This window comes from Roseovarius ramblicola (genome assembly GCF_042430665.1).
Taxonomy (GTDB): Bacteria; Pseudomonadota; Alphaproteobacteria; order Rhodobacterales; family Rhodobacteraceae; genus Roseovarius; species Roseovarius ramblicola.
The window spans coordinates 1-111,112 of sequence record NZ_JBHMEC010000026.1 but is presented as its reverse complement, the minus strand read 5'-3'; the positions used below and the strand labels follow the sequence as shown (position 1 = coordinate 111,112).

106 protein-coding genes and 3 pseudogenes are annotated in these 111,112 nt (G+C 67.1%); 63 read left to right on the top strand and 46 right to left on the bottom strand.

Going from position 1 to position 111,112, the window contains the following annotated elements; genetic code table 11:
• Positions 1-215: 215 nt before the first annotated feature.
• Complete coding sequence (locus ACFFU4_RS15370) at positions 216-1,463, top strand: DEAD/DEAH box helicase (RefSeq protein WP_377070869.1); 1,248 nt, start codon at positions 216-218, stop codon at positions 1,461-1,463.
• Between the two features lie 3 nt (positions 1,464-1,466).
• Here ACFFU4_RS15370 and ACFFU4_RS15365 read toward each other — a convergent pair whose 3' ends face one another.
• The 3 genes from ACFFU4_RS15365 to rocF are packed head-to-tail and all read right to left on the bottom strand — an operon-like array spanning position 1,467 to position 4,037.
• Positions 1,467-1,997, bottom strand: a complete 531-nt coding sequence (locus tag ACFFU4_RS15365; protein WP_377070698.1) for an isochorismatase family protein — start codon at positions 1,995-1,997, stop codon at positions 1,467-1,469.
• Positions 1,998-2,038: 41 nt separating this feature from the next.
• Entirely contained in the window at positions 2,039-3,097 is a 1,059-nt protein-coding gene (gene ocd, locus ACFFU4_RS15360; protein ID WP_377070697.1) for an ornithine cyclodeaminase, read from the bottom strand.
• Positions 3,098-3,107: 10 nt separating this feature from the next.
• Positions 3,108-4,037, bottom strand: a complete 930-nt coding sequence (gene rocF / locus ACFFU4_RS15355; protein WP_377070696.1) for an arginase — start codon at positions 4,035-4,037, stop codon at positions 3,108-3,110.
• 115 nt (positions 4,038-4,152) lie between these two features.
• On the opposite strand from rocF, the gene ACFFU4_RS15350 reads away from it, so the two are divergent.
• Entirely contained in the window at positions 4,153-4,581 is a 429-nt protein-coding gene (locus tag ACFFU4_RS15350; RefSeq protein WP_377070695.1) for an Lrp/AsnC family transcriptional regulator, read from the top strand.
• Between the two features lie 180 nt (positions 4,582-4,761).
• On the opposite strand, the gene ACFFU4_RS15345 is transcribed toward ACFFU4_RS15350, so the two are convergent.
• Positions 4,762-5,847, bottom strand: coding sequence for an ABC transporter ATP-binding protein (locus tag ACFFU4_RS15345; RefSeq protein ID WP_377070694.1), 1,086 nt, complete (start codon positions 5,845-5,847; stop codon positions 4,762-4,764).
• Positions 5,848-6,006: 159 nt separating this feature from the next.
• Between ACFFU4_RS15345 and ACFFU4_RS15340 the strand changes: the two genes are divergently transcribed.
• A complete protein-coding gene (locus ACFFU4_RS15340; RefSeq protein ID WP_377070693.1) occupies positions 6,007-6,492 on the top strand; it encodes a DUF2059 domain-containing protein in 486 nt (161 codons plus the stop codon).
• A gap of 46 nt (positions 6,493-6,538) precedes the next feature.
• Here ACFFU4_RS15340 and fabZ read toward each other — a convergent pair whose 3' ends face one another.
• The 5 genes from fabZ to ACFFU4_RS15315 all read right to left on the bottom strand — a co-directional run bounded on the left by fabZ (position 6,539) and on the right by ACFFU4_RS15315 (position 11,395).
• On the bottom strand, positions 6,539-7,003 hold the full coding sequence (gene fabZ / locus ACFFU4_RS15335) for a 3-hydroxyacyl-ACP dehydratase FabZ (RefSeq protein WP_377070692.1): 465 nt from the start codon (positions 7,001-7,003) through the stop codon (positions 6,539-6,541).
• A 64-nt stretch (positions 7,004-7,067) separates the two neighbouring features.
• Entirely contained in the window at positions 7,068-7,634 is a 567-nt protein-coding gene (locus tag ACFFU4_RS15330; RefSeq protein WP_377070691.1) for an OmpH/Skp family outer membrane protein, read from the bottom strand.
• A 2-nt stretch (positions 7,635-7,636) separates the two neighbouring features.
• A complete protein-coding gene (gene bamA, locus ACFFU4_RS15325) occupies positions 7,637-9,943 on the bottom strand; it encodes an outer membrane protein assembly factor BamA (RefSeq protein WP_377070690.1) in 2,307 nt (768 codons plus the stop codon).
• Positions 9,944-10,023: 80 nt separating this feature from the next.
• On the bottom strand, positions 10,024-10,149 hold the full coding sequence (locus ACFFU4_RS15320) for a hypothetical protein (RefSeq protein ID WP_377070689.1): 126 nt from the start codon (positions 10,147-10,149) through the stop codon (positions 10,024-10,026).
• Positions 10,150-10,252: 103 nt separating this feature from the next.
• Entirely contained in the window at positions 10,253-11,395 is a 1,143-nt protein-coding gene (locus ACFFU4_RS15315; protein ID WP_377070687.1) for a pyridoxal phosphate-dependent aminotransferase, read from the bottom strand.
• A 64-nt stretch (positions 11,396-11,459) separates the two neighbouring features.
• Between ACFFU4_RS15315 and ACFFU4_RS15310 the strand changes: the two genes are divergently transcribed.
• Genes ACFFU4_RS15310 through ACFFU4_RS15300 form a run of 3 tightly spaced genes read left to right on the top strand, consistent with a single transcriptional unit; the run spans position 11,460 to position 14,091 of the window.
• Positions 11,460-12,776, top strand: a complete 1,317-nt coding sequence (locus ACFFU4_RS15310; protein ID WP_377070686.1) for a M48 family metalloprotease — start codon at positions 11,460-11,462, stop codon at positions 12,774-12,776.
• A 16-nt stretch (positions 12,777-12,792) separates the two neighbouring features.
• Positions 12,793-13,557, top strand: coding sequence for a DsbA family protein (locus tag ACFFU4_RS15305; protein ID WP_377070685.1), 765 nt, complete (start codon positions 12,793-12,795; stop codon positions 13,555-13,557).
• 3 nt (positions 13,558-13,560) lie between these two features.
• Positions 13,561-14,091, top strand: a complete 531-nt coding sequence (locus ACFFU4_RS15300) for a hypothetical protein (RefSeq protein WP_377070684.1) — start codon at positions 13,561-13,563, stop codon at positions 14,089-14,091.
• Positions 14,092-14,098: 7 nt separating this feature from the next.
• Here the strand turns inward: ACFFU4_RS15300 and ACFFU4_RS15295 are convergent, their stop codons facing one another.
• Both ACFFU4_RS15295 and ACFFU4_RS15290 read right to left on the bottom strand, forming a co-directional pair.
• Positions 14,099-15,220, bottom strand: coding sequence for a M24 family metallopeptidase (locus tag ACFFU4_RS15295; RefSeq protein WP_377070682.1), 1,122 nt, complete (start codon positions 15,218-15,220; stop codon positions 14,099-14,101).
• Positions 15,217-16,248 (bottom strand): pyridoxal-phosphate dependent enzyme, encoded by a 1,032-nt coding sequence (locus ACFFU4_RS15290; RefSeq protein ID WP_377070681.1) that lies wholly within the window; start codon positions 16,246-16,248, stop codon positions 15,217-15,219. Before ACFFU4_RS15290 ends, ACFFU4_RS15295 begins: the two co-directional genes overlap by 4 nt.
• A gap of 286 nt (positions 16,249-16,534) precedes the next feature.
• On the opposite strand from ACFFU4_RS15290, the gene ACFFU4_RS15285 reads away from it, so the two are divergent.
• The 3 genes from ACFFU4_RS15285 (at position 16,535) to purL (ending at position 20,239) form a co-directional block, all read left to right on the top strand.
• A complete protein-coding gene (locus ACFFU4_RS15285; protein WP_377070680.1) occupies positions 16,535-17,053 on the top strand; it encodes a phosphoribosylglycinamide synthetase in 519 nt (172 codons plus the stop codon).
• Positions 17,054-17,377: 324 nt separating this feature from the next.
• Positions 17,378-17,923 carry a hypothetical protein gene (locus tag ACFFU4_RS15280; RefSeq protein ID WP_377070679.1) on the top strand — a complete coding sequence of 182 codons (546 nt, stop codon included), beginning with the start codon at positions 17,378-17,380 and terminating at the stop codon, positions 17,921-17,923.
• Between the two features lie 144 nt (positions 17,924-18,067).
• Positions 18,068-20,239: a phosphoribosylformylglycinamidine synthase subunit PurL gene (gene purL / locus ACFFU4_RS15275; protein WP_377070678.1), complete on the top strand. Its 2,172-nt coding sequence runs from the start codon at positions 18,068-18,070 to the stop codon at positions 20,237-20,239.
• A 101-nt stretch (positions 20,240-20,340) separates the two neighbouring features.
• Here purL and ACFFU4_RS15270 read toward each other — a convergent pair whose 3' ends face one another.
• Positions 20,341-22,461 carry a transglycosylase domain-containing protein gene (locus ACFFU4_RS15270; RefSeq protein WP_377070677.1) on the bottom strand — a complete coding sequence of 707 codons (2,121 nt, stop codon included), beginning with the start codon at positions 22,459-22,461 and terminating at the stop codon, positions 20,341-20,343.
• 259 nt (positions 22,462-22,720) lie between these two features.
• Here ACFFU4_RS15270 and ACFFU4_RS15265 point away from each other — a divergent pair, with 259 nt between their 5' ends.
• From ACFFU4_RS15265 to ACFFU4_RS15230, 8 genes are all read left to right on the top strand, one after another.
• On the top strand, positions 22,721-23,059 hold the full coding sequence (locus ACFFU4_RS15265; protein WP_377070676.1) for a P-II family nitrogen regulator: 339 nt from the start codon (positions 22,721-22,723) through the stop codon (positions 23,057-23,059).
• Positions 23,060-23,080: 21 nt separating this feature from the next.
• Positions 23,081-24,409, top strand: coding sequence for an ammonium transporter AmtB (gene amtB, locus ACFFU4_RS15260; protein WP_377070675.1), 1,329 nt, complete (start codon positions 23,081-23,083; stop codon positions 24,407-24,409).
• A gap of 152 nt (positions 24,410-24,561) precedes the next feature.
• A complete protein-coding gene (locus tag ACFFU4_RS15255; RefSeq protein WP_377070674.1) occupies positions 24,562-25,092 on the top strand; it encodes a hypothetical protein in 531 nt (176 codons plus the stop codon).
• A gap of 53 nt (positions 25,093-25,145) precedes the next feature.
• Complete coding sequence (locus ACFFU4_RS15250) at positions 25,146-25,637, top strand: hypothetical protein (RefSeq protein ID WP_377070673.1); 492 nt, start codon at positions 25,146-25,148, stop codon at positions 25,635-25,637.
• A gap of 3 nt (positions 25,638-25,640) precedes the next feature.
• Complete coding sequence (locus ACFFU4_RS15245) at positions 25,641-27,290, top strand: GMC family oxidoreductase (protein ID WP_377070672.1); 1,650 nt, start codon at positions 25,641-25,643, stop codon at positions 27,288-27,290.
• Positions 27,291-27,353: 63 nt separating this feature from the next.
• Positions 27,354-29,192 (top strand): DNA mismatch repair endonuclease MutL, encoded by a 1,839-nt coding sequence (gene mutL, locus ACFFU4_RS15240; protein WP_377070671.1) that lies wholly within the window; start codon positions 27,354-27,356, stop codon positions 29,190-29,192.
• Entirely contained in the window at positions 29,189-30,370 is a 1,182-nt protein-coding gene (locus ACFFU4_RS15235) for a DNA recombination protein RmuC (RefSeq protein WP_377070670.1), read from the top strand. Before mutL ends, ACFFU4_RS15235 begins: the two co-directional genes overlap by 4 nt.
• 122 nt (positions 30,371-30,492) lie before the next feature.
• Complete coding sequence (locus ACFFU4_RS15230) at positions 30,493-30,858, top strand: BrnA antitoxin family protein (protein ID WP_377070669.1); 366 nt, start codon at positions 30,493-30,495, stop codon at positions 30,856-30,858.
• A gap of 842 nt (positions 30,859-31,700) precedes the next feature.
• On the opposite strand, the gene dacB is transcribed toward ACFFU4_RS15230, so the two are convergent.
• Both dacB and ACFFU4_RS15220 read right to left on the bottom strand, forming a co-directional pair.
• Positions 31,701-33,197 carry a D-alanyl-D-alanine carboxypeptidase/D-alanyl-D-alanine endopeptidase gene (dacB, locus tag ACFFU4_RS15225; RefSeq protein WP_377070668.1) on the bottom strand — a complete coding sequence of 499 codons (1,497 nt, stop codon included), beginning with the start codon at positions 33,195-33,197 and terminating at the stop codon, positions 31,701-31,703.
• Between the two features lie 58 nt (positions 33,198-33,255).
• Entirely contained in the window at positions 33,256-33,879 is a 624-nt protein-coding gene (locus tag ACFFU4_RS15220; RefSeq protein WP_377070667.1) for a nicotinate-nucleotide adenylyltransferase, read from the bottom strand.
• A gap of 331 nt (positions 33,880-34,210) precedes the next feature.
• Here ACFFU4_RS15220 and ACFFU4_RS15215 point away from each other — a divergent pair, with 331 nt between their 5' ends.
• From ACFFU4_RS15215 to ACFFU4_RS15180, 8 genes are all read left to right on the top strand, one after another.
• Entirely contained in the window at positions 34,211-36,031 is a 1,821-nt protein-coding gene (locus tag ACFFU4_RS15215) for a putative bifunctional diguanylate cyclase/phosphodiesterase (RefSeq protein ID WP_377070666.1), read from the top strand.
• Between the two features lie 67 nt (positions 36,032-36,098).
• Entirely contained in the window at positions 36,099-37,754 is a 1,656-nt protein-coding gene (gene ettA, locus ACFFU4_RS15210) for an energy-dependent translational throttle protein EttA (RefSeq protein WP_377070665.1), read from the top strand.
• Positions 37,755-37,759: 5 nt separating this feature from the next.
• On the top strand, positions 37,760-38,383 hold the full coding sequence (locus ACFFU4_RS15205; RefSeq protein WP_377070664.1) for a hypothetical protein: 624 nt from the start codon (positions 37,760-37,762) through the stop codon (positions 38,381-38,383).
• A 282-nt stretch (positions 38,384-38,665) separates the two neighbouring features.
• Positions 38,666-39,793 carry a carboxylate-amine ligase gene (locus ACFFU4_RS15200; RefSeq protein ID WP_377070868.1) on the top strand — a complete coding sequence of 376 codons (1,128 nt, stop codon included), beginning with the start codon at positions 38,666-38,668 and terminating at the stop codon, positions 39,791-39,793.
• Positions 39,794-39,878: 85 nt separating this feature from the next.
• A complete protein-coding gene (locus ACFFU4_RS15195; protein WP_377070663.1) occupies positions 39,879-41,021 on the top strand; it encodes an acyl-CoA dehydrogenase family protein in 1,143 nt (380 codons plus the stop codon).
• Complete coding sequence (locus ACFFU4_RS15190) at positions 41,018-42,061, top strand: enoyl-CoA hydratase/isomerase family protein (RefSeq protein ID WP_377070662.1); 1,044 nt, start codon at positions 41,018-41,020, stop codon at positions 42,059-42,061. Before ACFFU4_RS15195 ends, ACFFU4_RS15190 begins: the two co-directional genes overlap by 4 nt.
• Positions 42,062-42,063: 2 nt before the next feature.
• Positions 42,064-42,936 carry a 3-hydroxyisobutyrate dehydrogenase gene (gene mmsB / locus ACFFU4_RS15185; RefSeq protein ID WP_377070661.1) on the top strand — a complete coding sequence of 291 codons (873 nt, stop codon included), beginning with the start codon at positions 42,064-42,066 and terminating at the stop codon, positions 42,934-42,936.
• Positions 42,936-43,586 (top strand): Crp/Fnr family transcriptional regulator, encoded by a 651-nt coding sequence (locus ACFFU4_RS15180; protein WP_377070660.1) that lies wholly within the window; start codon positions 42,936-42,938, stop codon positions 43,584-43,586. Before mmsB ends, ACFFU4_RS15180 begins: the two co-directional genes overlap by 1 nt.
• Before the next feature lie 59 nt (positions 43,587-43,645).
• Here ACFFU4_RS15180 and ACFFU4_RS15175 read toward each other — a convergent pair whose 3' ends face one another.
• From ACFFU4_RS15175 to ACFFU4_RS15165, 3 genes are all read right to left on the bottom strand, one after another.
• Entirely contained in the window at positions 43,646-44,218 is a 573-nt protein-coding gene (locus ACFFU4_RS15175) for a fasciclin domain-containing protein (RefSeq protein ID WP_377070659.1), read from the bottom strand.
• Between the two features lie 439 nt (positions 44,219-44,657).
• The gene (locus ACFFU4_RS15170; protein ID WP_377070658.1) at positions 44,658-45,356 is read right to left on the bottom strand and encodes an anti-sigma factor; all 699 of its coding nucleotides are present in this window, start codon (positions 45,354-45,356) and stop codon (positions 44,658-44,660) included.
• Complete coding sequence (locus ACFFU4_RS15165) at positions 45,353-45,895, bottom strand: sigma-70 family RNA polymerase sigma factor (protein WP_377070657.1); 543 nt, start codon at positions 45,893-45,895, stop codon at positions 45,353-45,355. The genes ACFFU4_RS15170 and ACFFU4_RS15165 overlap by 4 nt, the downstream gene beginning before the upstream one ends.
• Before the next feature lie 167 nt (positions 45,896-46,062).
• Between ACFFU4_RS15165 and cobS the strand changes: the two genes are divergently transcribed.
• Positions 46,063-47,049, top strand: a complete 987-nt coding sequence (cobS, locus tag ACFFU4_RS15160) for a cobaltochelatase subunit CobS (protein ID WP_377070656.1) — start codon at positions 46,063-46,065, stop codon at positions 47,047-47,049.
• A gap of 14 nt (positions 47,050-47,063) precedes the next feature.
• Here cobS and ACFFU4_RS15155 read toward each other — a convergent pair whose 3' ends face one another.
• Complete coding sequence (locus ACFFU4_RS15155) at positions 47,064-47,297, bottom strand: hypothetical protein (RefSeq protein ID WP_377070655.1); 234 nt, start codon at positions 47,295-47,297, stop codon at positions 47,064-47,066.
• A gap of 95 nt (positions 47,298-47,392) precedes the next feature.
• Between ACFFU4_RS15155 and cobT the strand changes: the two genes are divergently transcribed.
• Both cobT and mnmH read left to right on the top strand, forming a co-directional pair.
• Complete coding sequence (gene cobT / locus ACFFU4_RS15150) at positions 47,393-49,267, top strand: cobaltochelatase subunit CobT (protein ID WP_377070654.1); 1,875 nt, start codon at positions 47,393-47,395, stop codon at positions 49,265-49,267.
• Positions 49,268-49,269: 2 nt separating this feature from the next.
• The gene (gene mnmH / locus ACFFU4_RS15145; RefSeq protein WP_377070653.1) at positions 49,270-50,304 is read left to right on the top strand and encodes a tRNA 2-selenouridine(34) synthase MnmH; all 1,035 of its coding nucleotides are present in this window, start codon (positions 49,270-49,272) and stop codon (positions 50,302-50,304) included.
• 6 nt (positions 50,305-50,310) lie between these two features.
• Here mnmH and dusA read toward each other — a convergent pair whose 3' ends face one another.
• Positions 50,311-51,309 (bottom strand): tRNA dihydrouridine(20/20a) synthase DusA, encoded by a 999-nt coding sequence (gene dusA, locus ACFFU4_RS15140; RefSeq protein ID WP_377070652.1) that lies wholly within the window; start codon positions 51,307-51,309, stop codon positions 50,311-50,313.
• A 713-nt stretch (positions 51,310-52,022) separates the two neighbouring features.
• Here dusA and ACFFU4_RS15135 point away from each other — a divergent pair.
• From ACFFU4_RS15135 to ACFFU4_RS15110, 6 genes are all read left to right on the top strand, one after another.
• Complete coding sequence (locus ACFFU4_RS15135; RefSeq protein ID WP_377070651.1) at positions 52,023-52,871, top strand: substrate-binding domain-containing protein; 849 nt, start codon at positions 52,023-52,025, stop codon at positions 52,869-52,871.
• 3 nt (positions 52,872-52,874) lie between these two features.
• Positions 52,875-54,305 (top strand): sensor histidine kinase, encoded by a 1,431-nt coding sequence (locus ACFFU4_RS15130; RefSeq protein WP_377070650.1) that lies wholly within the window; start codon positions 52,875-52,877, stop codon positions 54,303-54,305.
• On the top strand, positions 54,292-55,539 hold the full coding sequence (locus tag ACFFU4_RS15125) for a sigma-54-dependent transcriptional regulator (RefSeq protein ID WP_377070649.1): 1,248 nt from the start codon (positions 54,292-54,294) through the stop codon (positions 55,537-55,539). Before ACFFU4_RS15130 ends, ACFFU4_RS15125 begins: the two co-directional genes overlap by 14 nt.
• A 168-nt stretch (positions 55,540-55,707) precedes the next feature.
• Complete coding sequence (locus tag ACFFU4_RS15120) at positions 55,708-56,229, top strand: arsenate reductase (azurin) small subunit (RefSeq protein ID WP_377070648.1); 522 nt, start codon at positions 55,708-55,710, stop codon at positions 56,227-56,229.
• Between the two features lie 13 nt (positions 56,230-56,242).
• Complete coding sequence (locus ACFFU4_RS15115) at positions 56,243-58,708, top strand: arsenate reductase (azurin) large subunit (protein WP_377070647.1); 2,466 nt, start codon at positions 56,243-56,245, stop codon at positions 58,706-58,708.
• Between the two features lie 65 nt (positions 58,709-58,773).
• On the top strand, positions 58,774-60,030 hold the full coding sequence (locus ACFFU4_RS15110) for a molybdopterin molybdotransferase MoeA (RefSeq protein WP_377070646.1): 1,257 nt from the start codon (positions 58,774-58,776) through the stop codon (positions 60,028-60,030).
• Positions 60,031-60,331: 301 nt separating this feature from the next.
• Here the strand turns inward: ACFFU4_RS15110 and ACFFU4_RS15105 are convergent, their stop codons facing one another.
• From ACFFU4_RS15105 to ACFFU4_RS15095, 3 genes are all read right to left on the bottom strand, one after another.
• Complete coding sequence (locus tag ACFFU4_RS15105) at positions 60,332-61,213, bottom strand: LysR family transcriptional regulator (protein WP_377070645.1); 882 nt, start codon at positions 61,211-61,213, stop codon at positions 60,332-60,334.
• A 412-nt stretch (positions 61,214-61,625) separates the two neighbouring features.
• Positions 61,626-61,877 carry a hypothetical protein gene (locus tag ACFFU4_RS15100; protein WP_377070644.1) on the bottom strand — a complete coding sequence of 84 codons (252 nt, stop codon included), beginning with the start codon at positions 61,875-61,877 and terminating at the stop codon, positions 61,626-61,628.
• Positions 61,861-62,757 (bottom strand): AraC family transcriptional regulator, encoded by an 897-nt coding sequence (locus ACFFU4_RS15095; RefSeq protein ID WP_377070643.1) that lies wholly within the window; start codon positions 62,755-62,757, stop codon positions 61,861-61,863. The genes ACFFU4_RS15100 and ACFFU4_RS15095 overlap by 17 nt, the downstream gene beginning before the upstream one ends.
• A gap of 150 nt (positions 62,758-62,907) precedes the next feature.
• On the opposite strand from ACFFU4_RS15095, the gene ACFFU4_RS15090 reads away from it, so the two are divergent.
• The 3 genes from ACFFU4_RS15090 to ACFFU4_RS15080 all read left to right on the top strand — a co-directional run bounded on the left by ACFFU4_RS15090 (position 62,908) and on the right by ACFFU4_RS15080 (position 64,997).
• Positions 62,908-63,777 carry an SDR family oxidoreductase gene (locus ACFFU4_RS15090; protein ID WP_377070642.1) on the top strand — a complete coding sequence of 290 codons (870 nt, stop codon included), beginning with the start codon at positions 62,908-62,910 and terminating at the stop codon, positions 63,775-63,777.
• Between the two features lie 10 nt (positions 63,778-63,787).
• Entirely contained in the window at positions 63,788-64,600 is an 813-nt protein-coding gene (locus ACFFU4_RS15085; RefSeq protein ID WP_377070641.1) for an SDR family oxidoreductase, read from the top strand.
• Positions 64,601-64,697: 97 nt separating this feature from the next.
• Positions 64,698-64,997: a fumarate hydratase C-terminal domain-containing protein gene (locus ACFFU4_RS15080; RefSeq protein WP_377070640.1), complete on the top strand. Its 300-nt coding sequence runs from the start codon at positions 64,698-64,700 to the stop codon at positions 64,995-64,997.
• Here ACFFU4_RS15080 and ACFFU4_RS15075 read toward each other — a convergent pair.
• From ACFFU4_RS15075 to ACFFU4_RS15050, 6 genes and pseudogenes are all read right to left on the bottom strand, one after another.
• Positions 64,989-65,960: a PhzF family protein gene (locus ACFFU4_RS15075; RefSeq protein WP_377070639.1), complete on the bottom strand. Its 972-nt coding sequence runs from the start codon at positions 65,958-65,960 to the stop codon at positions 64,989-64,991. The two genes, ACFFU4_RS15080 and ACFFU4_RS15075, sit on opposite strands and share 9 nt — an antisense overlap.
• Position 65,961: 1 nt before the next feature.
• On the bottom strand, positions 65,962-66,885 hold the full coding sequence (locus ACFFU4_RS15070; RefSeq protein ID WP_377070638.1) for a ketopantoate reductase family protein: 924 nt from the start codon (positions 66,883-66,885) through the stop codon (positions 65,962-65,964).
• A gap of 19 nt (positions 66,886-66,904) precedes the next feature.
• Positions 66,905-67,152: pseudogene (locus ACFFU4_RS15065) on the bottom strand (aldehyde dehydrogenase family protein); the annotation flags it as partial.
• 4 nt (positions 67,153-67,156) lie between these two features.
• Positions 67,157-68,035 (bottom strand): NAD(P)-dependent oxidoreductase, encoded by an 879-nt coding sequence (locus ACFFU4_RS15060; protein WP_377070637.1) that lies wholly within the window; start codon positions 68,033-68,035, stop codon positions 67,157-67,159.
• Positions 68,036-68,570: 535 nt separating this feature from the next.
• Entirely contained in the window at positions 68,571-69,743 is a 1,173-nt protein-coding gene (locus ACFFU4_RS15055; protein WP_377070636.1) for a fatty acid desaturase, read from the bottom strand.
• A 234-nt stretch (positions 69,744-69,977) separates the two neighbouring features.
• On the bottom strand, positions 69,978-70,415 hold the full coding sequence (locus ACFFU4_RS15050; protein WP_377070635.1) for a PaaI family thioesterase: 438 nt from the start codon (positions 70,413-70,415) through the stop codon (positions 69,978-69,980).
• 142 nt (positions 70,416-70,557) lie between these two features.
• Here ACFFU4_RS15050 and ACFFU4_RS15045 point away from each other — a divergent pair, with 142 nt between their 5' ends.
• Complete coding sequence (locus ACFFU4_RS15045; RefSeq protein WP_377070634.1) at positions 70,558-71,307, top strand: LytTR family DNA-binding domain-containing protein; 750 nt, start codon at positions 70,558-70,560, stop codon at positions 71,305-71,307.
• 6 nt (positions 71,308-71,313) lie between these two features.
• Here the strand turns inward: ACFFU4_RS15045 and bhcD are convergent, their stop codons facing one another.
• The 4 genes from bhcD to bhcA are packed head-to-tail and all read right to left on the bottom strand — an operon-like array spanning position 71,314 to position 75,715.
• Complete coding sequence (bhcD, locus tag ACFFU4_RS15040; RefSeq protein WP_512700573.1) at positions 71,314-72,282, bottom strand: iminosuccinate reductase BhcD; 969 nt, start codon at positions 72,280-72,282, stop codon at positions 71,314-71,316.
• 38 nt (positions 72,283-72,320) lie between these two features.
• Positions 72,321-73,484, bottom strand: a complete 1,164-nt coding sequence (gene bhcC / locus ACFFU4_RS15035; RefSeq protein WP_377070632.1) for a 3-hydroxy-D-aspartate aldolase BhcC — start codon at positions 73,482-73,484, stop codon at positions 72,321-72,323.
• Positions 73,485-73,537: 53 nt separating this feature from the next.
• Entirely contained in the window at positions 73,538-74,512 is a 975-nt protein-coding gene (gene bhcB, locus ACFFU4_RS15030) for a beta-hydroxyaspartate dehydratase BhcB (RefSeq protein ID WP_377070631.1), read from the bottom strand.
• Positions 74,513-74,524: 12 nt separating this feature from the next.
• Positions 74,525-75,715 (bottom strand): L-aspartate--glyoxylate aminotransferase BhcA, encoded by a 1,191-nt coding sequence (bhcA, locus tag ACFFU4_RS15025; protein ID WP_377070629.1) that lies wholly within the window; start codon positions 75,713-75,715, stop codon positions 74,525-74,527.
• 225 nt (positions 75,716-75,940) lie between these two features.
• Here bhcA and ACFFU4_RS15020 point away from each other — a divergent pair, with 225 nt between their 5' ends.
• From ACFFU4_RS15020 to ACFFU4_RS14985, 8 genes are all read left to right on the top strand, one after another.
• The gene (locus ACFFU4_RS15020) at positions 75,941-76,765 is read left to right on the top strand and encodes an IclR family transcriptional regulator (RefSeq protein ID WP_377070628.1); all 825 of its coding nucleotides are present in this window, start codon (positions 75,941-75,943) and stop codon (positions 76,763-76,765) included.
• A gap of 139 nt (positions 76,766-76,904) precedes the next feature.
• Positions 76,905-77,222: an ATP-dependent Clp protease adapter ClpS gene (gene clpS, locus ACFFU4_RS15015; RefSeq protein ID WP_377070867.1), complete on the top strand. Its 318-nt coding sequence runs from the start codon at positions 76,905-76,907 to the stop codon at positions 77,220-77,222.
• Between the two features lies 1 nt (position 77,223).
• On the top strand, positions 77,224-78,222 hold the full coding sequence (locus tag ACFFU4_RS15010) for a class I SAM-dependent methyltransferase (protein WP_377070627.1): 999 nt from the start codon (positions 77,224-77,226) through the stop codon (positions 78,220-78,222).
• 48 nt (positions 78,223-78,270) lie between these two features.
• A complete protein-coding gene (locus tag ACFFU4_RS15005; protein ID WP_377070626.1) occupies positions 78,271-79,071 on the top strand; it encodes an SDR family NAD(P)-dependent oxidoreductase in 801 nt (266 codons plus the stop codon).
• An 11-nt stretch (positions 79,072-79,082) separates the two neighbouring features.
• On the top strand, positions 79,083-79,997 hold the full coding sequence (hemF, locus tag ACFFU4_RS15000) for an oxygen-dependent coproporphyrinogen oxidase (RefSeq protein WP_377070625.1): 915 nt from the start codon (positions 79,083-79,085) through the stop codon (positions 79,995-79,997).
• A 227-nt stretch (positions 79,998-80,224) separates the two neighbouring features.
• Positions 80,225-81,937 (top strand): bifunctional sulfate adenylyltransferase/adenylylsulfate kinase, encoded by a 1,713-nt coding sequence (locus tag ACFFU4_RS14995; RefSeq protein WP_377070624.1) that lies wholly within the window; start codon positions 80,225-80,227, stop codon positions 81,935-81,937.
• A 321-nt stretch (positions 81,938-82,258) separates the two neighbouring features.
• Positions 82,259-82,690, top strand: coding sequence for a hypothetical protein (locus ACFFU4_RS14990; RefSeq protein WP_377070623.1), 432 nt, complete (start codon positions 82,259-82,261; stop codon positions 82,688-82,690).
• Positions 82,691-83,352: 662 nt separating this feature from the next.
• Positions 83,353-84,078: a hypothetical protein gene (locus ACFFU4_RS14985; protein ID WP_377070622.1), complete on the top strand. Its 726-nt coding sequence runs from the start codon at positions 83,353-83,355 to the stop codon at positions 84,076-84,078.
• On the opposite strand, the gene ACFFU4_RS14980 is transcribed toward ACFFU4_RS14985, so the two are convergent.
• Positions 84,072-84,311, bottom strand: coding sequence for a DUF1150 family protein (locus tag ACFFU4_RS14980; protein ID WP_377070621.1), 240 nt, complete (start codon positions 84,309-84,311; stop codon positions 84,072-84,074). The genes ACFFU4_RS14985 and ACFFU4_RS14980 overlap by 7 nt on opposite strands.
• Before the next feature lie 6 nt (positions 84,312-84,317).
• A complete protein-coding gene (locus ACFFU4_RS14975) occupies positions 84,318-84,731 on the bottom strand; it encodes an Hsp20 family protein (RefSeq protein ID WP_377070619.1) in 414 nt (137 codons plus the stop codon).
• Positions 84,732-84,891: 160 nt separating this feature from the next.
• Between ACFFU4_RS14975 and ACFFU4_RS14970 the strand changes: the two genes are divergently transcribed.
• The 3 genes from ACFFU4_RS14970 to ACFFU4_RS14960 are packed head-to-tail and all read left to right on the top strand — an operon-like array spanning position 84,892 to position 86,722.
• A complete protein-coding gene (locus ACFFU4_RS14970; RefSeq protein WP_377070618.1) occupies positions 84,892-85,116 on the top strand; it encodes a YdcH family protein in 225 nt (74 codons plus the stop codon).
• Between the two features lie 45 nt (positions 85,117-85,161).
• The gene (gene purE / locus ACFFU4_RS14965) at positions 85,162-85,653 is read left to right on the top strand and encodes a 5-(carboxyamino)imidazole ribonucleotide mutase (protein ID WP_377070617.1); all 492 of its coding nucleotides are present in this window, start codon (positions 85,162-85,164) and stop codon (positions 85,651-85,653) included.
• Positions 85,643-86,722, top strand: coding sequence for a 5-(carboxyamino)imidazole ribonucleotide synthase (locus ACFFU4_RS14960; RefSeq protein ID WP_377070616.1), 1,080 nt, complete (start codon positions 85,643-85,645; stop codon positions 86,720-86,722). The genes purE and ACFFU4_RS14960 overlap by 11 nt, the downstream gene beginning before the upstream one ends.
• 480 nt (positions 86,723-87,202) lie before the next feature.
• On the opposite strand, the gene ACFFU4_RS14955 is transcribed toward ACFFU4_RS14960, so the two are convergent.
• Positions 87,203-87,682, bottom strand: a complete 480-nt coding sequence (locus tag ACFFU4_RS14955; RefSeq protein ID WP_377070615.1) for a hypothetical protein — start codon at positions 87,680-87,682, stop codon at positions 87,203-87,205.
• 1,022 nt (positions 87,683-88,704) lie between these two features.
• Here ACFFU4_RS14955 and pdxR point away from each other — a divergent pair.
• The 7 genes from pdxR to ACFFU4_RS14920 all read left to right on the top strand — a co-directional run bounded on the left by pdxR (position 88,705) and on the right by ACFFU4_RS14920 (position 99,018).
• Entirely contained in the window at positions 88,705-90,192 is a 1,488-nt protein-coding gene (gene pdxR, locus ACFFU4_RS14950) for a MocR-like pyridoxine biosynthesis transcription factor PdxR (protein WP_377070614.1), read from the top strand.
• A gap of 228 nt (positions 90,193-90,420) precedes the next feature.
• Positions 90,421-92,196, top strand: coding sequence for a sulfoacetaldehyde acetyltransferase (xsc, locus tag ACFFU4_RS14945; protein WP_377070613.1), 1,776 nt, complete (start codon positions 90,421-90,423; stop codon positions 92,194-92,196).
• A gap of 157 nt (positions 92,197-92,353) precedes the next feature.
• Positions 92,354-93,211: a phosphate acyltransferase gene (locus tag ACFFU4_RS14940; RefSeq protein WP_377070612.1), complete on the top strand. Its 858-nt coding sequence runs from the start codon at positions 92,354-92,356 to the stop codon at positions 93,209-93,211.
• Positions 93,208-94,347, top strand: coding sequence for an acetate/propionate family kinase (locus tag ACFFU4_RS14935; protein WP_377070611.1), 1,140 nt, complete (start codon positions 93,208-93,210; stop codon positions 94,345-94,347). Before ACFFU4_RS14940 ends, ACFFU4_RS14935 begins: the two co-directional genes overlap by 4 nt.
• A 130-nt stretch (positions 94,348-94,477) precedes the next feature.
• Entirely contained in the window at positions 94,478-97,297 is a 2,820-nt protein-coding gene (locus ACFFU4_RS14930; protein WP_377070610.1) for a molybdopterin oxidoreductase family protein, read from the top strand.
• Between the two features lie 82 nt (positions 97,298-97,379).
• Positions 97,380-98,144, top strand: a complete 765-nt coding sequence (locus ACFFU4_RS14925) for a 4Fe-4S dicluster domain-containing protein (RefSeq protein ID WP_377070609.1) — start codon at positions 97,380-97,382, stop codon at positions 98,142-98,144.
• A gap of 1 nt (position 98,145) precedes the next feature.
• Complete coding sequence (locus ACFFU4_RS14920; RefSeq protein WP_377070608.1) at positions 98,146-99,018, top strand: dimethyl sulfoxide reductase anchor subunit family protein; 873 nt, start codon at positions 98,146-98,148, stop codon at positions 99,016-99,018.
• A 4-nt stretch (positions 99,019-99,022) separates the two neighbouring features.
• On the opposite strand, the gene ACFFU4_RS14915 is transcribed toward ACFFU4_RS14920, so the two are convergent.
• Positions 99,023-99,604 (bottom strand): DUF1523 family protein, encoded by a 582-nt coding sequence (locus tag ACFFU4_RS14915; protein ID WP_377070607.1) that lies wholly within the window; start codon positions 99,602-99,604, stop codon positions 99,023-99,025.
• Positions 99,605-99,616: 12 nt separating this feature from the next.
• Positions 99,617-99,883 (bottom strand): hypothetical protein, encoded by a 267-nt coding sequence (locus ACFFU4_RS14910; protein ID WP_377070606.1) that lies wholly within the window; start codon positions 99,881-99,883, stop codon positions 99,617-99,619.
• Positions 99,884-99,999: 116 nt separating this feature from the next.
• On the opposite strand from ACFFU4_RS14910, the gene ACFFU4_RS14905 reads away from it, so the two are divergent.
• Both ACFFU4_RS14905 and ACFFU4_RS14900 read left to right on the top strand, forming a co-directional pair.
• Positions 100,000-100,557: a hypothetical protein gene (locus ACFFU4_RS14905; protein WP_377070605.1), complete on the top strand. Its 558-nt coding sequence runs from the start codon at positions 100,000-100,002 to the stop codon at positions 100,555-100,557.
• Between the two features lie 44 nt (positions 100,558-100,601).
• On the top strand, positions 100,602-101,417 hold the full coding sequence (locus tag ACFFU4_RS14900) for a cyclase family protein (protein ID WP_377070604.1): 816 nt from the start codon (positions 100,602-100,604) through the stop codon (positions 101,415-101,417).
• A gap of 12 nt (positions 101,418-101,429) precedes the next feature.
• On the opposite strand, the gene thrS is transcribed toward ACFFU4_RS14900, so the two are convergent.
• Complete coding sequence (gene thrS / locus ACFFU4_RS14895) at positions 101,430-103,409, bottom strand: threonine--tRNA ligase (RefSeq protein ID WP_377070603.1); 1,980 nt, start codon at positions 103,407-103,409, stop codon at positions 101,430-101,432.
• Between the two features lie 259 nt (positions 103,410-103,668).
• Between thrS and ACFFU4_RS14890 the strand changes: the two genes are divergently transcribed.
• The 4 genes from ACFFU4_RS14890 (at position 103,669) to ACFFU4_RS14875 (ending at position 106,520) form a co-directional block, all read left to right on the top strand.
• The gene (locus ACFFU4_RS14890) at positions 103,669-103,914 is read left to right on the top strand and encodes a hypothetical protein (RefSeq protein WP_377070602.1); all 246 of its coding nucleotides are present in this window, start codon (positions 103,669-103,671) and stop codon (positions 103,912-103,914) included.
• A gap of 74 nt (positions 103,915-103,988) precedes the next feature.
• Positions 103,989-104,747 carry an alpha/beta fold hydrolase gene (locus ACFFU4_RS14885; RefSeq protein ID WP_377070601.1) on the top strand — a complete coding sequence of 253 codons (759 nt, stop codon included), beginning with the start codon at positions 103,989-103,991 and terminating at the stop codon, positions 104,745-104,747.
• A complete protein-coding gene (locus ACFFU4_RS14880) occupies positions 104,744-105,724 on the top strand; it encodes an alpha/beta hydrolase (RefSeq protein WP_377070600.1) in 981 nt (326 codons plus the stop codon). Before ACFFU4_RS14885 ends, ACFFU4_RS14880 begins: the two co-directional genes overlap by 4 nt.
• Positions 105,725-105,803: 79 nt before the next feature.
• A complete protein-coding gene (locus ACFFU4_RS14875; RefSeq protein WP_377070599.1) occupies positions 105,804-106,520 on the top strand; it encodes an alpha/beta fold hydrolase in 717 nt (238 codons plus the stop codon).
• A 26-nt stretch (positions 106,521-106,546) separates the two neighbouring features.
• On the opposite strand, the gene ACFFU4_RS14870 is transcribed toward ACFFU4_RS14875, so the two are convergent.
• The 3 genes from ACFFU4_RS14870 to ACFFU4_RS14860 form a co-directional block, all read right to left on the bottom strand.
• Positions 106,547-107,359 carry a CE1 family esterase gene (locus ACFFU4_RS14870; protein WP_377070598.1) on the bottom strand — a complete coding sequence of 271 codons (813 nt, stop codon included), beginning with the start codon at positions 107,357-107,359 and terminating at the stop codon, positions 106,547-106,549.
• 103 nt (positions 107,360-107,462) lie between these two features.
• A complete protein-coding gene (locus ACFFU4_RS14865; protein WP_377070597.1) occupies positions 107,463-107,831 on the bottom strand; it encodes a hypothetical protein in 369 nt (122 codons plus the stop codon).
• 46 nt (positions 107,832-107,877) lie between these two features.
• The gene (locus ACFFU4_RS14860) at positions 107,878-108,192 is read right to left on the bottom strand and encodes an ArsC/Spx/MgsR family protein (protein ID WP_377070596.1); all 315 of its coding nucleotides are present in this window, start codon (positions 108,190-108,192) and stop codon (positions 107,878-107,880) included.
• 163 nt (positions 108,193-108,355) lie between these two features.
• Here ACFFU4_RS14860 and ACFFU4_RS14855 point away from each other — a divergent pair, with 163 nt between their 5' ends.
• Positions 108,356-108,562 (top strand): cold-shock protein, encoded by a 207-nt coding sequence (locus tag ACFFU4_RS14855; protein WP_377070595.1) that lies wholly within the window; start codon positions 108,356-108,358, stop codon positions 108,560-108,562.
• Positions 108,563-108,771: 209 nt separating this feature from the next.
• On the opposite strand, the pseudogene ACFFU4_RS14850 reads toward ACFFU4_RS14855, so the two are convergent.
• The 5 genes and pseudogenes from ACFFU4_RS14850 to ACFFU4_RS14830 form a co-directional block, all read right to left on the bottom strand.
• Positions 108,772-109,103 (bottom strand): annotated as a pseudogene (locus ACFFU4_RS14850) (transposase); the annotation flags it as partial.
• A gap of 143 nt (positions 109,104-109,246) precedes the next feature.
• A pseudogene (locus tag ACFFU4_RS14845) lies at positions 109,247-109,462 on the bottom strand (transposase); the annotation flags it as partial.
• Positions 109,463-109,655: 193 nt separating this feature from the next.
• Positions 109,656-110,552, bottom strand: coding sequence for an EamA family transporter (locus ACFFU4_RS14840; RefSeq protein WP_377070594.1), 897 nt, complete (start codon positions 110,550-110,552; stop codon positions 109,656-109,658).
• 23 nt (positions 110,553-110,575) lie between these two features.
• On the bottom strand, positions 110,576-110,725 hold the full coding sequence (locus ACFFU4_RS14835; RefSeq protein WP_377070593.1) for a hypothetical protein: 150 nt from the start codon (positions 110,723-110,725) through the stop codon (positions 110,576-110,578).
• The gene (locus tag ACFFU4_RS14830) at positions 110,725-111,033 is read right to left on the bottom strand and encodes a DsbA family oxidoreductase (protein ID WP_377070592.1); all 309 of its coding nucleotides are present in this window, start codon (positions 111,031-111,033) and stop codon (positions 110,725-110,727) included. Before ACFFU4_RS14830 ends, ACFFU4_RS14835 begins: the two co-directional genes overlap by 1 nt.
• Between the last annotated feature and the right edge of the window lie 79 nt (positions 111,034-111,112).

Here is a 111,112-nt window from a genome sequence, read left to right as displayed (position 1 = left end):
CGGCCCTCAGGGGCGTATGATATGAAATGTCGCGGACCTGTTCCCAAAATCACGCGTGGGGCCAAACACCTGTCGGAAGGCGGGGGCAATCGGCCCTTTGTCTTGGCCCGCCAGGTGCAACCACGACGACCGGGCGGTGATCCGCACCGCCTGCACCGGGCTCTGGGTTCATTCCCCGGCCCCCGAAAGGATACGATTTGAACCTCTTCGAAGAGATGGGCCTGCCCAGGTCGCTGACCGCCAAGCTGGCAGCACAGGACATCACCGAGCCCACCCCGATCCAGACCCACGCCATCCCCCATGCGCTCGACGGCCATGACGTGATGGGGCTGGCGCAGACCGGCACCGGCAAGACCATGGCCTTTGGCCTGCCGCTGGTCACGCGCCTGATGGAGGCACCGGGCCGGCCTGATCCGAAATCCGTGCGCAGCCTGATCCTCGCCCCCACGCGCGAGTTGGCGGGCCAGATCCGCGACGCGCTGATGACGCTGGTCAAGGACAGCCCGATCAAGATTGGCCTCGTGGTCGGCGGCGCCTCGATCAACCCGCAGATCAACCGGCTGGCGCGCGGCACCGATATCCTCGTGGCGACGCCGGGGCGGCTGCTGGACCTGATCGACCGGCGCGCGCTGCGGCTGGATGGAGCAGAGTTCCTTGTGCTCGACGAGGCCGACCAGATGCTCGACCTCGGGTTCATCCACGCGCTGCGGCGCATCGCCGGGCTGCTGCCCGCCGAGCGGCAGACCATGCTGTTCTCGGCCACCATGCCGAAACAGATGGAGGAGATCGCCGGAAGCTACCTGAAAAATCCGCGCCGCGTGCAGGTGAGCCCGCCGGGCAAGGCGGCCGACAAGGTGACGCAGGAGGTGCATTTCGTCGCCAAGGCCGAGAAACCCGATCTGCTGATCGAATGCCTCGACAAGCACCGCGACGAGTTGGCGCTGGTCTTTGGCCGCACCAAGCACGGCTCGGACAAGCTGGCGCGCAGGCTGGAGCAGGCGGGCTTTGCCGTGGCGGCGATTCACGGCAACAAGAGCCAAGGCCAGCGCGAGCGCGCGCTGGCGGCGTTCCGCGACGGGCGCGTGCGGGTGTTGGTGGCGACGGATGTGGCGGCGCGCGGGCTCGATATCCCGGCGGTCACCCATGTCTACAACTACGAATTGCCCAATGTGGCCGAAAACTATGTCCACCGCATCGGGCGCACCGCGCGCGCCGGGCGCGACGGAACCGCCATCGCGTTCTGCGCGCCCGACGAGATGGGCGAGCTGAAGGACATCCAGAAGGCGCTGGGCACCGCGATCCCCGTCGCCTCGGGCCGCGCGTGGGAGGTGCTGCCCGATCCCAAGGCCAAGGGCCGCGGCGGACCCCGCCGGGGCGGCGGTGGCGGCACAGCCAAGCCCGGAGCCGGAGCCGGGGCCAAGCCGGGCGGCGCGCGCCGCAGGCGGCCGCGCCGCGCCGCCTGAGCGCTACTTGATCAGGGCGATCACCTCGCGGAAGCGCGGGTGATCGGCCCCGCCAAGCCATTCGAAGACCGCCATCTCGGTGGTCACGAGCACGGCCCCGGCGCGGGCCATGCGCGCCAGCGCGGCCTCGCGGTCGGCGGGCGCGCGCGACCCGATGGCGTCGGTGACCACCGCCACCTCGCGCCCCGCCTCCAGCAGCCCCAGAACGGTCTGAAGCACGCAGACATGTGCCTCGCAACCCGCTACGACGAGCGTGTGCCCGGCGGCGACGCGCGCGGCGAGACCGGTTTCAGGGCCCGCGTCGAACCGCGATTTCGCCAGCACCGCCTCGCCAGGCCGCGGCGCCAGATCGGGCACCGTGTGTCCCAGCTTTTCGGGGATTTGCTCGGTATAGGTGCGCGGCACGTCCATCAGGCGCGCGGCCCCCAGCAGCCTTCCCGCCCGCGCGGCGATGCCCGCGCCCTCGTGGATCGCGGGCATCAGCCGGGCCTGGAAATCGATGAGCAGAACGTGAGAGCGCGCAGCGTCGAGCATGGCCCGAGCCTGCCGCAGACGCGGCCCCTTGGCAAGCGGCATCAGCCCCCACAGGGGGCGGCGCGCTGCAGCATCCCGAACAGGTCGCGCGGGTCGTCAGGGTCGGCGAGCAAGTCGAGATCGCGGTAATACTCGGTGCCGCCGATATGGTCGCGGATATAGCGCAGGGCGCTGAAATCCTCGATGGCGAAGCCGACGCTGTCAAAGAGCGTGATCTGTTCCGCGCTGGTACGCCCCGGCGCCTCGCCTGCCAGCACGCGCCAGAATTCGGTCACCGCATGGTCGGGATCGAGTTGCTGGATCTCGCCCTCTATGCGGGTCTGTTCGGGGTATTCCACGAAGATCGACGACCGGTGCAGGATCGCGGGCGCGAGCTCGGTCTTGCCCGGGCAGTCGCCACCGATGGCGTTGATATGTACACCCGATCCCACCATGTTGTCGCTGAGGATGGTGGCGTATTGCTTGTCGGCGGTACAGGTGGTGATGATCTGCGCGCCTTCCATGCTCTCCTCCGCAGAGCGGCATTTGACCACCTCCAGCCCCATCCCGGCGAGGTTGCGCGCGGCCTTTTCGGTGGCGGCCGCGTCGATGTCAAAGAGCCGCACGGATTTCAGCCCCACCAGCGCCTTCATCGCGAGGCTCTGGAATTCCGATTGCGCGCCCGCGCCGATCATCGCCATGGTGTCGGACCCTTTGGGTGCCAGGTGGCGGGCCACCATCGCCGAGGTGGCCGCCGTGCGCAGGGCGGTGAGCACCGTCATCTCCGACAGCAGCACTGGATAGCCGTTGCCGACATTGGCCAGCAGCCCGAAGGCGGTGACGGTCTGCAAGCCGGCCTTGGTGTTCTTGGGATGGCCGTTGACGTACTTGAACCCGTAGACCTCACCGTCGGAGGTCGGCATCAGCTCGATCACGCCCTCTTCGGAGTGGCTGGCCACGCGTGGGGTCTTGTCGAACAGGTTCCAGCGGCGAAAGTCTGCCTCGATATATTCGGCAAGTCCGGCGAGCATCTCCTCGATACCGATATGGTGGACAAGCTGCATCATGTGATCGACGGAAACGAAGGGCACATAGGCCTTCTCGGAGGGGGCGATTGTCATGGGTCTCTCCTCAGTTGTAGGCGCGGGTCACGCGGTCGAAGACGCGGCGGCCGAGCGCCGAGGCCGCGAGATCGACCATCACCTGTGCGGTGCGGCCCCGCTCGTCGAGAAACGGGTTGAGTTCCACGAGATCAAGCGAGGTGAGAAGGCCGCTGTCGCAGACCATTTCCATCACCAGATGCGCCTCGCGGATGGTGGCGCCGCCGGGCACGGTGGTGCCGACGGCGGGGGCAAAGCCGGGGTCGAGGAAATCCACGTCCAGCGACACATGCAGCGCCCCGCCTGCCCTTTCGACATCGGTGAGGAATTCGGCCAGCGGGCGGGCGATGCCGCGTTCGTCGATCTCGCGCATGTCGTGGGTGCGGATGGCGGTATCGGCGAGCGCCTCGCGTTCCGCGCCATCGACCGAGCGCAGACCGATCATGCAGATGTTGTCCTGCGGCACCGGGTTGGCGACGGGCGGGAAGCCGTGAAAGCCCGCGCGCCCGGTGACATAGCCGATGGGCGTGCCGTGCAGGTTGCCAGAGCCGGTGGTCTGCGGCGTGTGGATGTCGCTGTGCGCGTCGAGCCAGAGGATGAATTGCGGGCGGCCCCGGGCGGCGGCATGGTTGGCCACGCCGGCGATGGAGCCGAGCGACAGGCTGTGATCGCCGCCGAGGAAGATCGGCAGGCCCTGTGCCGCGGCGCGTTCTCCGGCCTGCGCGAGCGCCGCGGTCCAGCCCGCAGTCTCGGCGGGGGCGTGGACATGGGGCGGCATGTCGGGCGAGGCGGTGGCGTCGGCGGGGGCCACGTTACCAAGGTCGCGCACGGCGAGGCCCAGATCGGCCAACTGCTCCGCCAGCCCGGCGGTGCGGTAGGCGTCGGGGCCCATCAGGCAGCCGCGCCTTGCCTTGCCGCTGTCCACCGGTGCGCCGACAAGCAGGATGTCGTTGGTTGGCATGATCGTCTCCTTGATGGTCATTCAAGGGATCTGTCTCCGAATCGGGTTGATTTGAAGCGGGTATTTTGCACTTATCGGGCGCAGTTCCTGCGAAACGAATGCAAAAGGCTTCATAATGGACGAAACCGACCGGCGCCTGCTCTCGGCGCTTCGCCATGACGCGCGCGCCTCGCTCTCGGATCTGGCGCTATCTCTGGGCGTGTCGCGCACCACCGTGCGCGCGCGGATCGAACGGCTTCAGGCGAAGGGAGAGATCGTCGGCTTTACCGTGGTGCTGCGCGGCGACACGCTGCGCGATCCGGTTCGCGGGCTGATGATGCTGGGGATCGAGGGGCGTGGCACCGAGCGGATCATCCGCCAGCTTGGCGGGCTGTCGGCGGTGCGCGCGATCCACACCACGAACGGGCGCTGGGATGTGATTGTCGAGATCGGCACCGACACGCTTGAGGCGCTCGACCGGGTGCTGGCGCAGATACGCCGCTTCGACGGCATCGCCAGTTCCGAGACGAGCCTGTTGCTCAACACATGGAAATCGGGCGGGTAGGGGACGACGGCTCGGACCCTTTGCGCAAATCGGTTGACAGCTCCGCGATCCCGCGCCGTGCCCCCGACCGGCGCGCCCTGGACCGTGCCCGCGTTCATTCGCCGTCTCGCGCCACGCTCCAACTGATTGATTTCGCATGTCCGAGGCGCTCAAAACCGGGTTCCGCTTTTGAGCACTGCTTTAAGTGCCCGCCGGAAACACAAAGCACCGGTCGCGCCGGATCATCAGCCACAGCGGTTTGCCCGGCTTGGGCAGGAACACGTTGGGCACGCTCACCTTGATGAGCGAGCCGTCGTGGTCCATGCGGAATTCCACCAGGCTCTCCGACCCCATGAACCGCGCCCGCGTCACCACCCCGCGCGCGGGCGTGCCATCGAGCGGCGTCGGGTTCGGACCGCGCCCGTTGCGATCGAAGTCGATCTTTATGTGCTGCGGGCGGATCACGATTTCCACCGCCTGCCCGTCAGGCACGCCGGGGGCAAGGAACTGGCCAAAGGGGGTCTCGGTCAGCGCGCCGCGCACGGTGCCCCGGATGACGTTGATCTCGGAGAAGAACGCCATCGCGCTTCGGTCCAGCGGCGCGTTGTAGACGTTGTAGGGCGCGCCCTGCTGCACGATCCGCCCGTCGCGCATCAGCGCGATCTGGTCGGCCATGCGCATCGCCTCCTCGGGCTCGTGCGTCACCAGCAGGACGGCGGTGTCTTCCTCGCGCAGGATGTCGAGCGTCTCGTCGCGGATGCCGTCCCGCAGGCGGTTGTCGAGGCCCGAGAACGGCTCGTCCATGAGCATGATCCGCGGGCGCGGGGCCAGCGCGCGCGCCAGCGCCACGCGCTGCTGCTCGCCGCCCGACAATTCGTGCGGATAGGCATCGATGTGATGCGCGAGGTGCACCCGCTCCAACAGCTCCACCACCCGAGCGCGCCGCGCCCGTTTCGGCCCATTGAGGCCGAAGGCCACGTTCTCGGCCACGCTCAGATGCGGGAACAGCGCGAAATCCTGGAACATGAGGCCGATCCGGCGCCGCTCTGGTGGCACGCGGAAGATCGTGTCACAGATCAGCTTGCCATCGACATGGATCTCGCCCGCGTCCTGCATCTCGACGCCCGCGATCATCCGCAGCGTGGTGGACTTGCCGCAGCCCGATGGCCCCAGCAGGCACATCACCTGCCCCGGCAGGACCTGCAGGGACACATCGTGGACCACCAGCCGCCCGTCGTAGCGGCGCGTGACGTTCCTGATCTCAAGCCGGGGGGTGGGGCCTTGCACGGCTGCCTCTCGTCCTCAGTCCGACCGATTTTGTCGGCCTTTGAACGCAGCCCATAGCAACCCCGCCTCCCCCATGCAAGCGCCTCCGTCCCCGCCCCGTTGACAGCCCGCAGCCGAAGTGCTTGGCTGACCGCGAAATTTGACACCGGAGTTTGACCCATGCGATTTCTCACCGGCGCCGTTCTGGCGCTGTGCTTCACCCTTCCCGTCCATGCAGAAACCGACCGGGAGGCGCGGCTATCCGTGGCGCGCGACTATGTCGAGGCGAGCATGGCCGACATGGACATTCAGGATTTCATCCGCCAGCTCTGGCAGCCGATGGTGCAGCAGATGGCCGCCAACCGGCAAGAGCTCTCGCCCGCGCAGATCGCCGATATCGAGGTGCTGTTTTCCGACGAGTTGACTGCGCCGTTGACCGAGGTCATGCACCGTCAGGACGAGATTCTCGCCGATCTTCTGACGCTCGAGGAGTTGACCGCGCTGCGCGATTTCTACACCTCCGAGCATGGCGGCGCGGTGATGCGCAAGATGCCGCAACTGGCGCGCGCGCAACAGCCGATGATCTCGCGGGTGTTGCAGGACGCCATGCCGCGGATGATGCCCCGGATCGAGGAGATCACCACCCGCGCGCCGGATACGGAGTAACGACGGGCGGGCGCGCCGGATGCCACGCGTGTGCGGGCATCCGGGCTTACTCTTTCGGCATGTCCATCATCGCGGTGAACTCCACCTCGGCGGCCACCTCGTCCGCGACCCGCGCCAGCCCCGAGAACTTCCAGACCTTGCCACCGGGCTTGCCGCGGCGCGTCTCGATGTCGAGCTCCAGCACGTCGCCAGGCACCACCATGCGACGGAACTTGGCTGTCTCGATGGCCATGAAATAGACCAGCATGTTGCGGTCTTCCAAACCCAGCGCGCAGCCCACCATGACCGCCGCTGTCTGTGCCAGCGCCTCGACGATGGTCACCCCCGGCATGATCGGCTGACCGGGGAAATGGCCCTGGAAATGCGGCTCGTTCATGGAGACGTTCTTGATACCGCGCGCCGAGCGATACCCGTCGATATCGAGCACGCGATCAACGAGCAGGAACGGATAGCGATGCGGGATGATCCGCTGGATGAGGTGGATATCCGCGGATTTCAGCGGCTCGCTCATGGCACGTCCTTTCACGTTGCGACGCGCCGTCCCTAGCAAGAGCGTCCGCGCAGGGCAAGCGCGGCTACTCCTGCTGGGCGTCGGACAGCGCGGGGCCTTCCCCGATTCGCGCGTCGATCCGCGAGATGGCGGCGTCGGTCACGTCAGCCGCCTCGGCACGCAGGATCACGCTGCGCACGTCCAGCAGCGCCACGGCATCCGCCTCGTTCAGGATCTCTCCCAGAACCGGCTGTACCACCCGCATGAACTGCACCGGGGCGAGATCGCGTTGCCGTTCGAGCTCGCGCGAGCGCCGCTCGCTCTCGCGGCGCAGTTGCGTCACCTTGGCGTCGAAGGCATCGGCCATCTCGCGGAATTCGTCCGGCGGGGTGGTTTCGCGCAGCTCTGTCAGCTTCTCTTCCTCGGCCTCAAGCTCGGTGGCGATGCGCTCGTTACGCGCGATCAGCGCGTCGCGCTCCGCCTCGATTCCGGCCTGCAACTTCTGGCCATAGGCGGTCTCGGCAAGCAGCCGCTCGATATCGATCACCAGCACGTCGCTTTGCACGGCACCCGGCTGCTGGGCCCGCGCCGGTGCTTCGGGCACACCGGCGGTCAGGGCCAGCAGCGCGGCGAGAAGGAGCCAGGCGCGCATGCTCAGAAGTCGGTTTGGACCGTCAGGTTGAAGTTCTGGTCGATATCGCCCGGCTCGGATTTCAGAACGTTGGAGAAATCCATCCGCAGGGGCCCGAAGGGCGAGGTCCAGAAGACCGACAGGCCGACCACATGGCGCGGCTCGAACCCTTCGGAATTCACGGTGGCGCCGCGATCATCGACCCCCCACATCGAGCCGATATCGTAGAACGCGCCGCCCGTGATCCCGTATTCCTCGGGCAGACCGAGCGGGAATTCCGCCTCGAACTTGACGACTGCGAAATAATCGCCGCCAAGATGCTCGCCATTCTCCACCGGTCCCATCCCGTTGGGCTCGAAGCCACGCATCACCTGGCTGTTGAACCGGTTGATGAACCGGCTGCTACCGCTTGTGAAGTGGATCGCCCCGGCCTCGGCGATCGCGCGCAGTGTGACCTCCTCGCTGAGCACCATGGTCTGGCCGACGGCGCGGGCGGAGGTCTTGATGTAGTCGTTGTCGCCCCCGAGCCCGGCAAATTCCTGGCCGAAGGACAACAGCACGCCCGAATTGGGGTCGAGACCGGTGCGGCGCGTATCGTAGCTGTATTCGTAGCCCAGGGCACTGGTCCACAACCCCCCTTCGGCAGCCTCGGCCGCGAGGACCGTGCTGATGCCGTTGAAGTCGGACATGTCCTCGTAGCGGCCATTGTAGAACAGGCTCAGACGCCCGTTGTCCCCGGTCGGGAATGTCAGGCTCGGACGGAATACACCGATGGCCGTGTCGAACTGCGTGTTATCGTCCTCGTTCGCCTCGCGGAACGCGAAATCGAGGCCGAAGGCCACGTCCCGCCCGAGAAAGGCAGGTTCGACGAAGCCGATATTGTAATTGATCGTGTCGGCGGTGCCGAGAATGCTGAAATCGAGCTTCTGCCCCCGGCCCATGAAATTGCGCTCGCTCAGTCCGAACTGAAGCCCCAGCCCCGAGTTGGTCGAGAAGCTGGCCCCGACGGACACCGATCCGGTGGTGGTCTCCTCGACCTCGGTCTCGATCACCACCTGATCGGGCCGCGAGCCCTCGCGCGCGTTGACATCGACATTCGAGAAGAAACGCAGCGCGCGGATGCGCTCTGCCGCCTGCCGGATGGCGCGCGGGTTGAACGGATCGCCTTCGGCGGTGTCGAACTGACGCCGGATCACGCGGTCGAGCGTGGTGGTGTTGCCCTCGATGTCGATACGCTCGACGAAGACCCGCGGCCCGCGCTGCAGCAAGAATTCCACGTCCAGCGTCAGATCGCGGTCGTTGCGGGTGACGCGCGGCTCCACGCGCAGGAAATCCACCCCCTCCTCGACGCCCAGACGCTCCATCCGGGCGATGGCGTTTTCCACCAGCGAGGGCGAATAGGTCTTGCCCGACTTCAGCTTGAGCGTGTCGTGATAGGGTGCCGCCTCGACCCCGTCATACTCGCTGACGGTGGTAATCTCGCCAAAGCTGAACTGCTGGCCCTCCTCGACGGTGAAGGTGACGAAATATCCGTCGCGTTCGCGCGACAGTTCGGCGTTGACGCCGGTCACGCGGAAATCGACATAGCCGCGCGCGTTGTAGAAATCGGTCAGCACCTGCCGGTCAAATGTGATCCGGTCCTCGACAAAGGTATCGCTGCTGATCAGCGCGCGCAGGAGCCCCGCCTGCTTGCTCTGGATGGCGCGGCGCAAGCGGCGGTCGGAATAGACGCGGTTGCCCGAAAAGCTGATGCGCTTGATCTCGATGGCGCTGCCCTCGAAAATTTCGAACACGAGGTCCACGCGGTTGTCGCTGCGGCGGATCACCTTGGGCGTCACCCGCGCGGAGATTCGCCCGTTCTGCGCATAGGCTTCGGCGATGACAGCCGCGTCCTGCTCGGCCTGCGACGGGCTGAACACCTGCCGCGTCTTGCTCTGGATGAAGCTCGAAAGATCCTCTGACTTGAGCTTGTCGTTGCCCTCGAAGGCGATGCGATTGATGGTCGGAAGCTCGGTCACACGGATCACGAGGCGGCTGCCCTGCGGGTCCATCTCGACTTTCTCGAACAGACCCGAATCGAGGATGCGCTGGTACGCTGCGTTGAGTTCGCCCGCCCCGACCGTCTCGCCGCGCTCAATGCCCGAGAAGGCGAGGATGGTATCGCCCTCGATCCGCTGATTGCCTTCGACCGTCACGTCGGTAAAGCGGTATTGCTGTGCCTGCGCGGGGGCAGAGTGCCCGATCGCCAGAAACGACAGCACCACTGCAAGGTACAGAAGACCACGCTGGAAAAAGGCAGCAAGCGGCCGCGCCGCGAAAAATTCGCTCATCGGTCAAACCCAGTCAGACATCCCATTGACCAAAGTCACTACCCGGTCTGCCGGGGCTTGTCAAAACGCGAATGCCCGGATCAGAGCGAGCCGAGAAACCCCGCCGCCATTAGCGCCGCGACCAGTGTCGCGGTAAAAAGCAGCAGATCGGCGTTGACGCCGAACAGCACGACTGCGCCGCGATAGGTCTTCCTGAAGCTGGGCATGGTCCGCTCCTTCGCCACTGGTTTCAGACAGGGTTCACCCTGCCCGCGGCAGATGGCGGATTTTTGCGCGAATCAAGGCGAGATTCGGGCAGTGCGCGGCCGCTCAGCGTGCGGCCATGAAATCCGTCAGACGCGCCAGGCCCTCCTCGATATCGGCGGTGGCGCGCGCGTAGGAAAAGCGCAGAGTCCCCGCCCCGCGGCCCGGATCGAAATCGAGCCCCGGCGTCACGGCGACGCCCGCATGGTCGAGGATTTCGGCGGCAAAGGCGCGGCTGTCATCGGTCAGGTGGGTCACGTCGGCATAGACGTAGAACGCGCCGTCGGGCGGCGCGATCCGGTCGAAGCCCGCGCGCGGCAACCCCTCCAGCATCAGCGCACGGTTGCGGGCATAAACCGCACGGTTGGCCTCCAGTTCCTCCACGCAGTCCATCGCCGCCAGCGCCGCGATCTGGCTGGCATGGGGCGGACAGATAAACAGGTTTTGCGCCAGCCGCTCGACGGTGCGGACATGATCCTCGGGCACGACCATCCAGCCAACGCGCCAGCCAGTCATCGAGAAATATTTGGAGAAGGAATTGATCACGTAACAGTCGTCGGTGATCTCCAGCGCGCTGATCGCGCGGGTCTCATAATGCAGGCCGTGATAGATCTCGTCGCTGATGAACTGTCCCTTGGCCTGGTGCGTGGCGTCAATCAGCGCCGCCAGGCGCGCGCGGTCCAGCATCGTGCCCGAGGGGTTGCCCGGGCTTGCCACAAGCAGCCCCGCCAGGTCGCGGCCCGCGAGGTCGCCGGGCGCAGGCTGAAGGCGGTTTTCCGCCGAGGTCTCGATATCCACCGGCACGAGGTCGAGGGCATGCAGGATCTGGCGATAGCTGGGATACCCGGGCGCGCCGATTCCCACCCTGTCCCCGGCATCGAAGAGCGCCGTGAAGGCCAGGATGAACGCCCCCGAAGAGCCCGGCGTGACGACGACGCGGGCCGGATCGAGATCGACGCCGTACCAAGCGCCGTAGAGCCGCGCGATGCGCGCGCGCAACTCCGGCAGACCCAGCGCCACGGTGTAGCCGAGCGCCCCCGCCTCCATCGCGCGGGCCAGCGCCGCCCGCGCCCCCGCGGGGGCGGGCGTGCCGGGCTGGCCCACCTCCATGTGGATGATCCGCCGTCCCGCCGCCTCGGCGCGGCGCGCGGCCTCCATCACATCCATCACGATGAACGGATCGACCTTGGATCGTCTGGCAGGGCGCATTACATTTCTCCTCGGGGATTGCGACGGCAGGTCTCCGTTTCACTGGGAAAGACGGGCAAGGTCAATGCAGCCAATACGGATTTTCGCGGGCCTGCTGGTGCTGGCCATCACGCTGGCCGCCCCTGCGCGCGCCATCACCCTGCTGCGCGATCCCGATATCGAGCACGGGCTGCGGCAACTGGCCGAGCCGGTGCTGCGCGCCGCCGGGCTCAGCGCAGATCGGGTGGATATCCTGGTGATCGACGCCCCCAGTCTCAACGCTTTCGTCGTCGACGCCAATTCGATCTTCCTGCATTCCGGGCTGATTCTGCGGATGGACAACCCGGCGATGCTGCAATCTGTCATCGCCCACGAGGCCGCACATATCACCAACGGGCACCTGATGCGCCGCCCGATCAACATGCGCAACGCCCGCACCGCCGCCACGCTCGGTACCGTGCTCGCGGGGATCGCGGGGGCCGCGGCGGGCAGTGGCGAGTTTGCCGCCGGGGCGGCGGCGGGAATACAGGGCGCGGCGATGCGCAGCTTCTTTTCCCATACCCGCGCCGAGGAGAACGCAGCCGACACCAGCGGCATTCGCTACATGCACTCCGCTGGTGTCGACCTCGACGGTGCGGTCCAGGTGATGAACCTTTTTCGCGGGCAGGAATCGCTATCACTCACGCGGCAGGACGCCTACGCGCGCACCCATCCGCTCTCGCGCGACCGCTTTCGCCGGGTACGGGCGCTGGCCGAGGCGCGATCGGGCACGCCCGCACCCGACCCCGATGCCGAGTATTGGTTCGCACGCACCAAGGGTAAGCTCTCGGCCTTCCAGCGCTCGCCGAAATGGACGCTGGCGCGCGTCGGCGAATCGGGATTCGAGGATGTCCGTCTGATGCGCGAGGCGGTGGCCCACCACCGCCGGTCGGACCTGGGCCGCGCGCTGCCCGCGATCGACGCGGCCATCGCGCGGCGTTCGGATGATGCCTACCTGCACGAATTGCGCGGCCAGATCCTGATGGAAAGCCGCAGGATCAAGGCGGCCGTCGCCGCCTACGGGCGCGCCGCCGAACTCAAGCCCCGCAACGCGCTGATCCTCGGTGCCTACGGGCGGGCGCTGCTGGCCGACGGACAGGTGCAGCAGGCGGCCCGTCGCCTCGAGCAGGCGCGCTCGCGCGATGGGCGCGACATCCGCGTGCTGCGCGATCTCGCCCAGGCAGAGGCGCGGATGGGCAATCGCGGCATGGCCTCGGTGCTCACCGCCGAGCGTTATGCGATGGCGGGCCGGCTCAAAGATGCTAGGATACATGCGGAACGCGCCAGCGGCCTGTTGCCCCGGGGCTCGCCGGGCTGGCGCCGCGCACAAGACATTCTTGCCGCGGCAGACGCCGCAGAGTAACGGAGAAAATGACGCTGTGACCCTGACCAACCGTCTCCTGACCGCCGTCCTGTTCTGCCTCGTGTGCCTTGGCGTCGCCCCGCCCGCACAGGCGCTCGACCTCGACAATCTCAGCGCCTCGGACCGCGCGCTCCTGCACGAGGAGATCCGCAGCTACCTGCTCGAGAACCCGGAAATCATCATGGAAGCGGTCTCCGTGCTGGAGCGACGTCAGGCCGCCACCCAGGCCGAGGCCGACGTGCAACTCGTGCGCGCCAATTCCGAGGCGCTGTTCGACGCGCCCCATGACTGGACCGGCGGCAACCCCGAGGGCGACGTAACGCTGGTCGAGTTCATGGATTACAAGTGCGGCTATTGTCGGCGCGCGTTCGATGACGTGAACAGCCTTGTCGAGGAGGACGGCAACATCCGCCTCGTGCTCAAGGAGTTCCCGGTCCTGGGCGAAGAATCGGTCGCCGCCGCGCGCTTTGCCATCGCAACCAGGCGCGTGGCGGGCGACGACGCGTACAAATCCGTGCACGACGCGCTCATGGCCTATAACGGTACCATGAACGAGACCGGGTTCAGCCGCCTCGCCGATGCTCTCGGGCTTGATGCGAACGCCATCATCGACGAGATGGACAGCGACGCCGTCACCGAGGTGATCGCCGCCAACCACGCGCTCGGGCGGCGCCTGCGGGTCAGCGGCACGCCCACCTTCGTGATGGACGACCAGATGCTGCGCGGTTTCGTCCCGCAGGACGCGATGCAGCGGATCGCCAACGAACTCCGCGCGCAATAGGCCATGCGACACCGGCTGAGCGCGGCGACGCTGGCAGTGACGGCCGCAGTCACCGCCGTCACGTTCGTCACCGCCGCAAGAGCCCAGAAGGGGCCGCAGATGTCGCGCAGCCCGCTGGGCGAGGCGATCCGTGCCGCGATGATCGCCTCGCCGGGGCTTCTGTCCGGGTTCAGGGACACGCCGCGCGCGCCGACCGCCCCTTACGCCGACGACATTGCCCGCGATCTCGCCCTGCTCGATCGCCTCGCCCCGCGCCTCTTCGATCCCGACCGGCCCGGGCTCGGCCCGGCGGGTGCCCCCACGCGGATCGCCCTGTTCAGCCGCGCGGATTGCGCCCCCTGCGCGGCCGCACGGGCCGAACTGGCGGCGCTCGCCGCGCGCATGGGATTTCGTGCCGCGCTGTTCGACATGGGCCGCGACGCGGGCCTCGCCCGCGACCTCGGGCTCGACACGGCCCCGTCCTACGTCCTGCCCGACAAGCTGTTGCGCGGGGCCATGCCCGCCATCGTGCTCGAACGCTACCTGCGCGACTGACGTTGCCTCAGCCGCCGATCACCGGCAGGTCCGGCCCCGCCAGCGGCGACAGGGCGCGGGGCGCGTCCCCGGTGATCGCGATCACCTCCTCGTGCACCATGATCCGCCCCGGCGCGGTGGCGATCACCGGCTCCAGCGTTATGACCATGCCGGGCAGCAGCACGCTTTCGTCACCCGCCCTCAGAGAAAGCCCCTCGGTCAGTTGCATCCCCACCCCATGGCCAAGCCGCCCGTCATCCGCGCCCACGATATCCGCCATCGCGCGCCACACATCGCAGGCCCGCGCGCCGGGCCGCGCCGCCGCCAGCCCCGCCTGCGTGGCCTCGATCAGCCGCGCATGGGCGGCGCGCTGCGCGTCACCGGCCCGGGCAATCGCGAAATTGCGGTCGAAATCGCAGAAATAACCGTCGCACACCGCGCCGGTATCGAGCATCAGCACGTCACCGGGCGTGAGCGGCTGTGCTCCGGCAGGAGATATCACGTCCGCGTAGCCCTCCGGCCCCGCGCCGCCCGCAAGGTAAGGCACGAAATCCGCCCCCTCCTCCAGCAGCAGCCGCTGAAAATCGCGAAACACGGCGTCGAGCGGTACGCCCGGCCCGGTGATCTCGCTCACCCGGCCAAAGGCCCGGCCGGCCACGGCGCAGGCGTGCGCGATGCGGTCGATCTCGGCATCCGATTTCACCGCGCGCAGCGCCGCGACGAGGCCGCGATCATCGGTGATGTCCAGCCCGGCGCTTTCCTTCAGCCGCGCGAAATCCCCGAGCGGCATCCGCAGGTGACTCTCCGGCCCCGAGGGCACCCCCACAGGCCCGCCTGTCTCTCGCAGCGCCTCGGCCAGGAGCGGCACGCCATCGCCCGCCGGCGCAGGCCAGGTGCGGATGTCGGCCACCCATGTGCCCGCCATCAGCGCCGCCCCGATCGCGGGGATCACCGCCACCGGATCGCCTGAAGCGGGGATCACCAGATACCACTCGCGGCTCGGGCTCTCCCAGAAGCGGGTGAGAAAGCCGCTGAAATAGCGGAACTCCGGCTCGGTGGTCAGCAAAAGCGCCCCCAGCCCCGCCTCTGCCATGCGCGCCTGCGCCCGCGCCAGCCGGGCGCGATATTCCGCCTCGGCAAAGCCGCTCACGTCCCGGGCTCCTCGCTGATGACGGCCAGCGCCCGCGTCTCCGGCCCCAGCCCCATCGCCCGCAGCGCAGCCACCCCCGCCGCCCCCGATTCCGTCGTCGCCATGCCCCGTCCGGCCAGCGCGGGCAGCACATCCGCCGCCTCCGCCTCGGTCACGGTGGCAAAGGCATCGGCATCCCGCGCCAGCCCCTTGAGGGCAATGAGCGACGGCACCTTGCAATCCAGCCGTCCCATGTTCGAGACCGGCCCCGACGTCTCGACCGGCCGCCCGGCGCGGATACTGTCGATCAGCGCCGGGGCATTGGCGGGCTCGACCACCACGATGCGCGGGCCATCCCCCCAGACCGCCCGGACATGCGCGGCGACCGCCCCCGCCAGCCCGCCGACCCCGGCCTGAAGCGCGATCACATCGAACGGGGAAGCGGCCTGCGCGGTTATCTCGGCGGCCATCGCGAGGTATCCCTCCATCAGCCGGTGCGGCAGCGCCATGTATCCCGGCCACGAGCTGTCCGACAGAAGCGTGCCCTCGCCCGCCTCCGCGGCGCGCTCCGCCGCCGCCATGCTCGCGGCATAGTCATCCCCTGCGCGCACCACCTCCGCGCCCTTGTCGCGCAGCCGCGCGGCAAAGCTCTCGGGCACAGTGTCGGCCAGGTACACCACCGCCCGCGCGCCGAAGACGCGCGCGCCCGCCGCCACCGACAGCCCGTGATTGCCCGCGCTCGCGGTCACGTAACAGCGCCCCTCCAGCGCCCGGCCCATGTCCTCCACTCCGGTGGCCGCGGCATCGCAGGCGATCACATAGGCCGCCCCCAGTGCCTTGAAGCTGCCCAGCCCCATGCGCCCGCGCTCGTCCTTGACCCACAGGTCCGGGCCCAATCCCGGCACCGCCACCAGCGGTGTCTCTGCCGCCGCCGGACAGCGCGCGAGAAGCCCCTGCACCGCCGCCACATCGACGCTCGGCCACGGCGCTTCCGCCAGGACACGCTCGTCCATGCCCTTGCCACGCAGCGAGTTTTCCAGAATATCCATGGCCGCCCCTTTTCATGTTTCGCGCATCTGAGCCAAACCCGGGTGCGAAATCAATCCTTCAACCCCTTTCCCGGTCACGATCCGGCGAAACCGCCGCTTGACGCCGGGTCGTCGGCATTCCGACGCTGAAAGGCTCTCGACATATCGGCAACATATTGCAAAATATACGAATTCTTACACCGCCCCCCTGACACGGATCACCCGAATTCCCACCTCAATTGCGTGAAAGGGCGCAGACCGCGCCCTCGAAAGCGGCAGGAGAAGCCCTGCAGAAAAGGAGGAGCGAATGACCTTACGCTACATCGCACTCGCCACGGCCCTGACCAGCGCCGCTGCCGTCGCCGCACCGGCGGCGTTTGCACAGGACTCCGCGCAGCGGATCGACGATCCCGATATCGGAACCCACGTGGGCGATCTGCCCAAGGCAAATGCCGATCTCCCGGAGGTTCCAAACGATATCGACGTGGAAGCGACTGCACCGTCCGAACTTGACCTCATGGGCAAGGAGTTGACCGAGGCCGAGAAGACCCTCGTCAAGAACATCCTCGTCGAGGCCGAGAACGGGGCCACGCTCAGTTCGGTGGATGATTATGTCATCGGCGAGGTGACCGGCACCCTGGGCAATGCAGGGTCAGACCACCTTATCTATGTCGATGTCAGCCAAGAGGCCGGTCTGGCGGCCGACCGTCTTGCCTTCCGGGCAAGCGCACTCAGTGTCGAGAGGGTCGGCGATCTGGAATACGCGATGACCCTCCAGGACCTGCGCAAGGATGTGGCGGAACGCGTTGCCGCGCTGCGCATGTAATCCGACCAGCGGGCAGGGCGACTTTGTCCTGACCCAGTGGCCCGTCGGCGGCCCGGCCTCGTGCCGGGCCGCATTTTCCTGATCTGGCCCGAAAAGCACGAGCCAAAGCCCGCCGATCCTTCGCCCGGGCCGGCGCTCAGGCAACTGACCGCCGATGCGCGAGGGCTGTTCTCGCGGGATTCTGCCAACTGAAAGATCAGTCCGTCGGCCGGTCTTGGGAGCAGCCAAAGGCGCTCCCAGCTTTGAAGTGCCAGAACGGCGACGAGCGCACTCCGCCGGGGTGCGATCTCGGAAAATGCACTGGAAAGCGAAAGGAGACGCACCATGAAACTCCGGACCATCGCAACAGCCCTTCTGCTGAGCACCGGACTGGCCACGATTGGCCATGCCCAAAGCGTCGGTGTTGGCACCGACGGCAGTGCAGGCGTGGGTGTCGGCGGAAGTACAGACGGCAATGTGGGCGTGAGTGCCGGCACAAGCGGAACCGCGAACCTCGGCATCGACGGCGACAGCTCCGGCTCCGGCGATGTCGGCGCGGATACAAGCGGGCGCGCCCGGCTCGGCACCGCACTCGGCCTGGCCGGGAAAGACGCTGCGGAGATTACCGGGGCGACGGTTGTATCGGCCGACGGTCAGGTGATCGGCACGGTCCAGGGTGCCCGGACCGACCCCGCGGACGGTAGCGTACAAGCGCTTGTTTCCCTTGACGAGTCGGCAGGCATGTCCGTCGAGACGCTGGCCTTCGAGGCCGCAAGTCTGAAGGCAGAAAGCGAGGACACGCTGGTCAACGCCATGACTGTCGCCGAATTGCGCAGGAATGTCGAAGCGCAGGCCTCGGGCAACGCCCGGGCCGCCACCTTGAACGACTAGGCATCGCGACACCGCGGTCGGGCCGTTTCATACCGGCCCGACGCCCCCGGCTGCCTGCGGGCAGCCGGGTTCTGCCCCTTTCCCCCGGCCCCCCGATCGCATAAAGAGGCGCGCAAAGCGCCAGCCGAGGGGGACCAGACGCCGATGCAAGAGCCCGACATCACGCCCGACCTGATCGCCGCCCACGGGCTCAGGCCCGAGGAATACGACCGCGTCCTCGAAATCCTCGGCCGCGTGCCTTCCTTCACCGAACTTGGCATCTTCTCGGCCATGTGGAACGAGCATTGCTCCTACAAATCGTCGAAGAAATGGCTGCGCACCCTGCCCACGTCCGGGCCACAGGTGATCTGCGGGCCGGGCGAGAACGCCGGCGTCGTCGATATCGGCGACGGGCAGGCCGTGGTGTTCAAGATGGAGAGCCACAATCACCCCTCCTATATCGAGCCCTACCAGGGCGCCGCCACCGGCGTGGGCGGTATCCTGCGCGACGTCTTCACCATGGGCGCGCGGCCCGTGGCGGCGATGAACTCATTGAGCTTCGGCTCTCCCGACCACCCGAAGACCCGCCAGCTCGTGCATGGCGTGGTCGAGGGGGTGGGCGGCTATGGCAACTGTTTCGGGGTGCCGACAGTGGGCGGCGAAGTGCGCTTCGATCCCGCCTATGACGGCAACTGCCTCGTCAACGCCTTTGCCGCCGGGCTCGCGGACGCGGACGCGATCTTCTACTCGGCGGCCTCCGGCGTCGGCATGCCGGTGGTCTATCTCGGGGCCAAGACCGGCCGCGACGGGGTGGGCGGCGCGACCATGGCCAGCGCCGAATTCGACGAGTCGATCGAGGAAAAACGCCCCACCGTGCAGGTGGGCGACCCGTTCACCGAGAAGCGTCTGATGGAGGCCACGCTCGAGCTGATGGCCACGGGTGCCGTCATCTCGATCCAGGACATGGGGGCGGCGGGCCTCACCTGCTCGGCGGTGGAGATGGGCGACAAGGGCCGCCTCGGCATCCGGCTCGACCTCGACCGCGTGCCACAGCGCGAGCAGGCCATGACCGCCTACGAGATGATGCTGTCGGAAAGCCAGGAGCGGATGCTCATGGTGCTGCGCCCGGAAAAGGAAGCCGAGGCCCGCGCCGTGTTCGAGAAATGGGATCTTGATTTCGCCATCGTCGGCGAGACGATTCCCGAGGACCGCTTTCTGATCCTCCACGGCAATGACGTGAAGGCCGAACTGCCGCTCTCGACGCTCGCCTCGTCGGCGCCCGAATACGACCGCCCCTTCACCGAGGCCGAGGGCCCCGCGCCACTCGACCCCGACAGCGTCCCGGCGCTCGACCCTGTCGACGGGCTCAAGGCGCTGCTTGGCTCGGTCAATTACTGTTCGCGGCAATGGGTCTACGAGCAATACGACACCATGGTGATGGCCGACACGGTGCGCACCCCGGGCCTCGGCGCGGGCGTGATCCGGGTACACGGCACGCAAAAGATGCTGGCCTTTACCTCCGATGTCACGCCCCGCTATGTCGCCGCCAACCCCGAGGAGGGCGGCAAACAGGCGGTGGCCGAGGCGTATCGAAACCTCACCGCCGTCGGTGCCGTGCCGCTTGCCAGTACCGACAACCTCAATTTCGGCAACCCCGAAAAGCCGGAGATCATGGGCCAGTTCGTCGGCGCGCTGCGCGGCATCGGAGCGGCCGTCGCGGCGCTCGATATGCCGATCGTGTCGGGCAATGTCTCGCTCTACAACGAGACCGACGGCACGGCGATCCTGCCCACCCCCACCATCGGGGCCGTGGGCCTCATCCGCGACCCCGAGACCGCCATTCTCGGTCAGGCGCGCGACGGCCATGTGGCGCTGGTGCTGGGCAAAACCCATGGGCATCTCGGGCAATCGGCGATCCTGGCGGAGGTGTTCAACCGCGTGGAGGGTGACGCGCCGCCGGTCGATCTCGGGGCCGAGCGCCGCCACGGCGAGTTTATCCGCAACAACCACGCGCTCATCAAGGCCTGCACCGACCTCTCCGATGGCGGGCTCGCGCTCGCCGCCTTCGAGATGGCCGACGCGGCGGGCGTCGGCGTTCAGCTTGACGCGGACGATATGGGCACGCTCTTCGGCGAGGATCAGGGCCGATACCTCATTGCCTGCAATTTCGACCAGGCCGAAGCACTGATGATCGCCGCCGGAAGGGCCGGCGTGCCGCTCGCCAGCGTCGGACGCTTTACCGGCGAGAGCGTGCGCCTCGGGCGCGCCGAGGTACCGCTGGCGGAACTGTCGGCGCTCTGCCGGGGGGCCTTCGGGGCCGCGTTCGGGCAGGCATAGGCGGCGCGAACGGGGCGGTTTCCGCCGGACCGGGCCGGGCGGGCACACGCCCGTCGTCGCGTGACCGACAGGCGGATGCCCGCCACCGGACGCACCCTGCCCTAATTGCCGAACAGGCTGCGCAGGATGTTCTCGATCGGGTTGCCGCCCGGATCCGGCGCGCGGCGGCGTGACAACGGCTCCGGCGGGGGATCGCGCGGGGCGGGACGCTGCATCGGCAGGGGGCTGGCCGGCAGCCCCTCGTGGACGCGGGCCATCGTCTCGTGCCAGATTTCGGCGGGCAGGCCGCCGCCCGTCACACCGGTGAGGGGCGTGTTGTCGTCGTAGCCCATCCAGACGCCGGCCACGTAATCGGCGGTGAAGCCCAGAAACCACGCGTCGCGGGCGGCCTGCGTGGTGCCGGTCTTGCCGGCCGCCTCGCGGCCCGGCAGGCGGGCGCGCTGCCCCGTGCCCGCCTCGACCACGCGGCTCATCATGTAAACGAGGTCGCGCGCCGCGCTCTCGCGGATCACCCGCTCGCCAATGCCGGACTCGCGGTTCATCAGTGGCGTGTCCTCGCCCATCAGCCGCAGGTCGGTCATGCCGAAGGGCGTGACCGACGACCCGCCGTTGAGGATGCCCGCATAGGCGCCGGTCATCTCCAGCAGCGTGCTCTCGGAGGCACCGAGCGCCAGCGCCGGGCCGTCGGCGAGGTCGCTCTCGATGCCGAAATCGTCCGCCACGCGGCGCACCTTGTCGAGACCCACGCGCATGGCGACCTTGACCGCAGGGATGTTGATCGAGTGCGTCAGCGCCTGCGTGAGCGTCACCCGGCCCTTGTAGTCGCGGGAATAGTTCTCCGGGCACCAGCGGCCGGACCCGGGGATCTCCAGGCAATAGGGCTCGTCCACCACCACGGTTCCGGGATCGAGGCCAAGCTCGAGCGCGGTGGCATAGACGAAGGGCTTGAAGGCCGAGCCGGTCTGGCGCTTGGCCATGATCGCGCGGTTGAACGCGCCGATGGCGGTGGTGTCGCGCCCGCCCACCATCGCGCGCACCGCCCCGTCCGCCGACATCACCACGATGGCCGCCTGCGCCTTGGAGCCCTCGCGCACCTTGTCGGCGAACACGTTCGTCATGGCCTCCTCGGCGGCGCGCTGGATGCGCGCATCGAGCGTGGTGCGGATGACGACATCCTCGGTGGTGTCGCGGGTGAGGAACTCGGGGCCCGACCCCATCACCCAATCGGCGAAATAGCCGCCCGCCTGCTGCTCTGCCGCCTCCGACAGGCGCGCGGGACGGGCGAGCGCCGCCTCGGCCTCCGCGGCGTTCAGGTAGCCCTGCCGCCGCATCAGTCCGATCACCACCGAGGCGCGGTTCTGCGAGCGTTCGAGATTGGCGGTCGGCGCGAGCGTCGAGGGCGCGGTCAGAAGCCCCGCGATCATCGCGGCCTCCGCCGCGTCAAGCCCGGCCGCCGACTTTCCGAAATAGCGCTGCGCGGCGGCTTCGACCCCGTAGGCCCCGGCGCCGAGGTAAGCGCGGTTGAGATAGATCGTGAGGATCTGCTCCTTGGTGTATTTCGCTTCCATCGCGAGCGCGAAGACCGCCTCGCGCACCTTGCGCCAGAGCGAACTGCGCCGACAGTACGAGACATAATCGGCCTCGCTGTCCCAGCGCGCCTCATCATACTCCTCGCCAAAGCACAGGAGCTTGGCGGTCTGCTGCGTGATGGTCGAGCCGCCATTGCCCGAGAGCGGCCCGCGCCCCTCGCTCAGGTTGATGCGGATGGCGCTGGCGATGCCGATGGGGTCGACGCCGGGATGGTAGTGAAAGCGGCGGTCCTCGGTGGCGATCACGGCGTCGCGCAGGTGCGGGCTCACGGTATCGGCCGAGACAATGCCGCCGAACTGGTGCCCACGCCAGGCGAACACCTCGCCGTCGCGGTCAAGCAGCGTCACCGACCCGCGCGCGCGCCCGTCCATCAGGGTCTGGTAGGCGGGCAGCGTGGTGTAGGTATACGCCACGGCAAGCCCGGTGATGATCAGGCTCGCAACACCGGTGCGCCAGCCGATTCCCCAGATCAGCCGCCAGACGGCCCCGAGCACCGCCCGCAGCAGCCGCACCACCGGGTTGCGCGAGCGCTTCCGGGCCGTGCGGCGCGTGCTTTTGCGGGCCCGGCCGCCGCCTGTGCGTGCGCGTTTCGGTGCCGCGAGCGGCGGTTTGCGTCGTCCTGGTTTGCCCATGCCCGTCCTGCCCGGCCGCGTTTCGTGTTGGGCGCAGTCTAGCGCGGCTGCGCGGCGATGTAGAGACCCCGGCCCGCAGGTCGCCCATTCTGTTTGTGCCCTCATATTAGTCAATACTGAGGTTTTGCCTAAACTTTAGACAATTACCGGGCGAACCTGTGCCCGAAACCGCGCATTTCCCTTTCCCAACCGGGGTTCGAGCGATTTTTCTGCACCTGCAAAGCGCACGGATCACGCGCGCCAACCGAAAGGGGAAGACGTGAAACTCATCATCGCAACGATCAAACCATTCAAGCTCGAGGAGGTCCGCGAGGCACTCACCGGCATCGGTGTCCGCGGCATGATGGTCACCGAGATCAAGGGCTTCGGCGCGCAGTCGGGGCATACCGAAATCTATCGCGGGGCCGAATATGCCGTGAACTTCGTGCCCAAGATAAAGCTCGAGGTCGCCGTGTCGGCAGCCATGGCCGATCAGGTCGTGGACACGATCACCAAGGCCGCGCGCACCGGCAAGATCGGCGACGGCAAGATCTTCGTGCTCGACATCCAGCAGGCCCTGCGCGTGCGCACGGGCGAGACCAACGACGACGCGCTTTAAGAGCGCGCGAGGGAAAGGACAATGAACATGAAACGTTTCACGCACAAGGGACTTGCGGCAACCGCGCTCATCGCGTTGCCGTCTCTGGCCACGGCGCAGGATGCCGCGGCCCCGGGGTTCGACGAGATCGGCCCGTACATCATGACGACCCTGCTGTTCTGCATGGCCGGCTTCCTCGTGTTCTTCATGGCCTGCGGCTTTGCCATGCTGGAGGGCGGGCTGGTGCGCTCGAAGAACGTCACCATGCAGATGACCAAGAACATCGGTCTCTATTCGATCGCGGCCATCATGTACTGGTTCATGGGCTTCAACCTGATGTATCCGGGTGACTTCAACGGCTATGTCGGCAGCTTTTTCGTGCCGACAACGCTCGATCCGGTGGGGGTGGCCGCCGCCGATGCCGCGCTCGACTATGCCTCGGTCGGGTCGGACTTCTTCTTCCAGCTCGTGTTCGTGGCCGCCACCGCCTCGATCGTGTCGGGTGCGCTGGCCGAGCGGATCAAGCTGTGGCCGTTCCTGGCCTTCGTGGTCGTGCTGACCGGTGTGTTCTACCCGATCTCGGGGTCCTGGCAGTGGGGCGGCGGCTGGCTGTCCGAGGCGGGCTTCTCCGATTTCGCAGGCTCGACCATCGTGCACTCGGTGGGTGGCTGGGCCGCGCTGGCCGGTGCCATCGTGCTGGGGCCGCGCATCGGCAAGTACGGCAAGGACGGCAAGGTCATCCCGATCCCCGGCTCGAATCTGGCACTTGCCACGCTGGGCACGTTCATCCTGTGGCTCGGCTGGTTCGGCTTCAACGGCGGCTCGCAGCTTGCCATGGGCACCGTCGGTGATGTCTCGGACGTGAGCCGCATCTTCGCCAACACCAACATGGCCGCTGCCGCCGGGGCCGTGACCGCGCTGATCCTCACGCAGGTGATGTATAAGAAGCCGGACCTGACCATGGTGCTCAACGGTGCGCTGGCCGGCCTCGTGTCGATCACCGCCGAGCCGCTGGCACCGACGCTGTTCGGCGCGCTGTGGATCGGGGCCGTGGGCGGCGTGATCGTGGTGTTCGCCGTCCCGATGCTGGACAAGCTCAGGATCGACGACGTGGTCGGGGCCATTCCGGTGCACCTCTGCGCCGGTATCTGGGGCACCATCGCCGTGGTCTTCTACAATGGCGACGCAAGCCTCGGCACGCAGCTTCTGGGGATCGCCGCCTACGGTGTGTTCACCTTCGTGGCCAGCCTGATCCTGTGGTTCATCCTGAAAGCCGTCATCGGCATCCGTGTCGGAGAGGAAGAAGAGATCAATGGACTCGACATGGCCGAGCTGGGCATGGAGGCCTATCCCGAATTCTCCAAGGGCTGACCCCTCCTCTTCCCTGTCAGCCTGACGAGAAACCGGCCCCGGGCGTGCGCGCCCGGGGCCCATTTTTGTCTTCTCACATTCCCGTTACTTCTGGACAAAACCGGCCACGCGCGGCATGCTGAAGCAGCATTTCGGACACCAGAGGTCAGACCATGAAAAGCCCCCTTGCCACCCCTGTCGTTCTCGCCGCGCTGCTCTTCGGGACGTCGGCGCTCGCGGGCGATGCGCAGATGCCGCCGCTGTTGCCGCAGGGCAACAGCGAGGAGGATGAAACCGCCGCCTATATCGGCCTCAACTGGACCTTCGGGCGCGTCTCGACGCTGGAGGGCGTGCTTGGCGTGCTCTACCGCGAAACGGACCGGGGCGGCGACGTGACCGGTGCGCGTCTCTCGGGGCATTTCGACCTGCTCGGGCGCGGCGCGCCACCGAGCCTGCGCCTCACCGGGATTCTGGGTGACGAGGATATCGCCGCCGAGGCAGGGCTCGGGATCGGCCTCGACGGCAGCCCCTTGGGCGTAAAGCCCTACGGCGTGCTCGGGGCCATCGGAAATTACTACAACTTCGGCGGCATCATCGGCTTTGACGGCAGTTTCGGCGGTTATGCCGGGGCCCATTCCTACGGCGATTTCGACGACGGCCCGCCCGACCGGCGGGGGATGGTCTATGAGATGACGCCTCCTTGATCCGGATTCCGGTGGCAAATGATCCCGGACATGCGGCCCGCTGTCGGCATCCGATGACCGATCAGCCCGGCGTCATTCCCTCACGTCGCGCGGCACTGACCGCACTCGCGGCAAGCTGTCTCGTGGCGATCGGAGCGCTGCCTGCAGGCGCAAAGTCCCAAGAGGTGCGCACCGGCGCGCTCGATGCGTTTCTGGACACGCTGCTGCCCGCCGACGCGTTCGGCCCCGCGGCGAGCCGTCTCGGGATCGGGGAGGACCTGCTCGGCTACGCGGCGGAGGGATCGGATTTTCACCGGCTGATCGCGCTCGGCACAGAGTGGCTCGACGGGCTGGACGCGCGCGCCTTCGCCGATCTGCCAGCCGACACGCGCCACAACGTGCTGCGCTACATGGAGCAGGCGGACCGCGCGCAGGTGCCGGGGCGGTTCTACCTCGTGCTGCGGCAATTCGCGATGGAGCTTTACCACGCGCGGGCCGACACGGTGGCGGGCCTGCCGCTCAACCCCGCGCCGCAGCCCGAGGGTTATCCGCCGCCATGGGGCTGAGCGATGCGGGCTGATGCCGTTATCGTTGGATCGGGTGCCGGCGGCGCGGCGTCCGCCTGGGCGCTGACGCGGGCCGGTCTGCATGTGCTGCTGCTCGAGGCCGGGCCGCGCTTCGTGCCCGCCCGCGACTATCCGCTCGACACCTCCGACTGGGAGCGCCGCCCCTTCCCGGCCCCCAAGGGCAGCCGGGCGCGCATCCGCTACGGCGACCTCGGCGGCCTCGATCCCGGCGATGCCTCTCTTCAAAGCTGGAACGCTGTCGAGGGCCGCACCCCCCTGCCCGCCCGCCGCGTCCCGAGCCGGTCGGGCTATGCCCATGTGCTGGGTGTCGGCGGCAGCACGCTGCACTACGTGGGAGAGGCGCACCGGCTGCACCCCGAGAGCTTCTCGCAGGCGCGCGATCACGGGGCCGGGGCCGACTGGCCGCTGAGCTATGGCGATCTGGAGCCGTTCTACGCGCAGGCCGAGGCGCTGATCGGCGTCGCCGGGCCAGTCGAGGCGGGCGCGCGCTGGCGATCAGCGCCCTACCCGCAACCCGCCCACCCGCTCAGCCCCGCCGCGCGGCGGCTGGCGGAGGTCGGGGCGCGGATCGGCCTGCCCTTCGTGGCCAATGCGCGCGCCGCGCTGTCGCGGCCCCGTGACGACCGCCCGGCCTGCAATTATTGCGGGCAGTGCAGCCGGGGCTGCCCCATCGGCGACAAGGGCTCGGCCGATGTGAGCTTTCTGCGGCAAGCCGAGGCCACGGGAAACCTGACCCTGATCCCCGAGGCGCGGGTGACGCGGATCGAGATGGCCCGGACCGGAGGGGTGGCGGCGGTGCACTATCACCGTGCGGGCGCGGCGCACCGGCAGGAGACACCCGTGCTGATCCTCGCCGCGGGCGCGGTGCAGACGCCGCGCCTGTTGCTGGCCTCGGGCGGGGCCGACCTGCCCGAGGGTGTGGCCAACGGCTCGGGCGAGGTCGGGCGCAACTTCATGGAGACCCTCTCGTGGCACTCGACCGCGCTGCTGCCGGGACTCGCCGACAGCCATATGGGCCTGCCCGCCGACGCCGTCTGCTGGGCCGAGAACGCGCCGGGGGCCGTGCCGGGCGCGGTGGGGGGCTGCCGCTACACCTCGGCGGTGCACGAGACCGGGCTGACCGGTCCCGCCGCCTATGCCACGCGGCTGCTGCCCGGCCATGGCACCGCGCTCAAATCGCGGCTGCGCGAGGCGTTCGGCTCGGCCATCACTGTGGGCGCGACGGGGGCAGTGCTGCCCGATGCACGCAGCCGGATCACACTTTCGACCGAGGAGAGCGATGCCGATGGACTGCCGTTGCCCGTGATCCATTCGGTGCTGACCAGGAACAGCCTCGTGATTTTGCACCACATGGCGCGCAAGGCCCGGTCGCTGCTGCGCGAGACGGGGGCCGGGGCTCCGGTCGAGGAATTCGGGTCCTGGGACCGGTTCACCGCGACCCATGTCTTCGGTACCGCGCGGATGGGCCGCGACAGCGCCGCTTCGGTCACTGATGCCTGGGGCCGCAGCCACGACCACCCCAACCTGTGGATCGCCGATGCCAGCCTGTTTCCGGGCACCGGCGGAGGCGAGGCCCCGTCGCTGACCATTCACGCGCTGGCGCTGCGGCAGGCCATGCGCATTGCAGGCTGAAAGCCGCACGCAGGTGACCGGTGCTCTGGCAGAATCGCCCGCGACCATGCTAGGTTTTGGGTCATGAGCAGGCCAACCCCCAACATAGGCGCCGAGCGCCCCGTGATTCGACAGCTCGACGAGGCGGCGGTCAACCGCATTGCCGCGGGCGAGGTGATCGAGCGGCCCGCCTCGGCGGTCAAGGAACTGGTGGAGAACGCGCTCGACGCAGGCGCCACAAGGATCGAGATCGCGCAGGCCGATGGCGGCAAGACGCTGATCCACGTGAGCGACGATGGCTGCGGCATCGCCCCCGACGATCTGGCCCTCGCGCTGGCGCGGCACGCCACCTCGAAGATCGACGGCTCGGACCTGCTCGACATCCATTCCTTCGGCTTTCGCGGCGAGGCGCTGCCCTCGCTGGGCGCGGTCGGGCGGCTGACCATCACCGCGCGGGCAGACGGCCATGACGCCGCCGAGATTGCGGTGACGGGCGGGCAAGTGAGCGCGGCAAAACCGGCGGCACGCGGGCGCGGCACCACGGTCACGCTGCGCGATCTGTTCTATGCCACGCCCGCGCGGCTCAAGTTCCTGCGCACCGAGCGCGCCGAGGCGCAGGCCATTTCCGACACCGTCAAGCGCCTCGCCATGGCGGCCCCACAGGTGGGCTTCGTGCTGCGCGACGTCTCGGGCGGCGGCGAAGGACGGGTGACATTCCGCGCCGAGGCCGAGAGCGGCGATCTGTTCGAGGCGCTGGAGGGGCGGCTGCGGCGCATCCTCGGGGCAGGGTTCGCCGACAACGCGATCCGCATCGTCGCCGAGCGAGAGGGCTTGCGGCTGTCGGGGCTGGCCGCGTTGCCCACCTATTCGCGGGGCGCTGCGGTGGCGCAGCACCTCTTTGTCAATGGCCGCCCCGTGCGCGACCGGATGCTCATTGGCGCGCTGCGGGCGGGCTACAGGGATGTGCTGGCGCGCGACCGGCACCCGGCGGCGGCGCTGTTCATCGACTGCGACCCGCGGCTGGTGGACGTCAACGTCCACCCCGCCAAGGCCGAGGTGCGCTTTCGCGAGCCGGGGGTGGCGCGCGGCCTCGTCGTCTCGGGGCTGCGGCACGCCCTTGCAGAAGCCGGGCACCGGGCGTCCTCGACGGTGGCGGGGGCGACGCTGGGCGCGATGCGGCCCGAGCCGGCGGGCGCGCGCGTCTACCAGATGGATCGCCCTTCGGCGCAGGCGCGCGGGGCGGCCTATCAGGCGCAGGCCCCGGGCTTTGCCGAGATGGCCGGGGAGTGGAGCGCGCGGGTGGAGGAGGCGACGCCGGAGGCCGCCGACACCCCCGCCACCGCCCTGCCGCTGGGGGCCGCGCGCGCGCAGGTGCACGAGAATTACATCATCGCCCAGACCGGGCGGGGCATGGTCATCGTCGATCAGCACGCCGCCCACGAGCGGCTGGTCTACGAGCGGCTGAAACGGCAGGCGGCGGAGAATGGTATCGCCGCGCAGGCGCTGCTCATTCCCGAGGTGGTGGAGCTACCCGAGGCCGAATGCGCGCTGCTCTCGGAGCATGCGGGCGCGCTGGCCATGCTCGGCCTCGGAATCGAGCCGTTCGGCCCCGGGGCCATCGCCGTGCGCGAGACCCCGGCGATCCTGGGCGAGGTGGATGCGGGGGCGCTGCTGCGCGACATCCTCGACGAATTGCACGACGGCGGCGCGAGCGACCTGCTGGGCGCGCGGATCGACGCGGTGCTGTCGCGCATGGCCTGCCACGGCTCGGTCCGCTCGGGCCGCCGGATGAGCGGGGAAGAGATGAACGCGCTCCTGCGCGAGATGGAACGCACGCCGCTCTCGGGCCAGTGCAACCACGGGCGGCCCACCTATGTGGAGCTGCAACTCGCTGATATAGAGCGGCTTTTCGGACGGACATGATCCAGCTTGGCCCCTATTCGCTCGATCCGTCCGACCCGATCACCCTCGCCGCACTGATTGGCGGCGGGGCGTTTCTGCTGATCCTGCTGCTCTTGCTGATGGCGCTGCGGGCGGCCAATCGTTCGGCGCGGCTGACCGAACCGCTGGCGCGGCAGATGGCGCATCTGGGCGAGCGGGTGAAGGGGCTGTCGGACGGGCAGCACCAACTGGCCGGGGGGCTCAACCACGTCTCGGAAGCGCAGGCTTCGGCGCAGTCGCACATGCTGAACCTGATGGAGAAGCGGCTGTCGCAAGTCACGGAAAACATGACCGAAAACCTGCAAGGCTCGGCCCGGCGCACGGCGCAATCACTGGGCGAATTGCAGCAGCGCCTGCAGGCGATCGACCGCGCGCAGGACAACATCACCAAGCTGTCGGGCGATGTGCTGTCCTTGCAGGACATCCTCAGCAACAAGCAGACGCGCGGGGCATTTGGCGAAATCCAGCTCACCGATATCGTGACCAAGGCGCTGCCGTCGGACAGCTACGCGCTGCAGGCGACGCTATCGAATGGCAAGCGCGCCGATTGCCTGATCCACCTGCCCAATCCGCCCGGACCGATCTGCATCGACAGCAAATTCCCGCTGGAAGCCTACGAGGCGCTGCGCCGGGCCACCACCGATGCAGAGGTGGCAGAGGCAGCGCGGTTTCTGCGCAACTCCTTGAAAAAGCACATAAAGGACATCGCAGAGCGCTATATCATCGAGGGCGAGACCGCCGATGGCGCGCTGATGTTCCTGCCCTCCGAGGCGGTCTATGCCGAGCTGCACGCCAATTTCCCCGAGGTGGTGCGCGAGGGGTTCGCGGCAAGGGTATGGATCGTGTCGCCGACCACCTGCATGGCCACGCTCAACACCATGCGCGCCATTCTCAAGGACGCGCGGATGCGCGAGCAGGCGGGGGCGATCCGGCGGGAGCTGGCGCTCCTGTTCGCGGATGTGGACCGGCTGGGCACGCGGGTGGAGAACCTCGACCGGCATTTCCACCAGGCGGCGAAGGACGTTTCGGAGATCAGGATCTCCGCCGACAAGGCCGGGCGGCGGGCGCGGCGGCTCGATAATTTCGACTTCGAGGAGCTGGCCCCGGAGAGCGAGAGCGCGCTGCCGGTGGCGGGTGCGGGGACCGCCGGGGACGGCTGAAAACCGGGGACGGCATCGCGTCGGTACTCCGCCGGTATTGCGTCGGTGACGGCGCACGGGCGGCGAGGGCCGCGTTAACCCGGTCCGGGCAAGGCTGATCCTTTGGAACCCGGAGACCCCGCATGGCCCGCATGACCAAGACCCAGAACCTCGCCCGCGATACGCTGATGCGCGATCTCATCCACCTGAGCCGCGACGACTGGATCGACGCCACGCTGGCCGACGTGGTGCCCGACGCCTGGCACACGCTGGAGGCCGACCTGGATGTCGAGGAGCCGCGCGAGAAGGTGACGCTCTACCTCGACCGGTCGGTGGCGCGGTTCTATCGCGGGATGGGGCGCGGCTATCACGCGCGGGTCAACCGGCTGCTCAGGACATGGGCGCAGATGAAGATCGCGGGGGAGGTGCGGCTCGATGCGTACCTGGCGAAGCGGGTTGGGGGCGATGAGGGGGAGGAGACGGCGGCGGAGGACGGCAAGGCGGGTTGAAGCCCGCCCTGCCCCGCGCACCGTTCGACCGTCATCCTCGGGCGCGACCCGGGAATGACGGGGAGGCCGCGCGATGCTGACTCCCGATCGCTACATATCGCTTCGGCGGTTTCATACCTGGCGTCAATTCCACGAATTCGCCTGGCCTCGTGTCGGTCATCTGACAAAAGGCCCCGCTCTGCCTGTGGTGCACACTCGGGTGCGTGGACGGCGGTCCGGCGGCAGGCCGTGCGGGGCGGGGCCGCCTGTGGCCGGAGGCGATGTGAGAGGGGGGTGGCCTGGGGGGACGTTCGATCACTTGCCCCGCGCGGAATAGAGGCGCGCTTGCGCGCCGCCGCGCAGCGCCCGACCGCCCCGTCGCACCAAAGGTGCGCCGATACTACCGGCACGTCTCCGGCGTGACGGGCGGGCGCTTTTGCAACGTTGCAAGTAGCTGTAATTATTGAATTATATGGCACCATAAATCGCACAACACATCCCGGCTTGCACCCACCCGGCGGTCGGGCGCCGCGCGGCTTCTCAAGCGTTGTACTGAATGTCCCCTCCGGGCCAGACCGATCCACTGCCCCGACCCGCACGGCCGGTTCAGAACCGGCCACTGACCGTTTCGCATCGAGGATGCCGGGCCATGCCCGCCGCCTGCTTTCATCTGGCATCCTGTGTCAGGTGGCGGACACAAGATTCGGACGGCACGGTCGCAACACACAAGGTCCTGGCGGGATCGTGTCCTGGCGGGACCCCCACCCGAAACACCACAGGCACAGGCGCCGGTCACTCGCTCGCCCCGCGAACCTGCGGTCCTTTCCCCGGCTCAGCACCTGCACGGCGGTGCGCCCGCGCCGTCAGCCGCCGTGGACCTCGCTCCACCGTGCGATCAGCGCCTGTTGCAGACGTTTGGCGCGCAGGTTCCAGCCGCGCGCGCCACGAGGGCGCTCGCCGCGGGAGGGGTCGATCCGGCTGCGCAGGGCATCATCCGCCGTCAGGATCGCGAAGGCCAGCCCGCGCCCGTCCGGCGCGGTGACATAGCCTGCCAGCGTGCTGACGAAATAGAGCGTGCCGGTCTTGGCCTGCACCCGCGCCGGGTGGCCGCGGCGGGGCCGGCCGCGGGCGTCGCGCAGGGTGACCTCGCGCAGGAGCGGGCGCAGCGCCTGCGCGCGCCCCGCCGCCGCCAGCGCCCGGGCCATGTCGAGCGGCGACAGCCGGGACCGGTCGTCGAGCCCCGAATGGTCGCGCAGCGCCGACGTCTCCATGCCCAGCGCGGCGCGCGCCCAGCCGGTCATCTCCCGCGCCGAGGCGGCGAGATCGAGCGCCCGCCCGCGCCTGCGCGCGCTTGCGGCCATGCCGACCATCTCGGCGGTGATGTTGGTGGAGTAGCGCAGCATCCCGCGCAGGATGTCCGCGAGCGGATCGCTTTGATGGGTGACGAGCGTGCGGCCCTGCGGGGCCGCGTCGTCGATCTCTCCGGGTGCCTTCAGCACGATCCCGTGGGAGCGCGCGAAGGTGGCGAACACCTCGCCGGCGTAGAGCTCGGGCTTGCGCACCGGAAGCCAGCGCGCCCCGCCGCCGCCCAGCGCGGCGCGCGCCACCGTCCAGTCGTCGCGTGCGCCCGCGTCGGTGTAGGTGAAGACCGGTGCGCTGCGGTCGGCGACGCGCATCCGCGCCACCGTCACGTCGGGACGGTAGCGCCCCGAGCGCGCATCCATGGTGATGGCATAGTCGGCGCCCGTGCGGGTCCATTCGAACCGCACCCGGTTGTGGTTGAGGCTCAGCCCCGAGAGCGCCGGGTTGTAGCCGGCATGGACCGGCTGGCGCGCATCTATGGCGCGCCGGTAAGGCACCGCCCCGCCCCAGACGCGGAACCCGCCGGTCACCTCGCGCACACCGGCGCGCTTGAGCGCGGCCGCCATGTCGGCCAGAGCGTCGGTGTCCAGCGTCGGGTCGCCGCCGCCCGCCAGCACCAGATCGCCCCTGAGCACGCCATCCGCCACCGGCCCGGTGGCCACCAGCCGGGTCTCGAACCGGTGCGCCGCCCCCAGCGTGTCGAGCGCGTAGAGCGCGGTCAGCGCCTTGGTGACGCTCGCCGGCGGCAGGCCGGTCGCGGGCGCGCGCGACTCCAGGACCGCGCCGGTTTCGGTGTCGAGCACGGCATAGCCCACATCCCCCGACAACCGCGCCTGCGCGATCAGCGCCTCCGCTTCTGCCGCCGCGCGGGCGGCGCGGATGCTCGCCGGGCGCAGCAGCGGGCGCAGCGACACCGCCGGTGGCTCGGCCACGGCGGGCGCGGCCAGCGCGGCCAGCGCCGAGGCGGTGAAGAGGCGTCTTGTGATCCGGTTGCTCATGGCGTGACGGTAAGCAAAATCACCGCACCGGCGCAACCGGCTTCGGTGCCGCAGCGGCTCACTTTTCCGCTTGCGCCGCGTGGTCCGCGCCGCGCTCGCGCGCGCGCAGGTCGCTCGACGAGATGCCGGTCATCGGCACGTTGACGAAGCACCAGGCCGGGGCCCTGGCGCGGCCCAGCAGGTGGCTCGCCCGGCCCTTGATCCGCGCCTGCGCATAGATGCGCGCGGCGGGCGACAGCCGCGCCGAGATGCGCTGACCGGGGCGCGCCAGCACCCCCACGGGCACGCGCTCGATGATCCCGCGCCAGTCCTGCCAGCGGTGGAACTGCGCCAGGTTGTCGGCCCCCATCAGCCAGACGAAGCGCCGCCCCGGGCAGATCGCCGTCACCGCCGCCAACGTTTGGGCCGTGTAGCGCGTGCCGAGACGCGCCTCGATATCGGTGACCGCGATGCGCGGGTGATCCGCCAGCGCGCGCGCCGCCGCCATCCGGTCGGGCAGCGGCGCGGGGCCGTGGCGCTTGAGCGGGTTGCCGGGGCTGACCAGCCACCACACCCGATCCAGCCCGAAGCGCCGGAGCGCCTCGCGGCTGATATGCAGATGCCCCGAATGGGGCGGATCGAAGGACCCGCCCAGCAGGCCGATCACCTGGCCGGGGCGCGAGGGTGGCAGCGGCTGGATCATGCCCCCTCTTCGCCAGATATCGCACCGGCGTAAAGTCCCAAAGCACGCTCGCCCGCCATCCGGCGCCAGCAGGGTCACGTCGCGCGCGCCGCCGCAGGCGGCCAGCACGGCCAGTGCAAGGATCGCAGGGACACGGCGCAACAGGTTCCTCCCTTCCCCCCGGGGGGGCTGTCCGTCTCGTGCCCGCGACCGCGCCGCCGCCCCCGCCATCCCCGCCGCCCGGTGTTTCGTGGACGGATCGAATTGTCAGAATTTTCCGGCCCGTGGCCACGGGCTGTTAACCGCGGGCGGCTAGGGTCCGTGGAGGAGCACGGGCAAGGGGCGCGCGCGAATGACGGATCACGACACCGACAGCGCCGCGGAAACGGCGCTCGCCTGCCTGACCTGCACCGGCGCGGGCGGGGCGCTGTTTCGCGGCATCGTCGCGGGCGCGCATGACGGCATCGTTGTGCAGGGGCTCGACGCGCGCATCGAATGGGTCAACCCGGCCTGCGAACGGCTCTATGGCTGGACGCTGGACGAGATGCGCGGGCGCAAGCCGCAAGACTTCCTTTTGCCGCCGGAGATGCGCCCGCCACCGGACGAGATCGCCGGTTTCCGCTATCACGCGGACAGCGCGCTCTTTCGCCGCTACTCGCTTGGCCGTCACATCCGCCGCGACGGCACGACGTTCTGGAACCAGCAGGGATTCGCGCTGGTCGATCTCGGCCCCGGTCCCGGCGATCGCAAGGTGATCATCACCTGCCGCGACGTCACCGACCAGGTCAGCACCGAAATGGCGCTGCGGCAGGTGCAGGTCGATCTGCGCCACGCCGCCCACCACGACGACCTGACCGGGCTGGCCAACCGCAAGCGGCTGGTCGAGCATCTCGGCACGCCGCAGGTGCGCGCCGGGATCGCCGCCGGGCGGCTCGGCGCGCTGGTCATCGACATCGACAAGTTCAAGGACATCAACGACACGCACGGCCACGGCGCGGGCGACCGCACGCTCGTCCATGTCGCGTCGGTGCTGGCGGGGGCGGCCGGGCCGGGCGATCTCGCCTGCCGCACCGGCGGCGACGAGTTCCTGCTCGTCTGCGCCCTGCCCGATGGGACGGCGACGCTCGACGCCCGCGCGGGCGAGGTGCTGCGCGCGCTCGGCCAGCCGCTCGTGTGGCGCGATCAGACCATCCGCATCGGGGCCTCGATCGGCGCTTGCGCCGCCGGCGACGGGGCGGCCACCGGCGAGGAGATGATCCAGTGCGCCGATACCGCGCTCTACGACGCCAAGGCGCGCGGGCGCGGCCGCGTCGTCCACTACACCGCCGGTCTGGGCCGCGCGCAGCGCGCCCGCCAGACGCTCGCCCGGGATCTGCGCGAGGCGGTGAGCGGCGACCAGTTCACCATCCACCTGCAGCCGCAACTGTCGCTGGCCACGGGCCGCATCTGCGGCTGCGAGGCGCTGATCCGCTGGCAGCACCCGGCGCGCGGGCTGCTCGCCCCGGCGGCGTTTCTCGACGCCGCCGACGGGCTCGGGCTGCTCGCCGAGATCGACTATCGCTCCATGACCATGGCGCTCGACGCACTGCAGGCGCTGGACGCGGCGGGATTCACCGATCTGGGCATGTCGATCAACGTCTCCGCCGCGATCCTCGCCGATGTCAACTATCCCGGTCTGCTGGACTGGGCGCTGCAATCGCGCGGGCTGGCCGCAGGCCGGGTCTGTATCGAGGTGCTGGAAACCACCATCCTCGACGGCTCGGGCGCGGATGTGCGCGGCGCGGTGGCGCGGCTCAAGCGGCTGGGCGTGCGCGTGGCGCTCGATGATTTCGGCACCGGCTATGCCGGGCTCGCGCACATGGCCAGCTTCGAGGTCGACGCGATCAAGCTCGACCGCTCGATGATCGCCCGGCTGGAGCAGGACCCGCGCAACCGCGTCATCGTGCGCGCCATCATCCGGCTGTGCGGCCTGTTGCGCATGTCGGTGGTGGCCGAGGGGGTGGAAACGGCGGCGCAGCGCGCCATGCTCCACCGCGCCAATTGCCCGGTGATCCAGGGCTACGGACTTGCCCGCCCGATGCCGCTGCCTGCCCTGATCGGCTGGCTGCGCGCCCGCGCCGACGGCATGGCGGCCCTCGCGCCGCCCGCCGTCCCGGCCCGCCCGGCACGCTGACCATTGCTACGGCCGCGCGCGCCCGCTATCCCCGGGGCATCACGGATTTCCAGACGGAGCGCGGATCATGGCAGCCTATCAATACGTCTATCACATGTCCGGGGTCTCCAAGACCTATCCGGGCGGCAAGAAGTGCTTTGAGAACATCAATCTCAACTTCCTGCCCGGCGTCAAGATCGGCGTCGTCGGCCCCAACGGCGCGGGCAAGTCCACGCTCTTGCGGATCATGGCCGGGCTCGACACCGAATTCTCGGGCGAGGCGTGGGCGGCGCAGGGCGCGCGGGTGGGCTATCTCCCGCAGGAGCCGCAGCTTGACGACAGCCTCGACGTGCGCGGCAACGTGATGCTGGGGGTCGCGGCCAAGCAGGCCAAGCTCGACCGGTTCAACGAGCTGGCGATGAACTATTCCGACGAGACCGCCGACGAGATGGCGCAATTGCAGGACGAGATCGACGGCGAGAACCTGTGGGATCTCGACAGCCGCATCGACGTGGCGATGGAGGCGCTGCGCTGTCCCCCGGACGGGGCCGAGGTCGCCTCGCTCTCGGGCGGCGAGCGGCGGCGGGTGGCGCTGTGCAAGCTGCTGCTGGAGGCCCCCGACATGCTGCTGCTGGACGAGCCCACCAACCATCTGGATGCCGAGACCATCGCCTGGCTGCAAAGCCACCTGATCGACTACAAGGGCACGATCCTGATCGTCACCCACGACCGCTATTTCCTCGACGATATCACGGGGTGGATTCTCGAACTCGACCGCGGCCGCGGCATCCCCTACGAGGGCAATTATTCCGCCTGGCTGGAGCAGAAGGCCAAGCGCCTCGCGCAGGAGGCGCGCGAGGACAAGTCCCGGCAGAAGACGCTGGAGCGCGAGCTGGAATGGATGCGGCAGGGGCAGAAGGCGCGGCAGGCCAAGCAGAAGGCCCGGATCAACGCCTATAACGAGCTGGCCGGCCAATCCGAGCGCGAGCGCGTGGGCCGGGCGCAGATCGTCATCCCCAACGGCCCGCGCCTTGGCGACAAGGTGATCGAGGTCGAGGGCCTGAAAAAGGCGATGGGCGACAAGCTGCTGATCGAGGATCTGAGCTTTTCGCTGCCGCCCGGCGGCATCGTCGGCGTGATCGGCCCCAACGGCGCGGGCAAGTCGACGCTGTTTCGCATGCTCACCGGGCAGGAGAGCCCGGATGCGGGCAGCATCGAGTATGGCGATACCGTCAAGCTCTCCTATGTCGATCAGTCGCGCGATGACCTCAAGGCGACCGAGACGGTGTGGGAATCGATCTCCGGCGGTGCCGAGGTGATCGCGCTTGGCGACGCCCAGATCAACTCCCGCGCCTATTGCGGCGCGTTCAACTTCAAGGGCGGCGACCAGCAGAAGAAGGTGTCGCTCCTGTCGGGGGGCGAGCGCAACCGGGTGCACATGGCAAGGCTGCTGAAGGAGGGCGGCAACGTGCTGCTCTTGGACGAGCCGACCAACGATCTGGACGTCGAGACGCTGCGCGCGCTCGAGGATGCGCTGATGGATTTCGCCGGCTGCGCCGTGGTCATCTCCCACGACCGCTTTTTCCTCGACCGCATCTGCACCCACATGCTCGCCTTCGAGGGCGAGGCCCATGTGGAGTGGTTCGAGGGCGACTTCTCGGCCTACGAGGAAGACAAGAAGCGGCGATTGGGCCCGGACGCGCTGGAGCCGAAGCGGGTGAAGTACAAGAAGTTTGCGAGGTGAGGAATATGTTTCGCATTTTTCTTTCTGTGCTGATTGCCTTGGCTTGTTTATTTGGCTTCGGCTGGTTGCTGCTTTGGGTTTTTGATTATGTATGGAGTGGAATAAGCAGCACTGACGACAAGCTGTCGGTGGCCATCGTCGCCGGTTTTTTTAGTATTTTAGGGGCTGCATTAACTGTAACCCTCGGGCGGCATTTTGATAGAAAGCGAGAAATTGAAACACATTTCAGAGAAAAGAAGATAAAAATTTATGATCAGTTTTTAGTTGAGTTGTTCAAAGTGTTCCATGGGACTGATAAGTCTAGCGGAGACAAGAAAGAGGTAACTGCGTTTTTGCGGGAATGGCAGCGCACACTTGTTCTTTGGGGCGGAAACAATGTGCTCCGCGCATATTTCGCTTGGATGTCGAATTTGAAGCAAGCAAAGCCTGATGTTCAGACGATCTTTTTAATGGATGATTTTTTTCGCGCCTTACGCAGAGATATCGGCCAAAGTTCATTTGGCATTAAGAAAGGCGAATTTTCTCATCTTTGGCTGCAACATGCGGATCTATTTTTGGAAGAAGCAAAGAAGAACCCCAGCCTCACATTGAGTGAGCTTGCCGAAATTGAGGAAAGACGCTCAACATAGAATACCGTAGGATGGGACCTCCACCGTTCCTTTGAATAAAGGTGCCCGCACATCCCCCGCGCGGAACGAGGCGTGCAAGCACGCCTTTATTCCGCGCGAAGAGTGGCCTGTCGGATGGACGCCAACCTACCATGCGCACTGCCCCCGCGCACCTCGGCCATCGCGGCCATCGCGGCCATCGCGGCCTGCCAAGAAACGCCGCCGGGGCAGCTTTTTTCTTGGCAGGCCCCCTGCCCCCGGTGTTTGCTGGCGGGACAGTGACAGGGGAGGCAGGGCATGGCGATCGCGCACCCGGATTTCACCATCGGCATCGAGGAGGAATACCTGCTCGTCGATCTCGACAGTCTCGCGCTCAGCCCCGCGCCCGAGGCGCTGATGGCGGCATGCCAGAATGACCTCGAGGATCAGGTCAGCCCCGAATTCCTCAACTGCCAGATCGAGATCGGCAGCAAGCCCTGCGCCACCATCGCCGAGGCGCGCGAGGACCTGAAGCGCCTGCGCGCCACCGTGGCGCGGCACGCGCGGGCGCACAACCTCGCCCCCATCGCCGCCTCCTGCCACCCGTTTGCCGACTGGCGCAGCCAGACCCATACCGACAAGCAGCGCTACAACGATCTCGACCACGATCTCGCCGGGGTGGTGCGGCGGATGCTGATCTGCGGGATGCATGTGCATGTCGGCATCGACCCGCCCGACCGGCGCGTCGACCTGATGAACCAGCTCAGCTATTTCCTGCCGCACCTGCTGGCGCTGAGCACCTCGTCGCCGTTCTGGCAGGGGCAGGATACGGGGCTGGCGAGCTATCGCCTGACGGTGTTCGATAACCTGCCGCGCACCGGGCTGCCGCCGCGGATGGAGAGCTTTGGCAGCTTCGAGCGGTCGGTGCAGGTGCTGGTGGACATGGGCGTGATCGAGGACGCGTCGAAGATATGGTGGGACTTGCGCCCCTCGTCGCGCTTTCCCACCATCGAATCGCGGATCTGCGACGTGCAACCCCGGCTGGAGGACACGCTCACGCTGGCGGCGCTGACGCAGGCGCTGGCGCGGATGTTGTGGCGGCTGGCGATCCGCAATCAGCGCTGGCGCATCTACGACACCTTCCTCGTCAGCGAGAATCGATGGCGCGCGCAGCGCTACGGCACCACCGGGGGGCTGATCGACCTCGGGCGCGGCGAGATCGTGCCGATGGCGGAGCTGGTCGCCGAGATGATCGAGCTGGTGGGCGAGGATGCCGAGTTCTTCTCGTCGCTTGCCGAGGTGGCGCGGGTGCGCGACATGGTGGCGGGCGGCACCAGCGCCGAGCGCCAGCGCGCCGTGGCCGGGGCGGCGCACGAGGGCGGCGCGGACGGCGACGCGGCGTTGCACGCGGTGGTGCGCCACCTGATCGAGGAATACCACGCCGATCTCTGAACCTGGCCTTGCAATACTGCTGCAAGGATTGGTAATTAAACGTGCGTTCAATTCACCCGCTGCAAGCCGCCCGAAGGAGCCGCACATGGAGTTCGCCCTGACAGAGGAACAATCCGCCATATTCGACATGGCCCATGCCTTTGGGCAGGACCGGATCGCGCCGCACGCGCACGACTGGGAGCGCGCGGGCACCATCCCGAAGGCGCTGTGGCCCGAGATCGCGGCGCTGGGATTCGGCGGGCTTTACGTGAGCGAGGAGTCGGGCGGTTCTGGCCTCTCGCGGCTGGACGCGACGCTGGTGTTCGAGGCGCTGTCGATGGCCTGCCCGTCGGTGGCGGCGTTCCTGTCGATCCACAACATGTGCGCCAAGATGATCGACAGGTTCGGCAGCGGCGAGATGAAGGCGCGGGTGCTGCCCCGCGCGATGACGATGGAGACGGTGCTTTCCTACTGCCTGACCGAGCCGGGATCGGGCTCGGACGCCGCCGCGTTGAAGACCCGCGCGGAGCGGACGAACGAGGGATACACCCTCAACGGCACCAAGGCATTCATCTCGGGAGGCGGATATTCGGACGCCTACGTGGTGATGGTGCGCACCGGCGGCGAGGGGCCGCGCGGCATCTCGACCGTCTATGTCGAGGACGGCACGCCGGGCCTCAGCTATGGCGGGCTGGAGGACAAGATGGGCTGGCGCAGCCAGCCGACGCGGCAGGTGCAGTTTGACAATTGCAACATTCCGGCGGCCAATCTGGTTGGTGAAGAGGGGAAAGGTTTCACTTATGCGATGAATGGCCTCGATGGCGGGCGGCTCAACATCGCGGCCTGTTCATTGGGCGCGGCGCAGCAGGCGATAGACTTGACGCTCGCCTACATGGCCGAGCGCAAGGCGTTCGGCAAGCCGATCGACCAGTTTCAGGGGCTGCAGTTCCGGCTGGCCGACATGGAGATCGAATTGCAGGCGGCGCGCACCTTTCTGCGGCAGGCGGCGTGGAAGCTCGACCAGGGTGCGCCCGATGCGACGAAGTTCTGCGCAATGGCCAAGAAATTCGTGACCGAGGCCGGTTCGCGCATCGTCAACCAGTGCCTGCAACTGCATGGCGGCTATGGCTATCTGACCGATTACGGGATCGAGAAACTGGTGCGCGACCTGCGCGTGCACGAGATCCTCGAAGGCACCAACGAGATCATGCGCCTGATCGTGGCGCGGCAGATGCTGGCGGACCGATGAGCGACGATATCCATATCCGCAAGGAGGGGCGCGCGGGGCGGATCACGCTGACGCGGCCCCGCGCGCTCAACGCGCTGAGCTACGAGATGTGCGGCGCCATCGAGGCGGCGCTCGACGACTGGCGCAACGATGACGAGGTGGCGCTGGTGCTGATCGACGCCGAGGGTGACAAGGCGTTCTGTGCCGGTGGCGATATCCAGCAGCTTTACGACACCGGGTGCGCCGGCGATTTCGCCTATGGGCGGCGGTTCTGGGCGGATGAATACCGGCTGAACGCAAGGATCGCGCGCTATCCGAAACCTTATGTCGCGCTGATGCAGGGCTTTGTCATGGGCGGCGGCGTGGGGATTTCCTGCCACGGCTCGCACCGCGTGGTCTGCGAGAGCACGCAGGTGGCGATGCCGGAATGCGGCATCGGCCTGGTGCCGGATGTGGGCGGCTCGCTGCTGCTGGCGCGGGCACCGGGGCGCGCGGGCGAATACCTCGGAACGACGGGCACGCGGATGGGGCCGGATGATGCAATTTATGCCGGGTTTGCAGATCGTTATTCGCCACAGTTAAAGTGGCAAGAGCTGCGCGTGGCGCTGATCGAAAGTGGCGATCCGGGGGTAATCGACGGCTTCGCCGGGACCCCGCCGGAGGGCGGCTTGCGGGCGCAGCAAGCCGGGATCGACGCGCATTTCGGCGGCGAGGGGCTGCACGACATCCTCAATTCGCTGCGCAGCGACGACGGCGATTTCGCAAGCGCGGCGCTCAAGGCGATTGGGCGCGGCTCGCCGCTGTCGATGGCCTGCACGGTAGAGATGGTCCACCGCCTGCGCGGCCCCGGGGCGGGTATCGGCCGCGCGCTCGGCCTTGAATACCGGTTCACGTATCGCGCGATGGAGATCGGCGATTTCCTTGAGGGTACCCGCGCCGCGATCATCGACAGGGATCGAAAACCACAATGGAAACATGGGCTTGACGCCCTGCCGGGCTATGCGGTGTCGCAGATGCTGATGCCGCTGGGGCCCGACGCGCTGACACTGGAGGAGGAGTGACCATGAAGATCGGATTCATCGGCTTGGGAAACATGGGCGCGCCGATGGCCGCCAACCTTGCCCGCGCCGGGCACGCGGTGACGGGCTTTGACATGGCCGAGGTCGGCGTCGAGGGCGTGACCATGGCGGCAAGCGCGGCAGAGGCGGCGCGGGGCGCGGCGGTGGTCATCACGATGCTGCCCAACGGTGACATCCTGCGCCGCGTGGCCGCCGAGGTGATCCCGGCGATGGACCCGGGCGCGGTTCTGCTCGACTGTTCGACCGTCGATGTGGAGAGCGCGCGCGACGTGGCGCGAGAGGCGCAGGCGGCGGGGCTGTCGGCGCTGGATGCGCCGGTGTCCGGCGGCATCGGCGGGGCCGCGGGCGGCACGCTCACCTTCATGGTGGGGGGCGACGAAGCGGGCTTTAAGATCGCCCGGGAACTCCTTGACATCATGGGGCAAAAGGCGGTTCACTGTGGTCCATCCGGCAACGGTCAGTCGGCCAAGATCTGCAACAACATGATCCTCGGAGCCACCATGATCGCCACCTGCGAGGCGTTCGCGCTGGCCGACAAGCTGGGGCTTGCGCGCGAGGCGATGTTCGACGTGGTGTCGACCTCGTCCGGCTCATCCTGGTCGATGAACACCTATTGCCCGGCCCCGGGGATCGGCCCCAAGTCGCCCGCCGACAACGGCTATACCCCCGGCTTTGCCGCCGATCTGATGCTCAAGGACCTGCGCCTGTCGCAGCAGGCGGCGGAGGCGGTGGATGCCGACACGCCGATGGGCCGCGCCGCCTGTGATCTCTACGCACAGTTCGTCGAGGGCGAGGATGGCAAGGGCCGCGATTTCTCGGCCATGCTGCCCCGGTTCGAGAAACGCGGACGCGGCTGATGGGCTGGCGCGCGCGGGCCACGGGCCTGCCGCCGATGGGGGCGGCGGCGGCAGCGCTCGACGCGCTGGTGCCGATGGAGGTGCCCGAGGGCGCGGTGCTGTTTCGCCCCGGCGAGACGGTCAAGGGCTTTGTCATCGTTCTGCGGGGCCGGATCGAGGTCTATCTCACGGGGCTCTCGGGGCGGGAAATCCTGCTCTACGAGGTCAACCCGGGGCAAAGCTGCGTGCAATCCACGCTGGGCCTGATGGGCGGCGAGGACTATTCCGGCGAGGCGGTGGCGCGCACCGCATCCGAGATCGTGCTGGTGCCGCGCGACATCTTTCTGCGGCTGATGGATGACGATCCCGGCTTTCGCGGTTTCGTCTTTGCCGCCTTTGCCGCGCGGCTGCAATCCATGATGCACCTGCTCGATCGGGTGGCGTTCCAGCGGATCGAGACGCGGCTGGCGCAATGCCTGCTGGCGCGGGCGACGGGCGGGCGGCTGGCGGCCACCCATGCCGAGATCGCGGTGATGATCGGGACGGCGCGCGAGGTGGTCTCGCGCCGGCTCGACGCGCTGGCGCGGCGCGGCATCGTGGCGCAGGAGCGCGGCGTGGTGCGCATTCTGGATGCCGGGACGCTGGCGGATCTGGCGGACGCGGAAAAATGAAGCGGGGCGGCCGATGCGCCGCCCCGCCGGGATACCGCCCCGCACTCGCACCGCACCTCTTACGGCTTGGGCGGCAGGATCACCCGGTCCACCACATGGATCACGCCGTTGGACTGGGCCACGTCGGCGATGGTGACGTTGATGGTGCGCCCGCGCTCGTCCTCGAGCATGATCTTGTCGCCCGAGTAGGTCGCCTTGAGCTCGCAGCCGCCGAGCGTGGGCACGATGTGCATGCCGCCGTCATCGTCGATCATGCCCTTGATCGCCTGCGCCATCGCGTCGGCGCCCACGACGTGGCAGGTGAGGATCTGCGTGAGTTGCTGTTTCGCCTCCGGCTCCAGCAGCGCCTCGACCGCGCCCTCGCGCAGCATGCCGAAGGCGGCGTCGGTGGGGGCGAAAACGGTGAACGGCCCCTCACCAGAGAGCGTATCGACGAGACCGGCGGCCTTGACGGCGGCAACGAGCGTCTCGTGATCGGCGGAGTTCACCGCGTTCTCGATGATGTTCTTGTCGGCGTACATCGGCGCCCCGCCGACCATGGGGTTATCCATGCTGGCAAGCGACATGCTGGCGGTGAGCGCGAGCGCGGCGGTGGCGGTGGCGGTGGCGGTGAAAATCCTGTTGGTTTTCATATCCGTGTCTCCTTGGTTGGTTGATCACGCCCCCGACCCTGTGGCCGGAGGTCACGAGGAGGCACGCAGGGGGTGGCGAAAGAGTTTCAGATTTTTTTGCGGGGGGCGTTATTGGCATGGAAGGGACATTGGGCATGATGCGACGAGCCGCGCGAGGGCCCGACCGCCGGGTGGGCGCAGTTCGGCCAATGCTGTGCGATTTATGGTGCAAAATACATCAATGATCACAGCTATTTGCAGCGTTGCAAAAGCGCCTGCCCATCATGCCAAAGGCGTGCCGCTTATACCGGCGCACCTTCGGTGCGACGGGGCGGGTCATGCCGGAGGCATGCCTTCGGCATGACCGCTCGCGCGGCGGCGTGCAAGCACGCCTTGATTCCGCGCGGGGTGGGTGGCGAACGGCAGGTATAGGCCAATACGCCCCGCGCCCGCCGCCCGCCTAGCTGTCGCGCACGGCACCGGTGGCCAGAACGTCGCCGGTGGGCGCGCCGGTGGGCGAGCCGCCGGAGGGCTCGTCGGAGACCGCGAGCACCGCGCCCGGCAGGCGCGGGCGCAGCGCGTCCGGCACCGGCAGCGTGCCGCGCCGGTCCTCGGGCAGCACGCCCAGCGAGACCGGCGCATCCTCGTCGGCGATGAGCCACAGTTCCAGCGCGCGGCCCGGCGCGGGCGCGCCCGCCGCACGGTCCACCAGCAGGGTGCCGGTGGCCGCGTCATAGACCGCCTCGACCACGAGGCTGCGATCCTCGGCGGCCACCTCGGCGCGGTAGATCGCCTCGGCAGGCGTTTGCGGCGGCGCCCCCCAGTTGCCGCCGATGACCACGGCCAGCGCCAGCACCGCCGCCGCCGCGAGCCCGCCGCCCCACACCACCAGACGGCGCGGCCAGCGCGCGCGCCGGGTGTCGGGGAAGAGCCCCGCCTCGAGCCGCCGCCAGACATGGGCGGGGGGGGGCTGTGGCGCGACATCGTCGGTGAGAGCGGCAAGATCGGTGGCCCATTGCGCATAGGCCGCGCGCAGCCCGGGCTCACGCACCATGCGCGCCTCGAACGCCGCCGCCTCTTCTGCCGAAAGCAGGCCGAGGGCGTATTCGCCCGCGAGGATGTGGTCCTCGTCCCGGTCCGGCTGGTCCAGATCGCTCATCGCGACAGACACTCCTTCAGCTTCAAGAGGCTGCGGCGCAGCCATGTTCGCATCGTGTTGAGCGGCACGTCAAAGCGCGCCGCGAGATCGGCGTAGGTCTCGCCGTCGAGATAGGCGCGGCGCACCGCCTCGGCGCGGTCCGCGGCCAGTTCTTCCATGCAGGCGTCGAGCCGCCGCCGCTCGGACGCCGCGACGGCCCGCGCCTCGGGCCCGGCCCCGCCATCGGCGATCCGCTCGTCGAGCGTCTCGACCGTCCCGGTCCTGCGCCGCTTGCGCAGGCGGTCGACGGCACTGTTGCGCGCGATGGTGATGAGCCAGGTCATGGGGCTCAGCCCGTTGACATTGTAGCGCGCGGCATTGTGCCAGACCTTGACATAGATGTCCTGCAGCACGTCCTCGGCCTCCGCGCGGTCATTCAACACACGCAGCGCGACACCCAGAAGTTTCGCCGAGGTGGCATCATAGAGCGCGCGGAAGGCCGCCCGGTCGCCTTGCGCGGCGCGCAGGATGTGCCGTTCTATGTCGTCGCGCGTTGCCATGCAGCCGTCACTGTCCCGTTCGGAGGGAACCCTAGCACGACGGGCGCGTATGGCCAGTGCCTGCGGGCCATGGGGCCAGCGCGATCTTGCCCCTTCCCCTTGCCCTTGCGCGCGATATGTTGCACCACGACACGAACACATGGCGACCCTATCGAAGGACCGGCGAATTGGCTGACGGAACGATTGACATCAACGCGAAACCGACCGAGGAAATCTCTGTCCGCGAAACCTTTGGCATCGACACCGACATGATCGTCAAGGGTTTTGCCGACAGCAGCGAACGGGTGCCGGAATTCGATTCCACCTACAAATTCGACCCCGACACGACGCTGGCCATCCTCGCCGGGTTTTCCCACAACCGCCGGGTGATGATCCAGGGCTACCACGGCACCGGCAAATCGACCCATATCGAGCAGGTGGCCGCGCGGCTCAACTGGCCGACGGTGCGGGTCAATCTCGACAGCCATATCAGCCGGATCGACCTCATCGGCAAGGACGCGATCAAGCTGAAGGGCGGCGTGCAGGTGACCGAGTTTCACGAGGGCATCCTGCCCTGGGCGCTGCGCAATCCGACCGCGATCGTGTTCGACGAATACGACGCCGGGCGCGCCGACGTGATGTTCGTGATCCAGCGGGTGCTGGAGGCGGATGGCAAGCTGACGCTGCTCGACCAGAACGAGGTGATCACCCCCAACCCGTTCTTCCGCCTGTTCGCCACCGCCAACACGGTGGGCCTTGGCGATACCACCGGCCTCTATCACGGCACGCAGCAGATCAACCAGGGCCAGATGGACCGCTGGTCGCTGGTCGCCACACTCAACTACCTGAGCCACGACGCCGAGACCGCGATCGTGCTGGCCAAGAACCCGCTCTACAACACCGCCGAGGGGCGCAAGACGGTGAGCCGCATGGTGACGGTGGCGGATCTGTCGCGCACCGCCTTCATGAACGGCGAATTGTCGACCGTGATGAGCCCGCGCACGGTGATCGCCTGGGCGCAGAACGCCACCATCTTCCGCAACGTGGGCTATGCGTTCCGGCTGACCTTTCTCAACAAGTGCGACGAGTTGGAGCGGCAGACGGTGGCGGAATTCTACCAGCGCTGTTTCGACGAGGAACTGCCGGAGAGCGCGGCGAACATGGGTGTGCAGTGACGCGGGCGGTGGCCTCAGATTTCTGGCTTGGCCGCGTCTTCCAGCGCCTCGACGCGCGCGTCGAGATCGTGGGAATGGCCCGCCATGAGGGTCAGGATGTGGGTCAGCCCGTCGATGCGCGCATCCACCCCGTCGAAACGCTCGTCGATGGCATCGAATTTTTCGTCAATCGCGTCGAAACGTCCGCGCATTTCGCGGCGCATTTCCTGCAACAGGGCGATGGTGTGGTTATCCGGCGTGTCGGCCATGCGGTGGCTCCCTTGCTATCAGAGATAAGCTGTCGGGCACAGCATTGCAAATCTTCGGTTAACATATCGCTAAACGAAAAGATCACGGCGACCCCATGACCAAACCCACCGACAACCCCGCCGATCCGTTCAAGAAGGCGCTGGCCAACGCCACCAAGGTGATGGCGGACGACAGCGACCTGACGGTGAGCTATTCGGTCGATCCGGCGGGGATTTCGGGCGATGCGATGCGCCTGCCGCAGGTCAGCCGCCGGATGAGCCGCGAAGAGGTGCTGCTGGCGCGCGGCACGGCGGATGCGCTGGCGCTGCGGCACAAGTTCCACGACGCCGCGACACATGCCCGCTATGCCCCGCCGGGCGACATGGCGCGCGACCTCTACGAGGCGATGGAGACCGCCCGCTGCGAGGCCGTGGGCGCGCGCGAGATGCCCGGCACCGCCACCAATATCGACGCCAGGATCGCGCAGGACGCGGCGCGTCTCGGCTTCGATCAGATCACCAATTCCGCCGATGCCCCCCTGCCCGCCGCCGCAGGCTACCTGATCCGCCACCTCGCCACCGGACGCGACATGCCGCCGGGCGCGCAGAACGTAATGGAGTTGTGGCGCGGCTTTATCGAGGAGCAGGCGGGCGGCACGCTCGAAAACCTTCAGGAGACGCTCGCCGATCAGACCGCATTCGCGCGCTTTGCCCGGAGGATCATCGAGGATCTGGGCTATGGCGATCAGTTGGGCGACGACCCCGACAGCCCCGACGAGGACCAGGAGGACGAGGCCGAGGAGGCAAGCGAGGAGGACGACCCCGAAAGCCAGGGCGAGGACGACAGCGACGAGGACGAGGCCGACGCCGATCCCGAGCGCAGCCAGGACGAGCAGCAGGACACGCAGCAGGCGCAGGTCAGCCTCGACGAGATGGCCGAGCAGGACATGGACGAGGAGACCGAGCTGCCCGAGGGCGAGGCCCCGCTCGATCCGCCGCCGCCGCCGCCCGCCTCGGAGGCCGATCCCGGCTACTTGATCTATGACGCCAGCCACGACGAGGAAATCCGCGCCGAGGATCTGGCCGACCCGGCCGAGCTCGAACGCCTGCGCGCCTATCTCGACCAGCAGCTCGACCCGCTCAAGGGCGCGGTCGGGCGGCTCGCCAACAAGCTGCAACGCCGCCTTCAGGCTCAGCAGAGCCGGTCATGGGAGTTCGACCGCGAGGAGGGCATCCTCGATGCCGGGCGTCTTGCCCGGGTGGTCGCCAACCCGACCACGCCGCTCAGCTTCAAGGTGGAGAAGGATACCGAGTTCCGCGACACGGTGGTGACGTTGCTGCTGGACAATTCCGGTTCGATGCGGGGCCGCCCGATCTCCATCGCCGCGATCTGCGCCGATGTCCTCGCGCGCACGCTGGAGCGGTGTTCGGTCAAGGTCGAGGTGCTGGGCTTCACCACCCGCGCGTGGAAAGGCGGGCAAAGCCGCGAGAAATGGCTGGCCGAGGGCCGCCCGCAACTGCCCGGTCGTCTCAACGACCTGCGCCACATCGTCTACAAATCCGCCGACGCGCCGATGCGCCGGACGCGCGACAATCTGGGCCTGATGATGAAAGAGGGGCTGCTGAAGGAAAACATCGACGGCGAGGCGCTGGAATGGGCACACCGGCGGATCGTGGCGCGCAAGGAAGCGCGCAAGATCCTGATGGTGATCTCCGACGGCGCGCCGGTCGATGACAGCACGCTGAGCGTCAACCCCGCCAACTACCTCGAAAAGCACCTGCGCGACGTGATCGCCATGGTCGAGCGCCGCAAACAGGTGGAACTTCTGGCCATCGGTATCGGCCATGACGTCACCCGCTATTACGAGCGCGCGGTGACCATCACCGACGCCGATCAGCTTGCCGGTGCGATGACCGAACAGCTTGCCGCGCTCTTCGACAGCGACCCGCGCGCGCGGGCCCGCGTCATGGGCATCAGGCGGGCAAGCTGAGCGTGCCGGTCACGCTGAACAGCCTTGAAAGCCGTGGCACCCTGCCCTTCGATCAGGTGATCGACGTGCGCTCGCCGTCGGAATTCGCCGAGGACCATATCCCCGGCGCGATCAGCCTGCCGGTGCTGTCGGACGCCGAGCGCGCCCGCGTCGGCACGATCTATGTGCAAGAGGACCGGTTCCTCGCCCGCAAGATCGGTGCGGCGCTGGTGGCGCGCAACGCGGCCGCGCATATCGAGGGGCCGCTCGCCGATCGCGATGGTGGCTGGCGGCCGCTGGTCTATTGCTGGCGCGGCGGGCAGCGGTCGGGCTCGTTCACCTCTATCCTGCAACAGATCGGCTGGCGCGCCGACACGATCGCGGGCGGCTACCGCAGCTATCGGCGGCTGGTGGTGGCGGCGCTCTACGAGCGGCCCTTTCCCGCCCCCGTGGCGCTGATCGACGGCGGCACCGGCACCGCCAAGACGCGGCTGCTGGCGCATCTTCACGCCGAGGGCGCACAGGTGATCGACCTCGAGGCGCTGGCCCTGCACCGCGGCTCGGTCTTTGGCCTCATGGGTGCGGAGCAACCGTCGCAAAAGGCGTTCGAGAGCGCGCTTGCCGCCGAGGTGGCGGCGCTCGATCCCGCGCGGCCCGTCTTTGTCGAGGCCGAGAGCGCGCGGATCGGCGCGATCACCCTGCCGCCGGCGCTGGCCGTGGCGATGAAATCGGCGCGCGCGGTGCGGCTGGAGGCCCCGATGGGCGCGCGGGTGGCGCATATCCTGGACGAGTATGCCGACCTCATCGCCGACCCCGCGCGGCTCGACGCGATCCTCGGGCGGCTGGTGCGCTATCACGGGCATGACGCGGTCGATGCGTGGCGGTCATGGGCGGGCGCGGGGGAATTCGCGCCGCTGGTCGACTCCCTCATCCGCACCCATTACGATCCGCGCTATCGCCGGATGAGCAGGGCCGCGGCCACGCCGATGACCGTGCCCGACCTGTCGGACGCGACGCTCCGCGAGGCCGCGCGCCGCCTGATCGACAGCCACGGCTGAGCCGGGTCAGGCGGCCGCGCGCACCACCTGCGACAATGCCGCCTCCACCAGCGCCGGCCCCGCGCCGGGCCGCACCGCCCCCTCCGACAGCATCCTGCGCCAGCCGCGCGCGCCGGGACGGCCCGCGAAGAGACCCAGCATGTGCCGCGTGACCGAGATGAGCCTGCCGCCCGCGCTCAGATGCGCCTCGATATAGGGCAGCATGGCGTGAACGGCGGCTTCGGGCGTCGCATCCGGGCCGGGCGCGCCGAAGATGCGGCGATCGGCGGCGCAGAGGATGTCGGCGGGCCTGTGATAGGCCGCGCGCCCCACCATCACCCCGTCGAGGCCCGAGGCCAGCATCGCCTCGGCCTCGTCCAGCGAGGCGATGCCGCCGTTGACCGAGATATGCAGGTCGGGGAAATGCGCCTTCATCCGCCGCACCAGATCGTGATCGAGCGGCGGGACGTCGCGGTTCTCCTTCGGGCTGAGGCCCTGAAGCCACGCCTTGCGGGCGTGGATGATGACCCGCCGCACCCCCGCCGCGCGGATTTGCGACAGGAAGTCCGGCAGCACCTCTTCGGGATCCTGATCGTCCACGCCGATACGGCACTTGACGGTGACCTCGCGCGGCTGTGCGTCGATCATCGCGGCGCAACACTCGGCCACAAGGCCCGGCGCGCGCATCAGCACCGCACCGAAGGTGCCCGACTGCACCCGGTCCGACGGGCAGCCGCAATTGAGGTTGATCTCATCGTAGCCTGCCTCCGCCCCCAGCCGCGCCGCCTGCGCCAGCTCTTTCGGGTCCGACCCGCCCAGTTGCAGCGCGACGGGATGCTCCTCGGGGCTGTGGTCGAGCAGATGCAGCGCGCCCCCGCGCACCAGCGCGGGCGCGGTGACCATCTCGGTATAGAGCAGGGCCCGGCGACTGAGCAGCCGGTGCAGATACCGGCAGTGGCGGTCGGTCCAGTCCATCATAGGGGCAGAGGATAACCGCGCGGCCGCGGTGGCTGCGTTCAGGGGCATCAAGAGTTCTCCTTGGGGCCGCCCTCTATCGGAACGAACCCGCTTTGCATACCATATGCACTCGGCGCCTGTCCTGCCACCCCGCCCCGTGCAAAGACAGGGAGACGGCGGCGTTCGGGCAAGGCTGTGATTACGCCCTTTTCCCAATCGGGTTTTCAATCGGGAAAATCTACCGCCAGGACCCCGTCAAGATATCGCTGCATCATGGGGAGCCACATTCCATGCAACTTCGCCTATCGTATTGGGACCAATTCTCAGTTCCCAGCACTTGCACATGTTCGGGCCGGTTTTGCCGATCGCGTACGATATGATGACTGGCCAGCGCAGGAAAATGTTGTGGACGACGGGTCGACAACCCAACTCAGCCCGGAGAAAGACCCCCTCTTTGCGTTGGGCAAAGACCTCTCCCTTGCACATCAGGTTACGCGGCGCTCGGGTGCTGACCACTGCTGACCCGTCGGTCGCCCCACAGGCGTTTCCGAAACCGGACCGGACTGGCATGCAGAAGCCCTCGGCCTGTTGCGAAGGCATCGTCGATGTTATGACAGAACCGACCACGTTCGAACTTCCAGGCGGTGATCGTGCGGGCCATTTTGTGGATCGCTGCTCCGAATGCTGTGAGAGCGCGGCATAGTTGTCGGCGAGGGTCGCCCGGTCTGCCATCTCATCGGCGGCAACGGTCTGGATCGTGGCAAGGGGAGGGGCTTGAGATCATGGAGTATTCAATAAGCCGACGCGCGCTTGTCGGATCGGCACTGGCGGCAGTGATGGCTGGCCGCGCACGGGCGCAACCTGTCTTTCGCCTTGGGCTGACACCCGTGTTTCTCGACAACGATGCCGCTGTAATTGACGGCCTGCGCCGCGCCTTGTCGCGCGGGATGGGGCGCGAGATCGAACTGGTTCAGCGTCGCACCTATCAGGAAATCACCGGTCTCCTGCTGGAACGGAGTGTCGATGCGGCATGGCTTTGCGGCTATCCGTATCTCCAGCACGCCGATTTGCTGGATCTTGTCGCGGTCCCTGTCTGGCGCGGTGGCCCACGATACCAATCCTACCTCATTGTCGGGGCTGAGGACGGGGCGGAAAGCCTGACCGACCTGCGCGGTGGAACGCATGCATTTTCCGACCCGGATTCGAACTCTGGCTACCTTGTGACCGCGACCGATCTGCGCCGGATGGGGGAACAGGTCGAAGGCTTCTTCAGCCGGTCGATCTTCACCTTTGGCCACCGCAATGTGGTGCGCGCGGTGGCGGATGGCCTGGTGCGATCCGGCAGCGTCGACGGCTATGTCTGGGAAGCGCTTGCCGCGATCGAGCCGGGTCTCACCGCGCGCACACGCGTGATCGCCCGGTCGGAATGGCTGGGCTTTCCCCCGGTCTGTGCGCGGCATGACAGCCTTGCAACCGAACCGGTTCAGGCCCTGCAAACCGCCCTGATGAGCCTCGCCGAGACGGAGGAAGGCCGACAGGCGCTCACCTCGCTGCAACTGGACGGGTTCCAGCAGGCTGCCCCTGCCCTGTTCGACGGGATCGCCGACCGCATGGCCGATCTTGACCCCTGAGGCATGAACCGGTTTGCCCCCATCCCCCTGTCGATCAAGCTGCCGCTTCTTGCGGCGGCGATGATGGTCCTTGTGGGAACGGTGGCATCCCAACAGGTCCTGCGGTCGCTGGCGCAGGTTCAGGACGCACGGATCCAGGAACTGGCACGAATGCATGTCGAAGGATTGTCTGTGGCCCTTGGCCCGCTCGTGCTGCGGAATGACATTTGGGAGGTCTACGACACGCTTGACCGGGCGGCCCAGGGGGGCGAGGGGCGGCGGATGGTTCTGACCGCCGTGGCGGACGAGCGCGGAAGGGTCCTCGCCGCGACTGACCCCAGGCGTGTTCCCATGGACAGTGATATCGCGGCGCTGGCCGGGGAAGCGGTGGCCCTTGAGAACCTCTCGGTGGATGGCGCTTCGCCCGTCCTCAGCCTGCTTGCGCCCTTGACCTATCAGGGACGGAACGTCGGGCAGATCGCGACCGAGCTGGACGTCGCCGACCTGCTCTCAGAACGCAGGCGGGCACTGCTTTACCTGATTGTGGGCAATGCGATCGCCATCGGCCTTCTGTCGTTTGCCGGCTTTCTGGCGATTCGAAAGATGCTGCAGCCGGTCACGACGTTGGCACGCCAGATGACCGAAACGAAAGGAGAGCCCCATCCGATACCAGCCTCCATGATCCCGCGCGGCGATGGCGAATTGGCGCGACTGGCACGTACCTATAATTCGATGGTCGGCGCTGTGGCGGCCAAGGCCGAAGCTGAGAGGCGGCTTGCGGAACGGGAACGGTTCGTCGCGCTTGGTCGCCTGTCGTCTTCACTGGCGCACGAGATCAACAACCCGCTCGGCGGGCTTCTGAATGCGACGGATACAATCCGCAGCTATTCCGATCGTCCCGGGGTGGTGCGGCAGTCCGCCGACCTGCTTGACAGGGGCTTGCGGCATTTGCGTGATGTGACCCGGGCAACGCTCGACCAGAACCGCATCGACCCCGAGACCCGTGTTCTCACACTTGATGATTTCGAGGACATCAAGCTCCTGATCCAGCCCGAAGTATCGCGTCTGGCGTTGGATCTTGAGTGGTCTGTCGATGCCGCAGCGGTCACGGAGCACAGCGTACCCGCGGGACCGGTGCGGCAGATCGCGCTCAATCTGTTATTGAACGCCTGCGCGACCGCTGGTCAGACGGGGCGCGTCGGACTGATGGCCCATTCGAAGGCTGGCACCCTGTCCCTTGAGGTTACGAACACCGGCGTAGGAATGCCCGAAACAGCCCTGGATCGTCTGCTCGGTGACGGTCCGCTGTCGCCCGGCGGCGGCGTCGGGCTGCGCCTTGTCCGCGACCTCGCAAAATCCTTGGGCGGCACCATCGGTAATGCGCATGAAGACGGCGTGACGCGCGTCACTGTCAGCTTGCCGGCGTCTGGAGAGGTGAGTCGTGCTCAGGAATAGATACATCGTTCTTGTAGAGGACGACGAGATCATGGGCGGGTCGCTGGTGCAGCGGTTGGAGCTGGAAGGTGCTCAGGTTCTTTGGCAAAAGCAGATGGTAAGGGCTCTCGGAGCGATCCGCACGCCCAAAAGGCCGATCGACGCGGTGATCTGCGATATCGGCCTGCCGGATGGATCGGGAGAGGAGCTTTTCTCGACTCTGGCTCGTACCGCGACGCCCCCACCCTTCCTGTTCATCACGGGTCAGGGCGGTATCGGGCAGGCGGTTCGGCTGATCAAGTCGGGCGCCGCGGATTACGTCACCAAGCCGTTCGACATGGCGGTCTTTCTCGAACGTCTCAGCCTGCTTGTCGAAACCCACGAGAAACCGCTTCAGGACGACGACTTCCCCCCCGTGTTGGGCGTCTCGGTCGCGGCACGACGCATAGAAGGGCTGATCGTCAAGGCTGCAAAGGTAAGCCAACCCGCGCTGATCCGGGGCGGACCGGGCACCGGCAAGGACCTGGTCGCCCGACGCATCCACGATCTTTCGGATCGCTCTGCCGCACCCTTCATTTCAGTGAATCTCGCGCGCGAAGCCGACGCGGAGACGGCTTTGTTCAGCCCCGCTGGCGGGGTCGATGCCGTGGGCGAAGGCACCCTGTTCATCAACGCTGCCAGCAGAATGACGGCACAGACCCAGTCCCGCCTCCTGGAACGACTGGACCGGAGTTTCGATGGGCGGCTCATCGCGGCCTGTGGCAACGATCTCGAGGCCCTGATCGGGAAAGGCGCTTTCAATTCGGAACTGTTCTACAGGCTGGCACGGATCGAAATCCCGATCCCCCCGCTCGGCACACGACCCGAAGATGCCGTCTGGCTGCTCCAGCAGCTTTTTCGCAAGCTGGCTCCTCGCCATGCACCAGGGCTGGTCGGGATCGGCGCGCTTTGCGAAGAGGCCGTGCGCACCCATGACTGGCCGGGCGGCGGCCGGGACCTGCGGGCCAGATTGCTGCGTGGGCTGGCCATGGCGACAGGGTCGCTGTTGCAGCCATCCGACCTGTTCCCCGAACGTCTCGCAGGGCCAGACGACATAATGCCCCTGGCCCAGGCCCGTGAAGCCGCGGAGAAGGCACAGATCATTGCCGCCCTCGACCGGACCGATGGTCAGATCGGCGAGGCGGCAAAGCTCTTGCGGATTGCCCGCACGACGCTCTGGGAAAAGATGCAGAAACTTGGCCTGTCCGGATCCTGACACCGGCTACCAACCATGTTCGGATTTCCGAACATAAAATTTTCCCCTTTGGAATCATCGGATAGCTGCAACGCAGCATGACCTCTCATGCCATCGCCTGCTCCGGATGCAGGCGCTAGGCTGGCGACAATCATCCATTACTTGATGAGCCAGGGAGGACACCAGCCAATGAAGTGCAACAAATTGGTCGACGCGGGACGTCGGCAGTTTCTCAGGGGCGGCATGGCCGCCACGGCGGGGGCCGTCGCCACCACCGTCATGACCCCCGAACAGGCCAGGGCGCAGGCGCTGGCCCGCGTCGATTATCCGGCGAGCCGCCTTGCCAACATCGCCGATCTGGTGGTGAACGAACCCATGGACATCGCCTACCCCGATGCGGACAGCCCCGGTGTGCTGCTCAAGCTTGGTCAGGCGGTCGAGGGCGGCGTCGGCCCGGATGGCGACATCGTGGCGTTTTCGGTGCTGTGCCCGCACAAGGGCTGGCTGATGAGCTATTCGGCCGAGGATCAGACGCTCAACTGTCCGGGTCACCATTCGCGCTTTGACTGTGAATCGGGAGGCCAGCAGATCTGGGGCCATGCGACCAGCAACCTCGCCCAGTTCCTTCTCAGTGTTGACGAAAATGGCGATATCCATGCCAACGGGATCGACGAGCTGATCTACGGCCGCCTGTCCAACGTGCTGGCATAAGGGAGAGAGATCAATGGCCTACAAGAGACAGATCGACCGTTTGCCAATTATCCCGGTGGACGCGGATGAATTCAACGTGACCTGCCATTACTGCATCGTGGGTTGCGGCTACAAAGCCTACACCTGGCCTATGAACCGGCAGGGTGGCTTTGCCCCGGACCAGAACAAGTTCGGCGTGGACCTGAGCGAACAGCAGTTCATGGAAACCGAAGCCTGGTATGCGCCGTCGATGTACAACGTGGTCCGCCAGAATGGCCGCGATGTGCATCTGGTGGTCAAGCCGGATGCGAATTGCGTCGTCAACTCGGGCCTGGGGTCGATTCGGGGCGCGCGCATGGCCGAGAACCGGCCCTCCAAGGTGACCGGCACGCAGCAACAGCGCCTAAGCGATCCGCTGATCTGGCGCAACGGCGTCTGGCAGCCGACATCTTGGGACGATGCGCTTGACCTCGTGGCACGGGTGACTGCGGCGGTCGTCACAGAAGGCTCCGAAGACGATCTGGTCGTGTCCATGTTCGACCATGGCGGATCCGCCGGCGGGTACGAGAATACCTGGGCGACCGGCAAGCTCTATTTCGAGAGCATGAAGATCAAGAATTGCCGCATCCACAACCGGCCTGCCTATAACTCGGAGGTGCACTCGACCCGCGACATGGGCGTGGGCGAATTGAATTACGCCTACGAAGACTACGAGGTGACAGACACCATCTTCATGGTCGGCGCCAACTCGATGGAGACCCAGACCAACTTGTTCCTGAACCACATGGTGAAGGGATTGCAGGGTGGTGCGAAGTTCATCGCGGTCGATCCGCGGCGGTCGATCACAGTCGCCTCGGCCGAGCAATATGCCGGACCGGAAAACGTGCTGCACCTGCCGATCAACGAAGGCACGGACATGGCGCTGTTCAACGCCATCTTCACGCATGTTGTGGAAAACGGTTGGGTGGACGCCGACTTCATCGCCGCGTCCACCTTCCAAGACGGTGAAGCGGTTGCGCAGGACGAGGCCCATCCGGCGAGCCTGGGCAGCCTTGAACACGCGCTGGCGACCTGCCGCACCTCGCTGGACGAGGCGGCGGAAATCTGCGGTGTTCCTGCCGCCGACATCCAAAAGGCCGCCGAATGGATCGCCAGGCCGCATGACGACGGCAGCCGTCGCAAATGCGTGACCGCCTATGAGAAGGGCATCATCTGGGGCAATGACAACTACCGTACCATCGGCGCGCTGGTGAACATCGCGCTGGCCACCGGCAACATCGGTCGCGAAGGCGGTGGCGTTTGTCGTCTGGGTGGTCACCAGGAAGGCTATTTCCGCCCCTCCGAAGCGCATGTCGGGCGGCCGGCGGAATACATCGACCAGTTCCTGATCCGGGGCCTGGGCGGCGTGCATCACATCTGGGCCTGCGACCACTACAAGACCACGCTCAACGCCTCCGAGTTCAAGCGGGTGCACAAGCGGCGCTCGGACATGGTGAAGGACGCGATTGACGCGGCCGCCGGTGGCACGCGCGAACAGGTGGTCGATGCGATCGTCTCGGCGATCAACGCGGGCGGCCTGTTCGTGGTGGACATGGACATCATCCACAGCCAGATCGGCCAGAATGCCCATGTCATCCTGCCGGCATGCGAAGCCAACGAGATGAACCTCACCTCGATGAATGGCGAGCGACGGTTGCGTTTGTCCGAGAAGTACATGGACCCGTTCGGCAACTCGCTGCCCGACGCGCTGATCGCGGCAAAGATGGCCCAGCACATGGAACGCGTCCTGCGCGAGATGGGCGAGGATGCCTATGCCGACCAGTTCAAGGGCTATGACTGGGAGACCGAAGAAGACGCTTTCATGGACGGCTATAACTCGGGTAACCCGGAGGTGACCTACGATCGTCTGCGCGCGATGGGCAACAACGGCGTGCAAGAGCCGGTTGTGGGCTACGAGAATGGTCAGCTTGTCGGTACGACGCGCCTTTATGCCGATGGCGTGTTCACCCGGCACGGGCGTGAGGACGGCAAAGCGCTGTTCTGTGCGGCGGGCTGGCGGGGCTGGCAGGCGCCGGGCAAGGCCCGCGAACAGGCCGCGCACCGGTTCTGGATCAACAACGTCCGCGCCAACATCTTCTGGCAGAACCAGTTCCTCGATCAGGACAACGATTTTATCCAGGATCGCTATCCGCATCCCTTTGTCGAGATGCATCCCGATGACATGGTCGACCTGGGCCTGAACCCCGGCGACCTGCTCGAGATCATCAACGACAATGGGGTGACGCAGGGCATGGCTTATCCCATGCCGACGCTGAAGCGCAACACGGTGGCGATGGTCTTTGGCTCGCCCGCGGGCAGCCAGGGCAACGTGGTGAACCCGGGCGTGAACGAGCTGGTGCTGCCGGACTACAAGCACTGCTGGGGCGACATCCGCAAGATCTCGGATGCGACCGCCCAGACCCGGGGCATCTCGTTCAAGTCGCACGAGGTCGTGCTCTGATCCGGTTAAACGCAGGCCCGCCCCCGTCACCGGGGGCGGGCCTGTTCGCTTGGGAGGGGAAAGCCATGTCCAGCCTTGCCGCCTGTTCCACGGGCAAATCCGGGCCGACCCTGTCGGTCGATGCGGCGCGCTTGCGCGCCATCGCCGCCGCCTGTCCGGTTGCCGGGCAAGAGATGCTGGCGCTCGATCAGGCGGCCGGCCGCGTGATCTCTGCCCCGGTCACGGCGGACCATGCCTTGCCGCCCTTCGACAATTCCGCCATGGATGGTTATGCTTTGCGCCTGTCGGATCTGACCGGCGACGGCCCGTGGCACCTGCCCGTATCCGCCCGCATTGCGGCGGGCGACGCGCGCGCCCTCACCCTTGCGGCAGGTGCAGCGGCCCGCATCTTCACCGGTGCGCCGGTGCCCGTCGGGGCCGATGCCGTCGTGATGCAGGAACGGGTCACGCGGGCCGGTGACATGGTATCCCTCACAGATCGCCCCCGTTCGGGGCAAAACATCCGCCGCCGGGGCGAGGATGTGGCCAAGGGCGCACAGGCTTTGGCCGCCGGTCTCGCGCTGACCCCGCCCCGGCTGGCGCTGCTGGCGGGCTGTGGCGTGGCGTCTGTTGCCGTGCACCCCCGTGTGCGCGTCGCCATCCTGTCCACCGGCAATGAACTTTCCGAGCCGGGCCTTACGCTTGGGCCGGGGCAGATCTACAACTCCAACCGGGTGCTTCTGCGGGCAACCCTGTCACGTCTTCCCTGGGTTGACCTGACTGATCTCGGCATTTTGCCGGACGACCCCGCCAGCATCCGTGTGGCCATCCGCCATGCCGCGCAGACCCATGACGTCGTGATATCCTCGGGCGGCGTTTCGGCAGGCGAGGAAGATCATATCCTTGACGCGTTACGCCTCGAGTCTGCCGAGCTTGACGTGCTCAAGGTCGCGATCCGCCCCGGCAAGCCGTTGACCGTCGGTCGGCTTGGAAAGGCGCTCTACTTCGGATTGCCGGGCAATCCCTATGCCGCAGCCATCACATTCTCCCAGATCGCAAAGCCCGCCTTGCGCCGGGCTGCAGGGTTGATGGAAGAGCCGGACACCTGGGTACCCGCCGTCGCGGGTTTCACCTATTCCCGCACCACCGGGCGGCGCGAATATGTGCCGGTCACATGGTCAAGGCGCGACTCGTTCGGGCGTCCGATCCTGATGCGACTCGGTCAGGGCGCGTCGGCCTCGATGTCGCCCATGGCGCAGGCGACGGGCATTGCGGTCATCCCCCCTGAGCTGGAGGTCGTAGGACCGAACCAGCCCCTTCAGGTCGAGCCGCTACTCGACTGACCGCCGGTACCGACACGCCATCCAGAGCATGTTGCTCAAAAGCGGGAACCGGTTTTGAGCTACTTGAACATGCGGAATCAAGAAGTTGGAGCGTGTCGCGTGAATGCGGAGAACGCGGCACGCTCTAAACAGCAGTCTCGGCGCCAGCATCGCCGAAACGCCTATCCCCGCTTGCTGCCAGAACGTCGGGAGCGCGCATGCCGAAAGGGCTGCAAATAGAATGGGAGGTGCTGCTACTTGAAACATGCGGAGAACCGATGAGCGACCCGAACCGCCGCCCGTATCGGAACCCGAGCTGTTTTCACCCGATGAAATCCGCGCGCCGTTCGAGCAGGCTCTCGTAGAGAAAATCGACGAAGAGCCGGACGCGCTGCACCCGGCGCAGATCGCCGTGCATCAGCACCCAGGTCGACCGGCTCTGATCGAGAGCCGTGCCGGGTACCCGCTGCAACTCCGGAAACACGCTCTGCACCCAAGTCGCGAGGAACGTCATGCCCGCCCCGGCCCGCGCGAGGTGCAGGTGCATGGCCGGGTCGGGGATGGCATGGCGCACGGTCGCGCGCGGAAAGGGAGAGGCGGCGATCATCGCCTGAAGTTCGGGCACCTCGCCGTAGCCAAGCCATGTCAGCCCCTCGCCGCGCGACCCCGCGTTGTGCAGATGCCTGTCGATATAGGCCCGAGAGGCAAGAACGCCGATCGACAACGGAAACAGCTTGCGCCCCACGGCATCGCCGGTGAGGTCCCGCACATGACGGATCGACACGTCTGTTTCCAGCTTCTCGATGGAGTCGATGCCGTAGGAGAGGTTCATGTCGATGTGGATGTCCGGGTAGAGCAACAGGAACTCTCCCAGCACCGGCGCGAGCAGGTAGTGCGCGGTCATCGGATCGACCGACAGCCGGATCCGGCCCGACGCCTCGCTGTCCAGCCCGCGCACCGCGTTGAACCCCTGACGCAGTGCTGCCTCGGCCTCGAGCGCCTGTGGCAGCAGCTTGCGGCCCGCCGCGGTCAGGTCAAGACCGCCCACCGAACGCCGGAAGAGCTGCACGCCCAGCCGCGCCTCCAGCCCCTCGACCTGCCGGCGGACCGTCGCATGCGTGCCGCCGGTCTGCTCCGCGGCACCGCGCAGGGAGCCTTCCCGGGCGACGGCGAGAAAGGCGGGAAGAGCTTTCCAATCCATCATGTGGTTCGTTTTCGATCCATTTCGCTTCGCATCGGGTAATAGATGGATCGAATCTCGCCCGATACATCGTCCTCGTCAACACGAATGAAGGATGAGCCAGATAACTGCTGCCCTCACCGCGTCGAGCGTTCAGCGATACGGAGCGCCCGACATGCTCGCCCCGTCAGGCACCCGATGCCAGTCCCCGGGCAACCCGAGGTGCCGATCCGCGTTCGCGCCTCCGCCGGCCGCGCCAAGACCTGGTCGGCACTTGCTTGTCCGGCGACGTGGTCGCTGTCGGAGACGGAGCCACCCGTTTCGCTGTGGGCGACGGCGTTTTCGGTGGGGCCGGGCTGTGCTTCGGTGCCAATGCCAGCCTTATCTGCCTGAACGGGAACGGTGTGCTGATGCCAAATCCCGCGAGCCTGTCGCATCAAGAGGCGGCGGTGATGTGCGATGGGCCGCCCGCCCGCACCCCCATCGAGATCGCGTGCACGACATCGCCGAGGGTCAGCCGCGGCGTCCACATCGCCGCGACGGATTTGAAAGCCCGGCATCGGGGTCCGGTCTGCGCGGGTGACAGGGCGTTCCGGTCGGAGAAACCGCACGCGCCATGTTTCGCGCGGATGCGCTTGAGCAACTGTCGGCGGCATAGCCGCGCGGCCCGGTCATTCAGCGGCGTCAATCGCGCGGTCCTGCCTCGGAGGCAAGCCGAATTTTCGGGCGTATTCCCGCGAGAATTGAGCCGAGCTTTCGTAACCGACCTCGAACGCGATCCCGGAGACCTTTTCGTTCGTGCTGCGCAATGCCTCGCGGGCACGCAACAGGCGCAGGTCCTTCTGGTATTGCAGCGGGGATGTGCCCGTGACGGCCTTGAAGTGCTCGAAGAAGGCCGAACCGCTCATGCCGGCTCGGTCCGCGAGGTCGCCCACCACGAGCGGGCGGGCAAGGTCCGACTGGATCTCGCGGGTGGCCTGGAAAATGCGGCTGGCCGTCGTTTCATGCCAGAGCAGCTTGCGAAGCGGTTCGGCATGGGCGCTCAGGAGAAGCCGGGCATGGATTTCACGCGCCGTGATCGGGGCCAGCAGGCGGCGTGCCTCTTCGTGATCGCATTGCCCGAGATAGCGCAGGAGCGCGCCCTCCATCTCCTGATCGGTCTGGCAGAGAGAAATCGAGAACGGGTCATGCCGGCTGGCGGCACGGACGGGCGCCACATCTGCGGCCATCCCGCGCAGCAGGTCGAGGTCGATCGGGAAAACGAGGGCGACGTAAGGACGGTCCGGCGCGGCCTCGATGATGCGCGAGACGACCGGCAGCGCATGGCTGACAACGAGCGACTGTCCGTCGGCGACGCGCAGGGTTCTGTTGCTCGTTCCGACCTCCTTGGCGCCTTGCAGAACAAGGCACAGGAGCGGGCGGTAGACGGTCGCGTCCTGCGCGGACGGGGCTGCGAACCTCAGGACATGCAGGCCGCTTGGGGCATGCGCGAGCGCGCCTTGCGCGGGTCCTTCCCGGTCGAGCAACGCCGATACGTGATCCATAAGGGCTGAACGGGCCATGGCCATCTCCTCGCACCCGGACTAGCACATGGCTCGCGCTTTCTTGTGCGAAATGTGTCACCTTCGGAGGATCAGGCAAGAAATCCGGGCAATCGGGAAAGAATGGCCTCCGCCGCTGCGGTATCGTCGACAGACCGAAACACGCGGAGGACGACCATGGCGAAGGTCCTGATCACGGGGATTGCGGGTGGCTTTGGCAAGCCCACGGCGCTGGCACTTCTGGAGCGCGGGCACACGGTCGCGGGCAGCGTGCGCCGCTGCGAGGGGCGCAACGCCGACACGGTGGCGGAGCTGGAGGCCGCCGGTGCGCGGATCGTCGCGATGGACGTGACGGACGCGGCCAGCACCGAAGCAGGCGTGGCGCAAGCCATCGCCGCGCTCGGCGGTCTGGATGTGCTGTTCAACAATGCCGGGATCGGCGCCTACGGCATCCAGGAACTGATGTCGCCCGAGGACATGGGCCACGTCTTCGACGTCAACGTCACGGGCGTTCAGCGGGTGATGCGCGCGGCCCTGCCCCTCATGCGCGCGCAGGCGCGCGGCACGGTCCTTTACACCTCCAGCCTGATCGGCCGGATCGCCACGCCCTTCTACGGCACCTATTCGGCGTCGAAATGGGCGCTGGAGGCCATCGTCGAATGCTACCGGACGGAGCTGTCGGGCTTCGGCATCGAGTCCTGCATCATCGAGCCCGGGGCGATGCCGACGGCGTTCTTTGACGGCATGGTCACCCCCAACGATCCGGACCGGGAGGCCGGCTATGGCGACTTCGCGCAAGCGCCGGCGATGTCGGCGACCGGGTTGGCGCAGATGCTGGACGCAACGCCCGCGCAGCGGCCCGAGCGGGTCGCCGAGGCGGTGTTGGCCCTGCTGGACATGCCGTTCGGGCTCAAACCCTTCCGCACGGTCGTCGACCACACCGGCGTCGGACCGGAGATCATCCGCTACAACGACGTGCTGCACGACGTCACGCGCACCGTCCTGACCAGTTTCGGCATCGAGCGGATGCTCGACCTGAACACCTGAGGAGTGCCCCATGAAGACAATCCTGATCACCGGCGCCTCGTCCGGCATCGGCAAGGCCACCGCCCTGCGGTTTCAGGCCGAGGGCTGGAACGTCATCGCCACCATGCGGGACCCCTCCGGCGGTGCGGAACTCGGCGCGTTGGACAACGTCCATGTCACCCGGCTGGACGTGACCGATGCAAACTCGATCACCGCTTCGGTGGCCGAGGGGATCGCCCGCTTTGGCCGGATCGATGTCCTGCTGAACAATGCGGGCTACGGGGCCTACGGGCCGCTCGAGGGCTTCTCGACCGACCGTATCCGCCGCCAGTTCGACACCAACGTGATCGGGCTCCTGGAGGTGACAAAGGCGGTGCTGCCGCATATGCGCGCGAACCGCTCAGGCACGATCGTCAACATCTCTTCCATCGGCGGGCAGATCACCTTCCCGCTCGGTACGCTTTACCACGGCACGAAATTCGCCGTCGAAGGCCTGTCCGAAGCGCTGCACTATGAGCTCGAACCGCTCGGCATCCGGGTGCGCATCGTCGAGCCGGGCATGATCAAGACCGATTTCGGCGGCCGGTCCTTCGACTTTGCGATGGACGAAACGCTCTCGGACTATGCCCCGACAGCCGAGGCCATGGGGCGCCTTTTCGGCAAACTCGCCTCCGACCCCTCCGGGCCCGAACTCGTCGCCGGGGTCATCCGGGACGCGGCAAACGACACCAGCGACCGCTTGCGATTCCGCGCCGGCCCGGATGCGCGTGCCCTGCTCGATGACCGAAAAGCCCAGGACGACGCAACATTCATCGGCCGCATCAAGGATGTCATGAAGGGCTGAAGGTTCTTGCCTCAAGCAGCGCCCGATCTGATCCGAAGCGCGGGTCGAAACCGCTGCGAAATCGCACGATAGCGCGCGATCATGACGTCGAAGCGGCGTGTCGGTGATGATCGGCAAGGCCGAGCGCAAAGACGCCACCATCGACACCATCGCGCGCACCGGGGCGGCCTGCCTGATCGCCGTCGGCGGCGCGGCCTGTCTGGTCTCGCAAGCGGTGCGGGAGGCGCGTGTTCTGCCCTTCGACGATCTCGGGATGGAGGCGATCCACGAATTCGGGGGGCAGGACATGCCGGTCACGGTGGCGGTGGACAGCCGCGGCGGCTCGGTGCAGCGCGACGGGCCGAAGACATGGCGGCGCGCTGGCTCTTTCTACGCACAAGAGCCGGAGTCAGCGTAAGACAAGCGCGGTGCCGACCTGCCGCACCGGGCGGCAAACGGCCAGAGGGTCCGGTGCGGGGGCAAGGCATGGCCAAGCGCTGCCGGTTTCTGTTCCGGCGTCGTCATGTCTCGGTCCTCCATCGCTTGCGGGGTGCGGAGCGTGCGGGCGTCTCCGGTGACACGGATGCTGGCACCGCGTTCGGGCGTGATTGCAACGTCCAACCGCGACGCCCCCCATATCCTCGCCCTGCCGGATGGTGATGCTGCCCCCGTGCGGCCAGCCTAGGTCGCGCAGATACCCCGCCAATGCGGCGGCGGCGGCGCCGGTCGCAGTGTCCTCGGTGACACCGCCAAGCGGGAACGGATTGCGCGCGTGAATGAGCTGCGCCGTCTCGGCATAGACGAGATTGAAGGTGATATACCCCTCGCGTTCGGCCAGCGCCCGACCCTTTGCGACGTCATACCGCATCGCGCGCAATATCTCGCGGTCCTTCACCGCCAGAACCAGATGGTCGCGGCCGCCATGCGCAACCGCAGGCGAAATGCGTGGATCGAGATCGGCAAAGGTGAGGCCGAAGAGGGCGAGCGCATCGTCCAGAACGGCAGGCGCAACCGGAGCGCTGCGGCTCGGCGGCGACTGAAACGAGGCCCCCCGGGCGGTGCCCGAAAGGTGCCCCTCGATGGTGATGCGCGCGCGGTTGATGTCGAGCGTGAGGTACCCCGGCCCGGCGTGACGGGCCAGCGCCGCGCCGAGCGCGATGGTGGCATGGCCGCAGAAATCGACCTCGACCTCGGGCGCGAAATAGCGCACCCGCCAACCATCCCCGACAGGCGCGGCAAAGACGGATTCGGAATACCCGACCGCCGCCGCCACCCGCTGCATGACCGCCGGGTCAGGCAGCGGGTCGCAGATCACGACACCCGCCGGGTTGCCGTCCGCCCCACCGTTCGAGAAGGCCGCGATATGGTGCACGTTGAGCATGTCATCCTCGTTCCTCGATACTTGTCTGCCCGTCTTCCGCGCGCTTGCGCTCGGCGCTTTTGACCAGCAGGGTCATGGCGCGGTTGAGCGGCACGTCGAGCCCGTGTTCTTCGGCGCGCTTCACGATTTCCCCGTTGAGAAAATCGATCTCGGTCGGCCTGCCGCGCGCGAGATCCTGCGCCGTCGAGGAATGCTGCCCCGCCATGGTGACGGGGATGGTGCGAACCGTCTCGAAGACCGAAGAGGACACCGAAACACCTTCGGCACGGGCGACGGTCAATGCCTCGCGCACGATATCCTGCATCAGTTCCGGCATCCCGTCCTGCTCAGCCATCTTGCCATAGGGCAAGCCGGTCATGGCCGACAGCGGATTGATCGCGCAATTCACCACCAGCTTGGCCCAGAGCGACGCCATGACATCGCTCGACACCCGCGTCTCGACCCCCGCCGCATTGAGCAGGCTTGCGACGTCGGTCGAGCCGTCTCCGGCCAGTTCCAGATCGCCCCGCCCCTCGTGGCGCACCACACCCGCGTCAGTCATGCGGCTGGCGACATAGACCACGACGGGCAGGACAGGCCGACCCAGAATCGCGGCAAGGGTCTCGGCATTCGAAACACCGTTTTGCAAGCTGAGCACGGTGCATCCCGGTGCAAGATGCGGCGCGATCTGCCGTCCGGCGTCTTCGGTATCGCCGGATTTCACGCAGACCATCACCAGACCGGCCCCGGCAACCGCCGCAGGATCGCAGCGTGCCGCAACCCGCGCGACAAGCCGCTCGCCGTTTTTCTCAAGGACCAGGCCGTTCCGCGTGACCTCCGCCGCGAAACCGGCGCGTCCGATCAACACCACCTCATGACCGGCCAGCGCCAGCATGGCCCCGTAATAACAGCCGACAGCACCCGCCCCCATCACCGCGATTTTCATCTGCCGTCTCCTTCGCGCCTCAGCCGTAATGCGTCATCACGGTCTTGATCCGCGAGAATTCGTGCAGGGCGACAAATCCCTTTTCTCGCCCGTGACCGGATTTGCGGACGCCACCGAAGGGCAATTCCACCCCCGATTCCACCCCCCTGCCGCACCGAAATTGTTGACGAAGACCCGCCCGCAATGCAGCGCCTTCGCCATCCGTTTCCGCCGCGCCCCGTCGCGGGTCCGGACCGAGGCCACAAGCCCGTAATCGGCCCCGCCCGCAGGATCACGCGGACCCGGTTTGCAGCAGCCGCACCTGTTCGGGCATGAAGGCGTCGCCTTCCCCGCGCTCGACCAGGGCGCTCAGCGTTTGACAGACCGCATCGGCCAGCCGTTTCTCCGCCCCGAGTTCGCCGGCCATCCCGGCGTAGTAGCCTGCATCCTTCAACGCATTGGCGATGGTGAACCGCATCAGGTCGGAATTGCCGTCGAGGATGAACGGCGCCACACGTTCCAGCGCCGCGCCGCCCGCGCCGCCCTTGCGCAGGCAATCGACCATGGCGTCGATGTCCATCCCGTCCCCGATCGCGCACGCCGCGACCTCGGCGATCAGCGTCACGGTGCCAAGCGAGATGATGTTGTGGACCAGCTTCAACTGATGCCCGCAGCCGACGTCGCCCGCCACGAAGATGTTCTCGGCAAAGCTCTCCAGCAGCGGCCTGACACGCGCGATGTCCCTGGCCTCGCCGCCCACCAGCAGGTTGAGACGGCCCTCCTCGGCCTCCTTCGGCGTGCGGGTCATCGCGGCGTCCACAAGGCCGCAGCCCTTTTCCCGCACCCTCGCGGCCAGCGCGCGGGTCGAGCCTGGGATCGCGGTCGAGCAATCGACGACAATGCTACCGGGGCGCAATGCCTCCAGCACCGCGCCCGAGCCGATCAGCACATCCTCGACCTGCGGGCTGCCGGTCACGCAAAGGACGAGCACATCGCAAACCCCCGCGAGATCACGCGCCGTGTCATGCGGCGTTGCGCCGAGGGCAACCAGATCGTCGGTCGGCTGATTGCCGGCGTGATCGAGGAAGCGGAGAGTCCAGCCCTTGCGGGCGATGTTCCCGCCGATGCCATGGCCCATCAGGCCGACGCCGATCAATCCGATTGTTGTCATGGTGGGTTCTCCTGCCATCGCGTTTCGCTCACGGCGTGCACCAGGTCCGGCGTGGCGGTTCCCAAGGATGCCGTTGAACGGCACCGCAGCAGAGAGCGTATCGAGAACATCCGGTGATCTTCGCCTTACCAAAGCCATAGCCCTGGAACGAACATCAGACAATCTGATTGGATCAGGGCATTCGTGAGAAAAGCCGAACGGATGCATCGGGCATCCCGCGTGCTGTCGTCGGCAGCCCCGGTCAGGGCGGCGCAATGTCACGGCTGGCCCGGGGCCATGATCAGGCGGCTTTCGTGGTCATGCCGAGAACCGTGCCGATCCCGTCCCGGGCCCCGGGCGCATCCGCGGCGACGTCACGCCCCTGACGTCCGGCGCGCGGACCGATACGGGCGCGCACCCGCATTCGCGATCCGGTGCAGGGATGACCAGTGACAGACCGGTACGAGGGCCTCATGTCTGACGACCGGCGCCAGCGGCGCAGCCCCGCCGGCGTCTGTGCCTATTTCCCGGTGGCCGGGTGCCACGCTTGCAATGCTCAGGCGGCGCCTGCCCGCGCCTCGGCAAAGGACAGCAGCCTGCCGCGCTGTTCGTCCCACAGGTGGAGCCGCGCGCAGCGGAAGCTTTCCCAAAGCGTGATGCGTTTGGATTGCGCCAGCAGATCGTGCTCCGCGATCACCTCGGGCAGGCGGTAGAACGGGATGCGGCTGGCCAGGTGATGTACGTGATGGATACCGATATTGCCGGTGATCCAGCGCAGCACGGCGGGCAGCGCGAAATGCGAACTGCCGTTCAGGGCTGCCTCCTGAATGTTCCACTCGTCCTCGTGCTGCCAGCTCGTTTCCTCGAACTGATGCTGCACGTAAAAGAACCACATCCCCGCCATCGCCGCCAGAAGCACGGTCGGCACGAACACGAAAAACAGGACGTCCCAGCCGCCCAGCCAGACGATCAGTGTCACGCCGAGGCCGATGGCGGCATTGGTCCCCATGGCGCTCAGCCAGTAGCGCCAGCCGGCGCGCATCAGGTGGATGGGCAGCCGGTGTTGCAGGAAGAACATGTAGAACGGCACCACCCCGAACAGGAAAACGGGGTTGCGGACAACGCGATAGAGCGCCCGGCCGGCCCAGCCTTTCTCCTGATATTCCCGCACCGTCAGCGTCGGCATGTCGCCGATCCCCCGCCGGTCCAGATTGCCGGTGGTGGCGTGGTGGACCGCGTGGGTCTTGCGCCAGACATCATAGGGCGTGAGCGTGAGCACGCCGATCCCGCGCCCGATCCAGTCGCACAGGCGCCGGTCGCGGAACAGCGAGCCGTGCCCGCAATCGTGCTGGATCATGAAGAGACGCAGAAGGAACCCCGAGTTTGCCACCGCCAGGGCCATCGCCAACAGGGGGCTGATCGAGACCATCCACCAGGCCACCGCCCATATCCCGACGAAAGGCGCGAGCGTGACCGCCAACTCGAATATGCTGCGGGAGGGCATGGGTTGACGATATTTCATCAGCGACCGCGTCCAGTCCGACGCGGCGGGCGCACGTTCGTCCCCCACGTCGGCCACGCCGGGGCAAGGATCGGTGTCACGGCAGGCGGTCGGGACCGGCGCGCGCGGCGCTCGGGACGGATCGACCGCGCGCCCGGTATCCTGCCGCATGTCCTGTTGGTCGGGTTGCGCGTCGCTCTGGTGGCAGGGTCTGGGCGAATCGGTCATTCAGGGTTCCTTGTCCTTCGAGGTCATGTATATCACCCCGGCGGAGTTCGAAAGGCTCTCAAGGCGGTGATGCCGCAACCGGATCGTGCCCGGTTTATCCCGGCACCGATGACGGCCTGATGACCGGTCGCTGCACCGCGCGGCATCCGGCATCCGGCATCCGGCATCAGGCATGTCCCGCGACTGCACGCGACCATACGGCACGCGACCATGCGGGTCCGGCCGGTTCCCGCCTCACGGTGCCAGCGGGACCATTGTCCCCATGAGCCGCGCCACATGCGTCTCGCGCCCGGCCTCGACGGCGTGGATATCCGCCTCCACGATCACCAGCCGCCGCCCCGGGCGCAGCACACGGCCCGCGGCCACCAGAAGTCCACCCTTGGCGGGGGCGAGCAGGTGGATCTTCATCTCGCTGGTCAGCACCTCGTACCCCTCGGGCAGCACGCTCAGCGCGGCATAGCCGGCGGCGCTGTCGCCAATGGCAAAGCTCAGGCCGGCATGGGCGTAACCGTGCTGCTGACGGCTGCCCGGCAGGATCGGCGCCTCGATCCGCACCCGCCCCGCACCGACCTCCACCAGCCGCGCGCCCAGCGTCTCCATCATCGCCTGCGCGGCAAAGCTTTCGCGGATCCGCGCCGCCACCCTCGGCTCAGGCCTGGCCCGGTGTTCCATTGTCGTCCTCCTTCATTGTGCCGCAGTTTCGCGGCCCTGCGCGGCAACAGACGGTTGGCCCCGTGAAATTCCCCTGCTAGATACACGCTATGCACGAAGTTCCAAGGGTGTCGAGTTGATCTGGTCCGAGTTCCGGCGGCGCATGGCAGAGACCGCTGCGGCGGTCACATCCCGCATCACGATGTCGATCTGGCTCACCGCCTGCCTGATCGCCGTGGTCGCCGGGCCGTTCGGAACGTTCCAGACCATGAGCTTTGGCCTGCGGCTGGCCTATTGGGGCACGGTCATCACCTCCGGGCTCGCCCTCGGCGCTCTGGTACATGCCGTGTTCCTGACCATCTGCCGCGGCTGGCACCCGTTCTGGATCGACCTCAAGGCCGCGGCGCTCATCACCACGCTGCTCGCGCCGCTGATCTTCGTGCTGCGCGCGGGGCTCGACCCGATGCTCACCCGCGCCGATCTCTCGCCCGGCTCGATCTGGATCAATACCGGGCTCTTCGTCCTGCCGATCTTCGTCCTGCGGCGGCAACTGACCGGGGCAGAGCGCACGCCCGAGCCGCGCCGCCCGCGCCTCCTGCGGCGTCTGCCCGACGCCTTGCAGGAGGCCGAGGTGCTGCGGCTCTCGGCGCGCGATCACACGGTCGAGGTGGCGACAGACCACGGCCCCGCCACCCTGCGGCTGCGCCTCAAGGACGCCATCGACGAGATGGAACCGGTCGAGGGGGTCTGCACCCACCGCTCGCATTGGGTGGCGCGCGCCGCGATCACCGGGTACGTGTCCGAGGGCGGCAAGCTCTTCGTCACGCTCGCGAATGGCGACCGCGCCCCGGTCGGCGGCAAGTACCGCCCCCGGCTCGAAGAGCTTGGCCTCGTTCCGGGACAGGACGGCTGAGCCGCCTCAGCCCAGCCGCACGACCTCGCCCAGCCCCCGCTCGCGCGCGATCGTCGCGGCGACCGACGCCACCGCCAGGTCCTGCAACCCCACGCCGGTGCCGTCGAACAGCGTGATGTCCCCGTTTGCCGCGCGCCCGGCATGGGTGCCGTTGATGACCGCGCCGACCGGCGTGATATCGCCCTCGGAAATCAGCCCCTGCGCCACCGCGTGCTGCGCCTCGCCGATGCTCACCGATTGCGCCACCTCGTCGGCAAAGACGGCGGCACGCGCCAGCAACGCCGGGTCCACCTCCTGCTTGCCCGTGGTGTCGGTGCCCATGCAGGCGATATGGGTGCCGGGCCTGATCCAGTCCGCCATCAGCAGCGGTTGATGCGCGCTCGTGATCGTGATGATCACATCCGCCTGCGCGCCCAATTCCTCCGGGCTCACCCCCTCGAACGCCAGCCCCAGATCCGCGGCCACCGCTTGCAGGCGGGGCAGCATCTCGGGATGCGGATTCCAGGCCACGACCTTCTCGAAATCGCGCTGCTCGGCGGCGGCGCGAAGCTGAAACGTGGATTGATGGCCCGCACCGACCATGCCCAGTACCTTCGCGTCCTTCCGCGCCAGATGCGCGATGGAGACCGAGGACGAGGCCGCCGTGCGCAGCGCGGTGAGGTAATTGCCCCCCACCAGCGCCGACAACTGCCCGGTATCGGGATCGAACAGGCACACCGTCGATTGGTGGTTGGTCAGCCCCTTGGCGGCGTTGCCCGGCCAGTAGCCGCCCGCCTTGAGGCCAAGGCTCAGCCCCGCGCGGTCGAACCCGCCCTTGAAGCCGTAGAGCGCATCGGCGTGGCCGATGGCCTCGCGCACCACTGGAAAGTTATAGGCGTCCCCGCGCGCCATCGCGGCAAACACATCGCTGACCGCCGCAAAGGCATCGGTGCGGCTGATGACCTGCCGGCAAATCTCCTCGCCGACGATGACGATGCCCTGTGTCTCGATCTGGCTGTCCATCATCCCGCCCCTCAATACGCGCGGCCACGGGCCGACACCGGCCAGACCGTCTCGACCTTGCCATTGCGGACACCGACATACCAGTCATGGACGTTGCAGGTCGGGTCGCAATGCCCCGGCACGAGGCGCAGCTTGTCGTTGACCTTGAGCACGCCCTGCGGGTCCGCCACCACGCCGTGCTCGTCCGAGCACTTGACGTATTCGACATCCGTGCGGCCAAAGACCACCGGCAGCCCGCTGTCCACCGACTGCGCCTTGAGGCCGGCATCGACGATGGCCTTGTCCGCCTTGGCGTGGCTCATCACCGAGGTCAGGATGAACAGCGCGTTCTCCCATTCGCCCTGGTCGATGCGGTTCCCGTCCTTGTCGAGGATGCGACCGTAATCGGCATCCATGAAGGCATAAGAGCCGCACTGAAGCTCGTTATAGACCCCCGAATTGCCCTCGAAATAATAGCTGCCGGTGCCGCCGCCACCGACGATGTCGCACTCAAGCCCTTGCGATTTCAGCCCCTCGACGGCATCGCGCACCTGCGCCACGGCCAGATCGATCTTGGCCTTGCGGTCCTCGTATTTGTCCATGTGCTGCATCGCGCCCTGATAGGCCTGAATGCCCGCGAACTTGAGGCCCGGCGCGCCGTCGATGGCCTTGGCGATCTCGACAACCTCTGGCGTCGTCGTCACGCCGCAGCGCCCCGCGCCACAGTCGATCTCGACCAGACATTCGATCTGCGTGCCATGCTTTTGCGCCGCTGCCGACAGATCCGCCACATTGGCCAGATCATCCACACAGCAGATCGTGCGCGCGCCCAGCTTGGGCATCCGCGCCAGCCGGTCGATCTTGGCGGGGTCGCGCACCTGATTGGACACCAGCACGTCCCTGATCCCGCCACGGGCAAAGACCTCGGCCTCGCTCACCTTCTGACAGCAGACGCCGCAGGCACCGCCAAGGCTCTCCTGAAGCTTCGCCACGTCCACCGACTTGTGCATCTTGCCGTGCACCCGGTGGCGCATCCCGTGCGCCTTTGCCCAATCGCCCATCTTGCGCACGTTGCGCTCCAGCGCGTCGAGATCGAGCACGAGACAGGGCGTCTGGATATCGGCCTCGTCCATGCCCGGCAGGGCGGGGATGTCAAAGCCCACTTCGAAGTCGTCGAGATTGATCGCGTCTTTCATGATGTCCTCCGGTTTGCTTTCGACCGCAGGCCGGGGGTCACCCCGGCCCGCTCTCATTTGATCCAGGGCAGGCGGTCGAGATCGACATTGCCGCCGGTGATGATCACGCCGACACGGCGGCCCGCGAACACCTCGCGGTTCTTCAGGATCACCGCCAGCGGCACCGCGCAGCTTGCCTCGATCACGATTTTCATCCGCGCCCATGTCAGCTTCATCGCGTCGATGATTTCCTCTTCGCTCGCGGTCAGGATGTCGGTGACGTTGCGGCTGACGAAATGCCAGGTGTTGTCCTTCAGCGGCACCTTCAGCCCGTCGGCCACCGTCTCGGGCGCGTCGTCGGCGATGATGTGCCCGGCCCTGAAGCTGCGCGCGGCATCGTCCGCCTGCTCCGGCTCGGCGGCGTAAATCTGCACATCGGGCGCAAGCGTCGACAGCGTCAGGCAACAGCCCGACACCATGCCGCCGCCGCCGATGGGCGCGATCACCGCGTCCAGCCCCTCGACCTGTTCGATCAGTTCCGCCGAGCACGTCGCCTGCCCCGCGATCACGCGCGGGTCGTTGTAGGGATGGACGAATTCCGCGCCCGTCTCTTGCTGCACGCGGGCGAATACCTCCTCGCGGCTCGTCGTGGACGGCTCGCACTCGGTGATGATCCCGCCATAGCCGCGCACGGCGTCCTTCTTGGCCTGCGGCGCGGTGCGCGGCATCACCACATGGCACGGGATGCCCCGCCGCCCGGCGGCATAGCTGAGGCTGAGCGCGTGGTTGCCGCTCGAATGCGTGGCCACACCGCGCGCGGCCTGCTCATCCGACAGGCCGAACACCGCGTTCGACGCGCCGCGCGCCTTGAACGCCCCCGCCTTCTGGAAGTTCTCGCACTTGAAATGCAGGTCCGCCCCGGTCAATTCATTGAGATAGGACGAGGTCAGCACCGGCGTGCGGTGGATGTAGGGCGCGATCCGCGCGCGCGCGGCGTGCATGTCGTCGATCGTCAGATCGGCGGCGGTTTGCGGCTTGTGGTCCGGCATGTCGGTCTCCTTTCACGCGGCCTGCGCGCGTTGCGTGCCAGCGGTGGCCCGGTAATGCGCCTGCGCGGCGGCCACCCCGCTGCCAGGGGTTATCGGGTAATCCAGATCGGCCATCGCCATCTCGATCACGGCCAGCCCCGACAATACCATCGCATCCGTCAGGCTGCCCAGGTGGCCGATGCGAAAGGCGCGGCCGTTCATCTCGCCAAGGCCCGTGCCAAAGCTCATCCCGTAGGTGGCAAAGGCGTGGTTCACCAGCGCGTTGCTGTCAAATCCCTCGGGCACGCAGATTGCACTCACCGTATCCGAATAGAGGTCGGGCGATTGCGCCACCAGCCGCAAGCCCCACGCGTTCACCGCCGCGCGCACCCCCCCGGCCAGCCGCGTGTGACGGGCATAGACGTTTTCCAGCCCTTCCTCGAACAGCATCTTCAGGCTCTCATCCATGCCGAAGATCAGTTGCAAGGGCGGCGTGTAGGGAAAGCCGCCATTGGCATAGGCCCCGAGCATGTCGCGGAAATCGAAATAGGTGCGCGGCAGCGTCGCCGCCTCCACAGCCTCCAGCGCCTTGGGGCTCACCGCCACGATGGCCATGCCGGTCATCAGCATGAACCCCTTCTGCGAGCCCGACACGGCAATATCCACGCCCCAGCCGTCCATCTCGAACGGCATCGACGCCAATGAGCTGACGCAATCCACCATCAACAGCGCCGGGTGCCCCGCGCCGTCCATCGCCGCGCGCACCGCCGCGATATCCGAGCGTACCCCGGTCGCGGTCTCGTTATGGGTGACCAGCACGGCCTTGATTTCGTGGCCGCTATCGGCCTGCAACGCCTCGGCAAAGCGGTCGGCGGGCGCGCCGCTGCCCCACGGGCATTCGATGATCCGCACGTCCAGCCCGTGGCGCTGACACATGTCGATCCAGCGATGGCTGAACATGCCGTAACGCGCCACCAGCACCGTGTCGCCGGGCGACAGCGTGTTGGTGATCGCGGCCTCCCAGCCGCCGGTGCCCGACGCGGGAAAGAGCACGATCTCCCCCGTTTCCGTACCGAACACCCGCTTGCACCCCGCGCGCACCGGCGCCAGCGCACCGGCAAAGGCGGGCGAGCGGTGATCCATCGTCTGCACCTGCATTGCCCGGCGCAGCCGGTCGGGGATGTTGGTCGGGCCGGGAATGAAAACCGGGTTCTGGTCTGACATGGCGCTGTCCTCCTCGCGATGACACATGATGACGCGAGGCGGCGCGGAATGCAATTTTTCTGAAAATATTTTTCATTTAACTCGAAAAATCATCATACAACTGATTTACAATGACTTTATGTTTTCCACCTTAGCCCGCCGGAAAATGTTGGAAATATTTTTCACCCGCCATATGCTCTGCACGATCAACCTCCGCCGACAGTACATCCCGGCACAGGCCCACCCATGACCCAATCCCCCCGCCCCCGCGGCCGCCCCCGTTCGGCCTTTGCCGACAAGAGCGGCACCACCCTTCAGGCGCTCGACCGCGCCCTTGCCCTGCTCGCCGAGGTGGCCCGCCGCGACGGCGCCAGCCTGACCGACCTGTCGCGCGCGCTCGACATCCCGCCGGCCACCACCCACCGCATCCTCGCCACGCTGCAAGCCCGCGATTTCGTCCGCTTCGACGAAGAGCGGCAGGATTGGTCCGTGGGGCTAGAGGCCTACCGCACCGGCGTCGCCTATCTCAGGCGCGCGGGGCTTGCCGATATGGGCCGCCCGGTGATGCGGCGGCTGATGGAGGAAACCGGCGAGACCGCCAACCTCGCCGTGCCCGACGGCTCCGAGGTGGTGTTCATCGGACAGGTCGAGACCGGCAACCCGATCCGCGCGTTCTTTCCGCCCGGATCGCGCACGCCGATGCACGCCTCGGGCATCGGCAAGGCGATCCTCGCCGCCCTGCCCGGGGATCGCCGCGCGCGCCTGCTGCCGGGCACCGGGCTCACCGGCTTCACCGCGCACACCCATGTCAGCCTCGCCAGCCTGATGGCCGATCTCGACGCCACCCGCGCGCGCGGATGGTCGCTCGACCGCGACGAGCGCTACGAGGGCATGTCCTGCATCGGCGCGGCGATCCTCGACGGGCGCGGCGAGCCCTGCGCCGGCATCTCGATCTCGGGGCCGTCCTCGCGCTTCTCCGACGACAGGCTGCCCGCCTTCGGCAAGGCGGTCACCGAGGCGGCGGCGGAGCTGACCGCGCTCATCGCCGGACAGCGCCCGCAGGAGAATTGACCGAACCCGGCCCCCGCCCCCCTTTTCTCGGGGCCGCCTTCGGTTATATAGAGAGGCTGAGGCCGGAGTGCCTCCAAACGCAACCCGACCCTCACGGCCAAGAACGCGCAGCATGTCAGCACACGTCCCGATCACCACCATGACCGGAGCCAACGACGATGACCCCGACAGCGCGGTCGTCACCAGAACCCGTGCGAAGACCAAGCGCCCGCCGCTCTACAAGGTCTTGCTGCTCAACGACGATTACACACCGATGGAATTCGTCGTCGCGGTGCTCGAGCGGTTCTTCGGCATGTCCCACGCGCAGGCGTTCGAGATCATGCTCACCGTCCACAAGAAGGGGGTGGCCGTCGTCGGCGTGTTCAGCCACGAGATCGCCGAGACCAAGGTGGCGCAGGTGATGGATTACGCGCGCCGCCATCAGCACCCCCTGCAATGCACGATGGAAAAGGAATAGCGTGGGCCTCGCCACACGCCTGACGCTCGCCCTGTCGGGCGGCCATGTCACCCTGCCCGGGGCCGGACGCATCGCCGTGTTCGGGCCGCGCGCGGGCGCGGACCTGTCGGCCCTGCCCGAGGATCGCGTGCAGGTCATCACCACGCTGCGTCCCGATTTCGACCATTTCACGGCCCAGGGGTTCGACCGCGCCACCGCGCCCTCGGGCCGCTACGCCGCGGCCGTCGTCTGCCTGCCGCGCGCGCGGACGCTGGCACAGGCCATGGTGGCACAGGCCGCCGCCTGCACCGACGGGCCGGTGATCATCGACGGCAACAAGACCGACGGCATCGAATCGATGCTGCGCGCCCTGCGCGCGCATCCCCGCGCCACCCCCGGCGCGCCGCTCTCCAAGGCGCATGGCAAGCTCTTCGCCCTCGCCCCCGGCGCCGACCTCGCCGACTGGCAGGCCGGGGGGCCGCAACGGATCGAGGGCGGCTTCGTCACCGCGCCGGGCTGCTTCTCCGCCGACGGGATCGACCCCGGCTCGATGATGCTGGCCGACACCTTGCCCGCCACCCTCGGGGCCCGCGTGATCGACCTCGGGGCCGGCTGGGGGTATCTCTCCGCGCGCGCCCTCGCCCGCGACGGCATCGAGCAGCTCGACCTTGTCGAGGCCGACCATGCCGCGCTCGACTGCGCGCAGCTTAACGTCACCGACCCCCGCGCGCATCTGCACTGGGCCGACGCCACCGCCTGGCGGCCGGAGCATCCCGCCGACACCGTCATCACCAACCCGCCGTTCCACACCGGGCGCGCCGCCGACCCGGCCCTTGGCCGCGCCTTCATCGCCGCCGCTGCCCGGATGCTCAAGCCATCGGGCGCGCTGTGGCTCGTGGCCAACCGGCACCTGCCCTACGAGACCACGCTCGCGCAGAATTTCAAGCGCGTCGAGGAGGCCGCGGGCGATACCCGCTTCAAGATCCTCCACGCCAGCCACCCCTCTCGCCAGCGGCGCTGAAATCGCCTAGTCTCGCGCCCGGCACAGCATCCCGAAAGGCCCGCGCCGATGTCCTTCTCCATTTCCGGCAAGACCGCCATCGTCACCGGTGCCGCCAACGGCATAGGCCTCGCCATCGGGCGGCACTTCGCCGACAAGGGGGCCAACGTGATGTTCGCCGACAAGGACGAGGCACGCCTGAAAAAGGAACTGGGCAGCCTCGCCGAGAGCGACAACATCCGCTTCTTCGCCGGCGACATGCGCCAGAAACTGGCGCAGGCCAACCTGCTCTCGGCCACGCTCGACGCCTTCGACGAGGTGGACATCCTCGTCAACGCCTGCCGTCAGGTCGCCGCCTCGGACCCGCTCAACCCCGACGATGACGGGGTCGAGACGCTGCTCCAGCAGAACCTTATGACCGCCCTGCGCATGAGCCAGCTTGTCGCGCGGCGCATGATCAAGCAGGACAAGGGCAGCCGCAAGGGCACGGCGGGCGCGATCGTCAACCTGTCGTCGATCGCCGCGCGCCGCACCCATCCCGATCTCATGGCCTACTCGATCTCGTCTGCCGCGCTCGACCAGATGACGCGCAGCCTCGCCGTCGCCCTCGCGCCGCACCGCATCCGCGTCAATGCCGTGGCCTTCGGCTCGGTGATGAGCGCCTCGCTCAAGGACACGCTGCGCGAACACGGCGATTACCGCGAGGATATCGAGGATCACACCCCGCTGGGGCGCATCGCCTCGGCGACCGAACTGGCCGAAGCGGTGCAATATCTCGCCTCGGACGGCTCCGGCTTCATGACCGGACAGATCATGACAATGGATGGCGGGCGCACGCTGCTCGACCCCGTGGCCGCCGCCGCGCATTGAAAGGCTTGCCGATGACCGAGGATTTCACCGAGGACTTCACTGCGGATTTTACCGAGGAAAAGGCCCGCGCGAGCGCCTGGTTCCGCCACTTGCGCGACGAGATCGTGGCCGCCTTCGAGGCGCTGGAACAGAGCCATGACACCGGCCCCCTCGCGGATGCCGCGCCGGGCCGCTTCGAGGTGAGCGAGACCCGCCGCAACAGCGAGGACGGCTCCGACGCGGGCGGCGGGCTGATGAGCGTGATGCGGGACGGGCGCGTGTTCGAGAAGGTGGGCGTCAACGTCTCCGAGGTCTACGGCCACCTCGGCCAGGCCGCGCAAAAGGCGATGGCCGCGCGCGGCGTGCCGGGGATGGAGAGCGACCCGCGCTTCTGGGCCTCCGGCATCAGCCTCGTGGCACACATGCAGAACCCGCATTGCCCCGCCGTGCACATGAACACCCGCATGTTCTGGACACCGCACGCGTGGTGGTTCGGCGGCGGATCGGACCTAAACCCCTGCATCGAATACCCCGGGGACACCGCCCATTTCCATGCACAGCAGGAGGCCCATCTCGCCCCCCACGGGGCCGATCTCTACCCCCGGCTCAAGGCATGGGCGGACGAGTATTTCTACATCCCCCACCGGGGCCGCGCGCGCGGCGTCGGCGGCATCTTCATGGACGACCGCAACACCGGCGACTGGGAGGCGGATTTCGCCCTGACACAGGATATCGGCCGCGCCTTCCTTCCGGCCTTCGTGCCGCTGATCGAACGTCGCCGCGTGCAGGATTTCACCGATGCCGACCGCGACACGCAACTCATCCACCGCGGCCTCTACGCCGAATACAATCTCGTCTACGACCGCGGCACCAAGTTCGGGCTGGCCACCGGCCACGACGCGAACGCCGTGCTGATGAGCCTGCCGCCGCTGGCGAAATGGGTGTGAGCGGACGAACATTCCGCTGAACCGCCGCGACACCGCCCATTGCCGCAAGCCACCGTGTTCAGCCGGGATATTATCCCAAAACCCGCCGGGACCGTATCAAATCCGCCTCATTTGCCGGAAAAACCCCGGATGCGCTTGAACTGTCCCGTGCTCCGGGTCTAAGCCGCGCGCAACCCCGGTGCCGGCCCGGTCGCGCCATGACAATATCCCAGACGACGAAGGTTCCCATGCAGTCCGCCAATCTCGCCCCCGTCCCCGAACTCTATGTCTCCTACGAGAGCGCGCAAAAGCTCAAGCACGAGGCCGGCACCCTCGCGAGCTGGGATCTCGGCCCGCGCCAGATCTGCGATCTGGAACTGTTGATGAACGGCGGGTTCAACCCGCTCAAGGGGTTCCTGTCCGAGGCCGATTACGACAGCGTCGTCGAAAACATGCGGCTCGCCGACGGCGCGCTCTGGCCGATGCCGATCACCCTCGACGTGTCCGAGGATTTCGCCGAGCGCCTCGAAATCGGCCAGGACATCGCCCTGCGCGACCAGGAGGGGGTGATCCTCGCCACCATGACCGTCACCGACCGCTGGACGCCTGACAAGGCGCGCGAGGCGACGCATGTGTTCGGTGCCGACGACATCGCGCACCCGGCGGTCAACTACCTGCACCACACCGCCGGTCGGGTCTATCTCGGCGGCCCGGTCACCGGCATCCAGCAACCGGTGCACTATGATTTCCGCGCCCGCCGCGACACGCCCAACGAATTGCGCGCGCTCTTTCGCAAGCTCGGCTGGCGCCGCGTCGTCGCCTTCCAGACGCGCAACCCGCTGCACCGCGCGCACCAGGAACTGACCTTCCGCGCCGCCCGCGAGGCGCAGGCCAACCTGCTGATCCACCCGGTCGTGGGCATGACCAAGCCGGGCGACGTCGATCACTTCACCCGCGTGCGCTGCTACGAGGCGGTGCTCGACAAGTATCCCGCCTCCACCACCACCATGAGCCTGCTCAATCTCGCCATGCGCATGGCCGGCCCGCGCGAGGCGGTCTGGCACGGCATCATCCGGCGCAACCACGGCTGCACCCACATGATCGTCGGCCGCGACCACGCCGGACCGGGCAAGAACTCGGCGGGCGAGGATTTCTACGGCCCCTACGATGCGCAGGATCTGGTCCGCGAGCACCAGCACGAAATCGGCATCGAGATGGTCGATTTCAAACACATGGTCTATGTGCAGGAGCGCGCCCAATACGAGGCCATGGACGAGATCGAGGACCGCGACAACGTCACCATCCTCAACATCTCCGGCACCGAGTTGCGCCGCCGCCTGCGCGAGGGGCTCGACGTGCCCGACTGGTTTTCGTTCCCCGAGGTGGTCGAGCAGTTGCGCCACCGCTTCCCGCCGCGCTCGCAACAGGGCTTTACCGTGTTCTTCACCGGCTTTTCCGGCTCGGGCAAATCCACCATCGCCAACGCGCTGATGGTCAAGCTTATGGAGATGGGCGACCGCCCGGTGACGCTCCTCGACGGCGACATCGTGCGCAAGAACCTGTCGTCGGAGCTCGGCTTCTCCAAGGAGCACCGCGACCTCAACATCCGCCGCATCGGCTATGTCGCCTCAGAGATCACCAAGAACGGCGGCATCGCCATCTGCGCGCCGATCGCGCCCTACGGGGCCACCCGCCGCGCCGTCCGCGAGGAGATCGAGCAATACGGCGCCTTCATCGAGGTCCACGTCGCCACCTCCATCGAGGAATGCGAACGCCGCGACCGCAAGGGCCTTTACAAGCTGGCACGCGAAGGTAAGATCAAGGAATTCACCGGGATTTCAGACCCTTACGACGTTCCCGAAAATCCCGAACTGCGCGTCGAGACCGAGAATGTCGAGGTCGACAACTGCGCCCATCAGGTGCTTCTCAAGCTCGAACAGATGGGCCTCGTCGCGGGCTGATCGCCAGGCACAATGAACTTTCGGGCCGTCCTTCACCGGGGCGGCCCCGATCTTGGTGAGTCCACTGTCTCTTTTGCGGGACATTGCTGCCGTTCGCACTTCGAAGGCAAAGTGCAGGTCCAAGCCTATAACAGTCTTCGCCCGCCCACCAACTCTTGGCGTGTATGGCACATCGCGAAGTACACAGAAGCCTATCGGCCCGGTGTCCCATTCGCGATCGGCATCATTGAAGCTTCCGCGTTTATTCAACCTATGTTAACCAAGCTAAGAGACTCACAGGGGATATTTTTCGTCCGAATGTGTTGGAGATAGGAAGGCTTCATGTCAGATAAAGATGAAGAAACGGAAGAGCCCATTGATGATGAGCCTGAGGTTTCTAGCGGCCGTAAAGAAAAAGGTCAAAGGCAGCCTTTCATAAACCTGCGCAGAGAACTTAGTGAAGAAGAACTGTCAAACTCCGGCGTTCAAAAAATGATGCTTGCAGAGGTTGAGCGATTGGACGCGGAGAACGACAAGCTCCAAGACGTGCAGCTTCAGTACCACCAAAAAGACAAGCAGGTTGCTGTGTTTGAGGAGAAATTTAAAGCCAAAGTAGCAATTGAAGTAATTTCCACTGGGATGATTACTGTTGGCTCGGTGCTTCTAGGCTTGGCATATGGAGCTTGGGATAAAGCCCCGCTAGGATTGTTTTTTCTTGCGTCTGGAGTGGCTTTAGTAATTCTTGCAGTAGTTGCGAAGGCTATAAAATCATGAATTTGCAACTACGATCCATTGTTGAACCTGGCGATCTCGCCAAGGAAAGGCTGACGCTGAGAGCCCTAACGGATTTAGATGTGGGTGATTACATAGTAGCTCAATCAGGATACGTTGATGACAGTCCTACAACGACCTTTTTTCATACCGTTTGGTTTCCGTACAAGAGAATCAAGAAGGGCGATCTAGTAGTCGTATATACCAAAAGGGGAAGCGAAAGGGAGCGAGAGATCTCTACGGGAAAAGTCGCGCACTTTTATTACATGGATTTGGGCCAGACCATCTGGGATACCCCCGGCACTGGCGCTTTGGTCCTTTATGCTCCCGAGTGGACCAGTGCTTCGGTCGATGACCTCGGTTAGTTTCCCGTCGTGAGGTGATGATCTCTGCCTTGAGGAGCCGAAAAACTCGGTCATTCGTGCTCGACGCGGAGAATGACCAGTTCGCCTCAGTGTCGGATGGCCATGTCCTCTTTGGGCGGGCTCCCAACCTTCTCTGCGGCTGTTACGAATGTCCGTATTGGTGAAGGTTTTCTGATGCGGTTCGCAACTTTGCACCGGCAGCGTCCTGCGCACGGCGGCCATCAGAACAATCAGCATTGGTCAATGCTGGCCTCAAAGCAGACATTCCGAAACGCGTACCAAGCCCGTTACAATAACCCCATGTACGCCATATCGCTCACCTCGATCCCGCCGCGCTACCCGCACCTCGGCCCGGTCCTGGCCAGCCTGCTCGCCCAACGCCCGCCGCCCGCCCGCGTGATCCTCGCCCTGCCCGATACCCCCGCACGCTTTGCCCCCGCGCCGCCGCCGGACACGCCCGACGGGGTTGAGATATGGCCCCTGCCCCGCGACGAGGGTCCGGCCACCAAGGCGCTGCCCGCCGCGCGCGCGCTGACGGGCCATATCGACCGGCTGATCTATTGCGACGATGACTGGATCATGCCGGAAGGCTGGGCCGCGCGGCTGCTCGCCGCCACCGACGCGCGGCACGCCGCCGCCGCCTCCGGCTTCGGCCTCGACCGCCTCAAACGGTACGGCCACCGCACCCCCGCTCCCGGCCTCACCGATATCGCGCAGGGCTTTGCCGGGGTCTGCATCCGCCCCGAATGGCTCGCCGGTCCGGGGTGCATCCCGCCGCCTGCGGCGTGGCCTGTCGACGATATCTGGCTCTCGGCGCAGCTTGCCCGGCAGGGCATCGCCATCCGCCTCGCCGCCGCCGCGCGCACGGGCATGCGGCACGCCTTCGACGACGCCCACGCCCTGCAAGACGCGGTCATCGGCGGGCGCGACCGCGCTGCCGCCAACCGTGCCTGCCTCGACGCGATCACGGCGCGCGACGGCCTCTGGCCGCCGGCACCGCACGCCGACCGGCCCTGCGATCAGTGAACGGCGACAGGCTCCATGTCGTTCTGCCGCGCCAGGAAATAGGCCATCCGGCGATCCGCCACCAGCGCCAGCCGCTCTCCTGCCGTGCTGTGCACCGCGTAGAGCGTGTCGTGATCGCCGACCTTCGCGCGCATCTCCTGCGGCAGGTCACTGGCCTTCACGGGGCGCACATAGACGATGGGCCGCCCGTCGCCGGTGTCCATGTCGGTGTCGATATCGTATTTCGTGTCCATGCTTGCTTACCCCTTCGTGATCCTGACCTGCTGCACCACCGGCTCCGGCTCGATGCGCCGCAGATCGACATGCAACAGCCCGTTTTCCATGATCGCCTCGCCCACCTCGACTCCGTCGGCCAGCACGAAAGAGCGCTGGAACTGACGCGCCGCGATGCCGCGATGCAGGAACACGCGCTCCGCGTTCCCGTCCGCCTGCCGCCCGCGGATGACCAGTTGGCGGTCCTCCACGGTGATCGACAGATCCTCCTCGGAGAATCCCGCCACGGCCAGCGTGATCCGGTAGGAATTGGGAGAAGTCTGTTCGATATTGAAGGGCGGGTAGCCCTCGTTACCGGATTTGGCGCTGCGTTCCAGCAGCCGCTCAAGCTGCTCGAACCCCAGCAGATACGGGTGCGACCCCAGTGTAAGCTTCGTCATCGACACGTCCTTGGCTAAGCGACCGTCCATCTCTCCGGGCCCCGTCACGGCGACCCTGAACCGGAAATATGGGTGCGCGCCCGGCGCCGTGCAAGACCTTTGCGAAACCGCCGGGATCGGCTATCCTGTACGCCCGGCAGCCAGCGAGGATCCGCGCGCCATGAACGCCTACAGCGACCTTTCGATGAAGACCGACGAGGTTCTGCGCGTCGAACTCGAAGAGTTCCGCCGCGAGCACGCCGATCTCGACGCGGCGATCCGCGCGCTTCAGGAACGGTCCACCGCCGATCAGCTCACCCTGCAACGGCTCAAGAAAAAGAAACTCTGGCTGCGCGACATGATCGCCCGGATCGAGGACCGGCTCTACCCCGACATCATTGCGTAACCCCCCGTCATGGGTATAGTGCGCGCTCCGAAACAGGGGGCGCGAATGACGGACGTCAAGATCGGAATCATCATGGGCAGCCAGTCCGACTGGCCCACCATGCGCGAGGCGGCGCAGATCCTCGACGAGCTCGGCGTGGCCTATGAGGCACGCATCGTCTCGGCCCACCGCACCCCGGACCGGCTCTGGGAGTATGGCCGCGACGCCGGCCCGCGCGGGCTCAGGGCGATCATCGCGGGCGCGGGCGGGGCGGCGCATCTGCCGGGCATGATGGCCTCCAAGACGCGCGTGCCGGTGATCGGCGTGCCGATCCAGACCCGCGCATTGTCCGGCGTGGACAGCCTCTATTCGATCGTGCAGATGCCGCGCGGCTTTCCGGTGGCGACGATGGCCATCGGCGCGGCGGGGGCTGCCAATGCCGGGCTGATGGCGGCGGCGATTCTGGCGGGCGAGGACGCGGAGCTCGGCCGCCGCCTCGACGCGTGGCGCGCCGCCCTGTCGGCCTCGATCCCCGAGGAGCCACGCGATGACGACTGACCCCCTCGCCCCCGGCGCCACCATCGGCATCCTGGGCGGCGGCCAGCTCGGCCGGATGCTCTCGGTCGCCGCCGCCCGCCTCGGCTACAAGACCTGCATCTTCGAGCCCGCCGCCGACTGCCCCGCCAGCCACGTCGCGAATGTCCACTTCAAGGCCCCCTACGAGGACGAGGACGCCCTGCGCGCCTTCGCCGCCGCGGCGGATGTCATCACCTTCGAGTTCGAGAACATCCCCGCCGCCGCGCTCGACCTGCTGGCAAACCTCACCGCCGTGCGCCCCGGCCGCCGCGCGCTCAGGGTCAGCCAGGACCGGCTCGTGGAAAAGGCCGCGCTCGCCGACATGGGGCTGGCCACCGCGCCCTTCGCCGCCGTGGACGATGCCGAGGACCTCGCCGAGGCGCTCGCAGAGATCGGCCCGCCGGGCATCCTCAAGACCCGCCGCTTCGGCTATGACGGCAAGGGGCAGGTGCGCGTCGATACCCCGCAAGGCGCCACCGCCGCGCTAGACGAAATGGCCGGCCAGCCGGCCATCTACGAGGGGTTCGTCGCCTTCTCGCACGAGGTCTCGGTGATCGCCGCGCGCGGGCTCACGGGCGAGGTCGCCTGTTTCGACCCGGGCGAGAACGAGCACGAGGGCGGTATCCTGCGCACCACCACGGTGCCCGCGCGGCTCTCGGCGGCGCAACGCGCCGATGCCGTGCTGATCGCGGGGCGCATCCTCAACGCGCTCGATTATGTCGGCGTGATGGGGGTGGAGCTGTTCGTCACCGAGGGCGCGCTCATCGTCAACGAGATCGCGCCGCGCGTGCACAATTCCGGCCACTGGACGCAGGCGGGCTGCGCCATCGACCAGTTCGAGCAGCATATCCGCGCGGTGGCGGGGCTGCCGCTCGGCGATGGCGGCCGCCACGCCGATGTCGGGATGGAAAACCTCATCGGCGACGACATCGACCGCCTGCCCGAGCTGCTGCGCGACCCACGCGCGAGCCTCCACCTCTATGGCAAGGCCGAGGCCCGGCCCGGGCGCAAGATGGGCCACGTCAACCGCGTGACGGGCGCCGCGGGATAATTGGCGCGCCCCGCGCACCCGCCGCGAACCCGGCCCGGCCACCACCGCACGGCACAAGACGGGCGGACCGGGGCCCAGCAGCCAACCTGTCCACCCCTGGCCCAGCCGAACCCGGGTCCAGCCGAGCCCAGGCCCAGCCGAGGCGGAGAGGGGGCGGGCCGGGCGGGGGCCCGTCGGATGCCGGGCCCCCGCCCGGCCCGCCTGCGCCCTTGTCCGTGGCGCGGCGCGTGTTTCATCCGTCAACGCGGCCGCGGTCTCCTCCGGCATCACGGTGCCGGTCGTATCCGGTCGGCGCGGGGGCCGCAAAGACCGCGCCCGCCTGTTTTCTCGCAGCGGCCACTGCACAACACCGACCGGGCCCCGTCCGGTGCGCGGCGCCCGGGCCATCCGCCAGCACCATCTGCGTCACACCCGCCAGCGCGGCACCGGTCGTATCCATGCACCCGGCGCGGCGCCTGCCGCTTCCCGGCGCCGCCCCTGTCACATCCACCAGCGCGGCCGGTCGTGCCGCCCCAGCCAGCCGCCGACGCTGAAATGGTCGCGCCGGATCAGCAGCACCAGCGCGATGAACGCCGCCAGCACCGCGAGGTCGATCACCTGGTTGCGGTTCACCGGAAAGCCCCGGTCGTTGAGCGCGAACGGGTCGAGAAACCCCTCCCAGCGACGGGTGACGGTAAAGAAATGCATCACCAGCAGGCTGCCATAGCTGAGATACCGCAGCACCCCGAGCGCCACCAGCACACACAGCGCGATCTGTCCCCAGCCGCCCAGCATGACCTGCGCCACGCTCACCTCGACCCCGTCGAAATGCCGGGCAAGGTTCTGATACTGCTGCGGCGTGATGATCTTGTGTGCGGCCCACAGAAAGATGAACCACGCCAGCCCCAGCCGCAGGATCAGGAGCGCCGCGCCGTCGAGCCTGTCCTGCGCACTCAAACCGATGCCGTTTGCCGATGCCATCCCGCCCGTTCCCGTTGCTGCCACGTTGCCTGCACCGGCCACCGCGCCTTCGCCTGCTTGCCCGGTCCGCCCGGTCCGCCCGTCCGCTCCGCCCGATCCGCACCGTGCCATCGCAGTGGCGGGGGATCGACGTGGACACGCCGGTTTGCCCGGTCTGGCTAGCGGCAAGCAAGCTGCGGCGCAAATCACAGCTTGGTCAGGGATGTGTCACGCAGGGGCCCGCGCCCCGCCCCGCGACCTCGCAGACACCCCGCCGCACCCGGCCTGCGCCGCACCCCGCTCGCGCCGCACCTGACATGCGCCACACCTGGCCTGCGCCGCACCTGGCCCGCGCCGCACCTGGCCCGCGCCGCACCTGGCCTGCGCGGCACCTGGCCTGCGCCGCACCCGGCACGCGCACAGCACCCGGCACGCGCCGATCGATCCGGGTTGCCGGTCCGAACTGCGCATCGCCCGGCCCGCAGCGCCGTGCCCGTCCCCGTCGCCGCCCGTTCCGCAGCGCCGTGCCCGTCCCCGTCACCGCCCGGCCCGCAGCGCCGCGCCAATCCCTGTCGCCGTCCGGTCGCCGTGCTGCCGCTGTCCCCGCAGCGCCGCACCTGTGCCTGTCACCGCCCGGCCCGCCGGATCGCGCAGGCGTCGCGAATCGGCCCCTCCGCTCGCCACGCGGCACCGGTCACGTTATGCCGGTCCGTGTCAGCGCACGGCGCTGCCCCGCCACGCCGACCTGTGCGCGATCCCGTCCCGCGTACCAGGCACCACCGCGGGCAGGCCCGGCCGATGCGTCTCATGCCCTTGCGTCTGGCCTGACGTATCCCTTCATCCCTTCATTCGTTGATCCGTTGATCCGTTGATCCGGCGAATCGTCCGGGTTCCCACACCGTGACGGGAAAACCTTGCGATCCGGTTGACGCCCCGGACACGACCTGTCGCGAACCTTGCGGTTCGGCCCGCGAACCGAGAGGTTCGCAGATCACGCACCAGACCAGATTGCGGCCCGGATAAGTCCAGCCTATCCTGCCGCAATGGCGATCCCGGTTGAGACATTCTTCCTCGCGCCCGATGCCGAGGGCACCCTGCAAGCACAGATCCGGCAGATGATCGCGCAGGGCATCCTGTCGGGGCGGTTCCGCAAGGGCGAGAAGTTGCCGTCCTCGCGCCGCCTTGCCGCGCACCTCGGCGTCAGCCGCATCACCGTGACCCTCGCGCTCACCGAGTTGCAGGCCAGCGACTACCTCGAAAGCCGCGACCGGTCCGGCTACTATGTCTCTGAAAACGCACCGGAACCTCCCGCCTTCGCTGATCCCGCCCCGCGCCGCGAGACGGTGGACTGGGCGCGCGCGCTGGGGCGGCGCTACAGCGATGGCGACACGCCGGAAAAGCCGCTCGACTGGGCGCGCTACCCCTACCCGTTCATCTATGGCCAGACCGATCCGCAGCTTTTCGACCATGCCAACTGGCGGCAATGCGCGCTGCGCGCGCTGGGCGCGCGGGATTTCCACGCGCTGAGCGCCGATCATTACGACCGTGACGATCCGAGCCTCGTGGAGTTCATCGCGCGCCACATCCTTCCGCGCCGCGGGATTCTCGCTCAACCCTCTGAAATCCTTATTACAATGGGGGCGCAAAACGCGCTCTGGCTGGCCGCGCAGGTGCTCTTGACGCAGCGGCGCACCGCGGTGATCGAGAACCCGTGCTACCACGCGCTGCGCGACATCCTCACCCAGTCGCGCTGTCACCTGCACGCCATAGACGTGGATCGCGACGGGTTGCCGCCCGAGGCGCTGCCGCGCCACGCCGACGTGATCTTCACCACGCCCAGCCACCAGTCGCCCACCAACGCCACCATGCCGCTCGACCGCCGCCGCGCGCTGCTTGCCCGCGCCGCCGACCGCGAGGCGCTCATCGTCGAGGACGATTACGAGTTCGAGATGGCCTTTCTCCACCCCCCTCTCCCGGCGCTCAAGTCGCTCGACACCGAGGGGCGGGTGATCTATGTCGGGTCCTTCTCCAAGTCTGTGTTTCCGGGTTTGCGCCTTGGCTATCTCGTTGGATCGAAACCTTTTATTCGAGAGGCACGGGCACTGCGCGCCTCTGTTCTGCGCCATCCGCCGGGTCTGATGCAGCGCACCGCCGCCTATTTTCTCAGCCTCGGCCACTATGACAGTCTGATCCGCCGCACGGCGCGCGTCTTCGCCGGGCGCCGCGAGGTGATGGAGGCCGCATTGGCGGCACACGGGCTTGACATCGCCGGGCGCGGAGCCTTCGGCGGCTCGTCGATCTGGATGCAGGCCCCGGACGATGTGGACACCACCACGCTCGACACCCGCCTGCGCGCGCAAGGCGTGCTGATCGAGCCGGGCGCGCCGTTCTTTCACGGGCCGGACCGCCCGCGCAACTTCTACCGTCTGGCCTATTCCTCGATCCCGTCCGGGCGCATCGTCGAGGGGATCGCGCGGCTGGCACGCGAATTGGACAGCGGGCCCGGGCACGGGGCGGATCGCCCTTGCTGATATTTGTAACAATATAATCAGGGAGCTAACAATTCATGAACAGGTACGGCATTCATCAGACTGGATTGAAATCTCATTTATTGATACTTTGATTCTCAATAATGCAATGTATTGGACTTATCTGACACTCCGCTCTGGCCCTACTCGCCATGCCGCCCCCCGGCTAGGGTTCGCCCGAACAGACATGCCCCGCGCGCCATGCGTGCCCCAGACCCAAGGAGCCACCCGATGAGGATGACCACCGAAGAAGCCTTCGTGAAGACCCTGCAACGGCATGGAATCAAACATGCTTTCGGCATCATCGGATCGGCCATGATGCCCATCTCTGACCTGTTCCCGCGCGCCGGGATCACCTTCTGGGATTGCGCCCATGAGGGCAGCGCCGGGATGATGGCCGACGGCTATACCCGCGCCTGCGGCGAGATGTCGATGATGATCGCCCAGAACGGCCCCGGCATCACCAATTTCGTCACCGCCGTGAAAACCGCCTACTGGAACCACACCCCGCTCCTGCTGGTGACCCCGCAGGCCGCCAACAAGACCATCGGCCAGGGCGGCTTCCAGGAGGTCGAGCAGATGAAACTCTTTGAGGACATGGTCGCCTACCAGGAGGAGGTGCGCGACCCGACCCGCGTGGTCGAGGTGCTCAACCGCGTGATTCTCAAGGCAAAACGCGCCTCCGCCCCGGCGCAGATCAACCTGCCGCGCGATTTCTGGACGCAGGTCGTCGATATCGAGTTGACCGACGTGCTGGATTTCGAGCGCCCCTCGGGCGGCGAAACCGCGATCGCCGAGGCGGCGAGACTTCTGAGCGACGCCAAATTCCCCGTCATCCTCAACGGCGCGGGCGTGGTTCTGGCGGATGGCATCGACGCCTCGCGCGCACTGGCCGAACGGCTCGATGCGCCGGTTTGCGTGGGCTATCAGCACAACGACGCCTTTCCCGGCTCGCACCCGCTGTTTGCCGGGCCGCTGGGCTATAACGGGTCCAAGGCGGGGATGGAGCTCATTTCCAGGGCCGATGTCGTGCTCTGCCTCGGCACGCGGCTCAACCCGTTCTCGACCCTGCCGGGCTATGGCATAGACTACTGGCCGAAGGACGCCAAAATCATTCAGGTCGATCTCAACCCCGACCGGATCGGCCTCACCAAAACCGTCACCGTCGGCATCGTCGGCGACGCGAAAAAGGTGGCCGAGGGCATCCTCGGGCGTCTCTCCGACAGCGCCGGCGATACCGACCGGGACGCGCGCAAGTCCCTGATCGCGAATACGAAATCTACCTGGGCGCAGCAGCTTTCCTCGATGGATCACGAGGATGACGATCCCGGCACCACCTGGAACAAGCGCGCCCGCGCCGACAAGCCCGACTGGATGAGCCCCCGCATGGCGTGGCGCGCGATCCAGGCGGCGCTGCCCAAGGAGGCGATCATCTCGTCGGATATCGGCAACAACTGCGCCATCGGCAACGCCTACCCCTCTTTCGAGGAAGGGCGCAAATACCTCGCCCCCGGGCTCTTCGGCCCTTGCGGCTACGGCCTGCCCGCCATCGTCGGTGCCAAGATCGCCTGCCGGGACGTGCCGGTGGTCGGCTTTGCCGGCGACGGCGCCTTCGGCATCGCGGTCAACGAGCTTACGGCCATCGGCCGCGAGGAGTGGCCGCCAGTGACGCAGATCGTGTTCCGCAACTACCAATGGGGCGCGGAAAAGCGCAACTCGACCCTGTGGTTCCACGACAATTTCGTCGGCACCGAGCTGGACGAGAAGGTGAGTTATGCCGGCATCGCAAAGGCTTGCGGCCTCAAGGGCGTGCAGGTCAAGACCATGGACGCGCTCACCGACGCGCTTGATCAGGCGATCCGCGACCAGATGGAGAACAACACCACCACCCTGATCGAGGTGCTGCTCAATCAGGAACTGGGCGAGCCGTTCCGCCGCGACGCGATGAAGGAGCCCGTCGCCGTGGCCGGGATCGACCCCGCCGACATGCGCGCGCAGCAGGTCTGAGCCGTCGCACGACCGTGATCCCGCGCGGACACCATGCCGCGCGGGGCTATCCTGGGCCCGCGACGCTGTGACAGGACCGGACATGACAGAGCCTTATCCGTTTCTAGCCAGGACCCTGCCCGTTTGCCCGCCGTCGTTGCTGGCTCGGGCCCGGTCCTTGCCCAGACCGCGCGTGGCGCTCGTGAATGCCGGGGCCGAGAACCCGCTGCAGGGGATCCGGGTGGCCGCCGAGGCGGGCCTGGCGGACCCGGTGTTGATCGGGGACATTGCCAAGATCGCGGCGACGGCGAACGCGATCGGCTGGGACATTTCCGGGCTGCCGCTGGTGCACGCACCGAAAGAGGCCGCCGCACCCGAAGCCGCGCGGATGGCGCGCGCGGGCGAGGTAGGGGCCATCATGAAGGGGCAGATCCACACGTCGGCATTCCTCAAGGGCCTGTTGCCGTCGGCGGTCGGGTTGCGTGCCCCCGGCACGCGGTGCGGGCATGTGTTTCACATCACGATGCCCGGCTCGGAACGGCCGCTCCTGCTGACCGATGCGGCGCTGAACGTGGACCCGGACGTAGAAACGCGGCAAGCATGCCTGAGCCATGCGGTGGCACTCGCGATGCGGTTGGGGATCGCGCGGCCCAAGGCCGCCATCCTCGCCCCGTCGGAAGACCCGACGCCGTCGGTGCCGAACACGATGGACGCGCGCCGGATCGCGGATTGGGCGGCGGCGGCGTTGCCGCATGCCGTTGTGCAGGGGCCTATGGCGATGGACCTGATCCTGTCGCGCGCCGCAGCGGAGGCGAAGAATTTCGAGTCCGAGGTATCGGGCGATGCCGACATCGTGGTGACGCCCAACATCACCACGGGCAATGCACTGTTCAAGCTGATGTCCTTTGGCATGGGATGCTGTTGCGCGGGTGTGGTGCTGGGCGCAAACGTGCCGATCCTGCTGACCTCGCGCGCGCAGGGGGCCGAGGAGCGGATTGCGTCGATGGCCCTGGGCGTCATCGGAGCGGCACCATGATCCTTGTGGTGAATGCCGGGTCGTCTTCGATCAAGGTCGCCGTATTCGACGGCGGGCTTGCCGGGCGTCTGAGCGGTATCGCCGACGGCATCGGCGGTACGGGCCGGTTGAAGATCGGCGGACACGACACTGCGCAAGACCTGCCCGATCACGCCTCCGCGCTGAAATCCATCCTGCAAGCGCTTGACGATAATGGGTTTCCCCTCTCCAGCTTCCGTGCCGCCGCGCATCGCGTGGTGCATGGCGGCACCGGGATCACCGAGCCGGTGCGCATCACCCCCGACACCACCGCCGCCATCGACCGCTGCGCTGCCCTCGCACCGCTGCACAACCCCCACAACCTCGCCGCCATCGAGACGCTGGCGCGTCTCGCCCCCGACCTGCCGCAGACGGCGAGCTTCGACACCGCCTTTCACGCCACCAACCCCGAGGTCGCGCTGCGCTATGCCCTGCCCCCCGGGATCGAGGCGCGCGGCATCCGCCGCTACGGCTTTCACGGCATCTCCTATGCCTCGGTGGTGCGGACCCTGCCGGGGATCACCGGCACCCCCCTTCCCGCGCGCCTGCTGGCCTTTCACCTCGGCAACGGCGCGTCGGTCTGCGCCATCCGCGACGGGCGTTCGGTGGCCACCACGATGGGCTATTCGCCGCTCGGCGGGCTGACCATGGGTACCCGCACGGGCGAGATCGACGGCAACGCCGTGCTGCGTCTGGCCGAAGAGGACGGGATCGCGGCCACCCATGATCTGCTCAACAAAAACAGCGGGTTGCGCGGCCTCTCGGGCGGGCTGTCGGACATGCGCGCGCTGATGCAGGCCGACACGACAGAGGCGCGTTTCGCCATCGGCCACTTCTGTTACTGGGCCGTGCGCCACGCCGGATCGCTGATCGCGGCGATGGAGGGGCTCGACGCGGTGGCCTTCACCGGCGGCATCGGCGAGAACGCCGCCCCGGTCCGCGCCCGCATCATGGACGGGCTGGGCTGGCTCGGTCTGCGGGCGGACGCGGCGGCCAACGCCGGCGGCGGGCCCCGCCTGCACGCCCAGGGCTCGGCCATCGCCGCCTGGATCGTCCCCGCACGGGAAGAGCGCATGATCGCCGCCGACGCGCTGGCGCTCCTGGGCACGCCCGCATGACAACGGAACGTCGTACCGCCCGCTTCAGAAAGATCGAAACGCATGTTCACGGAACGCGAAGTTTGCAGAATACGGGTCGCACCGGCCCGCAGCCTGGCCTAGTTTCAGGCCAAGGGAGGACAGGCCGCCAATGACACAGCAACCCCGCATCGATACCTCGCCGCATGTCTCGGACGAGGTGCGCAAGACCACCTGCTACATGTGCGCCTGCCGCTGCGGGATCAACGTGCACATGAAGGGCGGCAAGGTCGCGTATATCGAGGGCAACCGCGATCATCCCGTCAACAAGGGCGTGCTCTGCGCCAAGGGCTCCGCCGGGATCATGCAGGTCAACGCCCCCTCGCGCCTGCGCGCGCCGTTAAAGCGCGTCGGTCCCCGCGGGTCGGGCGAGTTCGAGGAAATTTCCTGGGACGAGGCGCTGCAAATCGCCTGCGACTGGCTGGAGCCGATCCGCAAGACCGATCCGTCCAAGCTCGCCTTTTTCACCGGGCGCGATCAGTCACAGAGCTTCACCGGCTACTGGGCGCAGAATTTCGGCACGCCGAATTTCGCGGCGCATGGCGGCTTCTGCTCGGTCAACATGGCCGCCGGGGGCATCTACACGATGGGCGGCGCGTTCTGGGAATTCGGGCAGCCGGATTGGGACCACACCCGGCTCTTCATGCTGTTCGGCGTGGCCGAGGACCATGACAGCAACCCGATCAAGATGGGCATCGGCAAGATCAAGGCGCGCGGGGCGAAGGTGATCGGGGTGAACCCGATCCGCACCGGGTATAACGCCGTAGCCGACGATTGGGTGGGCATCACGCCGGGCACCGATGGCCTCTTCATCCTGTCGCTGATCCACGAATTGATGCGCGCGGGCAAGATCGACCTCGACTACCTCGCCCGCTACACCAACGCGCCGGTTCTCATCAACAGCGATCCCGCCTCGCCCGAACATGGATTGTACCTACGCGATACCGACGGAAAACCGACAGTCATCGACCGCACCACCGGCAAGCGCATGGCGTTCGATACGCCGGGTGTGCACCCCGACCTGAGCGCCACGCACGAGGTGGACGGGATCACGCATCGCCCGGTGATGCACCTGATGGCCGAGCGTTACCTCGACCCGCAATACGCCCCCGAGGCAGTGGCCGAGCGCTGCGGCATCACCCCCGACAAGATCCGCCGCATCGCCGCCGAGATCGCGCGCGTGGCGTTTGATGAGGCGTTTACCCTCGATCACGAATGGACGGACTTCCGGGGCGAGACGCACAAGACGATGACCGGCCGCCCGGTCAGCTTTCACGCCATGCGCGGAATATCGGCGCATTCCAATGGCTTCCAGACCGCTCGCGCGCTGCATGTGCTGCAAATCATCCTCGGCACGGTCGAGGTGCCCGGCGGGTTCCGGTTCAAACCACCCTACCCCAAACCCGTGAGCGCCCACCCCACGCCGCATTGCAAATACGCGCCCGGCCAGCCGCTCGACGGCCCGCATCTGGGCTTTGTGCGCGGCCCCGAGGACCTCGCGCTCAAGGAGGACGGCAGCCCGGCCCGCATCGACAAGGCGTTCACATGGGAAAACCCGATGTCTGCGCACGGGCTGATGCACATGGTCATCTCCAACGCCCATGCCGGCGACCCCTACAAAATAGATACGCTTTTCATGTACATGGCCAACATGTCGTGGAATTCCTCGATGAACACGCGCGGCGTGATGGAGATGCTGACCGACACCGACGAGACCGGCGACTATGTCATCCCGCGCATCATCTATTCGGATGCGTACAGCTCGGAAATGGTCGCCTATGCCGATCTCATCCTGCCCGATACCACCTATCTGGAGCGCCACGACTGCATCTCGCTTCTCGACCGCCCGATCTGCGAGGCGGACGCGGCGGCGGATGCGATCCGCTGGCCGGTGGTAGAGCCCGACCGTGACGTGCGCGGCTTCCAGACGGTGCTGGTGCAACTGGCCAACAAGCTGAAATTGCCGGGCTTTACAACCGAGGACGGCACGCCGCGCTATGCTGATTACGCCGATTACATGGTCAACCACGAGCGCAAGCCCGGCATCGGCCCGCTCATGGGCTTTCGCGGCGACGGCGCGGATGTGGGCCGCGGCGCGCCCAACCCAGCGCAGATCGACCGCTACATCGAGAATGGCGGCTTCTGCGTCAGCCACATCCCCGAGGGGGCCAATTACTACAAACCGTGGAACATGGCCTATCAGGACTGGGCCGTCGGCATGGGCATCTTCGACACGCCCCAGCCCTATATCTTCGATCTCTACGCCGAGCCGATGCGCAAGTTCCAACTCGCCGCCGAAGGCCATGGCGACCGCCAGCCCCCCGATCATCTGCGCGCGCGGATCAAGGCCATGATGGACCCGCTGCCGATCTGGTATCCGCCCTTCGAGGACGACAGCGTCGACACCGGGGAATTCCCCGTTCACGCGCTCACGCAGCGCCCCATGGCGATGTATCATTCGTGGGGCACGCAGAACGCCTGGCTGCGGCAGATCCACGGCGAAAACCCGCTCTACCTGCCCACGAAGCTCTGGCATAAGCACGGGTTTTCAGAGGGCGATTGGGCGCGCGTCACCTCACCCCATGGCGAAATCACCGTGCCGGTCGCCCACATGGCCGCGCTCAATGAAAACACCGTCTGGACATGGAATGCCATCGGCAAACGCAAGGGGACCTGGGCGCTCTCCGAAGATGCGCCCGAGGCGACGCGCGGCTTCCTGCTCAACCACCTCATCCACGAGCTTTTGCCACCCAAGGGCGATGGGCTGCGCTGGTCCAACTCCGACCCCGTCACCGGGCAGGCGGCGTGGTTCGATCTGCGGGTGAAGATCGAGAAGGCCGACGCTCCGGCAGAGGCACAACCGGCCTTCGCGCCGATCAAGTCACCGGTGGGCCGTGGCCCCGAAAACCTGACATGGAAGGTGGGAAAGTGACCCGGTTTCTTCTTGGTACCAATACTCCGGGGTCTGGGGCAGCGCCCCAGTCCTGCGGTCTCAACACGCACGAGGGCTGAGCATGACCACCCTTCCCGAATCCACCACCCGCAAGATGGGCCTCGTGATCGACCTCGACACCTGCGTCGGCTGTCACGCCTGCGTGGTGTCCTGCAAGGGCTGGAACACCGAGAATTACGGCGCACCGCTCAGCGATCAGGACCCCTACGGTGCCGACCCGTCCGGCACCTTTCTCAACCGCGTACACAGCTACGAGGTGCAGCCGCTGGCAACATCGGCCATGCCCCATCCCGCCGCGCAACTCGTGCATTTCCCCAAATCCTGCCTGCATTGCGAGGACGCGCCCTGCGTCACCGTCTGTCCGACGGGGGCCAGCTACAAGCGCGCCGAGGATGGCATCGTCCTGGTGAACGAGACCGACTGCATCGGCTGCGGGCTCTGCGCCTGGGCGTGCCCCTACGGCGCGCGAGAAATGGATCAGGCCGAGGGCGTCATGAAGAAATGCACCCTCTGCGTCGACCGCATCTACAACGACAACCTGCCCGAGGAAGACCGCGTGCCCGCCTGCGTGCGCACCTGTCCCGCCGGGGCCCGGCATTTCGGCGATCTGGGCGATCCCGACAGCGACGTGAGCCGGCTCGTGGCCGAGCGCGGCGGGATGGACCTGATGCCCGAACAGGGTACGAAACCCGTCAACAAGTACCTGCCGCCGCGCCCGCGCGACACGCTCGACGAGGTCGACGTGCTGGCCCCCCTGCTCGCCCCCGTGGCCGAAGAGCCCAAGGGCTTTCTCGGCTGGCTCGACCGCACTCTGGAAAGACTCTGACATGCATCCCGCCCCGTCCGTCATCGCCTTTACCACCCTCTCCGGCGCGGGCTTTGGCCTGCTGTTCTGGCTGGGCCTCGGCCTGCCCGATGTCACCGGCTGGGTGGCTTTCGCCTTCTTCGCCGTGGCCTACGCGCTCGCGGCGGGCGGGCTGCTGGCCTCGACCTTTCATCTCGGCCACCCGGAACGCGCGTGGAGGGCATTCAGCCAGTGGCGCTCAAGCTGGCTGTCGCGCGAGGGCGTCTGTTCGGTTGCGGCACTGGTGGTCATGGGGCTCTACGGCGCAGGGCTGGTGTTCTTCGACACGCGGCTGGCACCACTCGGATGGGCGGGCGCGGCGCTGGCGCTGGCCACGGTGTTCACCACCTCGATGATCTACGCGCAAATGCGCACCGTGCCGCGCTGGAAAACGCCGCTCACCCCGGCCCTGTTCTTCGCGGTTGCACTCGCGGGCGGGGCGCTGCTGGCCGGGCAGGCCATCGCCGCAATCATGTTGCTGGCGCTGGCGGGGCTGGTGCAGGTGCTGTGGTGGCGGCGCGGCGACGGGGCATTCGCCGCGGGCGGCACCGACATGGCCACCGCCACAGGGCTGGGCGGGATCGGGCAGGTCCGCGCCTTCGCCCCGCCGCATACCGGCGGCAATTACCTGCTGCGCGAATTCGTCTTCGTGGTGGGGCGCAGGCACGCGGCCAAGCTGCGGGTGATCGCGTTCGCTCTCGGCTATGCCGTGCCGCTCGTGCTGCTGGCACTGTCGTTCAGCCATGCGCTTGCCGCGCTCGCCGCGATCAGCCACCTCGCGGGCATCGCCGTGTCACGCTGGCTGTTCTTCGCCGAGGCCGAGCACGTGGTCGGGCTCTATTACGGGGCACGGTGAGCGATCAGTCGGCGGCCTCGCGCCACTCGCCGCCCTCGGGCCTGCCGCGCCGCTCCCAGAACCGGTTCCAGCGCACGCGGATCGCCCACCACAGCGCCGCAAGCAGCGTCAGCACCACGATGTTGAACCACGGCACGAGCCGCACGTCCGGCCCCTCGACCGCCCACAGCGAAACCGCGTTGGGATAGATCGAGAGGAACTCGTTGCGCCAGCCGTAGTGGCGGATCGCGACCCATTGCGCGGACCCGGCGGATTTCTTCGACATCATATCCGACGCCTCGGCCTGAAGATTCGCGGTGTCGAACTTGAAATAGGGCGGCCAGCCCCAGCCGGTATCCTCGTTGCGATAGATCATCGGATCGTCATCGGTGAGAAAGGTCTGGATGAAGAACACATCGCGCCCGGTTGCGTTGACGTTTTCGCCGGTCGCGGCATTGGACCAGAACAGCGCGTTCTCGCCGGGATTTACCCGCTTTTCATAGGTATCGGTGATCCGCGCGATATCATGCTGCGGCAGGGTGTAATGCAGAAAGGCCAGCACTGCGATCCAGAAGATCGCCCGCAAACCCCATTTCACATAGACCATCGCCCGGCCTCCTCAGTTGAAATTCGTGATCCAGATGATCAGCCCCACCGCCATCACCGGCAGAACAAAGACCAGCCACAAGAGCCTGTGCCGCAGCGACCGTTCATACTGCGCCATCCCTTCCGCGACATAGGCGTCGCGGTTGCCCGGACGGCCCGCCGCCTCCCAGTCACGCTCCATCCGCTCGCGATGGGCCGCACGGAAATACCACGACAGGCCCAGGTAGAGCACGCCGAGGGCGATCCCCCCGAAGATCAGCAGGCGCATCAGCGCGATCATGGTCTCTCCCCGCCGCCAGTCTTGAAAACTACACCACTTGACGTAAACTCGCGATGTCGTGGCGGCAAGTTTCCGGCATCCGACACCCTTTTGCATGTATTATGGAGTGTTCGCAAATGACACGTTTTTCGCTGGCCGCTGCGGCCCTTGCAATCGGTTTCGGCGTGCCCGCCGCCGCCGACGAGATATCGGACACACTGCAAAGCGCGCTCGACGCCTACGAGGAAGGCGATACGGCCTACGCGCTCGAAGAGCTCGACTACGCCCGTCAGCTATTGCTCGCGCTCAAGACCGACGCGCTCGCGGGCTTCCTGCCCGACGCGCCCGAGGGCTGGAGCCGCGAGATCAACACCGAGATGAACGCGGGCCTTGCCATGATGGGCGGCGGCACCGGGGCCGAGGCCACCTATGCGGGCGCGGGCACGCGCTTGACCATCACCATCATGGCCGACAACCCGATGGTGGGCGCCATGTCCGGCATGATCGCCAACGCGGCCATGTACGGGGCCCGGGTCGAGCGTGTGGGGCGCGAGAAATTCATGATAAAGGATGGAGAGGTGACGGGGCTCGTGGCGAACCGCTTTCTCATCAAGGCCAGCGGTGGCGACGCGGAGGAGATGCTCGCGCTTGTCGGAGAGATCGACTTTCGCGGGCTCAGGTCCTTCGGACAATAGCCACGGCATCGCCGCCGCGTTTCAACAACAGAGGAGAAAGACCCATGTGTGACGCCTGTATCATCAACGCGGTCAAGGACAGGATGCTGTCGCGGCGCGGCTTTTTCACGGCGGCGGCCACTGTCGGCGCGGGGGCGGCGCTCGCACCTCTCGGCGCGCCCCCCGCTCTTGCTCACGGGCACGGCGCGGTCGAAGACCTGACCCATGCCTATGACGCCGATTTCCCCACCTATTTCGGCGCGCCAGGCATCTCGACCGAGCAGACCTTCAACTTTGACGAGCACGGGTTCAACCTGCTGACGCTCACCGTCAACGAGCACACCGGCACCCATGTCGATGCGCCGCTGCACTTTTCCGCCGATGGTGCCTCGGTGGACGAGATCCCCGTGGGCGATCTGGTGGCCCCGCTCTGCGTGGTCGATATCGCCGCACGCGCCGCCGAGGACGCCGATACCCGGCTCACCCCCGACGACCTCAAGGCATGGATCGCTGCGCACGGTCCGATCCCCGACGGGGCCTGCGTGGCGCTTTACTCCGGCTGGGGGGCCAAGGTGGATAGCGACGCGTTCCGTGGCTTCGACGGCGAGGCGCAGCATTATCCGGGCTTCCACGTCGAGGCCGCGCAGATGCTGATGGAAGAGACCGGCGCGCGCTCCATCGCGGTCGATACCCTGTCGCTCGACCACGGGCCCTCGGCGGATTTCGCCACCCATTACGCGTGGCTGCCCTCCGGGCGCTTCGGGATCGAGAACGTGGCGGGTCTCGACCGGGTTCCGGCGGCGGGCGCTACCATCGTCATCGGCGCGCCCAAGCATCGCGGCGGCACCGGCGGCCCGGCCCGGATTTTCGCGCTGATCTGAGGCGCGCGCGCGTCAGGCCATGTCCGGCGGGGTCGCCTCGGCGGCCAGTTCCGGCACGATCTCGTCAAGCGCGACGGTGCGCGTGGCCTTTTCCCCGAGGCGGCGCAACGACACGCTGCGCTGCTCGATCTCGCGCGGCCCGCAGGCGAGAATCACCGGCACCTTGCCCACGGAATGCTCGCGCACCTTGTAGTTGATCTTCTCGTTGCGGGTGTCGGCCTCGGCACGCACACCCCGCGCGCGCAGGGCCTCGACCACCTCGTGCACGTAATCATCGGCGTCCGACACGATCGACGCCACCACCACCTGCCGGGGTGCGAGCCAGAACGGCAGCCGCCCGGCATGTTCTTCGATCAGGATGCCAATGAATCGCTCGAAAGACCCGAGGCAGGCCCGGTGCAGCATGTAGGGCCGGTGCTTGGCCCCGTCCTGCGCGATATAGCTCGCGTCCAGCCGCTCGGGCAGGTTCGGATCCACCTGGAAGGTGCCGCACTGCCAGACCCGGCCGATCGCGTCGGTGAGGTAGAAATCCAGCTTCGGTCCGTAGAACGCGCCATCCCCCGGCTCCAGCGTGTAATCGCGGCCAACGGCCTTGATCGCGTTTTCCAGCGCACCCTCGACGTAATCCCAGCTTTCATCGGTCCCGACACGTTTCTCGGGACGGGTGGCGAAACGGATCTCGAATTCAGGGAAACCAAGCTCGCGGTAGACCCCGGCAAGGAAGTCGATGAAGCGCGCGCACTCGTCCTGGATTTGCGCCTCAGTGCAAAAGATATGCGCGTCGTCCTGCGTAAATCCGCGCACCCGCATGATCCCGTGCAATGCGCCCGACGGCTCGAACCGCGCGCATGACCCGAACTCGGCCAGCCGCAGCGGCAGGTCGCGATAGGATTTCAGGCCCTGGTTGAACACCTGAACGTGGCAGGGGCAGTTCATCGGCTTCAGCGCGTTGATCCGCGTCTGCGCCTTGTTCTTGACCGCCGCATCGTCGTTTTCACCGTCGCGGCTCTCGTCCACCTCGACCACGAACATGTGGTGTTGGTACTTGTCCCAGTGACCCGAGGCCTCCCACAGCTTGCGGTCGACGACTTGCGGCGTGTTGATCTCGCGATAGCCGCCGACGCGCTGCTTGCGGCGCATGTAGTCCTGCAACTCGGTATAGATGGTCCAGCCGTTGGGGTGCCAGAACACCTGCCCCGGTGCCTCTTCCTGCATGTGAAAGAGGTCCATCTCGCGCCCGAGTCGTCGATGGTCGCGGCGCTCGGCCTCTTCGAGGAAATTGAGATACGCCTTGAGCTTGTCGCGGCTCTGGAAGGCCACGCCGTAAATGCGTTGCAGCATCTGGCGCGAGGAATCCCCGCGCCAATAGGCCCCAGCCACGCTCATCAGCTTGAAGGCGTCGGCGGGCACCTGCCCGGTATGCTGCAGATGCGGGCCACGGCACAAATCCTGCCAACCCCCGTGCCAGTACATGCGCAGCGGCTCATCGCCCGGAATGGCCTCGACCAGTTCCACCTTGTAGCGCTCACCCGTCTGCTCGTAATGCGCGATCGCACGGGCACGGTCCCAGACCTCGGTGGTGACGGGGTCGCGCGCGTTGATGATCTCGCGCATCCTGGCCTCGATGCGGCCAAGGTCCTCGGGCGTGAACGGCTCTGCGCGGTCGAAATCGTAATACCAGCCGTTCTCGATCACCGGGCCGATGGTGACCTTCACATCGGGCCATATTTCCTGCACCGCGCGGGCCATGATATGGGCAAGGTCATGGCGGATGAGTTCGAGCGCCGGGGCCTCGTCCTTCATCGTGTTGATGCTGATCGCGGCATCGCGCGGGATCGGCCATTGCAGGTCCCAGTGCTGCCCGTCGACATGGGCCGAGATGGCCTTCTTCGCCAGCGACACGGAGATATCCGCCGCGACCTCGGCGGGGGTCACGCCAGAGGGGTAGCTGCGCGCATTGCCATCGGGAAATATGAGGGAAATATCGGCCATCTGAGGCTCCTCGTCGGTTTGGCGCCCACGGAACGCCCGGTTGCGGGTATCTTGCGGGCCTCATGCCCGCATCCGCCCGCAAGGTCAAGGGGGCAGGTGCGCGACGGTATGCGACCGTATATTGCAACCTCTTGACGCAGTTGAAAAAACCCATTGGACATGTCGTGTCCAATGCCCTAAATGCCGTTTATCGACCACGCAACATTATTGCGCTGCGAACGTAAAGTCGCGGTGCCGTACATCACGGGAGACGCAGGAATTGCCGGGCTATAACGAGACATTCGAACTCTCCGTCGAGGACATGGATCTGATCGAGACCGCACTGCGGCAGGCCAAGGCCGAATTGTCGGCGCGGGCGCTGCCCGACGATGTGCAGCACGACAAGACCGCCGACACCCCGCCAGAGGCGGACGAGACCCTGCTGCGCATCCACGACCTGCTCGGACGGCTGCATAATCAGAAGGTGTTCTATCGGCCGCGCAACGGGGCCTATATCGGCGGCTGAGGCCGGGCGAAAACCGGTTTGCGCGCCTCGCGGCGCAGGTGCATGATCCCCGCCGCAAGGCAAGGGAGGATGCGATGCCGCAACCATCATGGCTCAAGACCGGGGCGGGCCGCCGCATCGCCCATCACCGGCTGACGGGCAATGGCCCGGGTATCGTCTTTCTCGGCGGGTTCAAGTCCGACATGGAGGGCACCAAGGCGCTGTGGCTCGAGGAGTGGGCGCGCGCCCGGGGCCGCGCCTTCCTGCGCTTCGACTATTCCGGGCACGGGCGATCCTCTGGTTCCTTCACCGATGGGTGCATCGGCTATTGGGCAGAGGATGCCCGCGCCGTGCTCGACGCGCTGACCGAGGGGCCGCAGATCCTCGTGGGCTCGTCTATGGGCGGGTGGATCGCGCTTTTGCTGGCAAGGGCCCGCCGCGAACGGGTAGCTGGCATGGTGGGCATCGCCGCCGCCCCCGATTTCACCGAGGACGCGATGTGGGCCGGGTTTGACGAACCCGACCGCCGCCAGATAATGCAGGAGGGGCAGATCGCCCTGCCCTCGGAGTATGGCGAACCCTACATCATCACCCGCCGCCTGATCGAGGACGGGCGCGATCACCTCGTGCTGCGTTCACCGCTCGACCTGCCCTTCCCGGTTCGGTTTCTGCAAGGAACCGCCGATAATGATGTGGATAAGTCCGTCGCCTTGCGGCTTCTGGACCATGCCACCGGGCCTGACATGCGGCTCACGCTGGTCCGCGGGGCCGATCACCGCTTTTCCGATCCCGACTGTCTCGATCTTATCGGCGCGGCGCTGGACGAGGTGAGCGCGCGGGCGGACACGGGATGAGGCGCTGGCTGCTGCGCGCCGTTCTGGCGCTTGCTCTGCTCCTCGGCGTGGGTCTGATCCTCGCGCCGCGAGAGCCGGTGGAGATGCCGCCAACCTTCGATACCGGCACCCTCGACGGCGGTATCGATGCTTTCCTCGCCGCGCGCGAGGCGCGCTATGACGACATCCGCCCCGACAGCCACAAGCGCGTGATCTGGGCCGGCGCGCCCGAGACGCGCACGCCGCTCGCCATCGTCTACCTTCACGGCTTCTCGGCCTCGAGCCAGGAAATCCGCCCGGTGCCGGACATGGTGGCGCAGGCATTCGGGGCCAACCTCGTCTTCACGCGGTTCCGCGGTCACGGGCGTGACGGCGACGCAATGGCTGAGGCGACGGCCTCTGACTGGCTCGCCGACGCCGCCGAGTCGCTGGCGGTGGGGCGCGCGGCGGGGGATCGCGTCGTGATCCTCGCCACCTCGACCGGGGCCACGGTGGCCACACTCGCCCTTGCCGACCCGGCGCTGCGCGACCGCGTCGCGGGGGCGATCCTCGTCTCGCCCAATTTCGGCATCAACAACCCGCTGGCCCCGCTGCTGACATGGCCGGGCGCGCGCCACTGGCTGCCGCTGGTGGCCGGGAAGCGGCGCAGCTTCGAGCCGCGCAACCCAGGACAGGCGGCGGAATGGACCACCGAGTATCCCAGCACGGCGGTGTTTCCGATGGCGGCGCTGGTGGCGCGGGCGCGTTCGCTCGATCCGGCGACGATCCCGGTGCCCGCGCTCTTCTACTACTCCGAGGCCGACACCGTGGTGCGCCCGGACCTGACCGACGGCGTGCTCGCCCGCTGGGGCGGGCCCGCGACGCGCGTCGCGCCGGTGCTGGCCGAGGGCGACGACCCGTCAGCCCATGTCGTGGCGGGCGACATCATGTCCCCCGGCAACACCGCTGCTGCGGCACAGGCGATGACCGGCTGGATCGAACGGGTCATCGCGCCTTAGACCTTGCACGGGCGGCAGCGGCGATGTCATGCTTTCGGAGGACGTGGGCGAGAGGCCGCCGGGATCGGGGGATGTTTCGATGAACAGTGATCCGATCGTGTTCCTGCCCGGCATGATGTGCGATGCGCGGCTCTTCGCGCCGCAGATCGCCGATCTGGGCCGCGACCGGGTGGTGTGCGCGGCGCCGATCACGCATGGCGAGCGCATAGAGGAGATCGTCTCGGGGCTGCTCGATCACCTGCCGGGGCGGTTCGCGCTGGCCGGGCTTTCGATGGGCGGAATCGTGGCAATGGAAATCCTGCGACGCACGCCCGAGCGGGTGACCCGGATCGCGCTGATGGACACCAATCCGCTGGCCGAGACACCGCAATCCTCCGCCGGGTACGAGCCGCTGGTCGCCAAACTGCGCGCCGGGATGATTGCCGAGGCGGTCGAGATGGTGCTCGGCCAGGACGTGCTCGCACCGGGACCGGGCAGGACAGAGGTGCTGGCGCAGGTGGTGGAAATGGCCGAAACGCTCGGGCCAGACACGCTCGTGCGGCAGGTGCGCGCCCTGCAGCGGCGACGCGACTATCAGGCCGTGCTGCGCCGCTGCCAGGTGCCCGCGCTGGTGCTGTGCGGGGCCGCCGACGGCCTGACCCCGCAACGGCGGCACGAGTTCATGGCCGGGCTGATCCCAGGCGCGGATCTGTGCGTGATCGACGGTGCAGGACATCTGCCGGTGCTGGAGCGGCCCGCCGAGACCAATGCGGCGCTGTGCGCATGGCTGGAACAGCCGAACCATCCGTTGCCGTGAACCGGTTCCCTGCCGCGATCAGGACGTCACGGGTAGGATCGCGGCAGGCCGAGCAATTCGTCCAGTTGCCGGGCGATCCAGCCGCGCGGGATGAAATGCCCGCGCCCGTGCACGTCGAGCGTGACACGCCCCTCGTCGCAGTCCCAGAGTGTGCGCGCGAACGTGTCGTGATGGGTCACCGACCAATGCCCGAGGCGTTCGCCCGGCCCGGCGCATCCCATCCGCTCGCGCCAGAGCTTGACGGGCCATGTCGTCTCGCCATGCGGGCCGAAGGGGAAATCCATCACCGTATCGGACGTGCCATGGACATGACGTACCTCCGCCGGGGCCTGCGGACAGGTCTCGGATTGCCGGAGCGTGCCCGACACCGCCAGCAGCGCCGCCACCCCGTCGCCGTTCTCGCAGGCATAGCGCCACGCCATGGCCGAGCCGTAGGAATAGCCCGAGACATAAATGCGGCTGCGGTCGATGGGATAGCGTTTCGCCGCGTCCTCGATCACGGCGGCGGCAAAATCCACGTCATCGGTCCGATCGGTCCAGAAATCCCAAGTCTTGCCCTGCCCGTTGGGCGCGAGCAACAGCACACCGCGCCGCCGCGTCGCGCCGGAAATCCGGCCATGCTTGACGATCAGCGTGCCCTGCCGCATCCAGCCGTGGAAATGCAGCAGCACCGGCAGCGGCGTTTGGCCGTCCCAGCCGTCGGGCTCCTTGACATGGTAGGACCGGTCGCCGAGCGCGCAGGGCACCTCGGCATGACAGCGCGGCTCGATCTGCCCGGCGGCGAGGGCCGGCGCGGGCGCGATGAGGGCAAGCAGGGCGATGGCAAGGGCGTGACGCATGGGCGCTCCGTCGTCTCGTGTCGCGATGGACCCTAAGCACCAGCCCTGAAATGTCATGTCACAAGCCTGTCAGCCCCACACCGAGGGTCCGCGACCGCGCGCTCTAGAAATGCGATTTCGGTTCGTCCGGCTTGCCCGCCGCCAGCGCCAGCACGCCCGCAAGCCCCGCCATCCCGATCGGAAACATGGTGAACACGTTGAAGCCGAACGCATAATAGATCAGCCCCGCCGCCACCAGCAGGAGCACCCCCGCAGGCAGGGCCCGCGCCCGCGCCATCGCGCCCCCCGCGATCGCCAGAAGCGGCGCGAGGAAGCTCGCGGTGCGGATCAGCGCGGGATCTGCGACCTGATGCAGCAGCCCCTCGACCTCGCCGAAGCGGTGCACCGCTTCGGTATAGCCATAGCTGAAAAACCCCACGAGGATCGCGAGACACCCGCCGATGATCCCCAGAACCGCCGCCGCATTGCGCATTGTGTCCGCCTTTCGTTGCTGCCGCCGATATAGGCGGTCTCGCCTGTCATCCAAGAAGCGCGGTCTGAACCTCCCGCCCCCAGCCGAGGTAAAGCGTGCCGCCCGCGTCGATGAGCGGGCGTTTCATCACCGCCGGGTGCGCGCCAATGAGCGCCAGCGGTGCCTCCGCACGCACCGCCTCGCTCAGTCCGCGCCATGTCGCCGATTTCCGATTGATCAGCGCGTCCCCGAACCGCTCCAGCGCCGCCTGTGCCACATCATCGGGCAGACCCTCTGCCCGGATGTCGTGCAGACGCGCCCCAGGCAGGGATTTCAGGGCCTTGCGGCAGGTATCGCAGGTCTTGATCCCGTATACGACCATCTTTTCGCTTCCTTGCGAACGCTCTCATAGCGCGCCGCGCCGGGGCCGTCACTGAGTTTCGCTTGATTTTTACATTGACGATGCAATCATCGTCCTGTGCCCAACGCGGCATATGGCCCGGCATACTCCCGGGGACGCGAAGACGAAGACGAAGGAGAACGGAATGCCGACAGGCACCGTGAAGTGGTTCAACACCACGAAAGGTTACGGCTTTATCGCCCCGGACGATGGCGGCAAGGACGTGTTTGTGCATATCTCGGCGGTGGAGCGTTCGGGCCTCACCGGCCTCGCCGACAATCAGAAGGTCGGCTACGAGCTGAAGGATGGCCGCGATGGCCGTCAGATGGCGGGTGATCTGACGCTGCTCTAGACGGTGCCGGGCGCGGCGGCACACCGCGTCCCGTTTGTCATCCCGCCTGCGGACAGGGCTCAGTCGCAGCCCTTCACCCCGGGTGAGCAGTCGCCATGCCGCGCACGCGCGCTGACGATGTGCGTGCCGTTATGGTGCTTCGCCTGTTGATAGCTTTGCGCGCGTTTCGGCGTGCCACAGCCGGTCACGCCGTCGACCGAGACCGCCTAATCGCTGCACATCCCGCGAACCATTTCGCGCATCCGACCAGGCTTCAGAACTTTCACCGGATGACGTCTTGCAACATCTCGCGGTCCAGCGTCAGGTCGGCCACGATCTTCTTCAACCGGCCATTCTCATCCTCGAGCTGCTTCAGCCGCTTCATCTCGGCCGGCAAAAGGCCGGCATACTTCTTCTTCCAGTTGGAGCAGGTCGCCTGGCTGATGCCTGCCTTGCGGCAGATCTCCGCGACCGGCGTGCCTTCTTCGCCCTGCTTGATGATGAACTCCTTCTGCGCGTCCGTAAACTTCGATGCCTTCGTGTGATTCCGCTCCTCTTCCAGCCGCGAAACCGTAGCGGAAAACTCCACTTTCAAACGGTCCAGTTTGCGGGGATCAGATCAGTCCGAAACAATCATTCGCGGCCTGCCTCGTCGTTCGATCAGAGCGCCCAATTCCCGCGCAACACGCGCCCGGAACCTGTTCGGATCAACCGAGCCACCTCTGCATTCTCGTCTTCAAGCGCCTTCAGCCGCTTGGCGTCCGATACTGTCATCCCGCCAAACTTGGCCTTCCAAGCATAAAAGGTGCCTTCCGACATCCCGTGCTTGCGGCACAGGTCAGCACACTACGCACCCGCCTCAAGGGTTAAATCTTCCTGCTGATCTCGCCATCCTGGCGGGCGACAACCGGGCGTCGGCAAAACGGAACGGGCGCGAAGCCTTAGAAGTCATGAAATTCTGAATGCTGCCGCTCGCGCCGGCCGCGCAGGTCACCTCGCAAATGGTGTCGTTCTGTTGGTGCCGGACCCGCCCATCGGGCCTTAGAGACAAACGCGCGTGCGACGGAAGGGCTGGGCATCAAGGTGGCCTTTATACAGGACGGTTGAAAGCACATTAGGCGGACGCCCGATACCGCGTGAACCAGCTCGGCATTCGCAGCCCGCAGGGACGGCTGGCTGCCTGGCTTACCCAGACCGATCCCAATACGATGATGGCGCCGAGGATCTGGAGCAAGCTCAATGCCTGTCCCAGCCAAACCCACCCAAGGATGACCGCAGTGACCGGGCTCATCATGCCGAGCATCGAAACCGCGCCGGGTTCGATCCGGGCAACACCCCGGAACCAGATCCAGTAGGTTGCTGCGGCCCCGATCAACCCAAGCCAGAGCAGCCCGCCGAGATTGGTCATGGTAAGCGGGGGTAGCGCGGGTTCCGCGAGAAGCGACAGAGGCAGTAGGATTAGGCCGCCCGCGGTCAACTGCCAGGCGGCGAAGCTGAGCGCCGGAACCGGGGGTTGCCATTTGCGACTGAGAACAGTGCCCGCAGCCATCGCCGCCGCTGCGCCAAGGGCTGCGGCAATCCCGACTGGGTCAAGCGCCGCGCCCGGTCCAAGGAGCAGGAGGCCGACGCCCGTTATCCCGGTGATCGCGGCGACAACAGAAGCTGCGCGTACAGATGTGCCCAGCCAGCCGCGCGCCATGCCGATCACCATCAGCGCCTGCACAGATGTCACGGTCGCGGCAACGCCACCTGGCAGGTGATACGCGGCGACGAACAGCAGTGTCCAGAACACCGCAAAGTTCAGCGCTCCGAGCATGAACACCCGGATCAGCCAATCGCGGGATGGCAGGCATCGCGTGACTGCGAGGAGCAGGAGGCCTGCCGGCAGAGCCCGCAACACCGCGAGAGTGATCGGATATCCCTCGGGCAGGAATTCCGTGGTGACAAGGTAGGTGCTGCCCCAGATGGCCGGTGCAAGCGCCGTGATCAGGATATCGGGCGTTCGAGACATGGTATGATTCTCCAAGGAAGGGCTCACCAAAGGAGCGTGGAAAGGGGGCGACTTCGCTCGACACGCGGTTCAAGGCCGATGTTGCGCATCAGATACGGAGGCAAATTTCCGGGCACGCCACGCAAGCGACGCCGCTCGCGATAGCGATACAGAAGCTGGGTGAGAAAACGCATCAGGCCGCGCCTCCCCGTTGCCCGGCAAGCCAGGCTGCAAAGTCGAGTTGGACTCTCAGATCCTCGATGGGCCCGTTCACAAGACGCGTGCCGGTCATAGGCTCAATCAGCGTCGGGACGCTGCGAATCTGAAACCGTTGCGCATGCTGGCGATCCGCCTCTACGCGCCGCGCTGTTTCTGGGTCTCTCAGCAGCGTACGGAATTCGGTGCGGTCATGCCCGATGGACGCGGCGAGATCATTGATGACGTCGCGATCCGCAACGTTGCGTGCTTCGGTGATATGCGCACGCTGGAGACGATCGAACATATCCCAGTGTCGGAGCTACTCCCCGTCTCTTGGACAGGATCTGGCGTAAATCAAGCTACTCTTTGCACCTGCTGATCGG

What these genes read in the sequence shown, in the direction of transcription:
- ACFFU4_RS14835 (WP_377070593.1), bottom strand. Translation starts at nt 110,725, where the DNA reads ATGCGTTTTCTCACCCAGCTTCTGTATCGCTATCGCGAGCGGCGTCGC.
- ACFFU4_RS15290 (WP_377070681.1), bottom strand. Translation starts at nt 16,248, where the DNA reads ATGGATATTCTGGAAAACTCGCTGCGTGGCAAGGGCATGGACGAGCGT.
- rocF (WP_377070696.1), bottom strand. Translation starts at nt 4,037, where the DNA reads ATGCCAACCAACGACATCCTGCTTGTCGGCGCACCGGTGGACAGCGGC.
- ACFFU4_RS15250 (WP_377070673.1), top strand. Translation starts at nt 25,146, where the DNA reads ATGACCGATCAGCCCGGCGTCATTCCCTCACGTCGCGCGGCACTGACC.
- ACFFU4_RS15235 (WP_377070670.1), top strand. Translation starts at nt 29,189, where the DNA reads ATGATCCAGCTTGGCCCCTATTCGCTCGATCCGTCCGACCCGATCACC.
- ACFFU4_RS15245 (WP_377070672.1), top strand. Translation starts at nt 25,641, where the DNA reads ATGCGGGCTGATGCCGTTATCGTTGGATCGGGTGCCGGCGGCGCGGCG.
- bhcB (WP_377070631.1), bottom strand. Translation starts at nt 74,512, where the DNA reads ATGCCGGACCACAAGCCGCAAACCGCCGCCGATCTGACGATCGACGAC.
- ACFFU4_RS14885 (WP_377070601.1), top strand. Translation starts at nt 103,989, where the DNA reads ATGCCGCAACCATCATGGCTCAAGACCGGGGCGGGCCGCCGCATCGCC.
- ACFFU4_RS14980 (WP_377070621.1), bottom strand. Translation starts at nt 84,311, where the DNA reads ATGGACACGAAATACGATATCGACACCGACATGGACACCGGCGACGGG.
- ACFFU4_RS14855 (WP_377070595.1), top strand. Translation starts at nt 108,356, where the DNA reads ATGCCGACAGGCACCGTGAAGTGGTTCAACACCACGAAAGGTTACGGC.
- ACFFU4_RS15135 (WP_377070651.1), top strand. Translation starts at nt 52,023, where the DNA reads ATGGAGTATTCAATAAGCCGACGCGCGCTTGTCGGATCGGCACTGGCG.
- ACFFU4_RS15195 (WP_377070663.1), top strand. Translation starts at nt 39,879, where the DNA reads ATGGAGTTCGCCCTGACAGAGGAACAATCCGCCATATTCGACATGGCC.
- bhcC (WP_377070632.1), bottom strand. Translation starts at nt 73,484, where the DNA reads ATGAAAGACGCGATCAATCTCGACGACTTCGAAGTGGGCTTTGACATC.
- ACFFU4_RS15120 (WP_377070648.1), top strand. Translation starts at nt 55,708, where the DNA reads ATGAAGTGCAACAAATTGGTCGACGCGGGACGTCGGCAGTTTCTCAGG.
- ACFFU4_RS14875 (WP_377070599.1), top strand. Translation starts at nt 105,804, where the DNA reads ATGAACAGTGATCCGATCGTGTTCCTGCCCGGCATGATGTGCGATGCG.
- ACFFU4_RS15280 (WP_377070679.1), top strand. Translation starts at nt 17,378, where the DNA reads ATGAAACTCCGGACCATCGCAACAGCCCTTCTGCTGAGCACCGGACTG.
- thrS (WP_377070603.1), bottom strand. Translation starts at nt 103,409, where the DNA reads ATGGCCGATATTTCCCTCATATTTCCCGATGGCAATGCGCGCAGCTAC.
- ettA (WP_377070665.1), top strand. Translation starts at nt 36,099, where the DNA reads ATGGCAGCCTATCAATACGTCTATCACATGTCCGGGGTCTCCAAGACC.
- ACFFU4_RS15165 (WP_377070657.1), bottom strand. Translation starts at nt 45,895, where the DNA reads ATGGCAACGCGCGACGACATAGAACGGCACATCCTGCGCGCCGCGCAA.
- ACFFU4_RS15350 (WP_377070695.1), top strand. Translation starts at nt 4,153, where the DNA reads ATGGACGAAACCGACCGGCGCCTGCTCTCGGCGCTTCGCCATGACGCG.
- ACFFU4_RS15170 (WP_377070658.1), bottom strand. Translation starts at nt 45,356, where the DNA reads ATGAGCGATCTGGACCAGCCGGACCGGGACGAGGACCACATCCTCGCG.
- ACFFU4_RS15255 (WP_377070674.1), top strand. Translation starts at nt 24,562, where the DNA reads ATGAAAAGCCCCCTTGCCACCCCTGTCGTTCTCGCCGCGCTGCTCTTC.
- ACFFU4_RS15005 (WP_377070626.1), top strand. Translation starts at nt 78,271, where the DNA reads ATGTCCTTCTCCATTTCCGGCAAGACCGCCATCGTCACCGGTGCCGCC.
- ACFFU4_RS14985 (WP_377070622.1), top strand. Translation starts at nt 83,353, where the DNA reads ATGTACGCCATATCGCTCACCTCGATCCCGCCGCGCTACCCGCACCTC.
- pdxR (WP_377070614.1), top strand. Translation starts at nt 88,705, where the DNA reads ATGGCGATCCCGGTTGAGACATTCTTCCTCGCGCCCGATGCCGAGGGC.
- ACFFU4_RS15055 (WP_377070636.1), bottom strand. Translation starts at nt 69,743, where the DNA reads ATGACCGATTCGCCCAGACCCTGCCACCAGAGCGACGCGCAACCCGAC.
- xsc (WP_377070613.1), top strand. Translation starts at nt 90,421, where the DNA reads ATGAGGATGACCACCGAAGAAGCCTTCGTGAAGACCCTGCAACGGCAT.
- ACFFU4_RS15370 (WP_377070869.1), top strand. Translation starts at nt 216, where the DNA reads ATGGGCCTGCCCAGGTCGCTGACCGCCAAGCTGGCAGCACAGGACATC.
- ACFFU4_RS15205 (WP_377070664.1), top strand. Translation starts at nt 37,760, where the DNA reads ATGTTTCGCATTTTTCTTTCTGTGCTGATTGCCTTGGCTTGTTTATTT.
- ACFFU4_RS15070 (WP_377070638.1), bottom strand. Translation starts at nt 66,885, where the DNA reads ATGAAAATCGCGGTGATGGGGGCGGGTGCTGTCGGCTGTTATTACGGG.
- ACFFU4_RS14910 (WP_377070606.1), bottom strand. Translation starts at nt 99,883, where the DNA reads ATGATCGCGCTGATGCGCCTGCTGATCTTCGGGGGGATCGCCCTCGGC.
- ACFFU4_RS14930 (WP_377070610.1), top strand. Translation starts at nt 94,478, where the DNA reads ATGACACAGCAACCCCGCATCGATACCTCGCCGCATGTCTCGGACGAG.
- ACFFU4_RS15155 (WP_377070655.1), bottom strand. Translation starts at nt 47,297, where the DNA reads ATGGCCGACACGCCGGATAACCACACCATCGCCCTGTTGCAGGAAATG.
- ACFFU4_RS15300 (WP_377070684.1), top strand. Translation starts at nt 13,561, where the DNA reads ATGCGACACCGGCTGAGCGCGGCGACGCTGGCAGTGACGGCCGCAGTC.
- ACFFU4_RS15105 (WP_377070645.1), bottom strand. Translation starts at nt 61,213, where the DNA reads ATGATGGATTGGAAAGCTCTTCCCGCCTTTCTCGCCGTCGCCCGGGAA.
- ACFFU4_RS15340 (WP_377070693.1), top strand. Translation starts at nt 6,007, where the DNA reads ATGCGATTTCTCACCGGCGCCGTTCTGGCGCTGTGCTTCACCCTTCCC.
- ocd (WP_377070697.1), bottom strand. Translation starts at nt 3,097, where the DNA reads ATGACAATCGCCCCCTCCGAGAAGGCCTATGTGCCCTTCGTTTCCGTC.
- ACFFU4_RS14955 (WP_377070615.1), bottom strand. Translation starts at nt 87,682, where the DNA reads ATGGCATCGGCAAACGGCATCGGTTTGAGTGCGCAGGACAGGCTCGAC.
- ACFFU4_RS15285 (WP_377070680.1), top strand. Translation starts at nt 16,535, where the DNA reads ATGACCTTACGCTACATCGCACTCGCCACGGCCCTGACCAGCGCCGCT.
- ACFFU4_RS14990 (WP_377070623.1), top strand. Translation starts at nt 82,259, where the DNA reads ATGTCAGATAAAGATGAAGAAACGGAAGAGCCCATTGATGATGAGCCT.
- ACFFU4_RS14960 (WP_377070616.1), top strand. Translation starts at nt 85,643, where the DNA reads ATGACGACTGACCCCCTCGCCCCCGGCGCCACCATCGGCATCCTGGGC.
- ACFFU4_RS15180 (WP_377070660.1), top strand. Translation starts at nt 42,936, where the DNA reads ATGGGCTGGCGCGCGCGGGCCACGGGCCTGCCGCCGATGGGGGCGGCG.
- ACFFU4_RS14925 (WP_377070609.1), top strand. Translation starts at nt 97,380, where the DNA reads ATGACCACCCTTCCCGAATCCACCACCCGCAAGATGGGCCTCGTGATC.
- ACFFU4_RS15085 (WP_377070641.1), top strand. Translation starts at nt 63,788, where the DNA reads ATGAAGACAATCCTGATCACCGGCGCCTCGTCCGGCATCGGCAAGGCC.
- hemF (WP_377070625.1), top strand. Translation starts at nt 79,083, where the DNA reads ATGACCGAGGATTTCACCGAGGACTTCACTGCGGATTTTACCGAGGAA.
- bamA (WP_377070690.1), bottom strand. Translation starts at nt 9,943, where the DNA reads ATGAGCGAATTTTTCGCGGCGCGGCCGCTTGCTGCCTTTTTCCAGCGT.
- ACFFU4_RS14900 (WP_377070604.1), top strand. Translation starts at nt 100,602, where the DNA reads ATGTGTGACGCCTGTATCATCAACGCGGTCAAGGACAGGATGCTGTCG.
- ACFFU4_RS14870 (WP_377070598.1), bottom strand. Translation starts at nt 107,359, where the DNA reads ATGCGTCACGCCCTTGCCATCGCCCTGCTTGCCCTCATCGCGCCCGCG.
- ACFFU4_RS15175 (WP_377070659.1), bottom strand. Translation starts at nt 44,218, where the DNA reads ATGAAAACCAACAGGATTTTCACCGCCACCGCCACCGCCACCGCCGCG.
- bhcA (WP_377070629.1), bottom strand. Translation starts at nt 75,715, where the DNA reads ATGTCAGACCAGAACCCGGTTTTCATTCCCGGCCCGACCAACATCCCC.
- ACFFU4_RS14840 (WP_377070594.1), bottom strand. Translation starts at nt 110,552, where the DNA reads ATGTCTCGAACGCCCGATATCCTGATCACGGCGCTTGCACCGGCCATC.
- ACFFU4_RS15090 (WP_377070642.1), top strand. Translation starts at nt 62,908, where the DNA reads ATGGCGAAGGTCCTGATCACGGGGATTGCGGGTGGCTTTGGCAAGCCC.
- ACFFU4_RS15315 (WP_377070687.1), bottom strand. Translation starts at nt 11,395, where the DNA reads ATGCGCCCTGCCAGACGATCCAAGGTCGATCCGTTCATCGTGATGGAT.
- cobT (WP_377070654.1), top strand. Translation starts at nt 47,393, where the DNA reads ATGACCAAACCCACCGACAACCCCGCCGATCCGTTCAAGAAGGCGCTG.
- ACFFU4_RS15060 (WP_377070637.1), bottom strand. Translation starts at nt 68,035, where the DNA reads ATGACAACAATCGGATTGATCGGCGTCGGCCTGATGGGCCATGGCATC.
- ACFFU4_RS15115 (WP_377070647.1), top strand. Translation starts at nt 56,243, where the DNA reads ATGGCCTACAAGAGACAGATCGACCGTTTGCCAATTATCCCGGTGGAC.
- dusA (WP_377070652.1), bottom strand. Translation starts at nt 51,309, where the DNA reads ATGCCCCTGAACGCAGCCACCGCGGCCGCGCGGTTATCCTCTGCCCCT.
- ACFFU4_RS14905 (WP_377070605.1), top strand. Translation starts at nt 100,000, where the DNA reads ATGACACGTTTTTCGCTGGCCGCTGCGGCCCTTGCAATCGGTTTCGGC.
- ACFFU4_RS15215 (WP_377070666.1), top strand. Translation starts at nt 34,211, where the DNA reads ATGACGGATCACGACACCGACAGCGCCGCGGAAACGGCGCTCGCCTGC.
- clpS (WP_377070867.1), top strand. Translation starts at nt 76,905, where the DNA reads ATGACCGGAGCCAACGACGATGACCCCGACAGCGCGGTCGTCACCAGA.
- ACFFU4_RS15075 (WP_377070639.1), bottom strand. Translation starts at nt 65,960, where the DNA reads ATGCTCAACGTGCACCATATCGCGGCCTTCTCGAACGGTGGGGCGGAC.
- ACFFU4_RS14970 (WP_377070618.1), top strand. Translation starts at nt 84,892, where the DNA reads ATGAACGCCTACAGCGACCTTTCGATGAAGACCGACGAGGTTCTGCGC.
- ACFFU4_RS14995 (WP_377070624.1), top strand. Translation starts at nt 80,225, where the DNA reads ATGCAGTCCGCCAATCTCGCCCCCGTCCCCGAACTCTATGTCTCCTAC.
- ACFFU4_RS15110 (WP_377070646.1), top strand. Translation starts at nt 58,774, where the DNA reads ATGTCCAGCCTTGCCGCCTGTTCCACGGGCAAATCCGGGCCGACCCTG.
- ACFFU4_RS15190 (WP_377070662.1), top strand. Translation starts at nt 41,018, where the DNA reads ATGAGCGACGATATCCATATCCGCAAGGAGGGGCGCGCGGGGCGGATC.
- ACFFU4_RS14975 (WP_377070619.1), bottom strand. Translation starts at nt 84,731, where the DNA reads ATGACGAAGCTTACACTGGGGTCGCACCCGTATCTGCTGGGGTTCGAG.
- amtB (WP_377070675.1), top strand. Translation starts at nt 23,081, where the DNA reads ATGAACATGAAACGTTTCACGCACAAGGGACTTGCGGCAACCGCGCTC.
- ACFFU4_RS15220 (WP_377070667.1), bottom strand. Translation starts at nt 33,879, where the DNA reads ATGATCCAGCCGCTGCCACCCTCGCGCCCCGGCCAGGTGATCGGCCTG.
- ACFFU4_RS14865 (WP_377070597.1), bottom strand. Translation starts at nt 107,831, where the DNA reads ATGCGCAATGCGGCGGCGGTTCTGGGGATCATCGGCGGGTGTCTCGCG.
- ACFFU4_RS14915 (WP_377070607.1), bottom strand. Translation starts at nt 99,604, where the DNA reads ATGGTCTATGTGAAATGGGGTTTGCGGGCGATCTTCTGGATCGCAGTG.
- ACFFU4_RS14935 (WP_377070611.1), top strand. Translation starts at nt 93,208, where the DNA reads ATGATCCTTGTGGTGAATGCCGGGTCGTCTTCGATCAAGGTCGCCGTA.
- fabZ (WP_377070692.1), bottom strand. Translation starts at nt 7,003, where the DNA reads ATGAGCGAGCCGCTGAAATCCGCGGATATCCACCTCATCCAGCGGATC.
- ACFFU4_RS14920 (WP_377070608.1), top strand. Translation starts at nt 98,146, where the DNA reads ATGCATCCCGCCCCGTCCGTCATCGCCTTTACCACCCTCTCCGGCGCG.
- ACFFU4_RS15270 (WP_377070677.1), bottom strand. Translation starts at nt 22,461, where the DNA reads ATGGGCAAACCAGGACGACGCAAACCGCCGCTCGCGGCACCGAAACGC.
- mmsB (WP_377070661.1), top strand. Translation starts at nt 42,064, where the DNA reads ATGAAGATCGGATTCATCGGCTTGGGAAACATGGGCGCGCCGATGGCC.
- ACFFU4_RS14880 (WP_377070600.1), top strand. Translation starts at nt 104,744, where the DNA reads ATGAGGCGCTGGCTGCTGCGCGCCGTTCTGGCGCTTGCTCTGCTCCTC.
- ACFFU4_RS14860 (WP_377070596.1), bottom strand. Translation starts at nt 108,192, where the DNA reads ATGGTCGTATACGGGATCAAGACCTGCGATACCTGCCGCAAGGCCCTG.
- ACFFU4_RS15095 (WP_377070643.1), bottom strand. Translation starts at nt 62,757, where the DNA reads ATGGCCATGGCCCGTTCAGCCCTTATGGATCACGTATCGGCGTTGCTC.
- ACFFU4_RS14830 (WP_377070592.1), bottom strand. Translation starts at nt 111,033, where the DNA reads ATGTTCGATCGTCTCCAGCGTGCGCATATCACCGAAGCACGCAACGTT.
- ACFFU4_RS15020 (WP_377070628.1), top strand. Translation starts at nt 75,941, where the DNA reads ATGACCCAATCCCCCCGCCCCCGCGGCCGCCCCCGTTCGGCCTTTGCC.
- ACFFU4_RS15320 (WP_377070689.1), bottom strand. Translation starts at nt 10,149, where the DNA reads ATGCCCAGCTTCAGGAAGACCTATCGCGGCGCAGTCGTGCTGTTCGGC.
- ACFFU4_RS15365 (WP_377070698.1), bottom strand. Translation starts at nt 1,997, where the DNA reads ATGCTCGACGCTGCGCGCTCTCACGTTCTGCTCATCGATTTCCAGGCC.
- purE (WP_377070617.1), top strand. Translation starts at nt 85,162, where the DNA reads ATGACGGACGTCAAGATCGGAATCATCATGGGCAGCCAGTCCGACTGG.
- ACFFU4_RS15130 (WP_377070650.1), top strand. Translation starts at nt 52,875, where the DNA reads ATGAACCGGTTTGCCCCCATCCCCCTGTCGATCAAGCTGCCGCTTCTT.
- purL (WP_377070678.1), top strand. Translation starts at nt 18,068, where the DNA reads ATGCAAGAGCCCGACATCACGCCCGACCTGATCGCCGCCCACGGGCTC.
- ACFFU4_RS15045 (WP_377070634.1), top strand. Translation starts at nt 70,558, where the DNA reads ATGGCAGAGACCGCTGCGGCGGTCACATCCCGCATCACGATGTCGATC.
- dacB (WP_377070668.1), bottom strand. Translation starts at nt 33,197, where the DNA reads ATGAGCAACCGGATCACAAGACGCCTCTTCACCGCCTCGGCGCTGGCC.
- ACFFU4_RS15310 (WP_377070686.1), top strand. Translation starts at nt 11,460, where the DNA reads ATGCAGCCAATACGGATTTTCGCGGGCCTGCTGGTGCTGGCCATCACG.
- ACFFU4_RS15050 (WP_377070635.1), bottom strand. Translation starts at nt 70,415, where the DNA reads ATGGAACACCGGGCCAGGCCTGAGCCGAGGGTGGCGGCGCGGATCCGC.
- ACFFU4_RS15230 (WP_377070669.1), top strand. Translation starts at nt 30,493, where the DNA reads ATGGCCCGCATGACCAAGACCCAGAACCTCGCCCGCGATACGCTGATG.
- mutL (WP_377070671.1), top strand. Translation starts at nt 27,354, where the DNA reads ATGAGCAGGCCAACCCCCAACATAGGCGCCGAGCGCCCCGTGATTCGA.
- ACFFU4_RS15330 (WP_377070691.1), bottom strand. Translation starts at nt 7,634, where the DNA reads ATGCGCGCCTGGCTCCTTCTCGCCGCGCTGCTGGCCCTGACCGCCGGT.